95 protein-coding genes and 1 pseudogene (2 of these 96 running past the window's edge) are annotated in these 114,808 nt (G+C 71.8%); 47 read left to right on the plus strand and 49 right to left on the minus strand.

Annotated elements, in window-relative coordinates; translation table 11 throughout:
- The 9 genes from ACZ7LT_RS04805 to ACZ7LT_RS04845 all read left to right on the plus strand — a co-directional run.
- Positions 1-334, plus strand: the 3' portion of a protein-coding gene (locus ACZ7LT_RS04805) for a GNAT family N-acetyltransferase (protein ID WP_471234301.1). It extends 113 nt beyond the left edge of the window; 334 of the gene's 447 nt are visible here — the last part of the coding sequence; its start codon lies off the left edge, out of view; it ends in the stop codon at positions 332-334.
- A 180-nt stretch (positions 335-514) separates the two neighbouring features.
- Positions 515-2,104: a class I adenylate-forming enzyme family protein gene (locus tag ACZ7LT_RS04810; RefSeq protein ID WP_471234306.1), complete on the plus strand. Its 1,590-nt coding sequence runs from the start codon at positions 515-517 to the stop codon at positions 2,102-2,104.
- Between the two features lie 121 nt (positions 2,105-2,225).
- On the plus strand, positions 2,226-4,217 hold the full coding sequence (locus ACZ7LT_RS04815; protein WP_471234308.1) for an FAD/NAD(P)-binding protein: 1,992 nt from the start codon (positions 2,226-2,228) through the stop codon (positions 4,215-4,217).
- Entirely contained in the window at positions 4,214-5,674 is a 1,461-nt protein-coding gene (locus tag ACZ7LT_RS04820) for a nitrosuccinate lyase (protein WP_471234310.1), read from the plus strand. The genes ACZ7LT_RS04815 and ACZ7LT_RS04820 overlap by 4 nt, the downstream gene beginning before the upstream one ends.
- Entirely contained in the window at positions 5,671-7,035 is a 1,365-nt protein-coding gene (locus ACZ7LT_RS04825; RefSeq protein WP_471234312.1) for a nitrate/nitrite transporter, read from the plus strand. The genes ACZ7LT_RS04820 and ACZ7LT_RS04825 overlap by 4 nt, the downstream gene beginning before the upstream one ends.
- The gene (locus tag ACZ7LT_RS04830; RefSeq protein WP_471234315.1) at positions 7,028-9,121 is read left to right on the plus strand and encodes a molybdopterin oxidoreductase family protein; all 2,094 of its coding nucleotides are present in this window, start codon (positions 7,028-7,030) and stop codon (positions 9,119-9,121) included. The genes ACZ7LT_RS04825 and ACZ7LT_RS04830 overlap by 8 nt, the downstream gene beginning before the upstream one ends.
- Positions 9,118-10,488, plus strand: coding sequence for an FAD-dependent oxidoreductase (locus ACZ7LT_RS04835; RefSeq protein WP_471234318.1), 1,371 nt, complete (start codon positions 9,118-9,120; stop codon positions 10,486-10,488). The genes ACZ7LT_RS04830 and ACZ7LT_RS04835 overlap by 4 nt, the downstream gene beginning before the upstream one ends.
- Complete coding sequence (locus ACZ7LT_RS04840) at positions 10,485-11,615, plus strand: NAD(P)/FAD-dependent oxidoreductase (protein WP_471234322.1); 1,131 nt, start codon at positions 10,485-10,487, stop codon at positions 11,613-11,615. The genes ACZ7LT_RS04835 and ACZ7LT_RS04840 overlap by 4 nt, the downstream gene beginning before the upstream one ends.
- Positions 11,612-12,610 (plus strand): transglutaminase-like domain-containing protein, encoded by a 999-nt coding sequence (locus ACZ7LT_RS04845; protein ID WP_471234325.1) that lies wholly within the window; start codon positions 11,612-11,614, stop codon positions 12,608-12,610. Before ACZ7LT_RS04840 ends, ACZ7LT_RS04845 begins: the two co-directional genes overlap by 4 nt.
- An 8-nt stretch (positions 12,611-12,618) precedes the next feature.
- On the opposite strand, the gene ACZ7LT_RS04850 is transcribed toward ACZ7LT_RS04845, so the two are convergent.
- The 14 genes from ACZ7LT_RS04850 to ACZ7LT_RS04915 form a co-directional block, all read right to left on the minus strand.
- Positions 12,619-12,888, minus strand: a complete 270-nt coding sequence (locus ACZ7LT_RS04850) for a PIN domain-containing protein (protein ID WP_471234328.1) — start codon at positions 12,886-12,888, stop codon at positions 12,619-12,621.
- Between the two features lie 65 nt (positions 12,889-12,953).
- A complete protein-coding gene (locus tag ACZ7LT_RS04855; protein ID WP_471234331.1) occupies positions 12,954-13,220 on the minus strand; it encodes a ribbon-helix-helix domain-containing protein in 267 nt (88 codons plus the stop codon).
- A gap of 15 nt (positions 13,221-13,235) precedes the next feature.
- Entirely contained in the window at positions 13,236-14,420 is a 1,185-nt protein-coding gene (aroC, locus tag ACZ7LT_RS04860) for a chorismate synthase (protein ID WP_471234334.1), read from the minus strand.
- Positions 14,417-15,700 carry a 3-phosphoshikimate 1-carboxyvinyltransferase gene (gene aroA / locus ACZ7LT_RS04865; protein ID WP_471234336.1) on the minus strand — a complete coding sequence of 428 codons (1,284 nt, stop codon included), beginning with the start codon at positions 15,698-15,700 and terminating at the stop codon, positions 14,417-14,419. Before aroA ends, aroC begins: the two co-directional genes overlap by 4 nt.
- Positions 15,697-16,173 (minus strand): type II 3-dehydroquinate dehydratase, encoded by a 477-nt coding sequence (aroQ, locus tag ACZ7LT_RS04870; RefSeq protein ID WP_471234340.1) that lies wholly within the window; start codon positions 16,171-16,173, stop codon positions 15,697-15,699. The genes aroA and aroQ overlap by 4 nt, the downstream gene beginning before the upstream one ends.
- Complete coding sequence (gene aroB, locus ACZ7LT_RS04875) at positions 16,170-17,264, minus strand: 3-dehydroquinate synthase (protein WP_471234341.1); 1,095 nt, start codon at positions 17,262-17,264, stop codon at positions 16,170-16,172. Before aroB ends, aroQ begins: the two co-directional genes overlap by 4 nt.
- Positions 17,261-17,776, minus strand: a complete 516-nt coding sequence (locus tag ACZ7LT_RS04880) for a shikimate kinase (protein ID WP_471234346.1) — start codon at positions 17,774-17,776, stop codon at positions 17,261-17,263. Before ACZ7LT_RS04880 ends, aroB begins: the two co-directional genes overlap by 4 nt.
- 7 nt (positions 17,777-17,783) lie before the next feature.
- Entirely contained in the window at positions 17,784-19,712 is a 1,929-nt protein-coding gene (locus ACZ7LT_RS04885) for an anthranilate synthase family protein (RefSeq protein ID WP_471234349.1), read from the minus strand.
- Positions 19,709-20,332: an isochorismatase family protein gene (locus ACZ7LT_RS04890; protein ID WP_471234351.1), complete on the minus strand. Its 624-nt coding sequence runs from the start codon at positions 20,330-20,332 to the stop codon at positions 19,709-19,711. The genes ACZ7LT_RS04885 and ACZ7LT_RS04890 overlap by 4 nt, the downstream gene beginning before the upstream one ends.
- 54 nt (positions 20,333-20,386) lie before the next feature.
- On the minus strand, positions 20,387-21,157 hold the full coding sequence (locus ACZ7LT_RS04895; protein ID WP_471234355.1) for a 2,3-dihydro-2,3-dihydroxybenzoate dehydrogenase: 771 nt from the start codon (positions 21,155-21,157) through the stop codon (positions 20,387-20,389).
- Between the two features lie 33 nt (positions 21,158-21,190).
- On the minus strand, positions 21,191-22,363 hold the full coding sequence (locus ACZ7LT_RS04900) for a 3-deoxy-7-phosphoheptulonate synthase (RefSeq protein WP_471234356.1): 1,173 nt from the start codon (positions 22,361-22,363) through the stop codon (positions 21,191-21,193).
- Positions 22,364-22,484: 121 nt separating this feature from the next.
- Positions 22,485-23,102: an NAD(P)H:quinone oxidoreductase gene (gene wrbA, locus ACZ7LT_RS04905; RefSeq protein WP_471234358.1), complete on the minus strand. Its 618-nt coding sequence runs from the start codon at positions 23,100-23,102 to the stop codon at positions 22,485-22,487.
- 174 nt (positions 23,103-23,276) lie between these two features.
- On the minus strand, positions 23,277-24,722 hold the full coding sequence (locus tag ACZ7LT_RS04910) for a multicopper oxidase family protein (protein WP_471234362.1): 1,446 nt from the start codon (positions 24,720-24,722) through the stop codon (positions 23,277-23,279).
- Between the two features lie 185 nt (positions 24,723-24,907).
- Positions 24,908-25,450 carry an SRPBCC family protein gene (locus tag ACZ7LT_RS04915; RefSeq protein WP_471234366.1) on the minus strand — a complete coding sequence of 181 codons (543 nt, stop codon included), beginning with the start codon at positions 25,448-25,450 and terminating at the stop codon, positions 24,908-24,910.
- A gap of 224 nt (positions 25,451-25,674) precedes the next feature.
- On the opposite strand from ACZ7LT_RS04915, the gene ACZ7LT_RS04920 reads away from it, so the two are divergent.
- From ACZ7LT_RS04920 to ACZ7LT_RS04935, 4 genes are all read left to right on the plus strand, one after another.
- Positions 25,675-27,318, plus strand: coding sequence for a carboxylesterase family protein (locus ACZ7LT_RS04920; protein ID WP_471234370.1), 1,644 nt, complete (start codon positions 25,675-25,677; stop codon positions 27,316-27,318).
- Between the two features lie 67 nt (positions 27,319-27,385).
- Entirely contained in the window at positions 27,386-29,242 is a 1,857-nt protein-coding gene (asnB, locus tag ACZ7LT_RS04925) for an asparagine synthase (glutamine-hydrolyzing) (RefSeq protein ID WP_471234374.1), read from the plus strand.
- Between the two features lie 110 nt (positions 29,243-29,352).
- Positions 29,353-30,276 (plus strand): MIP/aquaporin family protein, encoded by a 924-nt coding sequence (locus ACZ7LT_RS04930; protein WP_471234378.1) that lies wholly within the window; start codon positions 29,353-29,355, stop codon positions 30,274-30,276.
- Positions 30,277-30,317: 41 nt separating this feature from the next.
- On the plus strand, positions 30,318-31,175 hold the full coding sequence (locus tag ACZ7LT_RS04935; RefSeq protein ID WP_471234381.1) for an arylamine N-acetyltransferase family protein: 858 nt from the start codon (positions 30,318-30,320) through the stop codon (positions 31,173-31,175).
- A 173-nt stretch (positions 31,176-31,348) separates the two neighbouring features.
- On the opposite strand, the gene ACZ7LT_RS04940 is transcribed toward ACZ7LT_RS04935, so the two are convergent.
- From ACZ7LT_RS04940 to ACZ7LT_RS04955, 4 genes are all read right to left on the minus strand, one after another.
- Complete coding sequence (locus ACZ7LT_RS04940; RefSeq protein WP_471234384.1) at positions 31,349-32,221, minus strand: AfsR/SARP family transcriptional regulator; 873 nt, start codon at positions 32,219-32,221, stop codon at positions 31,349-31,351.
- 316 nt (positions 32,222-32,537) lie between these two features.
- A complete protein-coding gene (locus tag ACZ7LT_RS04945; RefSeq protein ID WP_471234389.1) occupies positions 32,538-33,191 on the minus strand; it encodes a ScbR family autoregulator-binding transcription factor in 654 nt (217 codons plus the stop codon).
- A 206-nt stretch (positions 33,192-33,397) separates the two neighbouring features.
- Entirely contained in the window at positions 33,398-34,168 is a 771-nt protein-coding gene (locus ACZ7LT_RS04950) for an SDR family NAD(P)-dependent oxidoreductase (protein ID WP_471234391.1), read from the minus strand.
- 83 nt (positions 34,169-34,251) lie between these two features.
- Entirely contained in the window at positions 34,252-34,935 is a 684-nt protein-coding gene (locus tag ACZ7LT_RS04955) for an HAD family phosphatase (protein WP_471234792.1), read from the minus strand.
- Positions 34,936-35,344: 409 nt separating this feature from the next.
- On the opposite strand from ACZ7LT_RS04955, the gene ACZ7LT_RS04960 reads away from it, so the two are divergent.
- Positions 35,345-36,334, plus strand: a complete 990-nt coding sequence (locus tag ACZ7LT_RS04960; RefSeq protein ID WP_471234393.1) for a ScbA/BarX family gamma-butyrolactone biosynthesis protein — start codon at positions 35,345-35,347, stop codon at positions 36,332-36,334.
- Between the two features lie 15 nt (positions 36,335-36,349).
- Here the strand turns inward: ACZ7LT_RS04960 and ACZ7LT_RS04965 are convergent, their stop codons facing one another.
- A complete protein-coding gene (locus tag ACZ7LT_RS04965; RefSeq protein ID WP_471234395.1) occupies positions 36,350-36,811 on the minus strand; it encodes an anthrone oxygenase family protein in 462 nt (153 codons plus the stop codon).
- 351 nt (positions 36,812-37,162) lie between these two features.
- On the opposite strand from ACZ7LT_RS04965, the gene ACZ7LT_RS04970 reads away from it, so the two are divergent.
- Positions 37,163-37,810, plus strand: coding sequence for a helix-turn-helix transcriptional regulator (locus ACZ7LT_RS04970; protein ID WP_471234398.1), 648 nt, complete (start codon positions 37,163-37,165; stop codon positions 37,808-37,810).
- Between the two features lie 174 nt (positions 37,811-37,984).
- On the opposite strand, the gene ACZ7LT_RS04975 is transcribed toward ACZ7LT_RS04970, so the two are convergent.
- Together ACZ7LT_RS04975 and ACZ7LT_RS04980 are read right to left on the minus strand one after the other, a co-directional pair.
- Positions 37,985-38,842 carry an ABC transporter permease gene (locus ACZ7LT_RS04975; protein WP_471234400.1) on the minus strand — a complete coding sequence of 286 codons (858 nt, stop codon included), beginning with the start codon at positions 38,840-38,842 and terminating at the stop codon, positions 37,985-37,987.
- A complete protein-coding gene (locus ACZ7LT_RS04980; RefSeq protein WP_471234403.1) occupies positions 38,839-41,616 on the minus strand; it encodes an alpha/beta fold hydrolase in 2,778 nt (925 codons plus the stop codon). Before ACZ7LT_RS04980 ends, ACZ7LT_RS04975 begins: the two co-directional genes overlap by 4 nt.
- A gap of 248 nt (positions 41,617-41,864) precedes the next feature.
- Here ACZ7LT_RS04980 and ACZ7LT_RS04985 point away from each other — a divergent pair, with 248 nt between their 5' ends.
- Entirely contained in the window at positions 41,865-43,043 is a 1,179-nt protein-coding gene (locus tag ACZ7LT_RS04985) for a S8 family peptidase (RefSeq protein ID WP_471234405.1), read from the plus strand.
- A 13-nt stretch (positions 43,044-43,056) separates the two neighbouring features.
- Here the strand turns inward: ACZ7LT_RS04985 and ACZ7LT_RS04990 are convergent, their stop codons facing one another.
- The 6 genes from ACZ7LT_RS04990 to iolC form a co-directional block, all read right to left on the minus strand.
- Entirely contained in the window at positions 43,057-43,653 is a 597-nt protein-coding gene (locus tag ACZ7LT_RS04990) for a DUF4291 domain-containing protein (protein ID WP_471234406.1), read from the minus strand.
- An 89-nt stretch (positions 43,654-43,742) separates the two neighbouring features.
- Positions 43,743-45,245 carry a CoA-acylating methylmalonate-semialdehyde dehydrogenase gene (gene mmsA, locus ACZ7LT_RS04995; protein WP_471234409.1) on the minus strand — a complete coding sequence of 501 codons (1,503 nt, stop codon included), beginning with the start codon at positions 45,243-45,245 and terminating at the stop codon, positions 43,743-43,745.
- Between the two features lie 23 nt (positions 45,246-45,268).
- Positions 45,269-47,137 (minus strand): 3D-(3,5/4)-trihydroxycyclohexane-1,2-dione acylhydrolase (decyclizing), encoded by a 1,869-nt coding sequence (gene iolD, locus ACZ7LT_RS05000; RefSeq protein WP_471234412.1) that lies wholly within the window; start codon positions 47,135-47,137, stop codon positions 45,269-45,271.
- Positions 47,134-47,943, minus strand: a complete 810-nt coding sequence (iolB, locus tag ACZ7LT_RS05005; RefSeq protein WP_471234416.1) for a 5-deoxy-glucuronate isomerase — start codon at positions 47,941-47,943, stop codon at positions 47,134-47,136. Before iolB ends, iolD begins: the two co-directional genes overlap by 4 nt.
- A 29-nt stretch (positions 47,944-47,972) precedes the next feature.
- The gene (locus ACZ7LT_RS05010; RefSeq protein WP_471234418.1) at positions 47,973-48,986 is read right to left on the minus strand and encodes a Cgl0159 family (beta/alpha)8-fold protein; all 1,014 of its coding nucleotides are present in this window, start codon (positions 48,984-48,986) and stop codon (positions 47,973-47,975) included.
- Complete coding sequence (iolC, locus tag ACZ7LT_RS05015) at positions 48,983-50,014, minus strand: 5-dehydro-2-deoxygluconokinase (RefSeq protein ID WP_471234420.1); 1,032 nt, start codon at positions 50,012-50,014, stop codon at positions 48,983-48,985. The genes ACZ7LT_RS05010 and iolC overlap by 4 nt, the downstream gene beginning before the upstream one ends.
- Positions 50,015-50,152: 138 nt before the next feature.
- Here iolC and ACZ7LT_RS05020 point away from each other — a divergent pair, with 138 nt between their 5' ends.
- The 3 genes and pseudogenes from ACZ7LT_RS05020 to ACZ7LT_RS05030 all read left to right on the plus strand — a co-directional run.
- Positions 50,153-51,052: a sugar phosphate isomerase/epimerase family protein gene (locus tag ACZ7LT_RS05020; RefSeq protein WP_471234422.1), complete on the plus strand. Its 900-nt coding sequence runs from the start codon at positions 50,153-50,155 to the stop codon at positions 51,050-51,052.
- Between the two features lie 217 nt (positions 51,053-51,269).
- A complete protein-coding gene (locus tag ACZ7LT_RS05025; RefSeq protein WP_471234425.1) occupies positions 51,270-51,467 on the plus strand; it encodes a helix-turn-helix transcriptional regulator in 198 nt (65 codons plus the stop codon).
- Positions 51,468-51,519: 52 nt separating this feature from the next.
- A pseudogene (locus ACZ7LT_RS05030) lies at positions 51,520-51,660 on the plus strand (carbohydrate-binding protein); the annotation flags it as partial.
- 98 nt (positions 51,661-51,758) lie between these two features.
- Here ACZ7LT_RS05030 and ACZ7LT_RS05035 read toward each other — a convergent pair.
- Positions 51,759-52,808 (minus strand): zinc-dependent alcohol dehydrogenase family protein, encoded by a 1,050-nt coding sequence (locus tag ACZ7LT_RS05035; protein WP_471234427.1) that lies wholly within the window; start codon positions 52,806-52,808, stop codon positions 51,759-51,761.
- Between the two features lie 43 nt (positions 52,809-52,851).
- Positions 52,852-55,095, minus strand: coding sequence for an MMPL family transporter (locus tag ACZ7LT_RS05040; protein ID WP_471234429.1), 2,244 nt, complete (start codon positions 55,093-55,095; stop codon positions 52,852-52,854).
- A gap of 213 nt (positions 55,096-55,308) precedes the next feature.
- Here ACZ7LT_RS05040 and ACZ7LT_RS05045 point away from each other — a divergent pair, with 213 nt between their 5' ends.
- The 3 genes from ACZ7LT_RS05045 (at position 55,309) to ACZ7LT_RS05055 (ending at position 58,683) form a co-directional block, all read left to right on the plus strand.
- On the plus strand, positions 55,309-55,962 hold the full coding sequence (locus ACZ7LT_RS05045; protein ID WP_471234431.1) for a TetR family transcriptional regulator: 654 nt from the start codon (positions 55,309-55,311) through the stop codon (positions 55,960-55,962).
- A 64-nt stretch (positions 55,963-56,026) separates the two neighbouring features.
- On the plus strand, positions 56,027-56,338 hold the full coding sequence (locus ACZ7LT_RS05050) for a heavy-metal-associated domain-containing protein (protein ID WP_471234434.1): 312 nt from the start codon (positions 56,027-56,029) through the stop codon (positions 56,336-56,338).
- A gap of 113 nt (positions 56,339-56,451) precedes the next feature.
- Positions 56,452-58,683, plus strand: a complete 2,232-nt coding sequence (locus tag ACZ7LT_RS05055; RefSeq protein WP_471234436.1) for a heavy metal translocating P-type ATPase — start codon at positions 56,452-56,454, stop codon at positions 58,681-58,683.
- Positions 58,684-59,061: 378 nt separating this feature from the next.
- On the opposite strand, the gene ACZ7LT_RS05060 is transcribed toward ACZ7LT_RS05055, so the two are convergent.
- The 5 genes from ACZ7LT_RS05060 to ACZ7LT_RS05080 all read right to left on the minus strand — a co-directional run bounded on the left by ACZ7LT_RS05060 (position 59,062) and on the right by ACZ7LT_RS05080 (position 66,143).
- Positions 59,062-60,351 carry a citrate synthase gene (locus ACZ7LT_RS05060; RefSeq protein ID WP_471234438.1) on the minus strand — a complete coding sequence of 430 codons (1,290 nt, stop codon included), beginning with the start codon at positions 60,349-60,351 and terminating at the stop codon, positions 59,062-59,064.
- A 180-nt stretch (positions 60,352-60,531) separates the two neighbouring features.
- Entirely contained in the window at positions 60,532-62,799 is a 2,268-nt protein-coding gene (gene recD2, locus ACZ7LT_RS05065; RefSeq protein WP_471234441.1) for an SF1B family DNA helicase RecD2, read from the minus strand.
- A 217-nt stretch (positions 62,800-63,016) separates the two neighbouring features.
- Positions 63,017-63,850, minus strand: a complete 834-nt coding sequence (locus tag ACZ7LT_RS05070) for a sugar phosphate isomerase/epimerase family protein (protein ID WP_471234444.1) — start codon at positions 63,848-63,850, stop codon at positions 63,017-63,019.
- Positions 63,847-64,995 carry a dihydrodipicolinate synthase family protein gene (locus ACZ7LT_RS05075; RefSeq protein WP_471234446.1) on the minus strand — a complete coding sequence of 383 codons (1,149 nt, stop codon included), beginning with the start codon at positions 64,993-64,995 and terminating at the stop codon, positions 63,847-63,849. The genes ACZ7LT_RS05070 and ACZ7LT_RS05075 overlap by 4 nt, the downstream gene beginning before the upstream one ends.
- A complete protein-coding gene (locus ACZ7LT_RS05080) occupies positions 64,992-66,143 on the minus strand; it encodes a Gfo/Idh/MocA family protein (protein ID WP_471234451.1) in 1,152 nt (383 codons plus the stop codon). The genes ACZ7LT_RS05075 and ACZ7LT_RS05080 overlap by 4 nt, the downstream gene beginning before the upstream one ends.
- 169 nt (positions 66,144-66,312) lie before the next feature.
- Here ACZ7LT_RS05080 and ACZ7LT_RS05085 point away from each other — a divergent pair, with 169 nt between their 5' ends.
- Positions 66,313-67,380: a LacI family DNA-binding transcriptional regulator gene (locus ACZ7LT_RS05085; protein ID WP_471234453.1), complete on the plus strand. Its 1,068-nt coding sequence runs from the start codon at positions 66,313-66,315 to the stop codon at positions 67,378-67,380.
- 151 nt (positions 67,381-67,531) lie between these two features.
- Here ACZ7LT_RS05085 and ACZ7LT_RS05090 read toward each other — a convergent pair whose 3' ends face one another.
- The gene (locus tag ACZ7LT_RS05090; protein ID WP_471234457.1) at positions 67,532-68,083 is read right to left on the minus strand and encodes an AAA family ATPase; all 552 of its coding nucleotides are present in this window, start codon (positions 68,081-68,083) and stop codon (positions 67,532-67,534) included.
- Entirely contained in the window at positions 68,058-69,029 is a 972-nt protein-coding gene (locus ACZ7LT_RS05095) for an EamA family transporter (protein ID WP_471234793.1), read from the minus strand. Before ACZ7LT_RS05095 ends, ACZ7LT_RS05090 begins: the two co-directional genes overlap by 26 nt.
- A 99-nt stretch (positions 69,030-69,128) precedes the next feature.
- Here ACZ7LT_RS05095 and ACZ7LT_RS05100 point away from each other — a divergent pair, with 99 nt between their 5' ends.
- The 3 genes from ACZ7LT_RS05100 (at position 69,129) to ACZ7LT_RS05110 (ending at position 72,931) form a co-directional block, all read left to right on the plus strand.
- Positions 69,129-70,046 carry a LysR family transcriptional regulator gene (locus tag ACZ7LT_RS05100; RefSeq protein WP_471234460.1) on the plus strand — a complete coding sequence of 306 codons (918 nt, stop codon included), beginning with the start codon at positions 69,129-69,131 and terminating at the stop codon, positions 70,044-70,046.
- A 380-nt stretch (positions 70,047-70,426) separates the two neighbouring features.
- Positions 70,427-72,235 carry a glycoside hydrolase family 3 protein gene (locus ACZ7LT_RS05105; protein WP_471234462.1) on the plus strand — a complete coding sequence of 603 codons (1,809 nt, stop codon included), beginning with the start codon at positions 70,427-70,429 and terminating at the stop codon, positions 72,233-72,235.
- Positions 72,236-72,355: 120 nt separating this feature from the next.
- Positions 72,356-72,931, plus strand: coding sequence for a hypothetical protein (locus ACZ7LT_RS05110; protein ID WP_471234464.1), 576 nt, complete (start codon positions 72,356-72,358; stop codon positions 72,929-72,931).
- Between the two features lie 34 nt (positions 72,932-72,965).
- Here the strand turns inward: ACZ7LT_RS05110 and ACZ7LT_RS05115 are convergent, their stop codons facing one another.
- The 4 genes from ACZ7LT_RS05115 to ACZ7LT_RS05130 all read right to left on the minus strand — a co-directional run bounded on the left by ACZ7LT_RS05115 (position 72,966) and on the right by ACZ7LT_RS05130 (position 79,804).
- Entirely contained in the window at positions 72,966-74,429 is a 1,464-nt protein-coding gene (locus ACZ7LT_RS05115) for a S28 family serine protease (RefSeq protein ID WP_471234468.1), read from the minus strand.
- 77 nt (positions 74,430-74,506) lie between these two features.
- Complete coding sequence (locus ACZ7LT_RS05120) at positions 74,507-74,884, minus strand: hypothetical protein (RefSeq protein ID WP_471234794.1); 378 nt, start codon at positions 74,882-74,884, stop codon at positions 74,507-74,509.
- A 102-nt stretch (positions 74,885-74,986) separates the two neighbouring features.
- A complete protein-coding gene (locus ACZ7LT_RS05125) occupies positions 74,987-78,745 on the minus strand; it encodes an ABC transporter ATP-binding protein (protein WP_471234471.1) in 3,759 nt (1,252 codons plus the stop codon).
- A gap of 93 nt (positions 78,746-78,838) precedes the next feature.
- A complete protein-coding gene (locus tag ACZ7LT_RS05130; protein ID WP_471234472.1) occupies positions 78,839-79,804 on the minus strand; it encodes a serine hydrolase in 966 nt (321 codons plus the stop codon).
- 124 nt (positions 79,805-79,928) lie between these two features.
- Here ACZ7LT_RS05130 and ACZ7LT_RS05135 point away from each other — a divergent pair, with 124 nt between their 5' ends.
- Positions 79,929-81,203 (plus strand): hypothetical protein, encoded by a 1,275-nt coding sequence (locus ACZ7LT_RS05135; protein ID WP_471234475.1) that lies wholly within the window; start codon positions 79,929-79,931, stop codon positions 81,201-81,203.
- 64 nt (positions 81,204-81,267) lie between these two features.
- On the opposite strand, the gene ACZ7LT_RS05140 is transcribed toward ACZ7LT_RS05135, so the two are convergent.
- From ACZ7LT_RS05140 to ACZ7LT_RS05150, 3 genes are read right to left on the minus strand one after another with little or no spacing between them, the layout of a single operon-like run.
- The gene (locus ACZ7LT_RS05140) at positions 81,268-82,950 is read right to left on the minus strand and encodes a thiamine pyrophosphate-binding protein (protein WP_471234477.1); all 1,683 of its coding nucleotides are present in this window, start codon (positions 82,948-82,950) and stop codon (positions 81,268-81,270) included.
- Positions 82,947-83,918, minus strand: coding sequence for an agmatinase (speB, locus tag ACZ7LT_RS05145; protein WP_471234478.1), 972 nt, complete (start codon positions 83,916-83,918; stop codon positions 82,947-82,949). Before speB ends, ACZ7LT_RS05140 begins: the two co-directional genes overlap by 4 nt.
- Positions 83,919-83,957: 39 nt before the next feature.
- Positions 83,958-85,418 carry a sodium:solute symporter family protein gene (locus tag ACZ7LT_RS05150; protein WP_471234481.1) on the minus strand — a complete coding sequence of 487 codons (1,461 nt, stop codon included), beginning with the start codon at positions 85,416-85,418 and terminating at the stop codon, positions 83,958-83,960.
- 125 nt (positions 85,419-85,543) lie between these two features.
- On the opposite strand from ACZ7LT_RS05150, the gene ACZ7LT_RS05155 reads away from it, so the two are divergent.
- From ACZ7LT_RS05155 to ACZ7LT_RS05170, 4 genes are all read left to right on the plus strand, one after another.
- Complete coding sequence (locus ACZ7LT_RS05155; protein WP_471234483.1) at positions 85,544-87,064, plus strand: PucR family transcriptional regulator; 1,521 nt, start codon at positions 85,544-85,546, stop codon at positions 87,062-87,064.
- A gap of 99 nt (positions 87,065-87,163) precedes the next feature.
- Positions 87,164-88,321: an acyl-CoA dehydrogenase family protein gene (locus ACZ7LT_RS05160; protein WP_471234487.1), complete on the plus strand. Its 1,158-nt coding sequence runs from the start codon at positions 87,164-87,166 to the stop codon at positions 88,319-88,321.
- Between the two features lie 5 nt (positions 88,322-88,326).
- Positions 88,327-89,190, plus strand: coding sequence for an acyl-CoA thioesterase (locus ACZ7LT_RS05165; RefSeq protein WP_471234490.1), 864 nt, complete (start codon positions 88,327-88,329; stop codon positions 89,188-89,190).
- 63 nt (positions 89,191-89,253) lie between these two features.
- Positions 89,254-90,072 carry an alpha/beta fold hydrolase gene (locus tag ACZ7LT_RS05170; RefSeq protein ID WP_471234493.1) on the plus strand — a complete coding sequence of 273 codons (819 nt, stop codon included), beginning with the start codon at positions 89,254-89,256 and terminating at the stop codon, positions 90,070-90,072.
- Between the two features lie 14 nt (positions 90,073-90,086).
- Here ACZ7LT_RS05170 and ACZ7LT_RS05175 read toward each other — a convergent pair whose 3' ends face one another.
- Positions 90,087-90,869, minus strand: coding sequence for a phosphatase (locus ACZ7LT_RS05175; RefSeq protein ID WP_471234495.1), 783 nt, complete (start codon positions 90,867-90,869; stop codon positions 90,087-90,089).
- Between the two features lie 77 nt (positions 90,870-90,946).
- The gene (locus tag ACZ7LT_RS05180; protein ID WP_471234498.1) at positions 90,947-91,528 is read right to left on the minus strand and encodes an SACE_7040 family transcriptional regulator; all 582 of its coding nucleotides are present in this window, start codon (positions 91,526-91,528) and stop codon (positions 90,947-90,949) included.
- An 86-nt stretch (positions 91,529-91,614) separates the two neighbouring features.
- On the opposite strand from ACZ7LT_RS05180, the gene ACZ7LT_RS05185 reads away from it, so the two are divergent.
- From ACZ7LT_RS05185 to ACZ7LT_RS05235, 11 genes are all read left to right on the plus strand, one after another.
- On the plus strand, positions 91,615-93,231 hold the full coding sequence (locus tag ACZ7LT_RS05185; protein WP_471234795.1) for a carboxyl transferase domain-containing protein: 1,617 nt from the start codon (positions 91,615-91,617) through the stop codon (positions 93,229-93,231).
- An 8-nt stretch (positions 93,232-93,239) separates the two neighbouring features.
- On the plus strand, positions 93,240-95,279 hold the full coding sequence (locus ACZ7LT_RS05190; protein WP_471234500.1) for an acetyl/propionyl/methylcrotonyl-CoA carboxylase subunit alpha: 2,040 nt from the start codon (positions 93,240-93,242) through the stop codon (positions 95,277-95,279).
- Positions 95,276-96,205, plus strand: coding sequence for a hydroxymethylglutaryl-CoA lyase (locus ACZ7LT_RS05195; RefSeq protein WP_471234502.1), 930 nt, complete (start codon positions 95,276-95,278; stop codon positions 96,203-96,205). Before ACZ7LT_RS05190 ends, ACZ7LT_RS05195 begins: the two co-directional genes overlap by 4 nt.
- Positions 96,206-96,210: 5 nt before the next feature.
- Positions 96,211-97,371, plus strand: coding sequence for an acyl-CoA dehydrogenase family protein (locus ACZ7LT_RS05200; protein ID WP_471234504.1), 1,161 nt, complete (start codon positions 96,211-96,213; stop codon positions 97,369-97,371).
- A gap of 228 nt (positions 97,372-97,599) precedes the next feature.
- A complete protein-coding gene (locus tag ACZ7LT_RS05205; protein WP_471234506.1) occupies positions 97,600-98,640 on the plus strand; it encodes an ABC transporter substrate-binding protein in 1,041 nt (346 codons plus the stop codon).
- Between the two features lie 5 nt (positions 98,641-98,645).
- Complete coding sequence (locus ACZ7LT_RS05210; protein WP_471234508.1) at positions 98,646-99,485, plus strand: siderophore-interacting protein; 840 nt, start codon at positions 98,646-98,648, stop codon at positions 99,483-99,485.
- A gap of 149 nt (positions 99,486-99,634) precedes the next feature.
- Positions 99,635-101,074, plus strand: coding sequence for a pyridoxal phosphate-dependent decarboxylase family protein (locus tag ACZ7LT_RS05215; RefSeq protein ID WP_471234511.1), 1,440 nt, complete (start codon positions 99,635-99,637; stop codon positions 101,072-101,074).
- A 1-nt stretch (position 101,075) separates the two neighbouring features.
- Positions 101,076-102,338, plus strand: a complete 1,263-nt coding sequence (locus ACZ7LT_RS05220; RefSeq protein WP_471234796.1) for a lysine N(6)-hydroxylase/L-ornithine N(5)-oxygenase family protein — start codon at positions 101,076-101,078, stop codon at positions 102,336-102,338.
- A complete protein-coding gene (locus ACZ7LT_RS05225; protein WP_471234514.1) occupies positions 102,335-102,865 on the plus strand; it encodes a GNAT family N-acetyltransferase in 531 nt (176 codons plus the stop codon). Before ACZ7LT_RS05220 ends, ACZ7LT_RS05225 begins: the two co-directional genes overlap by 4 nt.
- Entirely contained in the window at positions 102,862-104,637 is a 1,776-nt protein-coding gene (locus ACZ7LT_RS05230; RefSeq protein WP_471234516.1) for an IucA/IucC family protein, read from the plus strand. The genes ACZ7LT_RS05225 and ACZ7LT_RS05230 overlap by 4 nt, the downstream gene beginning before the upstream one ends.
- A 234-nt stretch (positions 104,638-104,871) precedes the next feature.
- Positions 104,872-105,498: a hypothetical protein gene (locus ACZ7LT_RS05235; protein WP_471234519.1), complete on the plus strand. Its 627-nt coding sequence runs from the start codon at positions 104,872-104,874 to the stop codon at positions 105,496-105,498.
- On the opposite strand, the gene ACZ7LT_RS05240 is transcribed toward ACZ7LT_RS05235, so the two are convergent.
- Together ACZ7LT_RS05240 and ACZ7LT_RS05245 are read right to left on the minus strand one after the other, a co-directional pair.
- A complete protein-coding gene (locus ACZ7LT_RS05240; RefSeq protein WP_471234521.1) occupies positions 105,491-106,456 on the minus strand; it encodes a hypothetical protein in 966 nt (321 codons plus the stop codon). The genes ACZ7LT_RS05235 and ACZ7LT_RS05240 overlap by 8 nt on opposite strands.
- A 65-nt stretch (positions 106,457-106,521) precedes the next feature.
- On the minus strand, positions 106,522-108,135 hold the full coding sequence (locus ACZ7LT_RS05245) for a beta-N-acetylhexosaminidase (RefSeq protein WP_471234523.1): 1,614 nt from the start codon (positions 108,133-108,135) through the stop codon (positions 106,522-106,524).
- A gap of 157 nt (positions 108,136-108,292) precedes the next feature.
- On the opposite strand from ACZ7LT_RS05245, the gene ACZ7LT_RS05250 reads away from it, so the two are divergent.
- The 3 genes from ACZ7LT_RS05250 (at position 108,293) to glmS (ending at position 111,408) form a co-directional block, all read left to right on the plus strand.
- Positions 108,293-109,165, plus strand: coding sequence for a DUF4429 domain-containing protein (locus tag ACZ7LT_RS05250; protein ID WP_471234526.1), 873 nt, complete (start codon positions 108,293-108,295; stop codon positions 109,163-109,165).
- A 99-nt stretch (positions 109,166-109,264) separates the two neighbouring features.
- The gene (locus ACZ7LT_RS05255) at positions 109,265-109,540 is read left to right on the plus strand and encodes a hypothetical protein (RefSeq protein WP_019886591.1); all 276 of its coding nucleotides are present in this window, start codon (positions 109,265-109,267) and stop codon (positions 109,538-109,540) included.
- 50 nt (positions 109,541-109,590) lie between these two features.
- Positions 109,591-111,408 (plus strand): glutamine--fructose-6-phosphate transaminase (isomerizing), encoded by a 1,818-nt coding sequence (glmS, locus tag ACZ7LT_RS05260; RefSeq protein ID WP_471234528.1) that lies wholly within the window; start codon positions 109,591-109,593, stop codon positions 111,406-111,408.
- A 230-nt stretch (positions 111,409-111,638) separates the two neighbouring features.
- Here glmS and ACZ7LT_RS05265 read toward each other — a convergent pair whose 3' ends face one another.
- Together ACZ7LT_RS05265 and ACZ7LT_RS05270 are read right to left on the minus strand one after the other, a co-directional pair.
- On the minus strand, positions 111,639-112,202 hold the full coding sequence (locus ACZ7LT_RS05265; protein WP_471234530.1) for a GPR1/FUN34/YaaH family transporter: 564 nt from the start codon (positions 112,200-112,202) through the stop codon (positions 111,639-111,641).
- A 260-nt stretch (positions 112,203-112,462) separates the two neighbouring features.
- On the minus strand, positions 112,463-112,984 hold the full coding sequence (locus ACZ7LT_RS05270) for a universal stress protein (RefSeq protein ID WP_019886594.1): 522 nt from the start codon (positions 112,982-112,984) through the stop codon (positions 112,463-112,465).
- Between the two features lie 394 nt (positions 112,985-113,378).
- On the opposite strand from ACZ7LT_RS05270, the gene ACZ7LT_RS05275 reads away from it, so the two are divergent.
- A complete protein-coding gene (locus ACZ7LT_RS05275; RefSeq protein ID WP_471234534.1) occupies positions 113,379-113,660 on the plus strand; it encodes a hypothetical protein in 282 nt (93 codons plus the stop codon).
- Between the two features lie 377 nt (positions 113,661-114,037).
- Positions 114,038-114,808 carry the 5' portion of a helix-turn-helix domain-containing protein gene (locus tag ACZ7LT_RS05280; RefSeq protein WP_471234536.1) on the plus strand. 414 nt of this gene lie beyond the right edge of the window, so only the first 771 of its 1,185 coding nucleotides appear in the window; the start codon lies at positions 114,038-114,040; its stop codon lies off the right edge, out of view.

Here is a 114,808-nt window from a genome sequence, read left to right on the forward strand (position 1 = left end):
CGCCGTGGAGTCGCATGGGCAGGGGCTGGTGTTCACCGCCGTATACGACCCGGCCGGAGCGTGTGTGGGGGTCGCCACGCACCGGGTCCTGGCGACCAGTCGGGGCCGGCTGCTCTTCGTCGACGACCTGGTCACCGCGGTGTCGGCGCGGTCCGCCGGGATCGGCGGCCGGCTCCTCTCCGAGCTGCGGGTACGGGCCCGGCGGGCCGGCTGCGTACGGATCGAGCTGGACACCGGCACCGCCAATCACGGTGCCCAGCGCTTCTACCACGCCCAGCGGATGCGGATCGGCGCGCTGCACTTCGCGCTGGACCTGACGAATCCGGGGGCGTGACGAGCCGGACTTGACGGACCCTGACGCCATTCGTTGACCCCCACGGCCCACTCTCAGCAGTATTCCCGCCAGGTGAATAACCGCCCTCCTATTCCGGCTCAGGAACGGCTCCCGCGACGCGACCACAAATTCCGCGGGAGCGGCCCACTTTGGCGTATCTACAGACGAGAGCTTGGGGACATGCTGCTGCAGCGCATAGCAAACCGTGGCATCCGGCTGGGCACACTGTTCGAGCGAGCGGCGTCCCGGCATCCGGCGAATGTGGTGATTCTCGATCACGATCTCGACATCGCGCCCCGGCTCGGCCGGCGGGCGACGGTCGCCGAGATCGCCGATCTCATCGACGACTTCGCGTCCCGGCTGTGGGCGGCGAAGGTCCGTCCCGGCGAGCGGGTCGTGGTCTACAAGTCCGACGGCTTCGACATCACGCTGCTGGCGTGCGCCGTGGCCCGGATCGGGGCCGTGCCGGTGCTGCTGTCGCCGAAGCTGGACGGCGAGACGGCCGCCGAGCTGGTGCGCCGTACGGACCGGCCGTTCCTGCTGACAGACGCGGCGAAGTTGACGGACGAGCTGCCCGCCACCGTCTTCGACCGCGCCGAGAAGGTGCTGCTCGCCTCGGGTACGTACGAGGGAGCGGTCGAGCTGGCGGGGCTCGAAGGGGTGGACCGGGTGCCCGCGGTGACCATGCCGCCGGAGCATCCGACGCTGATCACGCACACGTCCGGTACGACGGGGACACCGAAGCTGGCCGTGCACACCGGCCGGACGCTTCAGGCGCGGTACCGTCCGCAGGCGTCCGTGATCAAGCCGCTGATCCCGCGCCGTGAGGCCATCGCGATGCATGTGTCGTTCGTGCACTCGCGGCTGTTCACCGCGCTCGCGATCTCGCTCCACCGCGGGTTCCCGATCATCGTGCTCGCGGACTCCGACCCGAAGCAGGCCGCGGACCTCTTCACCCAGCTGCGGCCGGGGATCCTGGAAGCGCACCCCAACTCCTTCATGGAGTGGGAGGAGCTGGCCGACGACCCGCGGCAGCCGCTGGCCAACGTCAAGCTGTTCTCGTCGACGTTCGACGCGATCCACCCGCGGACCGTGCACCGGCTGCTGCGTGCCTCGCGCCGCACGGCGCCGCTGTTCGGGCAGTTGTACGGGCAGAGTGAGGTCGGCCCGGCGGTGGTGCGGGCGTTCACCCGCCGCCGGCAGCTGGACGACGACGGGCGCTGTGTGGGCCGTCCGTTCCCGGGGATGACCGATGTGCGCGTCGTCAGCCGGGACGGCAAGGACCCGTCGCCGGAGAACCCCGGCTACATCGAGGTGCGCAGCGACGGCCGGATCGTCACCTACCTCGGCGAGCAGGCCCGCTACGACCAGCAGGTCTCCGAGGGCGGCTGGTGGCGGATGGGCGATGTCGGCTACCGCACGAAGTGGGGCTGTGTGCATCTGCTCGACCGTGAGGTCGACCTGATCGAGGGCTTCGGCTCCACGCTCGCCGCCGAGGACACCCTGTTCGGGAAGCTGGACGAGCTGGCCGAGGTCATCATCATCCCGGGCGAGGACGGCTCGGCGGTGCCGGTCGTGTGCACCAAGGACGACCGGCCGCTGGACAAGGCCGCCTGGAAGGCCGCGGCGGCGTCGCTGCCGCCGATGGCGGAGCCGGTGCAGTGGAAGCTCGGCGACCTGCCGCAGACCGCGACGACGAAGATCAAGCGCCTTGAGCTGGCCCGGCTGCTCGCGGCGGGCACGCACTCCCCGGGCGGCCAGGGCACGTAGCCCTTCCCGTACGGCGGCGGGCGTCCCCTTGCGTCCGCCGCCCACCGCTGCCCTCACCACCCGCGCGCCGTCACCGCGCAGCACCGCACGACCTACGAACGAACTCAGATCGGAGACCCCCATGAAGAGCGGTCACGCGGAAGTCTGCATCGTCGGTGCCGGACCCCGTGGACTGTCCGTCCTGGAACGGCTCTGCGCCAACGAGCGGCACGCCCCGACCCACACCTCGCTGACGGTGCACGTGGTCGACCCGGCCGCGCCGGGCGCGGGTGCCGTGTGGCGGACCGAGCAGTCCCGGCATCTGCTGATGAACACCGTGGCCTCGCAGGTCACGGTGTACACGGACGACAGCGCGCGGATCGAGGGGCCGATCGAGCCCGGTCCGAGCCTGTACGAGTGGGCGCGTGAGCTGGCCGTCCTCGCGGACGCGGGGGCCTCCACGGACGCCTACGACGCGGCGACGCTGGCCGAGGCGCGACGGCTCGGCCCGGACGCGTACCCGACGCGGGCGTTCTACGGCCGCTATCTGCACGACAGCTTCCAGCGGGTGGTGGCGAGGGCGCCGCGCCACATCACCGTACGGGTGCACCGCACGCGGGCGGTCGCGATGGCCGACACGCACGGCGTGCCCGGCGGCCCGCAGGGGGTGCGCCTTGAGGACGGCACCCGGCTGAACCGGCTGGACGGGGTGGTCCTCGCGCAGGGGCACGTGCCGGCGAAGCTGACGGCGCGCGAGGCGCGGACGGCGAGCCTCGCCCGGATCCACAACCTCACGTATGTCACGCCAGGCAATCCGGCCGATCTCGACCTCGGCGGGATCGAGCCGGGGCAGCATGTGCTGCTGCGCGGGCTCGGCCTGAACTTCTTCGACCACATGGCGCTGTTCACGGTCGGCCGGGGCGGTTCCTTCGAGCAGCGTGACGGGAAGCTGGCGTACCGGCCGTCGGGCCGTGAGCCGAGGCTGTTCGCGTCGTCGCGGCGCGGGGTGCCGTACCACGCGCGCGGCGAGAACCAGAAGGGCGCGTACGGGCGTTACCTGCCGCAGCTGCTCACGCCGGAGTTCATCGCGGACCTGCGGCGCCGGTCGGTCGACGGGGACCGGGTCAACTTCAGCCAGGACCTGTGGCCATTGATCTCCCGCGAGGTGGAGAGCGTCTACTACGGCACGCTGCTTGAGTCCCTGGGGCGTGGCGCGGAGCGCGAGGAGTTCACCGGTCGCTATCTGGCGATGGACGACGAGGCCGGGCGGGCCGCGCTGATCGGCGCGTACGGGATCGCCGAAGCGGAGCGCTGGGACTGGGAGAAGCTGTCCCGGCCGTATGGAGAGCGGGAATTCGCGAGCCGGGGCGAGTTCCGGACGTGGCTGCTGGCGCATCTGGCGCGGGATGTCGCGGAGGCGCGGGCAGGGAACGTGGACGGGCCGCTGAAGGCTGCCCTGGACGTGCTGCGCGATCTGCGTAACGAGGTGCGGCTCGCGGTGGACCACGGCGGCCTGGAGGGCAATTCGCACCGGGACGACCTGGAGGGCTGGTACACGCCGCTCAACGGCTTCCTGTCGATCGGCCCGCCGGCGTCCCGGATCGAGGAGATGATCGCGCTGATCGAGGCGGGCGTGCTGGAGGTCATGGGACCCGGGACGCAGATCCGCCTCGACGCGGCGGCCCCGTCGTTCGTGGCAGCGTCGAACACGGTGCCGGGGCCGCCGGTGCGGGCGTCGGTGCTCATCGAGGCGCGGCTGCCGGAGCCGGACCTGCGGCGCACGAACGACCCGCTGATGCTGCACCTGCTCAACACCGACCAGGCGGCGCCGTACCGCATCCCCGGCTCCTGCGGCACGAGCCACGAGACCGGGGGCCTGGCGGTCACCGAGCGTCCGTACCGCGTGATCGACGGCCGGGGCCGCGCGCACCCGCGCCGCTTCGCCTACGGGGTGCCGACGGAGTCGGTCCACTGGGTGACGGCGGCCGGCATCCGCCCGGGCGTCGACTCGGTCACCCTCGGCGACTCCGACGCGATCGCCCGCGCCCTGTGCGCGCTGCCTCCGGCGGCCCACGTCCCGGCGGGCGTCCGGCCGGTGACGGACGACGTGGAGCTGACGGGCGTGATCGTATGACGACGACGGACGAGACTCGGGTGTACGGCTCGGCGCCGCCGGGCGGTACCGGCGGGAACACCGTCGGCCTGGACGCCGGGCTGCTCTCGCCCGTACGGGCCGGGACGCCCGTCGAGGAGGCCGTCGGCGACCAGGCGTGGCTCCAGGGGATGCTGGACGCCGAGGCCGCGCTCGTACGGGCGCAGGCCCGGCTCGGGGCCGTCCCGGCGGCGGCGGCGCGGGCGATCACAGCCGCGGCGCGGGTCGAGCGGTTCGACGTACGGGAGTTGGCGCTGGCGGCGCGGGAGACCGCGAACCCCGTGGTGGGTCTTGTGCAGGCGCTGACCCGCGTGGTGGCCGGGGACGATCCGGCGGCGGCCGAGTACGTCCACCGGGGCTCGACGAGCCAGGACATCTTCGACACCGGGGCGATGCTGGTCGCGGACCGGGCGCTGCGGATCGTCCGCGGTGACCTGGCCCGTACGGCCGCCGCGCTCGCGGTGCTCGCCGCGCACCACCGGAACACCCCGCTCGCGGGGCGGACACTGGCGCTGCACGCGGTGCCGACGACGTTCGGGCTGAAGGCGGCGGGCTGGCGGCAGCTGGTCCTCGACGCCGACGAGCGGCTCGGCCGGGTCGTGGCCGGGCTGCCGGTGTCGCTGGGCGGCGCGGCGGGCACGCTGGCCGGATATCTGGAGTACGCGCGGATCGACGGCCCGAGGGAGACGGCCGAGGATCCGGGCGGCTACCAGGACCGGCTGGCGGAGGCGTTCGCCGCGGAGACGGGTCTTGGCCGGCCGGCGCTGCCCTGGCACGCGCTGCGCACCCCGATCGCCGATCTGGCGTCCGCGCTGGCCTTCACGGCCGGCGCCCTCGGCAAGATCGCCGTCGATGTGCAGTCGATGACGCGGACGGAGGTCGGGGAGGTCGCCGAGCCGTCGCGGGCGGGCCGGGGCAGTTCGTCGGCGATGCCGCACAAGCGCAATCCGGTCCTCGCCACCCTGATCCGGTCCGCCGCGCTCCAGGTGCCGGCTCTGTCCGGCGGGCTTGTGCAGTGTCTCGTCTCGGAGGACGAGCGGTCGGGCGGGGTGTGGCACGCCGAGTGGCAGTTGCTGCGGGAGTGCCTGCGGCTGACCGGCGGAGCCGCGCACACCGCCGTGGAGCTGGCCGAGGGGCTTGAGGTCCGGGCGGAGCGGATGCGGGAGAACCTCGCGCTCACGGGCAGCCGGATCGTCTCGGAGCGGGTCGCGGCGGTCCTCGCGCCCCGGCTCGGCAAGGCCGCCGCGAAGGAGCTGCTGACGTGGGCGTCGGCGAGCGCCGACAAGAGCGGCCGGCCGCTGCACGCCGTGCTCGCCGAGGCGCCCGAGCTGTACGGGCTGCTGGACGCCGCCGAGCTGGCCCGGCTGTGCGATCCGGAGCAGTACACGGGCGCGGCGGGCCCGTTGGTGGACCGGGCCCTGCGGGGGACGGCGGAATGAGCCGTTGGATCGAGGACTGGGACCCGGAGGACACCCGCTTCTGGGAGGCGCGCGGCCGGAGGATCGCGCGCCGCAATCTCGGCTTGAGCATCCTCTCCGAGCACATCGGGTTCTCCGTGTGGAGCATGTGGTCGGTGCTGGTGCTGTTCATGTCGCCCGAGATCGGGCTGCCGTTCACCGCGGGTGAGAAGTTCCTGCTCGTGGTGGTGCCGACGCTGGTCGGCGCGGTGCTGCGGCTGCCGTACTCGTCGGCGGTGGCCCGTTTCGGGGGCCGGAACTGGACGGTGTTCGCGACCTCCGTGCTGCTGGTCCCGGCCGCCGGGGCCGCCTACTTCGTGCAGCGGCCCGGCACACCGCTGTGGGTGTTCCTGCTGATCGGCGCCCTCGCGGGGGTCGGCGGGGGCAACTTCGCCTCGTCGATGACGAACATCACCGCGTTCTTCCCGCAGCGCCATCAGGGCTGGGCGCTCGGTCTCAACGCCGGCGGCGGCAATCTCGGCGTGGCCGTCGTGCAGCTGCTGGGCCTGCTGGTGATCGCGACGGCCGGTGACACGCATCCGTCGTACGTGGCGGGGATCTACCTGCCGCTGATCGTGGCGGCGACGCTGCTGGCGGCCCTGCGGATGGACAACATCACGGTCGTGCGGGAAGGCGGGAGCGGGGCGCAGCGTGAGGCGCTGGGCAGCCGCCACACCTGGTGGATCTCGCTGCTGTACGTCGGCACGTTCGGGTCGTTCATCGGCTACGGCTTCGCCTTCGGTCTTGTGCTGCAGACGCAGTTCGGCTCGACTCCGCTGGAGGCGGCGTCGTACACCTTCCTGGGTCCGCTGCTCGGCTCGCTGGCGCGCCCGGTGGGCGGACGGGCGGCCGACCGGTGGGGCGGGGCACGGGTGACGTGCTGGACGTTCGTGGCGATGGCGGCCGGGACGGGCGTGCTGCTGGTCGCGTCGGCACAGGACTCGCTCGGGCTGTTCGTGGCCGGGTTCACGGTGCTGTTCGTGCTGACCGGGGTCGGCAACGGCTCCACGTACAAGATGATCCCGGCGGTCTTCGCCGAGCAGGCCGGACGGGCGGTGACCGGTGGCCGGGACGCGGCGGCGGCGTTCGCGCGCTCCCGCCGGCTGTCCGGGGCGGTGATCGGGATCGCCGGGGCGGTCGGCGCGCTGGGCGGGGTCGCGGTGAATCTGGTCTTCCGGGCGGCGTACGGCTCCGACGGCGGCAGCGGCACCCCCGCCTTCGTCTGCTTCCTCGCCTTCTACGCCGTGTGCGTGGCGGTGACCTGGGCGGTGTATCTGCGTCCCGGCCGCCCGTCCGCGTCCGGCGGACCGGTGCCCGTACGGCCGGGAGTCACCCGTGTCTGAGCTGTCGACGCGTACGGCGCCGCGCACGGTCCACACGCACTGCCCTTACTGCGCGCTGCAGTGCGGCACCCGGCTGACGCGGGCGCGGGACGGGGTGTCGGTGGAGCCGTCGGCGTTCGCCGTGAACCAGGGCGGGCTGTGCCAGAAGGGCTGGACGGCGCCGGAGGTCCTGGACGTACGGGACCGGCTGCGGCGCCCGCTGGTGCGGGGCGCGGACGGCGAACTGGCCCCGTCCGACTGGGACACGGCGCTGGACGTGGTGGCGGGGCGGCTGCGGGAGCTGCGCCAGGAGCACGGCCCGGACGCGGTCGGTGTCTTCGGCGGTGGCGGGCTGACCAACGAGAAGGCGTATCTGCTGGGGAAGTTCGCGCGGGTGGCGCTGGGCACCAGCCGGATCGACTACAACGGCCGGTTCTGCATGTCGTCGGCGGCGGCCGCGGGCAACGCGGCCTTCGGGATCGACCGGGGGCTGCCGTTCCCGGTGACGGATCTGGGCCGGGCGGACGTGGTGCTGCTGGCGGGGGCGAACCCGGCCGAGACGATGCCGCCGCTGATGCGCCATCTCGACCGGGCGGAGCTGATCGTCATCGATCCGCGCCGCACCCCGACCGCCGGACGGGCCGCGCTGCATCTGCGGCCCGCGCCCGGCACGGACCTGGCGCTCGCCCTCGGCCTGCTGCATCTCACGGTCGTGGAGGGCCATCTCGACCACGCCTATCTGCGGGACCGCACGTCCGGTTTCGATCCGGCGTGGCAGCGGGCGGTGGCGTGGACGCCGGAGCGGACCGAGCGGGTGACCGGCGTGCCGGTGGCCGACCAGCGGGCGGCGGTGCGGCTCCTGGCCGGGGCGCGCCGGGCGTACGTCCTCACCGGGCGGGGCGCCGAGCAGCACAGCAAGGGCGCCGACACGGTCTCCGCGTTCATCAATCTGGCGCTGGCGCTCGGGCTGCCGGGCCGGCACGGCAGCGGGTACGGCTGCCTGACCGGGCAGGGCAACGGCCAGGGCGGGCGGGAACTGGGCCAGAAGGCCGACCAGTTGCCCGGCTACCGCTCGATCACCGACCGGCGGGCGCGGGCGGAGGTCGCCGCGGTGTGGGGCGTTCCGGCGCGGAGCCTGCCGGGTCCCGGACCGAGCGCGTACGAACTCCTCGACTCGCTCGGCACGGCGGACGGGCCGCGCGCCCTGCTGGTGTTCGGCTCCAATCCGGTGGTGTCGGCGCCGCGCGCCGCCCATGTCGCCGAGCGGCTCGCCGCGCTGGACCTGCTGGTGGTGGCCGACTTCGTGCCGTCGGAGACGGCACGGATGGCGGACGTGGTGCTGCCGGTGGCGCAGTGGGCCGAGGAGGAAGGGACGTTGACGAATCTGGAGGGGCGGGTGCTGCGGCGCCGGGCGCTGATGGATCCGCCCGCGGGGGTCCGCAGCGACCTGGAGGTGCTGCGGGGCCTCGCGGTCCGTCTTGGCCAGCCGGCCGACCGCTTCCCCGACCGGCCGCGCGAGGTCTTCGAGGAGCTGCGCCGGGCGACCCGGGGCAGCCGCGCGGACTACTCGGGCATCAGCTACGCCCGCCTGGACGGGGGCGAGGCGCTGCACTGGCCGTGCCCGGACCGCGGCGGCATCGGCACCCCGCATCCCGGCACGCCCCGGCTCTTCCTGGACCGGTTCGCGCATCCGGACGGGCGGGCCCGCTTCCTGCCCGTCGACCACCGCGACGCCGCCGAACTGCCCTGCGCGGAGTATCCGTTGACGGCGACCACGGGCCGGGTCCTGGCCCACTACCAGTCCGGGGCGCAGACCCGGCGGGTGCGGAGTCTGACGGAGGCGGAGCCGGAGGCGTACGTGGAGATCCATCCGGACACCGCCCGCCGCGCCGGTCTCGCCGACGGCGCGCTGGCCGAGGTCACCTCGCGGCGCGGGTCGGTGGTGGCGCGGGTGCGGCTGGTGCAGGGGCTGCGGACGGACACGGTCTTCCTGCCGTTCCACTTCGCCGGGCGTGGCCGGGCGAACCTGCTCACGGGCGGGGCGCTCGATCCGCGCAGCGGGATGCCGGAGTTCAAGGTGAGCGCGGTACGGATCGGGCCGGCATGAGGACGCTCGTGGTGGGCAACGGCCTCGCGGCGCACCGGTTCGTAGCCCGGCTGGCCGAGCTCGGGCTGCCCGGCCCGGTGACGGTCCTGGGCGCAGAGCCGCACCGTGCGTACCAGCGCACGCTGCTCGGCTCGGTCCTCGACGGGACGCTGCCGCCGCAGGCGCTGACGCTGCCCGGGCCGCCGGACGGCGTGCGGGTACGGACCGGGGTGACCGTCCATGGCGTGGACCGGGCGCGGCGGCTGGTGTACGCGACGACGCCGACGGGCCGGACGGTGAAGCGGTACGACACGCTGGTCCTGGCGACCGGCGCCCGCACGCCGGTCCCGGCGGGGCCCTCAGGGCCCGCGGGGCCGGGCGGCGGTGACGTGCGCGCGGTGCGGACCCTCGCCGACTGCGCGCGGCCGCTCGCCGAGCGGGTCGTGGTGGTCGGCGGCGGTGTGCTGGGCGTGGAGACCGCGTCGGCCCTGCGGCGCCGGGGCCGGTCGGTGACGCTGGTCCACGCGGGCCCGTACCCCCTGTCGGGCCGGGTGGACGAGGTGGCCGGCGCGCTGGTGGCGGACTGGCTGGAGCGGCTCGGGGTGGAGCTGCGGCTGGGCACCCGCTGGGCGGGCGAGGCGGGCGCGGACGAAACGGTCCTGCTGTGTACCGGGGCGGTGCCGGACACGGCTCTCGCCCGGGCGGCGGGACTGACGGTCCGTACGGGCGTCGTGGTCGACTCCCGGCTGCGGACGGACGATCCCCGGATCCACGCGATCGGCGCCTGCGCGGAGCCCGAGGGCGGCGCGTCGGGACTCCTTGACGACGCGCGGGCCCAGGCGGAGACCCTGGCGGCCGTGCTGACCGGCGGGACCGGGAGCTTTGTGCCCCCGCCGCCGCTCGTACGGCCGCGGACGCCGGGGCTCGAACTGACGTGGCTGGGCGGGCCGGAGGAGCACGCCGACGAGGTCGTCACGCTCTCGGATCCCGCCCGTGGCCGCTACGCCCGGCTGTCGCTGCGCGGGGAACGGGTCCGGGCGGGGGTGCTCGTCGGACTGCCACAGGCCCTCGCAGCCGTGGCGCAGGCCTACGACCAGGGCCGGCCGCTGCCCACGGACCGGCTCGCTCTGCTCCTCGGGGAGGAGAGTCGGGCGGCGGAGACGGACCCTGCGGCGTGGGAGGACGACGAGCTCGTCTGCCACTGCAACAACGTGACGAAGCAGCAGGTCGCCGACGCTTTCGGGGGCGGCGCGGACGGGGTGGCCCAGATCGCCACGACCACCCGCGCCACCACGGGCTGCGGCGGCTGCGCGGACACCGTACGAGCGCTGTGCGCCGCGCTCCGGGAGAGACCGTCGGACACACGCGCCCCGGAGGTGGTGGCATGACCCGCACCCTGGTCGTCGTCGGGCACGGTATGACCGGTCACCGGCTGGTCGACGAGGTCCGGGCGCTGGACCGGACGGACGGCTGGCGGGTCGTCGTCCTCGGCGAGGAAGCACGCCCCGCCTACGACCGGGTGGCGCTGTCGTCGCTCGTGAACGGCCGGACCGTGGACGATCTGACGTTCCCCCGCTCCTGGGGTGAGCAGGTCGAGCTGCGGCTGGACACGGCCGTCACCGGCATCGACCGCGCGGGCCGGGCGGTGCGCTGCGCCGACGGCAGCCGGTACGCGTACGACGCGCTCGTCCTCGCGACCGGCTCCCGGCCGTTCGTCCCGCCCGTCCTGGGCCACGACCTGCCCGGCTGCTTCACCTACCGCACCCCTGATGACATCGAAGCGATCCGGGCCGCCGCCCGCCCCGGCCGGCCCGGGGTGGTGATCGGCGGCGGGCTCCTCGGCCTGGAGGCCGCGGACGCGCTGCGGCGGCTCGGCATGCGGCCGTACGTCGTCGAGGCGGCGCCCCGGCTGATGCCGCTCCAGGTCGACGCGGCGGGCGGCGCGCTGCTGGCCCGGCTGGTCGGCGGCCTGGGGGTGGCGGTGCGCTGCGGCGCGCTGACGCGGTCCGTCGACGCGGGCCCGGACGGGCGGGTGCGGGGGGTGACCTTCGAGGACGGTTCGGGGGTGGCGGCGGACGTCGTGGTCTTCTCGGCCGGGATCCGGCCGCGGGACGAACTCGCCGCCGACGCGGGGCTGGTGACCGGTGAGCGCGGCGGCTTCCTGGTGGACGGGCGGATGCGCACGGCGGATCCGGCGATCTGGGCGATCGGCGAATGCGCGGCCGTGTCGGGCCGCTGCCACGGCCTGGTGGCGCCCGGCTACCGGATGGCCGCGTCGGTGGCCCGCCAGCTGCTGGGCCTGGACCACTCCCCCTTCGACGCGGCGGAGCAGACGACCCGGCTGAAGCTGCTCGGGGTGGGGGTGACGGGGTTCGGTGACATCCACGCCCGTACGGAAGGGGCGATCGAGTTCACCGAGGCGGGTGCGGAGGCCTACCGGAAGCTGGTCCTCGGGCCGGACGGCCGCACGGTCGTGGGCCGGGTCGAGGTCGGCCCGACCGAAGCGTACGCATGAGCGACGGGCCGGTCGGGCCGGTGTCGGCGGCGGAGCTGAGAGTGCGGTGGGTGCCGGCGGTGGGGCGGCTGCCGGGGATCCCGGCGGAGTACCGGCGCCCCGAGCTGAGCGTCCGGTCCGCCGCACGGCTCCTCGGCATCGACGAGCAGGCGGTGAAGCACCTGACCGACGCGGGTCTGCCGGCCGAGGAGCAGCCGTACGGGGTGATGTTCGACCGGTACGACCTGCTGAACCTGGGGCTGCTCGCCGGGACCGGACGGTCGGCGGCGGAGGCCGCGGAACGGCGGTGGACGGCGCAGCCCGGCGGCCCGGTGGCGGGGTGGACGACGGCGCGCCGCTTACGGCTCGCGCTGGCGTCGCACTGCTCGGCAGGGTGTACGCGGGCGCCGGGTCCGCCGCTGTGCGCGACGGCGCTCGCGGAGGAGACGGCGACGGTGCACACCTGGCGGACGTTACGGCCGGGCGGCCGGGTGCTGGCGGAGGTGACCCTGCGGGGGCGGACGTGCCGGGCTCGATCGCGGGCGGCACGTGAGGTGTTCGGCGAGGTGTACGACGGCCTGCTGACCGGCCGCTACCGCTACGCCCGGCTCCCGCCGGCGCTGGCGGCCAGACCTGAACGGGCCCTGAAGGACGGGGCGTTGGACCCGGTGACCGCGGCCCTGGTGATGGCGGTCCACGCCCGCGCGGCGGGCCTGGAGGCCCGCACCCGCGCCGGCTTCCTCCTCGCCCCACCCGGCCCCCGCCAGGCCGCGGCGCTCCCCCACGCCTGGACGGAGATCCGCGAGTCCGGCCGCTGGCTCCCCCTGGATCCCCTCCAGGCCTACCGCGCGGGCCGCCACCCGGACTTCGTCGACTTCTGCCGCGGCTCCCGCCCGAACTGGCTCCTCCCCCTCACCCACGAGGCCGACTGCCCGGCGACGGCCCACCGCTGCTCGGACGGCGGGGCGCCGGAGACGTCGTGCCGTCAGCTGCCGGGGGGTGGGCGATGTCCGTAGGAGAGCCGTCACATGTCGTCGGGGAGGATCCGGAACGCCTTGTGCGCGGTGAGGGGACGGATGGACCGGAAGTCCCGCCGGTCGAAGGTCAGCACGGCATCCGTCCGGAACTCGGAGGCGAGAACGACGTTGACGGCATCGGCCAGGTCCAGATCGAGTGCGCTGTAACGCCGCATGACGCCACGGCTGGCCGCCATGACGTCGCCGGTGATCTCCGGCAGCTTGACCCGGCCGCGCCGTGTTTCCTCGATGATGCCGTCGAGGAACTCCTGCCGCACCGCGGCGCCGGCGATCCTGCGCAGCAGATGATCAGCCTCCTCGAGGACGAGGGGCGAGAGGACGATCAGCCCGGCGGATTCTCCTCGTAGGCGCGCGCCTTGTCATCCCGGATCCGCTCCGGGTCCGAGCGAGCCTCTTCGCCGGAGCCCGGGCCGCCGCTGTTGAACGTGGGGAGGGCAAGCGCCGGGTCCCAGACGCGCTTGGACAGGGCCGCCAGGTGGATCGCCTCACGGATGATCTCGACCTCGGTGATGCCTTCCCGCTTCGCCGCCTCCTTGATGATCGCCAAGTCTTCGGCATCGGCGTAGACGGTGCGGCGCTTCAGTCCCATGGATCTATGGTGCCCTCACCGCAGGTGGAGCGCGTCCAGGTACGACTGGACGTTGCGGCGGGTCTCGGGGACCGAGTCGCCGCCGAACTTCTCCAGGACCGCGTCCGCCAGGACCAGGGCCACCATCGCCTCCGCGACGATTCCGGCCGCCGGGACCGCGCACACATCGGAGCGCTGGTGGTGCGCCGCGGCCGCCTCGCCCGTGGCCACGTCGATCGTGGCCAGCGCCCGGGGCACCGTCGCGATCGGCTTCATCGCGGCGCGGACCCGCAGCAACTCGCCCGTCGTCAGGCCGCCCTCCGTGCCGCCGGAGCGGCCCGAGGTGCGCCTGATGCCGTCCTCCGTCCGCACGATCTCGTCGTGCGCCTTCGAACCCGGCACGCGCGCGAGGTCGAAACCGTCCCCGACCTCCACACCCTTGATGGCCTGGATACCCATCAGCGCCGCGGCCAGACGGGCGTCGAGTCGCCGGTCCCAGTGCACATGCGAGCCAAGGCCCACCGGCACCCCGTAGGCCAGGACCTCCACCACACCGCCGAGGGTGTCGCCGTCCTTGTGGGCCTGGTCGATCTCCGCAACCATCGCCTTCGACGCGTCCGCGTCCAGACAACGCACCGGATCCGCGTCCAACTTCTCCACATCCGCCGGCGTCGGGTAGACCCCGTACGGCGCCTTCGCCGCCGCCAGCTCCACCACATGCGACACGATCTCGATGCCCGCCGCCTCCTTCAGGAAGGAACGGACGACAGCGCCCAGCGCGACCCGGGCGGCCGTCTCACGGGCGCTGGCGCGCTCCAGGATGGGCCGGGCTTCGTCGAAGCCGTACTTCTGCATCCCCGCCAGATCGGCGTGGCCAGGACGCGGCCGGGTCAGCGGCGCGTTACGCGCCGAGGCGGCCAGCTCCGAAGGATCCACCGGGTCGGCCGACATCACCTTCTCCCACTTCGGCCACTCCGTGTTGCCCACCATCACGGCCACCGGAGAGCCCAGCGACACCCCGTGGCGGACACCGCCCAGGAACGTCACCTCGTCCTGCTCGAACTTCATCCGCGCCCCGCGCCCATAGCCGAGGCGCCGACGGGCCAGGTGGTCCGCCACCATCTCCGTCGTGACCGGGACGCCCGCCGGGAGGCCCTCCAGCGTCGCCACCAGGGCCGGTCCGTGGGACTCCCCCGCCGTCAGCCAGCGCAACCTGCTCAACGGTGCTCCTCCTGTGGTTCGTACGCCGGGAAGAGCCGGCGCAGCTCGGTGTGGAATCCGGGGAACGTCTTGCCGACGCACGCGGGGTCGTCCAGGGTGATCGTGCCCGGCGCGGCGGCGAGGCCGAGGACCGTGAAGGCCATGGCGATCCGGTGGTCGCGGTGGCAGGCGATCCTGGTCGAGGCGGGGGCGCCGGGGTGCACGGTGACCCGGTCGCGGCCTTCCTCGACGCGGATCCCGGCCGCCGTGAGGTTCTTGGTGACGGCGGCGATCCGGTCCGACTCCTTGAGCCGGGCGTGGCCGATGCCGCGGATGGTGACGGGCGCGTCGGCGAGCGGGGCGATCGCGGCCAGGGTCATGAAGGTGTCGGAGATCTCGCCCATGTCGAGGTCGAATCCGCCGCGCAGCCGCCCGGTGCCGGTGACGGTCGTGGCGTCCGCGCCGATCTCGACCTCCGCGCCGGCCGTCCGCAGGGCCTCGACGAACCGCAGGTCGCCCTGGAGGCTGTCGCGGCCGAGGCCGGGGACGGTGATCGTGGTGCCGGTGACCGCGGCGGCGGCGAAGACGTACGAGGCGGTGGAGGCGTCGGGCTCGATGTCGAGGTCCGTGGCCCGGTAGGGGCGGGTGCCGACCCTGAGCGTGCCGTCGCTCTCGCTCACCTCGGCGCCGAACCGCCGCATCAGGGCGATGGTCATGTCGATGTACGGGCGCGAGACGAGGTCCCGGGCGTCGACTTCCAGCGGGGTGCGCATCAGGGGCGCGGCCATCAGCAGCCCGGTCAGGTACTGGCTGCTGAGCGAGGAGTCGAGTGCGATCCGGCCGCCGTCGAGGCCCCGCGTCTCCACGGTGAGCGGCAGCGACGCGCCGGATTCCGTACGGACGTCGGCGCCGAGCCGGGCGAGGGCGTCGGCGAGCGGCCGCAGGGGGCGGGCGCGCAGCTGCGCCGAGCCGTCGAAGGTGAACCGGCCGGTGCCGGTCGCGGCGAACGGCGGCAGGAAGCGGGCGGCGGTCCCGGCGTCGTTGCACCACACGTCGGCGTCGCCGGTGGGGCCTTGGCCGCCGCCGGTGATCTCCCAGAGCGTGTCGTCGTCCGTGGCCCGGACGGGGACGCCGAGGTCGGTGAGGGCGGTGCGGAAGGCGAGGGTGTCGTCGCTGACGAGGGGCGCCCGCAGCCGGGAGGTGCCCTGGGCGGCCGCGGCGAGCAGCAGGGCGCGGTTGGTGATGCTCTTCGAGCCGGGGATACGGGCGGTGCGCCCGGGGCTCGTGGTCGTCCGGGTCATGGGCGGCGCTCCTGGTCGAGGGGGCTGTCGTCCGCGTCGGCGAGCGCCCGCAGCGCCAGCCGGTAGGAGCCGATGCCGAGTCCGGCGACGGTGCCGCTGGCGACGGGTGAGACCACGGAGTGGTGCCGGAACTCCTCGCGGGCGTGCGGGTTGGAGAGGTGCACTTCGATCAGCGGGGCGGTGCGCTGGGCGGCCGCGTCCCGGACGGCGTACGAGTAGTGCGTGAAGGCGCCGGGGTTGAGGACGACGGGGATCTCGCCGTCGGCCGCCTCGTGGAGCCATTCGACGAGCACGCCTTCGTGGTTGGTCTCGCGGACCTCCACGTCGAGGCCGAGGGCGGCGCCCAGCTCCTCGCAGACCTTGACGAGTCCGGCGTAGCTGGTGGAGCCGTAGACGGCGGGTTCGCGGGAGCCGAGCCGGCCGATGTTGGGGCCGTTGAGGACGAGCACCCGGTGGGTGGGCGGCGGGCTCATGCGGACACCTCACGGTAGGCGGCGGCCAGGACGTCGGGGTCGGGGCCTTCCAGGACGGTGGGCTTGGCGAGGCCGTCGAGGACGATGAACCGCAGCAGGTCGCCCCGGGACTTCTTGTCGACCTTCATGGTCTGAAGGAGCCTGGGCCACTGGTCGCCGCGGTAGCTGAGGGGCAGGCCGACCGAGCCGAGGACGCTGCGGTGGCGTCGTACGGTCCGCTCGTCCAGGTGGCCGGTGAGCAGGCCGAGCTGGGCGGCGAAGACCATGCCGACCGAGACGGCGGCGCCGTGCCGCCAGGTGTAGCGCTCGTTCTTCTCGATGGCGTGGGCCAGGGTGTGGCCGTAGTTGAGGATCTCGCGCAGGCCGGACTCCTTCAGGTCGGAGGAGACGACGTCGGCCTTGACGCGGATGGAGCGTTCGACGAGCTGGGCGGTGTGGGGGCCGTGCGGGCTGCGGGCCGCCCGGGGGTCGGTTTCGATCAGGTCGAGGATGACCGGGTCGGCGATGAAACCGGCCTTGATGATCTCGGCGAGTCCGCCGGCGTAGTCGTGGACCGGCAGCGTGTCGAGCGCCGCCAGGTCGCACAGCACCCCGGCCGGCGGGTGGAAGGCCCCGACGAGGTTCTTCCCGGCGGCGGTGTTGATGCCGGTCTTGCCGCCGACGGCCGCGTCGACCATGCCGAGGACGGTGGTCGGTACGGCGATCCAGCGCACCCCGCGCAGCCAGCTCGCGGCGACGAACCCGGCGAGGTCGGTGGTGGCGCCGCCGCCGACACCGACGACGACGTCGGTGCGGGTGAACCCGGCCCGGCCGAGTGCCTCCCAGCAGTCGGCGGCGACCTGGGCGGTCTTGGCGCCCTCCGCGTCCGGGACCGGCAGGACCGTGGTGGCGTAGCCGTGGGCGTCGAGGTCCTTGCGCAGGGCCTCGGCGGGCGTGGCGAGCGTCACGGGGTGGATCAGGGCCACGCGCCGCGCCCGGTCGCCGACGAGGCCGGGCAGCTCGCCCAGCAGGCCGCGGCCGACGAGTACGTCGTACGGGTCGGTCCCCGCGCTGCCCGCCACATGGATACGGGTCACGCTCTGGTCCGTCATTCATCCCTCAACTTCAGTTCCTGGAGGACCGCTTGGGCGACCTCTTCGGGGGTGCGGCCGTCGGTGGCGACGACGGCGCGGGCGACCTCGTCGTACAGCGGTCGGCGGGCGTCCGCGAGGGCCCGCCAGCGGGCGCGGGGGTCGCCGGTGAGCAGGGGCCGGCCGGCGCCGGGACCGACCCTGCGCAGCGCCTCGTCGACGCCGAGCGAGAGGTGGACGACCGGCTGCCCGGAGAGGATCCGCCGGGTGCGCGGGTCGACCACGGCGCCGCCGCCGAGGGCGAGGACGCCGGGGTGACCGGCGACGGCCGTGCGTACGGCGAGGTGTTCGCGTTCGCGGAAGTACGCCTCGCCGTCGGCCGCGAAGATCTCGGGGATCGGGCGGCCTTCGGCGGTGACGACGTCGTCGTCGGTGTCCCGGTAGGGCGCGCCGAGCCGATCGGCGAGGAGCGCGCCCACCGTGGACTTGCCGGAGCCCATCGGCCCGACGAGGACGACGAGGGGGCCGGTCATCGGGGGCTCATCCGACGGGGACCACCGGGGCGGCCGGGGCCGCCGGGATACCGGTGACCAGTTGGCCGAGGAGTCCGCCGACGATCCGCGGGCCGTCCTGGGTCAGGACGGACTCGGCGTGGAACTGCATGGAGGCGAAGTGCGGTCCGCGCAGGGCGTGGACCTCTCCGGTGGCCGGGTCGCGGCTCACCTCCACGGTGCCGATGCCGGGGGCGTGGACGGTGTCGGTGTCGCTGCGTGCGGCGAAGGTGTTGTAGAAGCCGACGCGTTCGCGGCTGCCGAAGAGGTCGATCTCCTTCTGGACGCCCTGGTTGGGGACGTCCCGGCGGGCGAGGTCCAGGCCGAGGCGCATGCTCAGGACCTGGTGGCTGAGGCAGACGGCGAGGAACGGCCGGCGCTGCTCCAGGAGTGCGGAGACGGCCCCCCGCAGATGGGCGATCTTGGGGTGGTCGGCCTCGCGCGGGTCGCCGGGGCCGGGTCCCATGATGACGAGGTCGTAGCCGTCGAAGGAGTACTCCTCGTCGAAGCGGCGGACCGTCACCCGCGGGCCCATGGAGCGGACCTGCTGGCCGATCATCGAGGTGAAGGTGTCCTCCGCGTCGACGATCAGGATGCGCTGCCCGGCCAGGACGGGGTCCGGGCGGCCGCGGGCCGCGTCCTCGGCGAGCCAGAAGCCCGCGATGGTCTCGTTGCGCTGCTCCAGGGCGGCGCGGACGCTCGGGTGGGCGTGGAAGCGGGAGGTCCCGTCGTCCTCCAGCGCGGCGAGCAGTCCGGCGGCCTTGGCCCGGGTCTCGGCGACCTCGGACTCCGGGTCGGAGTGGCGTACGAGTGTGGCGCCGACACCGATGCGCACCCGTCCCGTGCGATCGATGTCGGCGGTCCGGATGAGAATGGCGGAGTCCATGGCGCGGCCGCCGTGGGCGTCGCGGCCGATGAGGGCGACGACGCCGCTGTAGTAGCCGCGGCCCTCGGGTTCGTACTTGCCGATGACCCGGCAGGCGCTCTCCAGCGGGGAGCCGGTGACGGTCGGCGCGAACATGGTCTCGCGCAGGATCTCGCGGGGGTCGCGGGTGGTGCGGCCCTCGATGAAGTACTCGGTGTGGGCGAGGCGGGCCATCTCCTTGAGGTACGGGCCGACGACCCGGCCGCCCGCGTCGCAGATCCGGGCCATCATCTTGAGCTCTTCGTCGACCACCATGTAGAGCTCGTCGGCCTCCTTGCGGTCGGCGAGGAAGTCCAGGACGCCGGGGAGGGTGGGGCCGGTGGCCGGGTAGCGGTAGGTGCCGCTGATGGGGTTCATGACGGCGGTGCCGTCCTGGAGCGAGACGTGCCGCTCGGGGGAGGCGCCGACGAAGGTCCGCTCGCCGGTGTGGATGAGGAAGGTCCAGTACGCCCCCGTCTCCCGCTCCACGAGCCGGCGGAAGAAGGCGAGTGCGCTGGGCAGCCCGTAGTCGGTGATGTCGGCGGTGAAGGAGCGGCGGATGACGAAGTTGGCGCCCTCGCCGGTGCCGATCTCGTCGGCGATGACGCGGCGCACGATCTCGGCGTAGTCGGCGTCGTCGACGTCGAAGTGCCCGCCGGTCAGCTTGATCGGCACGTCGGGGATCTGCAGGAGAGCCGCGTCCAGGGCGACGGTCTCCTGGGCGGTGACGGTCAGCGCGATGAGCGGGGAGCCGTCGTCGGCGCAGGTGAAGCCGCGCTCGCCGATCTGGCGGTACGGGACGACGGCGAGGACTTCGTGCCGGGCGGCGGCGCCGGGCTCCGGGGCTGCGTCGGGCAGCGGGATGTCGGCGAGGGTCGCCGGCTCGGTGACCTCGCCGAGGAGGATGTCGAGTCCGTGCGGGCCGGTGGTCTCGGGGCGGTGCAGCACCGCGAAGGCGGGCGGCGGGGTGGGGCCGAGGATCCGGGAGAGGAGGTCGCGGTCGGTGGGGCTCATGCCAGGACCTCCTTGGTGGTGGTGACGACCGCGCAGCGCTTGGCGGCGTAGTCGACGGCCTGCCAGTGCTCGGCCTCCGAGAAGTCGCCGACGGCGTCGGCGACGAGGAACGTCTCGATGTCGTTGGTGAAGGCCTCGACGGCGCTGGCGAGGACGCCGACGTGGGCGTAGACGCCACAGATGATCAGCTGGTCGCGGCCGTGGAAGCGCATCCGCTCCAGCAGGTCGGTCTTGAAGAAGGCGCTGTAGCGCCACTTGGTGAGCAGCCAGTCCGACGGGGTGGGCGCGAGCGGGGCGACCACCTCGCGGTCGGCGGGGTCGACCTTCATGCCCGGGCCCCAGAAGTCGGCGAGCAGACCGCGCTGTTCGGGGGTCATGCCGCCGGGCTGCGCGGTGTACGCGACGGGGACGCCGTGCGCGGCGCAGCGGTCGCGGAGCTGGGCGGCGTTGGCCACCAGCTGGTCGCGCAGGGGCTGTGGGAAGGGGCCGAGGAAGTAGCGCTGCATGTCGTGGACGAGCAGCACCGCGCGGTCCGGGTCGATGGACCACGTGGGGGTGTTGGGCGGCAGGGCGCCCGCCGTCGGCAACGGATAGGCCTCGATGGGCGGTATCCCGGCCATGACCGTCCTCTCGTGACTCGTACTCGTACGGGTGAGTGGGGTGCGGGTGGTGGGTCAGGCGCCGAGCGAGGCGCCGCCGTCGACCGTGAGGTCGTGCAGGGTGATGTGCGAGGCCTGGTCGGACAGGAGGAAGACGACGGCGTCGGCGACGTCCTGCGGCTGGGCCAGCTTCTTCAGGGGGATGCCGACCCGGTAGGCGTCGGGGCGGCCCTCGATGGTGCCCTTGGGGCCCGACTCGTCGTGCCACATGGACGAGAGCATCGGGGTGTCCGTGGAGCCGGGGGCGACCAGGTTGCAGCGGATGCCGTACTTGGCGACCTCCAGGCCGAGCGACTTGGTGAAGAGGGACGCGGCGGCCTTGGAGGCGGCGTACGCGGCCATCTCGCTGCGCGGGGTGTTGGCGGCGTTGGAGGCGACGGTGACGATGGCGCCGCCGCCGCGCGGGATCATGCGGTCGACGACGGCCCGGGAGACCCGGAAGACGCCGGTGGCGTTGACGGCGAAGGTGGCCGCCCAGTCCTCGTCGCTGAAGGTGCGCACTTCTCCCAGGCGGAGCACACCGGCGGCATTGACGAGGAAGTCGAGGGGGCCCAGGCGCCGTTCGGCCTCGTCGACGAGGGCGGTGACCTGGGCGCCGTCGGTGACGTCGGCGGGGAACGCCTCGACCTTCAGACCGGCTTCGGCGAGTTCGGCGACGCGCTGCTTGAGCAGGGTCTCGTCCCGGTCGACGGCGGCGACGGTGGCGCCGCGCGTGGCCAGGGCCCGGACGACCGCGGCGCCGATGCCGCCCGCCGCCCCGGTGACGAGGGCGATCTTCTGCTGCATGTCCGTACCTCCGTGACGTGGGGCTGGATGGGGTCAGGCGCGCCAGGCGGCGAGGACCGACATGGCCTGGGCCGGGTTGAGCCGCGGGTCGCAGAAGCTGGTGTAGTGGTCGCCGCAGCGGCCGAGCTGGTCCTCGTCGCGGACGCACTCGGTGACGTCGTCGGGGGTGGTCTCCAGGTGGACGCCGCCCGCGATGCCGCCGCTGGAGCGCACGGCGAGCTGGAATCCGGAGATCTCGCGTTCGACGGTGGTGGTGAGGCGGGTCTTGAGCCCGCCGGGGGCGGTGACGGTGTTGCCGTGCATCGGGTCGGTGAGCCAGATGACCGGGTGCCCGGCGGCGCGTACGGCCTCGACGAGCGGCGGGAGCTGCTCGGTGACCTTCCCGGCGCCCATGCGGGCGATCAGGGTGAGCCGGCCGGGCTCGCGCTCGGGGTCGAGGCGCTCGCACAGGGCGAGCAGTGTGTCGGTGGTCATCGACGGGCCGACCTTGCAGGCGACCGGGTTGGCGACCTCGGCGAGGAGGGCGACATGGGCGCCGTCGACCTGGCGGGTGCGTTCGCCGATCCACGGCCAGTGGGTGGAGGCGAGGAGCAGCCGGCCCTCGTCGTCGCGGCGGAGCATCGGGACCTCGTAGTCGAGGAGCAGCGCTTCGTGGCTGGTCCAGACGGGCGGGTCGATGACCGGGCGGCCGACGGGCTTGCGCCAGCCGAGGTGGCCCATGATGTCGTTGGCGGCCATGTAGCCGGTGAGCAGACGCAGCGGGTCGGGGCGGCGGCTCTCCTCGTCGGGCTCGGGGCCGTTGACCATGTGGCCGCGGTAGACGGGCAGTTCGCGGTCGCCGATCTTCTCGGTGTCGTTGGAGCGGGGCTTGCCGAACTGGCCGGCCATGCGGCCGACCCGGATCACCGGCTTGTGGGTGATCATCTTCATGGTGCCGGCGAGCAGGTCGAGGACGGCCGCCTTGCGGGCGACGTGGTGGGCGGTCGACTCGTCGGGGTCCTCGGAGCAGTCGCCGGACTGCACGACGACCGCCTCACCCGCGGCCGCCTTGGCGAGCAGCGACCGCAGGGTGTCCACGTCGGTGGCGCTGACCAGCGCGGGCCGGACGCGCAGCTCCTCCCGCACCCGCTCCACCTGCGATTCGTCCTCCCATGTGGGCTGTTGCAGGGCCGGCTTGAGCCGAATGTCGAGCAGAGTGTTGTCCACGGTGGTGTCTCCTATGGCGACAGGGAAGGGCTGGGGCGAGCCCGGCAAGATCCGAAAGACAAGCCCCAGGGCTCCGGCCGGGGACGGCGGCCGGGAGGCGGGGGCGGTCGCCCCCGGGGCCTCAGGCGCCGCGCAGGCCCTTGTTGAGGGCGGTGGCGATCTCTACGGCGCGGCGGGTCTGGAAGTCGATGGCGGCGAGGTTCTCCTCGGCCACGGCGGCCGCCTGGTTGCCGGACACGCTGGAGGTGCCGTACGGGTTGCCGTTGGCGGGGGCGAACTGCACCGGGTCGGCGTAGCCGGGCGGCACGATGATCGAACCCCAGTGGTAGAAGGTGTTGTTGAGGGCGAGGAGGGTCGACTCCTGGCCGCCATGGGTGGTCGACGTGGAGGTGAACGCGGAGGTCACCTTGTTCACGAGCTTGCCCTGGGCCCACAGTCCGCCGGTGGTGTCGATGAACTGCTTCAGCTGGGCGGCGCACTGCCCGAACCGGGTGGGCGTGCCGAGCAGGATGACGTCGGCCCACTCCAGGTCGTCGAGGGCGGCGATCTCGATGTCGCGGGTGGCCTGGGCGTGTTCGGCCCACTCCGGCTTGGCGTCGATCACGGCCTGCGGGGCCAGTTCCGCCACCTTCCGCAGCCGCACCTCGGCGCCCGCCTTCTCCGCCGCGTCGGCCGCGGCCTGGGCGAGCAGGTGAACATTTCCGGTCGACGAGTAGTAGATGACGGCAACATTCGTCATGAGAGAAACTCCGCTGAAGTGGATGAACGGCCCGACGGCGCGTAATTCCCGGGAATCATCCATTGAGCGGTGAGGTGCGGCCAATGTGCTGGGCCGCACTCCGTCAAGTGGCCCGATAATCCATCAAGTCGACGGTGAGCCCGGTCACATCGTGACCGGGCGTTCCGTGTTCGTTCAGACGATTTCCATCTGCGCCATCATTCCCATGGCGGCGTGATCGAGCATGTGGCAGTGGTACAGATACTTCCCCCGGAAGCTGTCGAAGGTGGCCTGGAACGTGACCGTTTCGCCCGGCATCACGCGTATGGTGTCCTTGAGGCCGGCCTCGGCGGGACCCGGCGGGTTGCCGTTGCGGGTCAGGATGCGGAACTGCACCAGATGGATATGGAAGTTGTGCGGAATACCGAGATTCGCATTGGTCACGGTCCAGATTTCGGAACCGCCCCACGGCACGGTGCTGTCGATCCGGCGGTGGTCGTAGACCTTGCCGTCCATATAGCCCTGCGGGTTCGGCCGGCTGTCCTCGTCCATGCTCATCACCACCGCGCGCCGGCCGGTGACGGCGGGCAGCGGGGGCAGGGTGCGCAGGGTCGCGGGGACGGAGCTGGGGTCGGTGGCCGTCTTGACCACGTCGAAGCGGAGCACCTTGCCGGTGCGCTCGGCGGGGCCGGGGCCCTCGGTGTTCTCCAGGACGATCTTGGTGCCGACGGGGTAGCGGGAGAAGTCGACGACGACGTCCGCGCGTTCGCCGGGCGAGAGGGCCACCGTGTCGGTGGTGAAAGGTTTCTCCAGGAGGCCGCCGTCGGAGCCGATCTGGATGAACGGGGAGCCGTCGGAGAGCTTGAGGGTGAAGAACCGCAGGTTGGTCGAGTTGAGCAGCCGGAAGCGGTACTTGCGGGCCGCGACCTGGAAGTAGGGCCATGCCTTGCCGTTGGCGAGGATGGTGTTGCGGCCCATGAAGTCGTCCATGGTGTAGACGAGCTTCCCGGACAGGTCGATGTTGGCCTCGCGCAGCATGATCGGCACGTCGTAGACGCCCGAGGGCAGCGGCAGCGCCTGCTCGGTGGGGTCGGTGAGCAGGTAGAACGCGGACAGGCCGCGGTAGACGTGCTCGGACTCCATGTGGTGGGCGTGGTCGTGGAACCAGAGCGGGGCGTGCGGCTGGTCATTGGGGTAGTGGTACTGCCGTACGCCCGCCGGCGCGATGGTGTCCATGGGGTCGCCGTCGTGCTCGGGTGCCACATGGCCGCCGTGGAGATGGATGGCGACCGGCATGTCCAGCTTGTTGTACTGGTTGATGACCACCGGGCGGCCGCTGGTGGCCCGGATCAGCCCGGGGAAGGCGTTGTTGAAGCTGAACACCTCGGTGAGCACACCGGGCACGATCTCCTTGCTCGCCCGCTTGATCGACACGTTGTAGGTGTCGATACCGCCCGTGGTCGAACTCGGCGCGATGACCTGCGGCATCGGCATGGGCTGGGTGAAGAAGGAGGTGGTGGGGGCGGCGGTGTCCGCCTCGGCCACCGCCCGCGCGCCGATCAGCGGCGAGAGAGCGGCACCGGTGGCGACGGTGCCTCCCGCGGCGAGGGAGGCGCCTATGAACCGTCGTCTGCTGAGCATGGGTCGGGGATTCCCCTCGTTTCTGGGCGCGCCCGTCTGCGCGCTCGGAGCCGTGCATGGGGGGAGCCGTGCATGGGGGGAATGTGGGGGTGGTGGTGCGTGGGGGGAGGCATGAAAGAGCCGGCCGGGGCCGCGGTGTGCACACCGCTGGGCCACCGGCCGGCCCGGACCGGGCGGGAGGCTGGTCAGGCCTTCTCGACGACGACCTTGATCTTCTCCAGGGTCTCCTGGATGTCGCGGGTCATCTTCACGGTCCAGTCGGCGATGAACTTCCGCTTGTCGGGCTCGTCCATGTCCTTGGTGATCTCGTGGATTCCGGGCGAGGCGTATCCCATCCGGAAGGTCTGGGAGAGCGTGGTGCCGTTTTCGCCCGGGGTGAGCACGAACGACCAGACGAGATCCTGGGGCTCACCGGTCTTGGAATGGATCTTCCAGCGGAATGCCTGACCGGGCGAGGTCTCGACCACTTCCGACTTCGTGTGCCAGATTCCGCGGATGAGCGGCGCCCAGGTGACGATGTCGTCGCTGCGGAAGTTCTCCCCGAGGAATACGGAACCGACTGCTCCGGGCTCCCCGGACAGCCACTTGCCGTCCTGGAGTTCCGAGCTCCACTCGGAATGGCGCTTCATGTCGCTGACGATCGAGTAGATCTTGTCGGCCGAGGCTGCGATGTGAATCTCGGCGCCCAGCTCGAATAGGGGGCGAGACTCCAGAATCGACGTTGTCATGGCTAGATCCTGCCGATGCCAGGGGGCCCGCTCAAAGGTCGCGGCGTGAATCCGTCAGGTCTTCGTGGGACCTGACTGAGTACGCCGGCCGGCATTGGCCCCGCCGGGCCGCTGGGGCAGCATCACGATCGTCGCCTCATTCGGCATTCGTACGCACCGTACGCACGGGGAGTTTGTATATGTCCCAGTCGGGAGTTACTCATGAGCCTCGGAGACGTTCTGTCGTGGCGGCCGCTGCCGCGCTGGCGGCGGCCGTGACCGTACCAAGCGCCGCCCAGGCACGGGAGCGTACGGACCAGGAGGGCGACGGCACCTCCGGGCCGGTCGTCACCAGGATCAGCGGCGGGCTCATAGCCGGCGAGCGCAGCGGCGGTCTCTCAATCTTCCGCGGGGTGCCGTACGCCGCTCCCCCGGTCGGCGCGCTGCGCTACTGCTCACCGCGGCCGGTCACCCCCTGGAGCGGGGTGCGCGACACCACCCGCTTCGCGCCCGTCTCGTACCAGACGTATCTGCCGGGCTCCAGCGAGGACAGCCTCTACGCCAACATCTGGACGCCGGACACCAAGGGCTCCCGCCCGGTGGTGATCTACATCCACGGCGGCGGCTGGTTCCTCGGCGCCGGCAGCGAGCCGGACTTCGACGGCGCCCGCCCGGCCGCCCGCGGCGACATGGTCGTCATCACCTTCAACTACCGCCTGGGCGTGCTGGGCTGGGGCCTGCACGAGGAGCTGGCCGACCCGCGCACCGGCGCGTACGCGAACTGGGGGCTTCAGGACCAGGCGGCCCTGGTGCACTGGGTCCGGCGCAACGCCGCCGCGTTCGGCGGCGACCCCGACAACATCACCCTGACCGGCACGTCCGCGGGCGGCTCCTCCACCTGGCAGCTCGCCCAGCTCCCGGAGTTCCGGGGCATCATCCAGCGGATCGTGCCGATCAGCGTCAAGCATGTGTGGGAGCCGGCCAGCACGCTCACCCCCGAGGACTCCCATCACGTCTTCGAGCTGATCGCGCGCAAGCTCGGCACCACCGTCAAGGGGCTGCGCCAGGTCCCCGCCGACCGGCTCAAGGACACCTGGGAGCAGCTGTTCTCGGGCAGTCCGACCCAGCGCGAGGTCACCACCTGGCGGGAGTACCGCGGCCCAGTCGTCGACGGCCGCTGGATGCTCGGCCACGACCACGCCATGCCCACCCCGGCCCTGCCGACGCTGGCCGTCTACGGCCGCACCGAAGGGTCGTTCTTCACCACCGGCCCCGGCTACCCCTTCCCCGGCCCGCACCCCACGAACGACGCCGAGCTGCGGGACGCGATCCGTGCCGTGCTCGACAAGGGCGCGGTCCACGTCGCCGAGACCGAGGTCGACGCGACGATCTCCGCCTACCGCAGGGCGGCCACCATCGACGGCCTCCCTCAGGACCCGGTCTCCATCTGGGGCGCGATCTGGGGCGACAGCCTCTTCCGCTACCAGATCACCCGGCTCGCCGAGCGGCAGGCCCGCGAGCGGCCGGACGTCCCGAGCTATCTGATGGAGTTCGCGCACCCGGTCGCCCCGCCGCTGACCGGCACTCCGCACGAGGCCACGTCGAAGTTCCTCTTCGGCACCTACGGCATCCCGGCCAACGCCCCGCACTACGGCGACGGCCCGCTGGAGCGTCTGGTGTCGGACACCTTCATCGACCTGATCGCCACGTTCGCCCGGGGCAAGGCCCCCAGCAGCCCGAACGCACCGCACTGGCCGGTCTTCTCACCGGACCGCCCCAGCACGCTGCTCCTCGGCGGCGAGAACGTGGCCCGTGTGGGCACGCCGTCCGCGCTGCGCCAGCTCGCCCACTGGGACACCGCCGGCTGGGTCCCGGTCCCGCGCCCCTGACGGCGTACCCCCGCTCACCACTGCCCCGGGCGAACCCCGGGGAGCCCGAGAAAGGAACTGAGGCGCCATGTGCGGACTCACCGGCTGGGTCGGTTACGACCGTGATCTGACGCTCGCCGGGGACACGGCCTCGGCCATGACCCGGACCCTGGAGTGCCGCGGCCCGGACGACGGCGGCATCTGGCTGTCGCGGCACGCCGCCCTCGGCCACCGCCGGCTCTCCATCATCGACCTGGAGAACGGCCGTCAGCCGATGCACGTCGACGGCAGCGACGACGGCCAGCCCGTCCTCGTCTACACCGGGGAGGTCTACAACTTCCTGGAGCTGAGGGAGGAACTGACCGGCCTCGGCCACCGGTTCCGCACCCACAGCGACACCGAGGTGGTCCTGCACGCCTACCTGGAGTGGGGCGACGCGTTCGCCGAGCGGCTCAACGGCATGTACGCCCTCGCGATCTGGGACCCGCGCACGGAAGAACTCCTGCTCGTGCGCGACCGGATGGGCGTCAAGCCGCTCTACTACTACCCCACCGCCGACGGCGTGCTCTTCGGCTCCGAGGCCAAGTCGATCCTGGCGCACCCCGAGGCCGAGGCCGTCGTCGACGCCGAGGGCCTGGCGGAGATCTTCGCCATCATCAACACCCCCGGGCACGCCGTCTTCAAGGGCATGCACGAGGTCGTCCCCGGCACCTCCGTCCGCTTCTCCCGCGCCGGACACACCGTCCGTACGTACTGGCGGCTGGAGGCGCGCGAGCACACCGACGACCTCGACACCACGATCGGGACGGTCCGCGGCCTCCTCGAGGACATCGTCGAGCGGCAGCTGATCGCCGACGTGAAGGTGGGCACGCTGCTCTCCGGCGGCCTGGACTCCAGCGCGGTGACCGCGCTCGCTGCCAAGGCACTGCGCGAGCAGGGCAAGACCGAGCGCATCACGGCGTTCTCCGTCGACTTCAAGGACCACGGCGAGACGTTCCGGGACAACGGCATCTGGATGGACCCGGACACGCCGTACGCCGTCGACGTCGCCGAGCACGCGGGCGCCGACCACGTCATCGTCGAGCTGGAGAACACCGACATCCTCGACGAGGACGTTCGCGCCCGGGTGCTGCGCGCCCAGGACCTGCCGGTCTCCACCGGCGACATGGAGCACTCCCTCTACCACCTGTGCAAGGCGCTCAAGGAGCGCGTCACGGTGGCCCTCTCGGGCGAGGCGGCCGACGAGATCTTCGGCGGCTACAACTGGTTCTTCGACGAGGAGGCCGTGGGCGGCGACACCTTCCCGTGGTACGACGCCTGGCGGCGGCTCGGCGGCCTCGGCACGATCAAGGAGATCGGCCTCTGGGACCGGCTCGGCCTTGAGGAGTACGTCAAGCGGCGCTACGCCGAGTCCCTGGAGGCCGTGCCCCGCCTGCCCGGCGACTCCGCCCACGAGACCAGGATGAAGGAACTGACCTGGCTCAACATCACGCACTGGGAGAAGTTCCTGCTCGACCGCAAGGACCGGATCTCCATGTCCGCGAGCCTGGAGGTCCGCGTCCCCTTCACCGACCACCGGCTCGTCGAGTACGTCTACAACGTGCCGTGGGAGATGAAGAACTTCGACGGCCGGGAGAAGAGCCTGCTGCGCGCGGCCGCCGCGCACGTGCTGCCCGAGTCGGTCCTCGAGCGCAAGAAGAGCCCGTACCCCTCCACCCAGGACCTGGAGTACGTACGGGCCCTGCGCGCCAAGGTCGAGGCGCTGCTGTACGACGGCTCGCCGGTGCTGCGCCTGGTCTCCCGCGAGGGGATCCAGAAGCTGCTGGACAAGCCGCTGGAGGAGTACTCGGCGCTCGGCGGTCTGTGGGGCACCCGCGCCGTGATGGAGCGCCTGGTCGAGTTCAACGCCTGGGTCGCCGAGTACGACGTCCGCGTGGAGCTCTGAGCCGACCGCTGCCCTGCCAGGCGCCGGGTACCGCCTCCGGGCGGTGCCCGGCGTACCGGCGTTCCAGGGCCACGTATCACCCGCCCCACCGGACACACGGAGTACGAACGATGGACAACCACCGCCTGCCAGGCAGCCACCGGAAGCCGTCCAGGGCGGCGATCGGGCGCTATCTCCCGCCCCGGGGGCGCACGGTGCTCCTGGAGTTCCTGATCACCGCGGGGATCCTGTTCCTCATCGTCACCAGCGCCCGCTGGATCTTCGCCCCGGACGCGCCGCTCGGCTCCGTACTCACAGGCCGGGTGGCGTTCGTGGCGATGGGCGTGTTCTTCGGCGTCGTCAACACCGCGATCATCCATTACTCGATGAGCCGGAAGACCGCGGGGCACATGAACCCCTCGGTGAGCATCGGGCTGTGGATGCTGCGGGTCTTCCCCGGCCGGGACGTACTGCCCTTCTGTGCGGCGCAGATGACCGGCGCGGTCGCCGGGACCTGGCTGGCGGGCCTTGTCTGGGGCTCCGTGGTCACGCTGCCGCAGGTCGGGTACGCGGCGGTGGCGCCGTCGCCCGGCTGGGGGTTCTGGGGGGTGCTCATCGCCGAGACCGTCGCGCAGCTGGTGTGCATGACGATCGTGGCCGCGCTGCTGATCAGGCCGCGCTGGGAGTGGCTGATCCCGGGCGCGGTCGGGCTGTGCATCACCGGCTTCATCGCCGTCCTGGGGCCGGTCTCGGGCGGCTCGGTCAACCCGGCCCGCCAGTTCGGGCCCGCGCTGCTGTCCGGGAACACCGGCTTCCTGGTGGCCTATCTCGTCGGGCCCGTCCTTGGCGCGGCGCTGGCGGCCGGGCTCGCGGCCGCGCTGAAGGTGCCGGCGGGGCCGGGACCTACGGCGCCCGCCCCGGCCGGGCCTGAGGCGTGGAGAAGCGACGGTTTCGGCGTCACCGTAATCGACCCGGACGCGGTGTGCCCGGACACGATCCCGCCGGAGATGTTCCGCCCGGACCCGCACCGCCCCGAAGAGCCCTACCGCATCTGACCGGTACCCGAACCGGCACCGAACCCTGAGGAGAGCACGGCATGTTGGGAACGTACGGCCTGCCCACCGAGGTGGAGACCGCGCAGGAGTGGCAGAGCGAGAGCCTCGACCTCGACGCGTATCTCGACCGGATCGGCTTCACCGGCGCGCGCACCCCCACCGCGGACACGCTGGCCCGCGTGCACCGCGGGCACATGTCCACCATCACCTTCGAGAACATCGACATCGCGCTGGGCCGCCCGGTCTCGCTCGACCTCGACCGGATCCAGGACAAGCTGGTACGGGCCGGCCGCGGCGGCTACTGCTACGAGAACAACCTCCTGCTCGCCGCCGCCCTCGACCGCCTCGGCTTCCCGGTCACCCGGCTGCTCGCCCGGATCCGCCAGGGCGAGACCCGCCGCCGCTTCCGCACCCACACGGTGCTGCTGGTGCGCGCGGAGGGGCGGATCTGGCTGGCGGACGCCGGGTACGGCTACAGCGGGCTGATCGACCCGCTGCCGCTGGAGGACGGGGCGACGGTGACGGTGGCCGAGTGGACCTGGCAGCTGGTCGCCGAGGGCCCCGACTGGATCGTGCAGTGTGCGCGGCGGGGCGACTGGTTCGACATGTACACCTTCCGACAGGAGCCGCAGTTCCGGATCGACTTCGAGGCCGCCCACTACCTCAGCTCGACCCGGCCCGGGTCGCCGTTCGTGGGCCGGCTGGTGGCCCAGCGGGAGACGGAGAAGGAGCGCCGGCTGCTTCAGGACAAGGTGCTGGTGACCGAGTATCCGGACGGCCGTGAGGAGCGGCGTGAGTTGTCCGCGGCGGACACGGTGCTGGCCCTGCGGGAGCTGTTCGCGGTGACGCTCACCGACGAGGACGAGCGGCAGCTGCTCCAGTTCTTCGCCCGCGAGTAACGACTTGACGGACTTCCCGCGCCGGTGTGGATCGGCCGGGCCGCCTCCGGAGAGGATCACGACCGGAACCAGGCCGACGGGCCGAGGGGGGAAGAAGAGGGCGGGGCAGGACCGACGAGTCCTTGCCCCGCCCTCTTACGCGCGTTGCTGGTTGGCGGACGAGTTCCGGGAGGTCACACGAACGATCCGGCCGGGATGAGCGACGCCGCCGGTACCCGTACGGGCAGCGCGGGGCGGCTTCGGGTCCGGGCCACGTCGCGGACCGTGAGGATGGACCGCTGGAGCCTCCGCAGCCGCGCGGAGGGCTCGACGCCCGATTCCTTCTTGAGGCCCTTGCTGAGCCGCTGGTAGACCTCAAGGGCCTCGTCGCGGCGGCCGCAGCGCAGCAGCGCCACCATGAACTGGCCGTGCAGCGGCTCGTGGGTGCGGTACTGGGCGACCAGTTCGGAGAGGTCCGAGATCATCTCGAAGTGGCGGCCGAGTCGCAGCTGCGCCTCCACCCACTGGTCGAGGGCGCTGAGCCGGGACTTCTCCAGGCGGGCTATCTCCTCGCGCAGATGGGGTCCGGCGGCGACCCCGGAGAAGGCCTCCCCCTGCCAGAGAGCGAGGCCTTCGCCGAGCCTGCGGGCGGCGCGCTGTAAATCACCGGCTTCCATGGCCCGGTACCCGGCGCCGGTGGCCCGCTCGAACTGCGAGGAGTCGATCACGCCGCCGCCGGTGTCGAGCCGGTAGCCGCCGGGCAGGGAGACCAGGACGGCGTCGGCGGTGCGGCGCTCCAGCCAGGTGGAGCCCGGTTCGGGTGGTTCGCCGGAGCGCAGCGCGGTGCTGATCAGCGCGCGTAGCTCCTGGACGTATCCCTGGAGTTGGGCCCGTGCGCCGCGTGGCGGGACGGAGGGCCACAGCTCCTCGACGAGGACGGCCACGGGGACGACCTGGTCCGCCCTGGCCGCCAGCAGCGCCAGGACCTGCTGTGGAGCGGCGGCCGTCGGTGTCACCGAGACCCCGTTCTCCTGCACTGACAGTCCCCCCAGGATCCGGACGTCCACTCTGCCCCCTCAGTCTTGGCGCGGCTCGGCCCACGGTCGATTAGAAAAGCAGACCCGGAGGCATGTCAATAAGAAACCCGGAGGTATGGATTCGTGGCGCCGAACTCCGGGTCTTTATGACCGTTTTGACGGGGTATCAAGCCATCAAGTCTGCGTCAAGGCCTCCGTGAAGCGTACCCGTCGGTCCAGATTGTGGACCGGCGGGTACGCTTTGGAACGTCAATTGCGGGCGTACGGCAGATGAAGAGTTTGTAGCATCCTCAGAAAACGGGGAGCCGGGTATGTTTTTAGAGCCCACGTATGGGCTCGTATCGGCCTACGCGGTGGTGGTCGCGGCCTCGGCGGCCGCCAACGCCCGTGCGCCGCGCCCCGGTTCCATGTCCAGCATGGCGAGGACGGCCGGCACGGCGATGCTCGGCAGAAGGTGCCGGTACAGCGACGACGCCCAGCGGTCCATGTCCGCACGGTTGTCGAGCGCCTGGGACATCAGATTGAGGCCGGCGTACGCACCCACGACGAGTGGGGCGACCTCCTCGGTGTCCGTGTGCGGCAGCAGCTCGCCGCGCTCCTTGGCCTCGTTGAGGACCCGGAGGTTGAGCTCGGTCCACTCGCGGTACGGGCCACTGCGGTTGAGCTCGTGGCCGCCCTGGTCGAGCGTGAGCCGGACACTGCCGCGCAGCAGCCCGTCCGTGGTCAGCCGGTGGGCGAAGACCATGCCGATGTCCACGAACTCCTGCATCTTGGAGACCTGCGGCATGGGGACGGGAACGGCCGAGACCTGGGCGTCAATCACCGCGTGCGCCAGGTCTTCCTTGGAGTCGAAGTGGAAGTAGAGCGCACCCTTGGTGACCTGGGCCAGCTGCAGGATGTCGGTGAGCTTCGCGGCCTCGTAACCGCGCTCGTCGAAGACGGTGGCGGCCGCTTCCAAGATCGCCTGGCGCGTTCGAATCGCGCGATCCTGCTTCGCCATTGGGGGTCACGTCCCTCTCATAGCCCGATGCCCGGTCGGGGCCTCGCGCTCGCTCCGTGCCTGCTCGCACTGCACAGTCGAAAACAGCAAGTATGGATGGATACGTGCAGAGGGCACAAGAGTGGTGCGCAGGGCTTCCCCCTGGTCCCCGCAGCGGCTCTCCGTCCCTCTGCCCGCCTCCGTCTCGTCCGTCCCCCGGTGCGGCCTCACACCATGGTGAAGCCGCCGTCCACCGGCATGATCGCACCCGTCACGAAGGAGGCGCGGTCACTGAGCAGCCAGGCGGCCGCCTCCGCTATCTCCTCGGGCTCCGCCGTACGGGGCTGCGGCGTCGCGGCGTGCAGCGCCTCCTCGACACCGGGAACGGCGGCGAACCACTCGGCGACGACCTCGGTACGGGTGGTGCCGGGCGCCACCGAGTTGACCCGGATGCCCTGGGCCGCGTACTCGGCGGCGGCGGCCTTGGTGAGCCCCACGACGGCGTGCTTCGCGGCGACGTACGGCGCGGCGACGGGCGTGGCGAGCAGGCCGCCGACACTGCTGTTGTTGACGATCGCCCCGCCGCCGGTCGCCAGCATCGCGGAGATCTCATCCCGCAGGCAGTTCCAGACCCCGCGCACGTTCACGTCCATGATCCGGTCGAACAGCTCGTCGCCCATGGTGTGCAGCGGCTCACGGCCGGCGCCCCAGCCCGCGTTGTTGAAGGCCACGTCCAAGCGCCCGTACCGCTCCACCGCGCGGCCCACCGCAGCGGCGGTGTCCTCGGCGCGGGTCATGTCGGCCACCACGTACTCGGCCTCGGCGCCCTGCTCGCGCAGCTCGGCCACGACGGCCTTCAGCTTCTCCTCGCGGCGCGCGGCGAGCACCACGGTGGCGCCCTCCCGGGCGAACACCCGGGCGGCGGCGGCTCCGATGCCGCTGCTCGCTCCGGTGATCAGGGCGATCTTGCCAGTCAGCAGGCGGTGGTCGGCAGTCATGGGACGGATGTCTCCCTCGGCAGATGGGTCGGGTGTGCGGCGGGCCTCGGCCCGGGGACGCCGACGTGGCGGGGCACGGCCGGTCAGCCGGTCCAGCTGCGGCCGGCGGCGGCCTCGTCATCGATCCGGCGCAGCAGCGGCTCGTCGATCTCGGCGAGCTTACCGACCACATGACGGACACCCGCCCGGCGCATCAGCTCGCCCTGGAAGCCGTGCGCGAAATCGCTGGGGTGCCCGACGAAGGCGGTCCCGAGCTCCTTGGCCACCTCGCCGACCCGGGCCACGTCGTCGATGAACAGCACCTGGTCGTGGCGGAGTCCGAAGATTTCGGTGATCTCGTGCAGACCGGGACGGAAGTCGTTGGTGCACACGTAACCGGGGTCGTCGAAGAGCCCGGCCTGCGCCCGCAGATGGTGGTCGAAGTGGGACTTGCCGAGGCCGCCGTAGCAGACCGTACGGAGCCCCAAGGCGCGCAGCAGGGTGAGCAGCTCGGTGGCGCCGTCGAGGACCCGCAGCGGGTGCTCGGCGAGGTGGGCGGCGCGCTCCTCGAAGTAGGCGGTGACGACCTCCTGCGGCGTGAGGTCGACTCCGGCGGCGGCGCCCAGGGCGGCCGCGGCGGTGAGCTGGGTCTGGGAGAAGATCTCCCGCTCGACCTCGGCGTCGTAGCGCCCGCCGCGGCTGGTGATGAAGTGATGGATGACCGGGCTGAAGGTGTCGTTCAGCAGGACGCCGTCGATGTTCACGGCGGCGAGGCGTAGCTGTCGCAGGGGTTCCACGGGTTCTCCAAGGGCGGCCACGAGCCATGGCGTATCGGGCCGTGCCCACCTGGGTGTGGTGTGTGCGCCCCGAACCGGCGTCTCGGACATCCGCGAAACAGACCTGGCGGTACAGATTTTCCGGCAGCTGGAAGATACCTGACACGGCAGTTCCGGTGAACCCCGGGGTCTCACGTATCGGACATCTGCCGTTCTGGTGGGCGCTGTTGGGCGGTCGACCCGGTGGAGCACGATGAACTCGGCCCTCTACCACCCGTCCCGACCTGACAAACCAGCCAGATTTCGGCCACGAATTGCTTGCGAAACCGACCTCGGGGTTCGTATCTTCCGCGAGTCCCGTCCGTTTTCTCCCGAGCTTCGCCGCACTCTCGCCCTCGTCGGCCCGTTCCTTGAGGACCCCATGCTGCAGACGACCTTTGCGCCCAGCACCTCCCCGACGCCGAACGGCACACCGCGCGAGAGCCGGCGGCTGACCACGACGGCCCCGCGGGAGTACGTGCACCGGGCGGCGGTCGCGGAGGTGTTCCTGACGGACGAGTGGTCCCGGCACGGCGAGGAGCGCTTCACGCTCACCGCCCAATGGCCCCGCGCCCACAGCTTCTTCGCGCCCGTCGGTGGGGTGCACTACGACCCGCTGATGGCCGCTGAAACGATTCGGCAGGTGGGGGCCTGGCTGGCGCACGCGGGCTTCGGCGTCCCGCTCGGCCACCAGTTCCTGATGTGGGAGCTCAACTACAGCGTCCGGCAGGAACGTCTCACCATTGGCGGCGCCCCCGCCGACCTCCGGCTCGACGTCGTCTGCACCGACGTCCAGCGGCGCGGCAGCCGGCTGACCGGGCTGCGCTACGAGGTCGTGGTCAGAGACGCCGACGGCCGCACGGTGGCCACCGGCAACGCCCGCTACACCTGCACCAGCCCCGACGTCTACCTCCGGGTGCGCGCACCCCAGCTGGCCGCCCTGGCCGCCGCCGACCCCGAGCCGCCCGCCGCGCCGGTGGCGCCCGGGCGGGTGGGCCGGCTCAGCGACTTCGACGTGGTGCTCGCCCCGACCGGCGAGCCGAACCGTTGGCAGCTGCGCGCGGACACCCGCCATCCGGTGCTCTTCGACCACCCCGGCGACCACATCCCGGGCATGGTGCTCCTGGAGGCGGCCCGCCAGGCGGTGCACACCATGGCGCCGCGGGGCCGCACGGTCCTGCCGGTCGCCATGGACAGCTCCTTCCACCGGTACGCGGAGTTCGGCAGCCCCTGCTGGATAGCGACCGAGCCCGCGGTGGGCCCCGGTGAGCGGGGCGGTCTGGTCCTGGTCACCGGACGACAGGGCGACGAGATCGTCTTCACCTCGGTCGTCGAGGTGGCGGAACTGCCGGCCACGCCCGGCGGGGCCTGACCGCCCCGCGGCCGGTCAGGTCAGGGCCGCGGCGATCAGCAGCCCGAAGGCGGCGGTGATGAGCACCGTACGGACCAGGTGCAGGCGGTTCCACTTCGCCTCGAACGCGGCCCGCACGGCGCTCGCGGGCTGCCCCTCGGAGGCGGCGAGCGCGTTGTTGAGGGGAACGTTCCCGCCCATGGTCACCAGGTGGTTGAGGACCGCGCACACCAGTCCGGCGAGCACGAGCCAGAACTGGGTGTCCGAGCGGCCCTCGACGGGCACGGCGAGCGCCAGCGCGGGGAAAACCACCAGGCCGATGAAGACGACCATGAACACGGCCTTGGGGACGTACTCGTTGATACGTCTCATGACGGTGACGAATTCGCCGTCGGTCAGTCTGGCCAGCGCGGGCATGATCCCGGTCTGGAAGATGAGCATGAAGCCGGCGTAGAGGCCGGTGAAGCCGATGGCGAGGGCGAGGAAGGCGGTGGGCATGGGCCCATCATGGCCGCGGAACGCGGCCGCCACGGTGCTCTTTCGCCGACTCGTTCACGCCACTGCCCGTATGGCGCCCCGGGAGGCGCCCGGCCCAATGCGGCAAGGGCGTACGGAGGTTGAACCACCGCGTCCGGTGGCATGGTCTCGCCATCCCGCCACCTCCCTCTTGTCACAGTGTGGAGTCACGTGCGTACATTGAGTTGCGCACGAGATGGCGGGGGGTGGTCAGCCGTGGCGGACTTCGCGGGCTCTGTGATCGGCTGGTCGGACACGACGGAAGGACCGAACGGCCGGCCGCGTACGGCCGGGAGGGAGGGTAGGGGCGGCCCCCACGCGCCCGTACCCGACATGAGACGGCCCCCCGGCTGTCCCGTGCGCGGTCCCCGGCAGGTGGGAGCGGCGCTGGCCGGACTCGCCGCCTCCGCCCGTCATGAGCTGCTCACCTTCGACGATCCGTCCGGCTGCGCGGGCCGGGCCATCCCTGAACCCTTCCTCGAACTGGCCGGCGCCTGCGTCCGGGCGGCGGCCGAGCGCGCGGGCGCCGTGCGCCGGATCGTCCCCCGCCATGCGCTGCCGCACATCACGGGGGCTCCGGGCGCCCCCGGCCAGGCCCGGCTGACCGACACGATCCCGTTCAAGATGATCGTCGTCGACCGTGCGGTCGCCGCCGTCCCTCTCGACCTCGAACTCCTCTACAACGGCATGCTGCTCATCCGTGACCCGGTGGTCGTCCAGGCCCTGGTCCGCACCCATCACACATGCTGGGACGCGGGCGAGGAGCTGACCCCGGACCATCGAGCACCGGACGCGCTCCCCGAGCGGCTGCGTCCGGTGCTCGACGCGCTCCTGGCGGGCCTGACAGACGAGACGGCGGCCGCCCGCCTCGGCATGTCGGGCCGCACGTACAGCCGCCGGGTCGGCGAACTGTTCACGGCCCTGGGCACGACGAGCCGCTTCCGAGCGGGAGCGGAAGCGGCCCGCCGCGGCTGGCTCTGAGCCCCGCCCACCCCGACCGCCTGGCGAGTGAGCCAAAGGGCGCGCGGGCGCCGAAAGGGATGGGGGTCCTCCCCCACCGAAGGTAGGGGGAGCGCGGAGGTCCCGAGGAACGAGGGACCGAGCACGATCGACCGTCGGCGCACGCTCAAAGCGCCCGGAGGGGAACCGAGCCCTCTAAGAAACGATGTCTTTGCGGGTGAAGCCGCGGAAGGCGAGGGCGAAGAGGATCAGGGCGTACGTGACCGAGATCGCCGCGCCCTTCACCATGCCGCCCCATTCCAGCTGGGGCTGGAGCGCGTCGGCCCAGGCGAACTGCCAGTGGGCGGGGAGGAACTCCCGCCAGTCGCCGAGGGCGGTGACCGCGTCCAGGACGTTGCCGATGATGGTCAGGCCGACGGCTCCGCCGACCGCGCCGAGCGGGGCGTCCGTGCGGGTCGACAGCCAGAACGCGAGCCCGGCGGTGACCAGTTGGGAGACGAAGATGAACGCGACGACGAGCGCGAGCCGCGGCACGGTGTCCGCGGTGGCGAGTGTGCCCCCGGTCGGCAGCCGCAGCGGCCCCCATCCGTAGGCGACCGTGCCGGCCGCGAGGGCGACCAGGGGCAGCAGCGCCATCGCCGCGGCGCTCAGTCCGAGCCCCACAGCCAGCTTCGACCACAGCAGCCGGGCCCGTGGCACGGGCGCGGCCAGCAGATAGCGCAGGGAGGACCAGGACGCCTCCGAGGCGACGGTGTCGCCGCAGAACAGCGCCACCGGCACGACGAGGAGGAACCCGGCCGAGACGAAGAGGCAGGTCGCGGCGAAGTTGGCGCCGGACGCCGTCGCCGTGTCCATCAGGGTAATGCGGCCGTTGTCCCGGCCGTCCGGGGTGCCGCCGATCGCGAAGGCCGCGATCAGCACGAACGGCAGGGCGGCCAGGATGCCGCCCATGACGAGGGTGCGGCGGCGGCGCAGCTGGCGTACGAACTCGACGCGCAGCGGCAGGGTGTGCCGGGCCCGGTAGCCGGGCGCGCTCTCCAGCAGCGCGGTCATGCGGATCCTCCTCCGATCAGGGTGAGGAACGCGTCCTCCAGGCGCCGGTGCGGTCCCACACCGGTCAACGGCACGTCGAGCCGCACAAGTTCGGTGATCAGCGCGGTGCTGGTGGCCCCGTCGAGCCGAACGAGGACGCCGCCGTCGGTCCGGACGGCCGAGCCCACCCCCGGCAGCGCGCCGATCTTCTCGACGAGCGGCTCGGAGAGCTCGCCGGCGACGGTGACGAGCAGGGTGTCGCCGGCGCCGGTGATCTCCGCGACCGGTCCCGCCTGCACGAGCCGGCCGCGGTCCATGACCACGAGGTGGGTGCAGGACTGTTCGACCTCCGAGAGGAGGTGGCTGGAGACGATGACGGTCCGGCCTCCGGCGGCGTACCGGATCATCACGTCCCGCATCTCCCGGATCTGTGGCGGGTCGAGGCCGTTGGTCGGTTCGTCGAGGATGAGCAGGTCCGGCAGGCCGAGCATGGCCTGGGCGATGGCGAGCCGCTGGCGCATGCCCTGGGAGTAGGTGCGTACGGCGCGGGCGAGCGCGTCGCCGAGCCCGGCGATCTCCAGGGCCTCGGCGATGTGGGCGTCTTCGGCGGGGCGGCCGGTGGCGGCCCAGTAGAGCTCAAGGTTCTCCCGCCCGGACAGGTGCGGCAGGAAGCCGGCGCCTTCGACGAACGCGCCGACCCGGGACAGGACGGGCGCGCCGGGCCGGATGGCGTGTCCGAAGACGCGGATCTCACCGCCGTCGGGCGTGATGAGTCCCATGAGCATGCGCAGGGTGGTGGTCTTGCCGGCGCCGTTGGGCCCGAGCAGGCCGAGCACCTGCCCCTGTTCGACCCGGAAGGAGAGGTCCCGTACGGCGTACCGGTCGCCGGACTTGGCGTACCGCTTGGTGAGTCCGCTGATCTGGAGGGGGACGCCGGCGAGGTCGGGGTCGGGTGCGGGCGCGGTGGTCCGGCGGCGGGCGGTGAGCAGCAGGGCGGCGGCGATCAGCGCGCCGGCGGCGGGCAGGCCCCAGACCCACCAGGGCCAGCCGGCGGCCTGGGTCCGCACGGCGGGCGCGGTGGGGAGGGTGAGGCCGCCGTCGACGCTCGCGGTGTAGGTGGCGGGGGCGGTGGGTGAGGCGTAGCCGAGGTCGGTGGCGGAGAGGACGAGCCGCAGCCGGTGTCCGGCCTCGACCTCGTGGTCGACGGCGGGCAGGGTCAGCCGGGTGGTCGTGCCGCTCTTGAGCCGGAAGGGGGCGACGAGCTGCGCGGGCAGCACCTGCTGCCGCCCGTCGGGGCTGACGTCGTACACCTTGCCGAAGAGGACGGCCTCGCCGGTGTCGGAGGTGACGGTGACGCGGACGGTCGGCGTGCCGGTGATCCGTACGGTCTCGGTGAGCGGTGCGCTCTCGAAGGAGGCGTACTGGCCGGGGAAGTCGAGGGAGAGTCCGCCGACGCCGAGCGAGGAGAGCTGGGAGAGTCCGCCGCCGAGGCCGGGGACGGCGGAGACGGCGGGCGGTGCGGAGCCGGCCGGGTTACGGAAGGACGTGGTCCGGGCGGTGAGGGGTACGGAGGTGGTGCCGCTGGTGAGGCCCGGGTAGGTGGCACCGGTGGCGCCGCGCAGCTGTGCCTGGCCGTCGGTGGAGTCGACGCCGCCCGCGCGGCTGACCCGGAAGGCGGGGCCGGTGTCGGCGGCGGTGTCGTCCTTGAGGTACCGGTCGAACCAGACTCCGATCCGGGCCTCGACCCGTTCGGTCTCGCGGTCCCCGCCGTCGTGGCCGCCGGCGATCCAGTCGACGGCGACGGGCGCGCGGTTGGCGGTGATGGCCTTGGCCATGGCGTCGGCGTGGGAGAGCGGGAAGAGGGAGTCCGACTGGCCCTGGACGATCAGGGTGGGGACCTTGATGCGGCCCGCGACGGCGGAGGGGCTGCGGGCTTCGAGGAGCGTACGGGCCGCGGGGTCAGGGGCGCCGGAGACGGCGACGCGCTCGTACATGGCACAGAGCTGCTCGGTGAACCGTCCGCAGGAGCCCTGGCCGACCGGGGCGGCGGCGGGGCGTGCACCGGGTCGCGTGCCGGTCTGCGTGTCGGGCGTGTCGGGCGTGTCGGGCTTCGTGTCGGCCGGTGCTCCGGTCGGGGCCCCGGTCGGCGTGTCGGTCGGGACTCCGGTCCGGTCTCCGGGCTGGGCTCCGGGCGCGGCTCCGGCGGTGAAGAAGAGTCCAGCCCAGAGCTTCTTGAAGACGCCGTCGGGGAAGAGGGCGTCGGCGAGGTTCCAGTAGGTGATCTGGGGCGCGATGGCGTCGACGCGGGGGTCGTGTCCGGCCGCGAGGAGGGAGATCGCGCCGCCGTAGGAGGCTCCGCTGACGCCGACGCGCGGGTCGCCCGCCTTGTCGAGCCGTACCTCCGGGCGTTTCGCGAGCCAGTCGACGAGCCGCTGGACGTCCTTGACCTCGTGGGCCGGGTCGTTCAGTCCGATGCGGCCGGTGGACCTGCCGAAGCCGCGGGCGGACCAGGTCAGGACGGCGTACCCGTCCCTGGCGAGCTGTTCGGCCTGCGCCCGGACGTCGTCCTTGCTGCCGCCGAAGCCGTGGCCGAGCAGGACGGCGGGCCTGCGGTCACCGGAGCCGGAGGTGAAGTACGAGGTGTCGATCCGGGCGCCCGGCATCTCCATCACCCGGTCCTCGCGGTGCACGGGGGCCGGGCCGTCCGAGGCGACGGCGGTCCAGGTGCCGGCGCCCACGGCAAGCGCGGCGGCCGCGGCGAGGGCCGGCCAACGCCGGGGAAGTCGGATCTGCATACCCAGCACCCTAAGCGGATGCCCCGCGCCGCCGCGGCTGCCGCCGGTCGGAGTTCGAAAGCCTTCTCAAGGAGTACGCGGGGGCGGCCCCGTACCGCAGGCGCGGTACATGCCATGATCCGCTCCAGCGCGCTCCCGGTGAGAACAAGACCTGAACGAAGTCTTGTATTGAACATGCCAACACGCCACGCTGTGCCTCACATCTGCACCCCCGGACCCGGACAACGAAAGGTCAGGTGCCCCACCAGATGAGAGCCACCACGCGCCGCCTCGGAGCGCTCATACCCGCCGTCGCCCTCGCGGCCGGCCTTCAGTTCGCCGCCTCCCCCACCGCCCAGAGCGCCCCCACCGGCGATCTCCGCCTCGCGCCCGCGGCCACCGCGATCGACAACAGCTGGATCGTCGTCCTCAAGGACGGCTCGACGCGCGCCGGCGATCTGGGCGTGACGCCGAAGCACGTCTACCGCAGCGCCCTGAAGGGCTTCTCCACGACCATGTCCACGGCGAGGGCCGCGGCGCTGGCCAAGGACCCGCGGGTCGCGTACGTGGAGCAGAACACCACCGTCCGGATCAGTGAGACCCAGGCGAACGCGACCTGGGGCATCGACCGGATCGACCAGCGCAGCCTGCCGCTGTCGAAGACGTACACGTACAACACCACCGCGTCCAATGTGACCGCGTACATCATCGACACCGGCATCCGCACCTCGCACAGCGAGTTCGGCGGCCGGGCGACCGTCGGCACGGACACCGTCGGCGGCGGCCAGAACGGCCAGGACTGCCAGGGCCACGGCACCCATGTGGCGGGCACGGTCGGCGGCAAGACGTACGGCGTCGCCAAGGGCGTCAAGCTGGTGGCCGTACGGGTCCTTGACTGCAACGGCTCCGGTACGACGGCGGGCGTCATCGCGGGTGTCGACTGGGTGACCGCCAACGCGGTCAAGCCGGCCGTCGCCAACATGAGCCTGGGCGGCGGCGCCAACGCCTCCCTGGACGACGCCGTCAAGCGCTCGATCGCCAAGGGCGTCAGCTACGCGGTCGCCGCGGGCAACGGCAACTTCCTCGGGTGGCCCGCGAACGCGTGCAACTACTCCCCGGCGCGGGTCCCCGAGGCGATCACGGTCGGCGCGACGGACAGTTCCGACCGCCGCGCGTCCTTCTCCAACTACGGTACCTGCCTCGACATCTTCGCCCCGGGCGTGAGCGTCACCTCCGCCTGGAAGGACAACGACACCGCCACCAACACCATCTCGGGCACGTCGATGGCGGCCCCGCACACGGCGGGCGTCGCGGCCCTCTACCTCGCGGCGAACCCGGCGGCCTCGCCGGCCCAGGTCCGTGACGCGCTGGTCAACAACGCCACCGCGAACAAGGTGACGGACCCGCGCACGGGCTCCCCGAACCGCCTGCTGCACTCGCTGTTCTGACCCTGGCGGCCCGTCAGGGCACCAGATGCCCGAGGAGCGACTCCCCCGCCGGGTAGACCCGCTCCTCGGGCAACAGCGTGCGCGCCGCCTCCAGTTCCCCGGCCCGCACCAGCCCATGGATCTCGTGGGCGAGCGGCGTCACGTCCCTGATCGAGACCGTCCACTCGTCGGCGTACCTGCGCGAGGCGTCCCCGGAGAGCCCGAGCTGCAGCGACCGGTACGGCAGCGCGGCCAGCCGCAGATCACGCTCGGGATCCCACTGCACCCGCGCGGGCGCCTGCCGCAACTCCCGCTTCCAGGTGGCCTGGTCGGCATGGAGCCCGCGCGTGTAGTGCGACAGACAGGCGTGCCGCAGGGCCCACTCGAACCCGTCCCGGCTGATCTCTACCGCCAGCACGGTCTCCTGTTCCAGCTTGGTCCCCCACCCGCACCGGTACATCATCCAGAGGAACGACGGCTTGATCCATGTCATACGCTCCCGCTTCCAGGCGACCGGAAACCGGCCCTCACGGGCGGCCGGAAGACCGATGGACGGGTCGTACGCCTGGTAGACGGTCACCGTCGACTCGGTGTGCAGGGCGCGTATCTGATACTTCGGAACGTCATGCATGGGCCCTAGCCTGTCATCAGCCTCCCCTCACACCCGACGGCCCGGCCGGATGAGGGATCCGGTCGGGCCGTCGAGCCTTGGGGCGGGCGTCAGTGGTTGCGGGGGAAGCCCAGGTCCACGCCGGCCGGGGCCTCCGAGGGGTCCGGCCAGCGGGTGGTGACGACCTTGCCGCGGGTGTAGAAGTGGACGCCGTCGTTGCCGTAGATGTGGTGGTCGCCGAAGAGCGAGTCCTTCCAGCCACCGAAGGAGTGGTAGCCCACCGGCACCGGAATCGGCACGTTCACGCCGACCATGCCCGCCTGGATCTCCAGCTGGAAGCGGCGGGCCGCGCCGCCGTCGCGGGTGAAGATGGCGGTGCCGTTGCCGAAGGGGGAGGCGTTGATGAGGGCCACGCCCTCCTCGTAGGTGTCCGCGCGCAGGACGCAGAGCACCGGGCCGAAGATCTCGTCCTGGTACGCCTTCGCGCTGGTCGGGACCCGGTCGAGCAGCGACAGACCGATCCAGTGGCCGTCCTCGAAGCCGTCGACCGTGTAGCCGGTGCCGTCGAGGACGACCTCGCAGCCCTCGTCCGCCGCGCCCTTCACATAGGACGCGACCTTGTCGCGGTGGGCCGCGGTGATCAGCGGGCCCATCTCCGAGGTCGGGTCGTTGCCCGGGCCGATCTTGATCTTCTCGGCGCGCTCGCGGATCTTGTCGACCAGCTCGTCGCCGATCGCACCGACCGCCACGACCGCGGAGATCGCCATGCAGCGCTCACCGGCCGAGCCGTACGCCGCCGAGACCGCCGCGTCCGCCGCCGCGTCCAGGTCCGCGTCCGGCAGGACCAGCATGTGGTTCTTGGCGCCGCCCAGGGCCTGGACCCGCTTGCCGTTGGCCGAGGCCGTCGTGTGAATGTGCCGGGCGATCGGCGTCGAGCCGACGAAGGAGATCGCGGCGATGTCCGGGTGCTCCAGGAGCCGGTCGACGGCCACCTTGTCGCCCTGGAGGACGTTGAAGACACCCTCGGGCAGCCCCGCCTCGGCGAGCAGCTCGGCGATCTTCAGGGACGGCGAGGGGTCCTTCTCGCTCGGCTTGAGGACGAAGGTGTTGCCGCACGCGATGGCGAGCGGGAACATCCACATCGGCACCATCGCCGGGAAGTTGAACGGCGTGATGCCGGCCACGACACCCACCGGCTGGCGGATCGCGGCGACGTCGACCCGGTTCGAGACCTGGGTGGACAGCTCGCCCTTGAGCTGGGTGGTGATCCCGCACGCCAGGTCCACGATCTCCAGACCGCGGGCGACCTCGCCCAGCGCGTCCGAGTGCACCTTGCCGTGCTCGGCGGTGATCAGCTCGGCGATGGCGTCGCGGTTGGCGTCGAGCAGCGCGCGGAACTTGAACAGGACCGTGGTGCGCTGCGCCAGCGACGCCGTGCCCCAGGTCTCGAAGGCGGCCTTGGCCGCGGCCACTGCCGCGTCGACCTCCTCGACCGAAGCGAGCGCCACGCGCGTGGTGACGGCTCCGGTGGCCGGGTCGGTGACCGGGCCCCAGTTGCCCGACGTGCCCTCGACGGTCTTGCCACCGATCCAGTGGTGGACGGTCTTCGTCATGACGAATTGCTCCTTCAGAACCTTCAGAGATGGCGGCGTCGGGCGGTGACGTGCCGGTCGTACTCCTCCCGGGCCTTGACCGCCGACGGGCGGGTCGAGGTCTCGGCCACGGGCACATCCCACCACGCCTGGGCCGGGGGCGGGCCCGACACAGTGTCTGCCGTTTCGGTCTCCACGTAGACACATGTGGGGACGGCCGCCGCCCGGGCGTCGGCGAGGGCTTCTCGCAGGTCACGGATGGTACGGGCGCGGCGCACCCGCATCCCGAGGGACTCCGCGTTGGCCGCGAGGTCCACCGGCAGCGGCGCGCCGGTGAAGGTGCCGTCCGGGGCCCGGAAGCGGTAGTCGGTGCCGTACCGCTCACCGCCGACGGACTCGGAAAGACCTCCGATGGAGGCGTACCCGTGGTTCTGCAGAATCACCAGCTTGAGCGGGATCCGCTCCTGCACGGCGGTGACGATTTCGGTGGGGTTCATCAGATACGTACCGTCGCCGACGAGCGCCCAGACCGGCCGGCCGGGTGCGGCGAGGCAGACCCCGATCGCCGCCGGGATCTCGTAGCCCATGCAGGAGTATCCGTACTCGACGTGGTACTGGTCGCTGGAGCGGGTCCGCCAGAGCTTGTGCAGATCGCCGGGGAGCGAGCCGGCGGCGTTGATCAGGATGTCGTCCTCGGTGACCAGGGTGTCGAGCACGCCGAGGACCTGGGCCTGGGTGGGCCGGGCGGCGGCGTCGGGGACGGCGTAGGCGGCGGCGACCCGGGCCTCCCAGCGGAGCTTCTCCTCGGCGTACTCGTGCACGTGATGCTCGGTGACGTGGTGCGGGTCAAGCAGCGCGTGGAGCTGTTCCAGGCCCTCGCGGGCGTCCGCGACCAGCGGCAGCGCCGCCATTTTGTGCGAGTCGAAGGCCGCGATGTTGAGGTTGACGAACCGCACGTCCGGGTGGGTGAACAGGGTCCCGGAGGCGGTGGTGAAGTCGGTCCAGCGGGTGCCGATCCCGATCACCACGTCGGCCGTGCGCGCCAGGTGGTCGGCGACGGCGGTGCCGGTGTGGCCGACGGCGCCGACGTCCTGCGGGTGGTCGTGCGGGAGCGAACCCTTGCCGGCCTGGGTGGAGGCGACCGGGATGCCGGTCAGGGAGGCGAAGGAGGCGAGTGCCTCCTCGGCGCCGCTGTACTTGACCCCGCCGCCCGCGACGATCAGCGGCCGGGCGGCCCGGCTGATCGCCGCGACCGCCGCGTCGAGTTCGTCCTCGTCCGGCGACGGCCGGCGCACCCGCCAGACCCGCTCGGCGAAGAACCCCTCCGGCCAGTCGTACGCCTCCGCCTGGACGTCCTGCGGCAGCGCGAGGGTGACCGCGCCGGTCTCCACGGGGTCGGTGAGGACCCGCATCGCGGCGAGCGCGGCCGGGATCAGCGCCTCGGGGCGGTGGATCCGGTCGAAGTACTTCGACACCGGCCGCAGGCAGTCGTTGACCGACATCTCGCCCGCGTACGGGACTTCGAGCTGCTGGAGGACCGGGTCGGCAGGGCGGGTCGCGAAGACGTCGCCGGGCAGGAGGAGGACGGGCAGGCGGTTGACGGTGGCGAGGGCGGCGCCGGTGACGAGGTTGGTGGCGCCCGGCCCGATGGAGGTGGTCACGGCGTGCGCGGAGAGCCGGCGCGACTGCCGGGCGTAGCCGACGGCCGCGTGGACCATGGACTGCTCGTTGCGCCCCTGGACGTACGGCATCTCGTCCGCGTACTCGACCAGGGCCTGGCCGATCCCGGCGACGTTTCCGTGGCCGAAGATGCCCCAGGTGGCGCCGATCAGCCGCTGCCGCCGCCCGTCCCGCTCGGTGTACTGGCGGGCGAGGAACCGCACCAGCGCCTGGGCCGTGGTCAGTCTGGTCATCGGTATCCCTCCGCGTGGTCCGGGTGGAACCGGATCCGCCACTCCCGGTCCGGCCCCGGGCCCGCCATCACGTTCAGGTAGTACATGGCGTGGTGCGGCTCGGCGATGGACGGGCCGTGCCAGCCGTTCGGTACGAGCACGGCGTCACCGGTCCTGACCTCGGCGAGGACGTCGGCGCCGCCGGGGCGGGACGGGGAGACGCGGTGGTAGCCGAGCCCGCCGCCCTTGATCTCGAAGTAGTAGATCTCCTCCAGTTCGGCCTCCTCGCCGGGCACGTGCTCGTCGTGCTTGTGCGGCGGGTAGGAGGACCAGTGGCCGCCGGGGGTGATCACCTCGACGGCGATCAGCCGGTCGCAGTCGAAGACGTCGGCGGCCGCGAAGTTGCGGACCTGCCGGGCCTGGGCGCCCGTCCCGCGGGCCTCGACGGGAACCTCCGGCGCGGGGCCGTAGCGAGCGGGGAGTCGTCGCCCGCACCTCGCTCCTGCCAGGGCGAAGCGGCCTCCCGCGCCGGAGGTGATCTGTGCCAGGGCGTCGCGTGGCGCGTAGACGAAGTCCGAGACCCCGTCGAACACGCTTGGCCTGCCCAGCAGTTCATAGGACTCGCCGTCCACCTGAACGTTACAGGCGCCGCTCAGCGGAAGCACGATCCATTCGAACTCCCCGGTGGCGAGCTGGTGGCTCTCCCCCGGACCGAGCTCGACGACCCGCAGCGCGCTGTGGGTCCAGCCCGCGCGCTTGGGGTCGATGTGGACGGCGTACGGGCCGTGGGCCGCGCGGCCGGCCGCCAGATGAAGGTCGTCGGTCATGTCCGTCCCCTACCCTTTCCGGCGTCCGCTCACAGGAGCCCCACGGCCGTGTCGACCGCGGCGGCCACATCGCCGTCGGCCGGATAGAGCAGCGACCGCCCCGCCACCAGTCCGTGCACGGTCGGCAGTCGCAGCGCGCCGCGCCACTTCTCGTACGCGCGGTCCGGGTCGGAGCCCACGTCCCCGCCGAGGATCACGGCCGGGAGGGTGGAGGCGGCCATCACCCGCGCCATGTCGTCCGGATCGTCGGTGACGGGGACCTTGAGCCAGGTGTACGCGGAGGTGCCGCCGAGCCCGGAGGCCACCGCCAGCGAGGTGGTGACGGCCTCGGCGGAGAGGTCGTTGTGGAGCCGCCCGTCGGGGCCGCGGTGGCAGAGGAACGGCTCGACGAAGACCGGGAGGCGGTGGGCGGCCATCTCGTCGACGGCGCGCGCCGCGGAGTGCAGCGTGGCGAGGGAGCCGGGGTCGTCGTAGTCGAGGCGCAGCAGCAGCTTCCCGGCGTCGAACCGCAGGCGGTGCAGGTCCTCGGCCCGGTGTCCGGTGAACCGGTCGTCGAGCTCGAAGGCGGCCCCGGCGAGCCCGCCGCGGTTCATAGAGCCGATGACGACCTTCTCCTCCAGGGCGCCGAGGAGCAGCAGGTCGTCGAGGATGTCGGCGGTGGCCAGGACGCCGTCGACGCCGGGGCGGGAGAGGGCGAGGCAGAGCCGTTCCAGCAGGTCGCGGCGGTCGGCCATGGCCAGCGGCCGGTCCCCGACGCCGAGCGCGCCGCGCCCGGGGTGGTCGGCGGCCACGATCATCAGCCGGCCCCGCTCCCCGAGGAGCGCCTTGCGCCGGGTGCGGCGGGCGGCGGCCTCGGCGACGGCCTCCGGGTGGTGGCTGCGCACCCGGACCAGGGCTTCGACGGAGACTGCGGGGGCAGGAGCGGGGGCACGGGCCGGGTCCGGCCGGGGTTCCTGGCGGGGCTTCAGGAGAGGCTCCTGGCTGGGCCCTTGGCGGGGCGGGGTGGTGGGGTCCGGCCGGGAGGCCGGTGCGCGAGGGGTCATGACGTGTCTCCCGGGAGGCGTACTTCCCCCACCGCGAGGACCTCGTCCACCTCGGACTCGTACGGCATCGCCGGGGAGCAGGCGAGCCGGCCCGCGACGATGGCGCCGGCGGCGTTGGCGAACCGGATCGTCCGGTCCAGGTCCCAGCCGGCCAGCAGCCCGTGGCACAGCGCCCCGCCGAAGGCGTCGCCCGCGCCGAGGCCGTTGACGACGTCGACGGGGACGGGCGGGACCTCGGCGCTGCGGCCGTCGGCGGTCAGCGCGAGTACGCCCTTGGGGCCCTGTTTGACGACGGCGAGGGCGACCCCGGCGTCGAGGAGGGCGCGGGCGGCGGCGTACGGCTCCCGCTGCCCGGTGGCGATCTCGCACTCGTCGACGTTGCCGACGGCGACCGTGGCGTGGCGCAGTGCCGCCCGGTAGTGCGGGCGGGCGGCCTGCGGGTCGTCCCAGAACATCGGCCGCCAGTCGAGGTCGAAGACGGTGAACGCGCTTGGACCGCCGTGGTCGGCGGATCTGGCGGCGAGCGCGGTGAGCGTCGCCGTACGGCTCGGCTCCGCGCACAGGCCGGTGCCCGTCATCCAGAAGATCCGCGCGGCCCGGACGGCGTCGAGGTCCAGCTCGGCGGCGTGGATCTCCAGGTCGGGCGCCTTGGGCTGCCGGTAGAAGTAGAGCGGGAAGTCGTCGGGCGGGAAGATCTCGCAGAAGGTGACGGGGGTGGGGTAGGCGGGGACGGCGGTCACCCAGCGCTCGTCGACGCCGAACGTCCGCAGCTCGCGGCGGAGATAGCCGCCGAACGGGTCGGCGCCGGTCCGGCTGATCAGCGCCGTACGCCGGCCCAGTCGGGCGGCCGCCACGGCGACGTTGGAGGGTGAGCCGCCGAGGAACTTCCCGAAGGTGTCGACGTCGGCCAGCCGGACACCGGTCTGGAGCGGGTAGAGGTCCACCCCGAGCCGCCCCATGGTGATCAGGTCGTACGGAGGGCTGTCGTACGGGAGGTCGTACGGATCGGTCCCTGCGCCGGTCTCCATCCCACGTCCCTTCACGTCGGTGGCCACGCTGCCCCGCGCCCCAGGTCTAGCCCGCTCCCCCGAGCCCTGTCAACATTTTGTCCTTACATTCGGACGTAGTCTTGACGGTTCTTCGGAGGGCTGGCCAAGCTGGCACGCATGACAGCGCCTTCCCGCATCCGGATCGGTTCCGCCCCCGACTCCTGGGGGGTGTGGTTCCCCGACGACCCGCGGCAGGTGCCCTGGGAACGCTTCCTCGACGAGGTGGCCCGCGCCGGATACGAGTGGATCGAGCTCGGCCCGTACGGCTATCTGCCCACCGATCCCGTCCGGCTCACCGAGGAGACCGCGCGGCGGGGGCTGAAGGTATCGGCGGGGACAGTCTTCACCGGGCTGCACCACGGCCCCGGCATCTGGGAGAAGACCTGGGCGCATGTCGCCGACAACGCCGCCCTCGCGCAGGCCATGGGCGCGGACCATCTCGTCGTCATCCCCTCCTTCTGGCGCGACGACAAGACCGGTGCGGTCCTGGAGGATTCCGTGCTGACGCCGGCACAATGGCGCGATCTCACCACTCAGACCGAACGGCTGGGGCGTGAGGTGCGCGAGCGGTACGGCCTGCGGATCGTGGTCCATCCGCACGCGGACACCCACATCGACAGCGAGGAGAACGTCACCCGCTTCCTCGACGCCACCGACCCGGACCTGGTCCAGCTCTGCCTCGACACCGGGCACTACGCGTACTGCGGCGGCGACAGCGTCAAGCTGATCGAGACGTACGGGGAGCGGATCGGCTACCTCCATCTCAAGCAGGTCGACCCGGAGATCCTCGCCGATGTCGTGGCGCGGGGGACGCCGTTCGGCCCCGCCGTCGCGCAGGGCGTGATGTGCGAGCCGCCGGGCGGGGTGCCCGCCCTTGAGCCCGTGCTCGCCGCCGCACGGGCGCTGGACGTGGATCTCTTCGCGATCGTGGAGCAGGACATGTATCCGTGTCCGCCGGACAAGCCGTACCCGATCGCGGAACGTACCCGTCGCTTCCTGCGCTCCTGCGGCGCCTGACGCACCCTCGGCCCTTCCGCCTTCGCCTTCGCCTTCGGCGCACTGCGCTGGTTTCGTCACATCCGTCCCTCCCCTGTCACGCATTTCTCGGTTACGCGGGCTTTCCGTCACAGAAGGTCAACAAGCCCTCGCCGGCTGTCACCAAGGGTCGTTCCCCGGGGCACAGGCTCAGTGATCGTGACCTGATGTGACGTGATTGCCAGCGGAGGTGCCACAGATGGCCGACACAAGGCTCTGGTCGTACAAGGACATTGCCCTCCACATCCGGGTCCAGCCCGACACCGTCCGCTCCTACCGCAAGCACGGCCTGCTGCCGCCGCCCGACCACATGGAGGGCACCAAGCCGTACTGGTACGCGGACACCATCCACACCTGGGTGGCCAACCGCCCCGGCAATCGCGGCCGCCGCGACTGAACGGCGGCCCCCGCAGGGACAGTTGGACCAGACCATTGCCGCCCGGCGGTACGGGCCTCAAGCTCAGGGCAAGGTCTACAGCGCCGGCGACAGCGTCACCTACGGCGGAGCGACCTACCGCTGCCTCCAGGGCCACCAGGCCCAGACCGGCTGGGAGCCGCCGAACGTCCCGGCCCTCTGGCAGGGCGTGTAGCACCGCCTCCCCGAGGCACGCGGGCCGTGGCTTTCGAGGGGGCCACGGCCCGCGTACCGCTGCCGCGCCGGCGCCGGGTCCGAGGGGGGTCGGCTCCGTCAGCTCTGCGGGCGTATCACCGTCACCCCCGCGCCAGGGGCCGCCCCCATCGCCGCCAGCGCCTCCGGCGCCGCGGCCAGCGGTATCTGGGAGGTGACCAGCAGATCCGGTCGCAGCGCCCCGGACCGGACGAGCTCCATCATCGGCCCGTAGGCGTGCGCGGCCATGCCGTGGCTGCCGCGTATCTCCAGCTCGAACCCGATCACCCGGTCCATCGGGACCACCGGGTCCCCGGCCGCCGCGGGCAGCAGCCCGACCTGGACGTGGCGGCCGCGGCGCCGCAGGCTCGCCACCGAGGCGGCGCAGGTGGCCGGTGAACCGAGCGCGTCCAGGGACAGATGCGCGCCGCCGCCGGTCAGTTCGCGGATCGCCGCGGCCGTGTCGCCGCCGGGGAGGGCGGAGGCGTCGACGCACTGGTCGGCGCCGAAGGTGCGGGCCAGCTCCAGGGCGCGCGGGGCCACGTCGACGGCGACCACCCGTGCCCCGCAGGCCGCCGCGATCATCACCGCCGAGAGCCCGACCCCGCCGCAGCCGTGGACCGCCACCCACTCCCCGGGCGCCACCCGCCCCTGGGCCACCACGGCCCGGAAGGCCGTGGCGAACCGGCAGCCAAGACCGGCGGCCGTGGTGTACGAGAGCTCCTCGGGCACGGCGACCAGGTTGATGTCGGCGTGCTCCAGGGCCACGTACTCGGCGAAGGACCCCCAGTGGGTGAAGCCGGGCTGGGTCTGCCGCTCGCAGACCTGCTGGTCACCGGCGGCGCAGGAGGAGCAGCTGCCGCAGGCGCAGATGAAGGGGACGGTGACCCGGTCGCCGGCCCGCCAATTGGCGACGTCGGCGCCGACGGCCTCGACCACACCGGCGAGTTCATGGCCGGGGACGTGCGGCAGGCTGATGTCGGGGTCGTGCCCCATCCAGCCGTGCCAGTCGCTGCGGCACAGGCCGGTGGCCTCCACGCGGACGACGACGCCGTGCGGCGAAGGCGCCGGGTCGGGCACCTCCTGTATGCGCGCGTCCTGTCCGTACTGCTCGAACACCACAGCCCTCATCCGACCGTCCCGCCTCTCCGTCCCGTCCGTGACGGCACCGAACCTAGCCGCCGACCCGGCTCGTGTCCCTCCTGTCCGACGCCCCGGCTTCCCCGCCCTTCGCCGACGGGTCCGGTACCGGGCCGGGCGCGGGTATGGAGTCGCCCGCCTCGCTGATCCCGAACCGCGCGTGGAAGCGGCGCAGGGGGCCGGGGGCCCACCAGGTGGCGCGGCCCGTCAGCTTCATCACCGACGGCACGAGCAGGCTGCGTACGACCATGGCATCCATGACGACGGCCAGGGCGATCCCGAGGCCGAGCATCTTGATGTTCATCACCCGGGAGGCTCCGATGGCGACCATCACCACGGCGAGGATCACGGCGGCGGCGGTGATCAGCCCGCCGGTGCGCCGCAGCCCGAACCGTACGGCGCGCTCGTGGTCGCCGGTGGCGTCGTACTCCTCCTTGATCCGCGAGATCAGGAAGACGCCGTAGTCCATGGAGAGTCCGAAGGCCACGCAGAACATGAGCACCGGGAGCGTGGTCTCGATGGAGCCGGTGGAGGTGAAGGAGAGGAGCCCGGAGAGGTTCCCCTCCTGGAAGACCCAGACGACGGCACCGAACATCGCTGTGAGGCTGAGGGCGTTGAGCACCACGGCCTGGAGCGGGATCAGCACGCTGCCGGTGAGCAGGAAGACCAGCAGCAGGGTCACCACGGCGATGATCGCGGCGGCCCAGGGCAGCCGGTCGGCGAGCGCGTCCTTGGTGTCGACGAGCACGGCGGCCGCGCCGGTCACGGATGTCTCGAAGGGGGCTTGCAGTGCGCGCAGTTCGCCGACGAGGCGCTGGGTGTCCTGGTCGACCGCCTCGCCTTCGGGCAGGACGGAGAAGACCGCGTGGCCCTGGGAGGTGACCGGCCCGTCGACCCTGAGCACGCCGGGCACGGCTGCGAGCCGCTCGCGGTACTCGGCGTACTGGGCGGGTGTGGCGGGCCCCTCCGCGAGGACTTCGAGGCCTCCGCCGGGGCTGCCGGGGAATCCGTCGCGGATGTGCTGCTGGACGACATGGGACTCGGCGCCCGGGGGCAGCTGCCGGTCGTCGGCGGTTCCGAACGTGACCCCGAGGAAGGGCAGTCCGAGCAGGACCAGGCCGGTGACCGTGGCGACGGCGAAGGCCGGGGCCCGACGCATGACCAGATCGGCGGTGCGTGCCCAGCCCGCGCCGGGCTCGCCACCGGTGTCGGGCGCGCGTCGGGTGAACAGCCGCCGCAGGTCGAGCGCGTTGACCCGGTCCCCGAGCAGCATCAGCGCGGCCGGCAGCAGGACGAGCGCGGCGGCCGCGGCGAGCAGGACGACCGCGATGCCCGCGTAGGCGAAGGACCGGAGGAAGTACTGCGGGAAGACCAGCATCGCGGCGAGCGAGACAGCGACGGTGAGGGCGGAGAAGAGTACGGTCCGCCCGGCGGTGCGCAGGGTGGTGCCGACGGCCGTGCGGGTGTCCGCGCCGGCGGCGACCTCCTCGCGGAACCGGCGCACCACGAACAGCGCGTAGTCGATGGCGAGGCCGAGGCCGAGCGCGGTGGTGAGGTTCAGCGCGAAGACCGAGACGTCGGTGAATTCCGTGAGGCCGCGCAGGACGGCGTTGGTGCCGAGGATGGCGACGATGCCGACGGCGAGCGGCAGCAGCGCGGCGACGGCGCTGCCGAAGACCATGACGAGCAGGATGAGCGTGACCGGCAGGGCGATCAGTTCGGCCCGCAGCAGGTCCTCCTGGATGACCGTCTCCATCTCGTGCTGCACGGCGACCGGACCGCCGACAGTCACGGTCACCGGTCCGTGCGTGCCGCGGTACGTGGGTGAGATGCGGGTGAGGACCTGGGCCGCGGTCTTCTCGTCCCCCTCGATCCGGGCGGCGATCAGGGCCTGGCCGCCGTCCTTGGAGCGGAGGGCGGGTGCCCGCGTCGTCCAGTACGAGCCGACGCCGGTGACGCCCTCCTCGGCGCCGAGCCGCTCGCCGAGCCGCCGCGCCTCCGCGGCGACGGCCGGATCGTCGACCCCGGCCGGCCCGGCGTCGACCAGCAGCAGGACGTTCGGCTGCGAGGCCGGGAACTCCCGCTCCAGCACCTCGGTCGCGTACGAGGACTCCGCGTCCGGGGCTTCCCAGCCCCCGGCGGCCAGCCGGTCGCCGACGCCGCCGCCCGCGAGGACGGCGAGGGCGGTGAGCACCAGCGCGGCCAGCAGCGAGAGCCGGGGCCGTGCGGTAACCAGGCGGGTCCAGCGGCCTCCGGCCGACCGGTTGACTTCGGGCATGACGCGGTGTCCCCCTTCACCATGGCGCCTGCGAAACCTGCTCACATCCCGCCGTCGGACATGTCCGAGGACATACTCGGAGGGACATCAGGGCAGGCCACAGGGGCCGTCCACTGCCATAGACTGGCAAACACGAGCGACCGCTCGCGTTTCTCAAGAATGCGAGCGACCACTCGTGTTTGTCAACCAATCCCGAAAGCTGGGGAAAACACCGTGTCGTCGGAGGAATCGAAGCCCCGCCGCCAGGCCCGCGGCGAGCGCCGTATCGCATCGCTGCTCCAGGCCGCCGCGAACGTCTTCTGCACCAGCGGCTACACCGCGGCGAGCACCAACGCCATCGCCCGTGAGGCGAGCGTCTCGCCCGGCACGCTCTACCAGTACTTCCCCAACAAGGAAGCCATCGCGGTCGAGTTGAGCCAGCGCCTGCTGCACCAGATGCGCGAGACCCACGGCCAGGCCTTCACCCCGGCCAATCTCGCCCTCCCGCTCGACCGGATGCTGGACGCCGTCGTCGATCCCTTCATCGCCTTCAACGTCGAGAACCCCGCCTTCCTCGCCCTGATGCACGGCTCGGAGCCGATCCCGGGCCAGATTGCCGAAGAGCACGACGCACTGCACGGCTCGCTGTTGACGCGGGTCGAGAGCCTGCTCGGCCACTACCTGCCGGACATGTCGGCCACCGAACGCCACCAGGTCGCCGAGATGACGTTCGCGCTGTTCAAGGCCGGTCTCGATCTCGTCATGACGCACGAGGGCGCCGAGCGCGACGCGTACGTCACCGAGCTGAAGCGGGCGCTGTTCCGCTATCTCGACCCACTGATCGGCGACACGGCCCGCCCGCCAGGAAGTGGCATCCATACCCCCTAGGGGTATAAGGTGGTAGCGTCCTTCATCAGCGACACACGCACTGCCTCGAAGAGGAGAGTCCGTCATGACGACCGAGACCAAGACCGAGCTGCCCCAGGCCACCGGCTCCTGCTGCTCGCCGACCGGGTCCTGCCACGACAGCGCCGCCGATGCCACGGCCGACGGTGTCACCACGGTCTACCAGGTCAAGGGCATGACGTGCGGGCACTGCGAGGGCGCCGTCTCCGAGGAGATCTCCGAGATCGCCGGCGTGACCTCCGTCAAGGCCGTCGCCGCCACCGGTCAGGTCACCGTCGTCTCGGCCGCCCCGCTGGACGAGGCCGCGGTCCGTGCCGCCGTGGACGAGGCCGGCTACGAGCTCGTCGGCCAGGCCTGAGCCACCTCGGACACCTCAGCAGCCTCGGCTGCCTGAACCCCGCACCACACGCGCCCCAGCGGGGCCGTACCGTTGCCACGACGGTACGGCCCCGCTCCCGTTTTGGAACGCACATGACTGCCACCCTCACCACAGAGCTCACCATCGGTGGGATGACCTGCGCCTCCTGCGCGGCCCGCGTCGAGAAGAAGCTCAACCGGATGGACGGCGTGACCGCGACCGTCAACTACGCGACGGAGAAGGCGAAGATCTCCTACGCGCAGGGCGTCGAGGTCGCCGATCTGATCGCTACGGTCGTCAAGACCGGCTACACCGCCGAAGAACCCCCGCCGCCTGAGCCCGAGCCCTCGCAGGATGACGGGGACGAGGACGCCGACGGGCGGGAGCCGCAGGGGGCGGCCGCCCTGCGCCAACGGCTCCTGGTCTGCGCCGTGCTGTCCACCCCCGTGGTCCTGTGGGCGATGATCCCGGCCCTCCAGTTCGACAACTGGCAGTGGCTCTCCCTCACCCTCGCCTCGCCCGTGGTCGTCTGGGGCGGCCTCCCCTTCCACCGCGCTGCCTGGACCAACCTCCGGCACGGCGCGGCGACCATGGACACCCTCGTCTCGGTCGGCACGCTGGCCGCCTTCGGCTGGTCCCTGTGGGCCCTGTTCTTCGGACACGCGGGCCTGCCCGGCATGCGCCACGGCTTCGACCTGACCGCCGCCAGCGCCGAGGGGGCCGCCACGATCTACCTCGAAGTCGCCGCGGGCGTGATCACGTTCATCCTCCTCGGCCGCTATCTGGAGGCGCGCGCCAAACGGACGGCGGGCGCGGCGCTGCGCGCGCTGATGGAGCTCGGCGCGAAGGACGTCGCGGTCCTGCGGGCCGGGACGGAGGTACGGATCCCGGTCGGCGATCTGCGCGCCGGGGACCTCTTCGTCGTACGCCCCGGGGAGAAGATCGCCACCGACGGCACGGTCGCCGAGGGCGCCTCCGCGATCGACGCATCCCTGCTCACCGGCGAGTCCCTGCCCGTGGACGTGAGCGCCGGCGACCCGGTCACCGGCGGCTGCGTCAACACCTCCGGGCGCCTGGTCGTCCGGGCCACCCGGATCGGCTCCGACACCCAGCTGGCCCGGATGGCACGGCTGGTCGAGGACGCCCAGAACGGCAAGGCGCAGGTGCAGCGGCTCGCCGACCAGATCTCCGCGGTCTTCGTCCCGGTCGTGCTGCTGATCGCGCTCGGCACCCTCGTCGCCTGGCTGCTGACCACCGGGGACACGACGGCCTCCTTCACCGCCGCCGTCGCCGTACTGATCATCGCCTGCCCGTGCGCCCTCGGTCTCGCGACCCCGACCGCGCTCATGGTCGGCACCGGCCGAGGCGCCCAGCTCGGCATCCTGATCAAGGGACCGGAGGTGCTGGAATCCACCCGCCGCGTGGACACCGTCGTCCTCGACAAGACCGGAACGGTCACCACGGGCCACATGGAGCTGGTGGGGGTGCGCGTCTACGGGGGCGCGTACGGCGCCGAGCGCACCGGCGAGGAGGAGCTGCTGCGCCTCGCGGGCGCCCTGGAGCACTCCTCCGAGCACCCGGTCGCCCGCGCCGTGGCGGCCGGCGCGGCCGCGCGGGTCGGCGAGCTTCCCGTACCGAAGTCCTTCGAGAACGTGCCCGGGCTCGGGGTACGCGGCTCGGTCGACGGCCACCGCGTGCTCGTCGGGCGTGCGGCCCTGCTCGCCGCCGAGGAGATCGAGGTACCGGGCGCCCAGGAGCCGGGGGTGGTGCACGTCGCCTGGGACGGGCGGGCCCGCGGCACCCTGAAGGTCGCCGACGCGGTCAAGGAGACCAGCGCGGAGGCGGTGGCCCAGCTGCGCGGCCTGGGCCTGCGTCCGGTGCTGCTCACCGGGGACAGCAGGTCCGTCGCGGAGCGGGTGGCGGCGGAGGTCGGCATCGACGAGGTGATCGCCGAGGTGCTGCCGCAGGACAAGGTCGACGTGGTCAAGCGGCTCCAGGGCGAGGGGCGGGTGGTCGCGATGGTCGGCGACGGCGTCAACGACGCGGCCGCGCTCGCCCAGGCCGATCTGGGCCTCGCGATGGGCACGGGCACGGACGCGGCGATCGAGGCCGGTGACCTCACCCTCGTCCGTGGAGACCTGCGGGTCGCGGCGGACGCCATCCGGCTCTCCCGGCGGACCCTCGCCACGATCAAGGGCAACCTCGGCTGGGCCTTCGGCTACAACGTCGCCGCGCTGCCGCTCGCCGCGGCCGGTCTCCTCAACCCGATGATCGCCGGGCTGGCGATGGCCCTTTCGTCCGTATTTGTGGTGACGAACAGCCTGCGTCTGCGGACGTTCACGTGAATTCACGTTCACGTGACGCACAGGACCTTCACAAAGAGATCTAGATCACAGATATTTGGGGGTAACCATTCGGGCCCTTCGCGAGTCTAAGTGGGCGATGCCGAGAACGTCTTGGGGGACGTTCATGGGATGTCTTGGGGGACGTCCCAGGCAAGCGTTGGCCGGGGCACGTGCACCGGGGAGCTTTGAGCGGCCCTCCCGTACGTACGTACCCCGGCAGACCGCGGAAGCTTCTGCTGGGTAACACCGGCAGACGCCCGGCCCGGATCCCGTGGGGGGAATCCGCACCGGGGATATGGGAAGCGCCCCGCTCGTCGACCCGTGGGGGGATCGGCGGCGGGGCGCTTTTCGTTCAGGCGCCGGCAGGCGTCCGAGACCTCAGCGGGCCTCGACCGGCACGAAGTCGCGCAGGACCTCGCCCGTGTAGATCTGGCGCGGGCGGCCGATGCGGGAGCCGGGCTCCTTGATCATCTCGTGCCACTGGGCGATCCAGCCGGGCAGCCGGCCGAGCGCGAAGAGCACGGTGAACATCTCGGTCGGGAAGCCCATCGCCCGGTAGATCAGACCCGTGTAGAAGTCGACGTTCGGGTAGAGGTTGCGCGAGACGAAGTAGTCGTCGGAGAGCGCGTGCTCCTCCAGCTTCAGCGCGATGTCCAGCAGCTCGTCGGACTTGCCGAGCGCGGAGAGCACATCGTGGGCCGCGGCCTTGATGATCTTGGCGCGCGGGTCGAAGGACTTGTACACCCGGTGGCCGAAGCCCATCAGGCGGACGCCGTCCTCCTTGTTCTTCACCTTGCTGATGAAGGAGTCGACGTCGCCGCCGTTGGCCTGGATGCCCTCGAGCATCTCCAGGACCGACTGGTTGGCGCCACCGTGCAGGGGGCCCCACAGGGCCGAGATGCCGGCGGAGATCGAGGCGAACATGTTCGCCTGCGAGGAGCCGACCAGACGCACGGTGGACGTCGAGCAGTTCTGCTCGTGGTCCGCGTGCAGGATCAGCAGCTTGTCGAGCGCGGAGACCACGACCGGGTCGAGCTCGTACTCCTGCGCCGGGACCGAGAAGGTCATGCGCAGGAAGTTCTCGACGTACCCGAGGTCGTTGCGCGGGTAGACGAACGGGTGGCCGATCGACTTCTTGTACGCGTACGCCGCGATCGTGGGCAGCTTGGCCAGCAGCCGGATCGTGGAGATGTGGCGCTGCTTCTCGTCGAACGGGTTGTGGCTGTCCTGGTAGAACGTCGACAGCGCGCTGACCACGGACGACAGCATGGCCATCGGGTGGGCGTCGCGCGGGAAGCCGTCGAAGAACCGCTTGACGTCCTCGTGCAGCAGCGTGTGCTGGGTGATCTCGTTCTTGAAGGCCGACAGCTCGTCGACCTTGGGAAGCTCACCGTTGATCAGCAGATACGCCACCTCGAGGAAGGTGGAGCGCTCGGCGAGCTGCTCGATGGGGTAGCCGCGGTACCGCAGAATGCCCTGCTCACCGTCGAGGTAGGTGATGGCGGATTTATAGGCGGCGGTGTTGCCATATCCGCTGTCCAGGGTGACCAGACCGGTCTGGGCTCGGAGCTTCCCGATGTCGAAGCCCTTGTCACCGACGGTGCTCTCGACCACCGGGTAGGTGTATTCACCGTCCGCGTACCGCAGTACTACAGAGTTGTCGCTCACGTCATCCCTCACCGACGTAGTGCCTCTTCTTCGAGGTGCCCTGACTGTCTCTACCATCCCCCATTTGGCTCAGGAGAGTGCACTCGGGGTCGACCATTGGGCCAATCGGCGGCACTGAGTGCCGCCAACCTGCACATCCTGCCCCCTTCGCCCCGGTTCCGGAAAGTCCTGCGGAACGTTTCACACGGCCGGGGACCGCGCACCGCGCCCCTGGGAACCCTCGTCCGCCCGGTCCCGTCCGGTGAGCCGATGGGCGAGCGCCGTAAAGCGCCTGCCTGCGGAAACAGTACGTACCGCCTGGCCGATGGCCTTACGGGAGCCGACCAGGACGACCAGTTTCCGCGCCCTTGTGACGGCCGTGTAGAGCAGGTTCCGCTGCAGCATCATCCAGGCCCCGGTGGTGACGGGGATCACCACGGCGGGGTACTCACTGCCCTGCGAACGGTGGATCGTCACGGCGTATGCATGAGCCAGCTCGTCGAGTTCGTCGAAGTCGTACGCCACCTCCTCGTCCTCGTCGGTCAGCACCGTCAGCCGCTGATCATCCAGGCTGAGCGAGGTGACCACGCCGACCGTGCCGTTGAAGACGCCGTTCCGCCCCTTGTCATAATTGTTGCGAATCTGCGTGACTTTGTCCCCGACGCGGAAGACCCGGCCGCCGAATCTCTTCTCGGCCAGGTCCGGGCGGGCGGGGGTGACGGCCTGCTGGAGCAGACCGTTCAGCGTGCCCGCGCCGGCCGGGCCGCGGTGCATCGGGGCGAGGACCTGGATGTCCCGCCGTGGATCGAGGCCGAATTTGGCGGGAATCCGCCGTGCGGCGACATCGACGGCCAGCCGGCCCGCGTCCTCGGTCTCCTCCTCGACGAAGAGGAAGAAATCGGGCAGACCGGAGGTGATCGGATACTCGCCGGCGTTGATCCGGTGGGCGTTGGTCACCACGCCCGACTGCTGGGCCTGCCGGAAGATCCGGGTGAGGCGGACGGCGGGCACCGGGCTGTCCGGGGCGAGGAGATCGCCGAGCACCTCCCCCGCGCCCACCGACGGGAGCTGGTCCACGTCCCCGACGAGCAGCAGGTGCGCGCCCGGCGCGACGGCCTTGACCAGCTTGTTGGCGAGCAGCAGATCCAGCATGGACGCCTCGTCGACCACGACCAGGTCGGCGTCCAGGGGCCGGTCCCGGTCGTACGCGGCGTCGCCGCCCGGCTTCAGCTCCAGGAGGCGGTGGACGGTGGAGGCCTCGGCGCCGGTGAGCTCCGCGAGGCGCTTGGCGGCCCGCCCGGTGGGCGCGGCGAGGACCACCTTGGCCTTCTTGGCGCGGGCGAGCTCCACGACGGAACGGACCGTGAAGGACTTGCCGCAGCCGGGGCCGCCGGTGAGCACGGCGACCTTGCGGGTGAGCGCCAGCCGGACCGCCTCCTCCTGCTCGGGGGCGAGCTCGGCGCCCGTACGCTCCGCGAGCCAGGCCAGCGCCTTGTCCCAGGCCACGTCCTGGAAGGCCGGCATCCGGTCCTCACCGGTCCGCAGCAGCCGCTGGAGCTGGGCGGCCAGGGAGAGCTCGGCGCGGTGGAAGGGCACGAGGTAGACCGCCGTCAGGGGCTGTCCCTCGGGCCCGGGCACCCGCTCGCGTACGACCCCGCTCTCGCCGTCCCCGTCAGGCGTGGCGAGCTCGGCGAGGCACTCGATGACAAGGCCGGTGTCGACCTGGAGGAGCTTGACCGCGTCGGCGATCAGCTGTTCCTCGGGCAGGAAGCAGTGCCCCTGGTCGGTGGATTGCGACAGGGCGTACTGCAGCCCGGCCTTGACCCGCTCGGGGCTGTCGTGGGGGATGCCGACGGCCTGGGCGATGCGGTCGGCGGTGAGGAAGCCGATGCCCCAGACGTCGGCGGCCAGCCGGTAGGGCTGGTTCTTGACGACGGAGATCGAGGCGTCGCCGTACTTCTTGTAGATCCGCACGGCGATGGAGGTGGAGACACCGACGCCCTGGAGGAAGACCATGACCTCCTTGATGGCCTTCTGCTCCTCCCAGGCGACCCCGATGAGCCTTGTGCGCTTGGGCCCGAGCCCGGGGACCTCGATGAGCCGCTTGGGCTCCCGCTCGATGACGTCAAGGGTGTCGGTCCCGAAATGGTCGACGATCCGCTCGGCGATCCTGGGGCCGATGCCCTTGATCAGCCCGGAGCCGAGATAGCGGCGGATGCCCTGGATGGTCGCCGGGAGGACCGTCGTGTAGTTCTCCACGGTGAACTGCTTGCCGTACTGCGGGTGGGAGCCCCAGCGGCCCTCCATACGCAGCGACTCGCCCGGCTGGGCGCCGAGCAGCGACCCGACGACCGTGAGGAGGTCTCCGGCGCCGCGGCCGGTGTCGACGCGGGCGACGGTGTAGCCGCTCTCCTCGTTGGCATAGGTGATCCGCTCCAGCACACCTTCGACCACTGTCTGATTCGACATGATCCGACGGTAGCGCCGACCTCGGACAACGCGGAGAGCCTGTGGACAACCCCGCGCCTTACGGGCCCCGTGGAACTACTGGGGGCCCGGCCTTGCGACCGGGCCCCGCGTCTTCCCCTCCCGTCGTGACTCCCCGAATCCCCCCAGATCCCTCCCCGGAAGCCCCGACACCAGATAGACACGCGTCACCCACCAAGGGTTGTACGACTGCGCCTGGTTATTTTTCCGGAATCCCGGACTCCCGGATCCGGCGGTAGCGGGACACCGTCTCCGCCAGGACCTCCAGGCCGTCGCGGGCCCACAACGCGTCGTTGAACAGTTCCACTTCGGCCATGCCGCGGTATCCGGCCGTGTCGAGGAGGGAGCACCACGCCGGCAGGTCGATCACGCCGTCCCCCAGCTGGGCACGGCCGTTGAGGACGCCCGCGGGCAGGGGGGTCGTCCAGTCGGCGAGTTGGAAGGAGTGGAGGCGGCCCGTCGTGGCCGCGCGGGTGGCCCCCGAGGGGGCGCGGTCGTCCCACCAGACGTGGTACGTGTCCACGACGACGCCGACCCGGTCGGCGGGGAAGGCCTCGGCGATCGTGAGGGCCTGGTCGAGGGTGGAGATCGCGCAGCGGTCGGCCGCGTACATCGGGTGGAGCGGTTCGATCGCCAGGCGGACGTTCCGGTCGGCGGCGTACGGCACCAGGTCGGCGATCGCCTCGACGATACGGGCCCGCGCCCCCGGAAGGTCGCGGCTGCCGGGCGGGAGGCCGCCCGAGACCAGGACCAACGTGTCCGTGTCGAGGGCAGCGGCCTCGTCGACCGCCGCGCGGTTGTCGTCCGACGACGTCCGCGTCGTGAAGAAGCCGCCCCGGCACAGGGTCGACACCGTCAGCCCCGCGTCCCGTACGAGCGCCGCCGCGGCCTCGACGCCGTACGCACGGACCGGTTCACGCCACAGTCCGACGGCCGGGATGCCGAGGCGGACGCAGGCATCCGTCAGCTCCGGGAGCGAGAGCTGGCGGACCGTCATCTGGTTGATGCTGAAGCGCGCGAGGTCCCCCGTCATCCCGTCACTCCGTGCACCGTGAGCAGGGCCCGCATCCGCGCCTCGGCGAGCTCCGGGTCCGGGAACAGCCCGAGGCCGTCGGCCAGTTCGTACGCCCGCGCCAGATGCGGCAGCGAGCGCGCCGACTGGAGGCCGCCGACCATCGTGAAGTGGTCCTGGTGGCCGGCCAGCCACGCCAGGAGGACGACGCCGGTCTTGTAGAAGCGGGTCGGGGCCTGGAAGAGGTGCCGGGACAGGGGGACGGTCGGGTCGAGGAGCGTACGGAATCCCGCCGGGTCGCCCGCGTCGAGGGCGCGCAGGGCCCGCGCCGCCAGCGGTGCCAGGGGGTCGAAGACGCCGAGGAGGGCGTGGCTGAAGCCCTGATCGTCGCCCGCGATCAGCTCGGGGTAGTGGAAGTCGTCACCGGTGTAGCAGCGCACGCCCTCGGGGAGCCGCCGGCGCAGCTCGGTCTCGCGCCGGGCGTCGAGGAGGGAGACCTTCACGCCGTCGACCTTGTCCGGGTGGGCGGCGACGACCTGGAGGAAGGTCTCGGTGGCGGTGTCGAGGTCGGCCGACCCCCAGTACCCGTCGAGCGCCGGATCGAACATCGGGCCGAGCCAGTGCAGGATCACCGGCTCCGACGCCTGCCGCAGCAGGGGTTCGTACACCGCCGGATAGTCCTCCGCCGAGCGCGCCGCACCCGGCAACGCGCGCGAGGCCATGACGACGGCCCGCGCCCCGGCCTCCTCGGCGAGCGCCAGCTGCTCCTCGTACGCCGCCCGGACCTCCGACAGCCCGGCCGGGCCGGTCAGTTGGTCCGTGCCGACCCCGCACACGATCCGCCCGCCCACCGCCTTGGCCTCGGCGGCCGAGCGGCGGATCAGTTCGGCGGCGCCGGGCCAGTCGAGGCCCATGCCGCGCTGTGCGGTGTCCATGGCCTCGGCGACACCGAGCCCATGGGCCCACAGATGGCGGCGGAAGGCGAGCGTGGCGTCCCAGTCGACCGCGGCGTGCCCGTCCGGGCCGGTGAACGCGTACGGGTCGGCGACGACGTGCGCGGCGGCGAAGACCGCACGGGAGACCGGCGCGGGGCCGGGGACGCCTGTCGCGGGGACGGCGGGGGCGGTGCGGGGTTCGTACGGCCCCTGGGGCAGGCGGATCGTCACAGCGACAGCTCCGGTACGTCGTAGCGGCGGCCGTCCGCCGCGGATTTGATGCCCAGCTCGGCGAGCTGGACTCCGCGCGCCCCGGCGAGCAGGTCCCAGTGGTAGGGCTCATCGCGCGCGATGTGGCGCAGGAAGAGCTCCCACTGCGCCTTGAAGCCGTTGTCGAAGTCGCCGTTGTCGGGAACCTCCTGCCACTGGTCGCGGAAGGAGTGGGTGACCGGAAGGTCCGGGTTCCACACCGGTTTGGGGGTCATGGAGCGGTGCTGGACCCGGCAGCCGCGCAGCCCGGCGACGGCCGAGCCATGGGTGCCGTCGACCTGGAACTCGACCAGCTCGTCGCGGTGGACGCGCACGGCCCAGGAGGAGTTGATCTGGGCGACGGCTCCGCCAGCGAGCTCGAAGATGCCGTACGCGGCGTCGTCGGCGGTGGCCGTGTACGGCTTGCCGTGTTCGTCCCGGCGCTCCCGGATGTGGGTGGTGACATGGGCGTTGACGGCGGCCACCCGGCCGAAGAGCTCGTGCAGGACGTACTCCCAGTGCGGGAACATGTCGAGGACGATGCCGCCGCCGTCCTCGGCGCGGTAGTTCCAGCTCGGACGCTGGGCGGGCTGCCAGTCGCCCTCGAAGACCCAGTAGCCGAACTCGCCCCGTACGGACAGGATCTCGCCGAAGAAGCCGCCGTCGACGAGGCGCTTGAGCTTGCGCAGCCCCGGCAGGAACAGCTTGTCCTGGACGACGCCGTGCTTGATGCCCGCGTCGCGGGCGAGCCGGGCGAGGGTCAGGGCGGCGGCGAGATCGGGGGCGGTCGGCTTCTCGGTGTAGATGTGCTTGCCGGCGGCGATCGCGCGGGTGAGCGCGTCGACGCGGGCGGAGGTGGCCTGCGCGTCGAAGTACACCTCCACGGTCCCGTCGGCGAGTACGGCGTCGAGGTCGGTGGACCATTCGGTGAGTCCGTGGCGTTCGGCGAGCGCCCGAAGGGCGTGCGCGCGGCGGCCGACGAGGACGGGCTCGGGCCACAGGGTCTCCCCGTCGCCGAGGTCGAGGCCGCCCTGCTCGCGGATCGCGAGGATCGAGCGGACGAGGTGCTGGCGGTGTCCCATCCGGCCGGTGACGCCGTTCATGGCGATCCGGACTGTCCTGCGTGTCACGAGGTCCCTCCATACGGCGGCGGCGCTCGGTGGTGCGCGAGCAGGCGCGGTGGTGCGCGAGTAGGACGGCGGCAGGGCGGAGTAGTAAGCGCTTTCTACGTTCTATGACGCTAGCCTGCCGAAAGAGACCCGGACAAGGGGCTCGACCGACTCTCCCCGGAGGAACGCGATGACCGTCACGCTGGCGGATGTGGCCGCACGCGCACGGGTCTCCCCGGCCACCGTCTCCCGCGTCCTGAACGGCAACTACCCGGTCGCCGCGGCCACTCGGGAGCGGGTCCTGCGGGCCGTCGACGAACTCGACTACGTCCTGAACGCCACCGCGAGCTCGCTCGCCGCCGCCACCTCCGACCTCGTCGGCATCCTGGTCAACGACATCGCCGACCCCTTCTTCGGGATCATGGCCGGAGCCGCGCAGGGCACCATCTGCGAGAGCGCCTCGGGCCGGGCGGGCGGCGAGAAGCTCGCCGTCGTCTGCAACACCGGCGGCTCGGCCGAGCGTGAGCTGACCTATCTGACCCTTCTCCAGCGCCAGCGCGCCGCGGCGGTGGTGCTCACGGGCGGCGCCCTGGAGGACCCCGGCCACATCGCCGCGGTCGCCGCCAAGCTGGCCCGGCTCGCGGAGGCGGGCAGCCGGATCGTGCTCTGCGGCCGCCCGGCCCTGCCGGGCGACGCGAGCGTGGCGGCCCTCGCCTTCGACAACCGCGGCGGTGCCCGTCGGCTCACCGAGCACCTCATCGCCCTCGGCCACCGCCGCATCGGCTACATCGCCGGGCCCGCCGACCGCACCACCACCCGGCACCGCCTGGAGGGCCACCGCGAGGCGATGGCCGCGGCGGGGCTCGACGAGGACGTCGAAGGCCAGGAGCGGGTCACCCTGCACGGCCCGTACGACCGCCGCTGCGGCTACGACGCGACCCTCGAACTCCTGCGCCGCGCGCCGGAACTGACCGCGATCGTCGCCGCCAACGACACGATCGCACTCGGCGCCTGCGCGGCCCTGCGCGACCAGGGCCTGCGCGTCCCGGACGACGTCTCGGTCGCGGGCTTCGACGACCTCCCCTTCTCGGTGGACGCGGTGCCGGGCCTGACGACCGTACGGCTGCCGCTGCACGAGGCGGGAGCGCGGGCGGGGCGCCTGGCGATGGGGACGGAGGAGCCGCCGCCGGGCGGCGTCGCCACGATCGGCGCGGAGCTGATGGTGCGCGGGTCGACAGCGGGGCCGCGCGCGCACTGAGCCGCCCCCCACGCGCGCGTGGCACTCCCGGCCGAGGACGTCTCCGTGCACCCCCGCACGCGCGCGTGCCGCCGCCGTACGCGGCGCGGGACTGGCGCCTGGCGCTTCGGGACGAGTAGCCGGGCAGTTGTTGCCCCCTGCCCCTGCGGTCTCAGTCGGCGGACATGCCTGTCGCGGTCAGGACGGCGTCCACCGTCTCCTCCACCGACTGCTCGGCGTTGTCGATCCAGACACCCTCCCCCGCCAGCTCGTCCCGCATCGCCGCGTCCAGCGGCGACCAGTCCGTGGTCAGCCGCTTGTCGCGCGCGAGGTTGCGCTCCCAGGCCTTCTTCGGGGCGGGCGCGAGGACGACCAGACGCAGGGGGCCGCCGACGAACGAGGCGCGGTAGAAGTCGAGATGGGAGCGGCGCACGACGACGTCGTCGACGACGGGCAGGAATCCCGCGGCGGTGAAGCTGCCGGCCAGCAGCGTGGCGTTGCGGGCGCGCAGGAAGATCTGCCGGTCGGCCTCCGGGTCCGTGTCCATGGTGGGCCATCTGCCGCCCTGGACGATCAGTTCCTGGAGCCGGTCCACCTCGATGTGTGCGGACCGGGCGAACCGTGCGGCCAGCGCCGCGGCGACGGTCGTCTTGCCGCTGCCAGGGATACCGACGAGCAGGACGGCTCCAGGGGCGGGCTCACGGTCGATGGGGATCAGATCCATGCCGCACCATAACGCGGTCCGCTTCAGCCGCCACAGAGCTCTCCGGAGGCCGCACGGGCCCCGCCACGGGGCCCGCCGCCGTCCCGGTACGCGCGCCCTTGCTCAGCGACGTCAGGGCCACCCCGCCCACCAGCAGCGCCGCCGCGCACCACCGCAGCCCCGAGACCGACTCGTCCAGGACGAGGGCGGCCGAGGACATCCCGAAGACCGGGACGAGCAGCGAGAAGGGGGCGACGGACGAGGCCGGGTGGTGGCGCAGGAGGAAGCCCCAGGCGCCAAAGCCGAAGATGGTGGTGATCCAGGCGACGTAGAGGATGACCCCGGCGCCGGTCCAGTCCAGGGAGCGCAGCGCGGCGAGGTCCCGCTCGGGGCCTTCCAGGAGCAGGGAGAGGGCGAGCAGCGGCAGTACGGGCACGGTGCTGACCCAGACCATGAAGTTGAGCATGTCCGGCGGGGCCGCCTTGCGGGTCAGGACGTTGGAGACGCCCCAGCAGGCCGCCGCGGCGACGCAGAGGGTGAAGCCGAGCAGCGGGCCGGAGGCGCCCTCGTCGAGGGCGGCCACGCCGATCCCGGCCAGGGCGACGGCCATGCCCACCATCCGTGTCCTGCCCGGGCGTTCGCGCAGGGCCATGAAGGCGAACAGGGCCGTGAAGACCGCCTGGACCTGGAGGACGAGGGAGGACAGGCCGGCCGGGGCGCCGCGGTCCATGCCGGTGAAGAGCAGCCCGAACTTGGCCACCCCGAGCACAAGCCCCACCCCCACGATCCACTTCCACGCCACCTTGGGGCGGCCCACGAAGAACACGGCGGGCAGCGCCGCCGCGAGGAAGCGGAGCGCGGAGAAGAGCAGGGGCGGGAAGTGGTCGAGACCGATCTCGATCACGACGAAGTTGATTCCCCAGACGGCGGCGACCAGGGTGGCGAGGGCGAGGTGGGCGGGGCGCATGTGATCGAGGATCACCGGCCACCACCATGTAGCACCAGCGCCGATTTCTTCATGGTTGGATGAAGCATCGCTACCGAATGACAACCGGCCGGAGGCAGCATGCTGGATCTCGGGCGGCTTCGCGCCCTGCACGCCGTCTCCGTGCACGGCTCGGTCAACGCCGCCGCGGCCGCGCTCGGCTACACCCCGTCCGCGGTCTCCCAGCAGATCGCCAAGCTGGAGCGGGAGACCCGCACGACCCTCCTCGAGCGCCAGGGGCGGGGCGTTCGACTCACCGACGATGCCCGTCAACTGTGCCGTACGGCCGAGCAGTTGATGTCACTTGTCGAGGAGGCGGAGGTACGGCTCGAAGAGCGGCGCGGGGTGCCGGCGGGGCGGCTGGCCATCGGCTGTTTCGCCAGCGCCGCCCGGGGGCTGATGCCCCGGGCCCTCGCCGAGCTGGCGCGCCGTCACCCGGCGCTCGACGCGCGGCTGTCGGAGATCGACCCGCACGTATCCGTCGATCTCGTCGCGCGGGGCGTGATCGATCTCGCCGTGGCGCACGACTGGGACATCGCGCCCATGCCGGCTCCGCCCGGGGTGGAGCAGGCCCTGATCGGCGACGACCTCTGCGACGTTCTCGTACCGGCCGGTCACCCGCTGGCCGCCGCCCCCTCCGTGAGCCGGGCGGATCTCAAGGACGAGCGGTGGATCTCCCAGCCGCCGGGGACGGTCTGCCACGACTGGCTGATGCGGACCCTGCGGGCCGCCGGCTGCGAGCCGCACATCGCCCACCAGGCCGAGGAGAACCACACCCAGGTCGCACTGGTCGCCGCCGGTCTGGGCATCGCGCTCGTGCCACGTCTGGGCCGGGGGCCGCTGCCGGCGGAGGTGGCGGCCGTACGGCTGGAGCCGGTGCCGATGCGGCGGCTGTCGGCCCTGTGGCGTACGGGCGCGGCGCGGCGCCCGGCGATCACGGAGACCGTACGGACGCTCCAGGAACTCTGGCCGTCGGTGGCCGCCCCCGGGGCCGCGTAGCGGCCAACCGGCCCGCGCCGACCGGGTCCTACGCGCGCGTGCCGACAGCCGTACGCCCGTGGCCCCGGAACCGCGGCGCCTCCCCCGCCGTCCAAGCGCCGGCCTGTCGGCGAATCCCTCGCGGCGACGACCTCCCAGCCGTCCGCGGCCGGCAGCGCACATCCGCCACCGGCGCGGCGCCCCTCCGGCGCCGGTGGCGGAGCCGCTCGCCCTCGCCCTCGCCCTCGCCCTCGCCCTCGCCCTCGCCCTCCCCAGGCATCTCATCGGGTGGTGTTTCTTGTGCACACCCTTGACCTGGCAGTTACTTTCCGACTATCCGTGACACCTTGGAAGTTTCCTTCACCACCCCCGTCACTCATGTACGGCCGGAAGGAGCACCAGTGCACGATCGCGCCCCCTCCAGACGCACCCTTCTCACCGCCATCGCCGCCCTCGCGGCGGCCGCCGCCACCACCGGAGCCGTCACTCCCGCCTCGGCGGCCACCGACCACCACCTCCGCCGTCTTCTCTCCCGGATGAGCCTGGAGGAGAAGGTCGGCCAGCTCTTCGTCATGCGGGTGTACGGGCACTCCGCCACCGCACCCGACCAGGCCGACATCGACGCCAACCTCAAGGAGATCGGAGTCCGTACGGCCGCCGAGCTCGTCGACCGCTACCACGTCGGCGGGATCATCTACTTCACGTGGGCCCACAACACCCGCGATCCGCACCAGATCGCGGCCCTCTCCAACGGCATCCAGCGCGCCGGCCTCGCCCAGCCCACCCCGCTCCCCCTGCTCATCTCCACCGACCAGGAGCACGGCATCGTGGCCCGGGTCGGGGAGCCCGCGACCCTCGTGCCCGGGGCGATGGCGCTCGGGGCCGGCGGGTCGCACGGGGACGCCCGCCGGGCGGCCCGGATCGCCGGGGCCGAGCTCGCCGCCCTGGGCATCCGGCAGAACTACGCGCCCGTCGCCGACGTGAACGTCAACCCCGCCAACCCGGTCATCGGCGTCCGCTCCTTCGGAGCGGACCCACAGGCCGTCGCCGGGCTTGTCGCCGCGCAGGTGAGGGGCTATCAGAGCGCGGGGGTCGCCGCCACGTCCAAGCACTTCCCGGGCCACGGCGACACCGAGACCGACAGCCACTACGGGCTGCCGAAGATCGGCCACACCCGTGAGCAGTGGGCGGAGCTGGACGCGCCGCCGTTCGAGAGCGCCATCGCCGCCGGGATCGACTCGATCATGACAGCGCACATCGTCGTGCCCGCGCTCGACCCGAGCGAGGACCCGGCAACGCTCTCCCGTCCAATCCTCACCGGCATCCTGCGGGAACAGCTGGGCTACGACGGGGTGGTGGTGACGGACTCCCTGGGCATGCAGGGCGTACGGACCAAGTACGGCGACGACCGCGTCCCCGTCCTGGCGCTGAAGGCGGGCGTCGACCAGCTGCTCAACCCGCCGCATCTGGACATCGCCTGGAAAGCGGTCCTCAAGGCCGTCAAGGACGGCGAGATCACCGAGGAGCGCCTTGACGAATCGATCCTGCGGATTCTGCGGCTGAAGGCGAAGCTGGGTCTCTTCCGCGATCCGTACGTCTCCGACCGGGACGTGGACCGTACGGTCGGCACCCGGGCGCATCTGGCCGCCGCCGACCGGATCGCCGAGTCCACCACCACGCTGCTGCGCAACGAGGGCGGGCTGCTGCCGCTCGACCGGCGCCGGCAGCCGAACCTCCTGGTCGTCGGGGCCGACCCGGCCTCGCCGTCCGGGACGACCGGCCCGCCCACCGCCACCCTCGCCCAGGCCTTCACCGAGCTGGGCTTCACGGCCACGGCGCTGTCCACCGGCACCTCACCCAGCGCGGCGAAGATCGACGAGGCGGTGGCCGCCTCGGCCGGAAAGGACGTGGTCGTCGTCGGCACGTACAACGTCACGGCCGGCAGCGCCCAGCGCATGCTGGTGGCCCGGCTCGTCGCCACCGGGGTGCCGGTGGTCACGGTCGCGCTGCGCAATCCGTACGACATCGCCCAGCTCACCGGGCAGCGGGCGACCGTGGCCACGTACTCATGGACGGATGTCGAAGTGCGCGCCGCCGCCCGGGTGATCGCGGGGCGGGCCGATCCGCGCGGGCGGCTTCCGGTGCCCGTGCAGCGTGCGGACAACCCGGCGCAGGTGCTGTACCCGATCGGCTACGGCCTGACGTACTAACCGTACGCAAACCCCGGTTCATCTGGCGTGTGCCCGCCACGGCGGGCCACGCTGGGTGGAGCATCGGGGGGTTTCATGCGCTCTCGTCCGGGAATGGCGCCGGTCGTCACCGTCACTGTCATGTTCACGCTGCTCGCCGCTCTGCTGGCGGGGTGCAGGGCCGCGCCGGAGCCGAGCGGCGCGTTGGCGACGGCGACCGCCTCGCCGCAGGGGTACGGGGCGGTGTTCCTGGGCCCCGGCGACTGCGGGACGCGGGGTCCTGAGCACCGGGAGGTGCCGTGCGCCAGTGAGAAGGCGGCGGCCCGGGTGCTGAGCCGGTACGACGGGCCGGCCGAAGGCGGACCGGACTGTCCGGACCGCACCGACTTCGTGCTGCACGTCTCGGAGCTGCGGCCGGCCGTGGACGAGGACGGCGACGGGTCCGTACCGCGGGGGTACGCCTGCATGCGCAATCTGGAGCCGCCGCATCCGGGTGACCCGGGCGGGGGTGGGGGTCCGCACACCCTGGTCGGGGACTGCCTCTACACCTCCCGCAAGGGGCAGGTGAAGGAGACCGCCTGCGACGGCTCGGGCGGGAAGCGGCCGCAGTACGAGGTGGTGGCGGCGGTGCCGGGACGTGAGCGCTGCCCGGCGTCCACGGCGCTCTATGTCTCCCTGGACGGCAGGCAACCGGTGGGCTGTGCGCGCCGGATGTGACCGGCGCGCACAGAGTTCCCGTTGAGCCGGTGCGTTACGGACGCAGGGTCTGAGCCCGCTCCACTTCCCGCTTGTCCAGGCGCTTGTCGAACGGCGCCAGCGGCTTGGCCCGCTTCGGGTCGGCCTGGACGGCGGCCGGGGCGACGCCGGCCCAGGCGAGGATCCGCGCGGTGGCGTGGGCGCGCTCGGCGGCGACGAGGCCGGCGACGTTCGCACCGTGGTTGGCGCCGGGGGCGGCGTAGACATAGCTGTCACGGGCGCCCTTGCCCAGGCGGAACCGCTCCGCGCCCCACGGGTCGTTCTCGCCGTACACGAACAGCATCTGGCGGGCGTTGTGCCGGACCCAGCTGTCGACGTCCCGCATGGCCTGCGGCTTGGCCTTCATGGGGATGGCGGCGGGGACGAAGTTCCGCGGCGGCTGGTAGCCGTAGCGGCTCAGACCGGCCAGGTGCGGGAGCTTGATGCTGGGCGAGCCCAGCTCGGTGCCGGCCTGGTAGTAGTACGGCGTGTACGGGTCCAGGCCCTGGTCCGTGTAGAAGGAGAAGCCGGAGATGGCGTCGACGCTGTCCCAGATCTCCTGGTCGGTGGCGGTGGCGGCGGCCGGGACGGCCTCGCAGTCGGCGGCCAGGCTGTACTGCCAGAACGCCCAGACGTAGTCGAGGACGACGGCCTCGTAGGCCTTGTCGAGGCTGCCGACGGTGGTGAAGGTGTAGCCGTTGTCGGCGGCGTACTGCGCGTACTTGGCCTGGAGCGGCTCGCGGCGCACGAGCGCCTCGCGCTGGACGGCGTTCAGCCGGTCGCGGCACTCCTTGGTGCCGACGGTCTCGAAGAACCGGTCGTAGGCCGCGTCCTCCTTGTTGACGACGTCGTTGGGGGCCACGTAGGCGACGACGCCGTCCATGTCACGCGGGTAGAAGCGCTCGTAGTACGTGGCGGTCATGCCGCCCTTGGAGGCGCCGGTGGAGATCCACTTCTTGGTGTAGATCTTCTTCAGCGCCGTGAAGATGCGGTGCTGGTCGGTGGCGGCCTGCCAGATGTTCAGCTTCGACCAGTCGGCCGGCTGGGGCCGGGACGGGGTGAAGAACCGATACTCCATGGAGACCTGGTTGCCGTCGACGATGGCCGTCGGCTCACTGCGCCGCGGGTTCGTGTTGACGTGGTAGCCCGAGGTGAAGAAAACCGTGGGGCGACTGGTGTCCTTGTGCAGCAGGGTGATCCGCTGCTGGAACGTTCCCGCAGAGGGGCGGCGGTGGTCCACCGGCTGCGTGTAGGTGAGCACGAAGAAGCGGTAGCCGGGGTACGGCTTCTCCTCGACCAGGGTCATCCCCGGGATCGCCAGGATGCGGTCCTTGATGTCCGCGGAAGCGTCCGCGGACGTACTGCCGGTGGTCCCGGTGGTGTTGCCGGTGGCCGGTTCGGCGGCGGTAGCCGCACTGGCAGCACTCACGGTGCCTATGAGCACCACGAATGACAGCAGCCATCTCAGCGCCTTGCGCATGCGCCCTCCCCTTCGGTTCGCGACGGTCGCGCCGCGAACCTAGCGGGATCAACGCACCCGCCGCCAGCCCCAGTTGCTCAGCAGAGGATCCACCCCGTGGAGATGGTGCGGCCCGAGACGGTCCCGGAGGCCCGTACGCAGCGGTTGAGCGCGTGGACCGTCACCGGCCCGGCCTGCCGGGTGAACCGGCCGCTGTCGACGACGGCCAGGCCACCGCGCGGCTGGAGCGAGACGGACATGGCGCGCCGGGGACCCGGGCTCTTGGCGAGGGTGAGCGCGCAGACGTACTGGCGGCTCTTGTAGAGGCGCAGCTCGCCCGTGGCGAACGTGAGGGTCTTGGTGGGCCGCCCGTTGCAGAGCGAGGCGGCCTCGGCCTGGGCCGTACCCGGCCCGGCGAGGGTGAGGGCTCCCACGGCGACGATTACCGCCAGACAGTGCGTCAGCAGTCGGCCTATCTTCCCGGACACCTGTGCCCCCCGTTTCCCTTGGACCCCATCGGCACGTACATGCGTACGACGCATCAGGGACCCGTTCGGTTGCGGCTCCCTCCGTCGGGCTCAGGCGGCGGCCGGTTCCTCCTCGCCGATGAAGGTGCGCCACAGGGTCGCGTACTGCCCGCCCAGGGCCAGCAGCTCGTCGTGGGTGCCGTCCTCGGCGACCCGGCCGCCGTCCATCACGACCACCCGGTCCGCGCGGGCCGCCGTGGTGAGACGGTGCGCGACGATCAGGGTGGTGCGCGCGTAGGCGCTCCGGTGGTGGTCGGGCGACGGGAGGGCGGTGCGGCGTCCGGCGAGGCGGTCGGTGGCGGCGTTGACCTGAGCCTCGGTGGCCAGGTCGAGTGCGGCCGTCGCCTCGTCGAGCAGCAGGATGTCCGGATCGACGAGCTCGGCGCGGGCCAGGGCGATCAGCTGGCGCTGCCCGGCGGAGAGGTTGCGGCCGCGCTCGGCGACCTCGTGGAGGTAGCCGCCGTCGAGGGTGGCGATCATGTCGTGGGCGCCGACCGCGCGGGCGGCGGCCTCGACATCGGCGTCGGTGGCGTCGGGGCGGCCGTAGGCGATGGCGTCCCGGACCGTACCGGCGAAGAGGTACGCCTCCTGGGGGACGACCCCGAGCCGGTGCCGGTACGCCGTCAGGTCCAGGTCGCGCAGGTCGGTGCCGTCGACGGTGACCCGCCCGGACGTCGGGTCGTAGAACCGCGCGACCAGCTTGACCAGCGTGGACTTGCCCGCGCCGGTCTCGCCCACGAAGGCGACGGTCTGCCCGGCGGGGATGCGCAGGTCGATGCCTGCGAGGGCGGCCTCCTCGCCCCCGTAGGAGAAGTCGACGTCCTCGAAGGCGATCTCGCCGCGCAGCGCGCGCACGTCGAGCGGCTCGGGTGCCTCCTTGGTGGAGGTCGGCTCCTGGAGCAGCTCCTGCATCCGCTTCAGCGAGACGGCGGCCTGCTGGTAGCCGTCGAAGACCTGGGAGAGCTGCTGCACGGGCGCGAAGAACAGGTCGATGTAGAGGAGGTAGGCGACGAGCGCGCCGGTGGTGAGCGTGCCCGCCTCGACCCGGCCGGCGCCGACGATCAGCACGGCGGCCGCGGCCACCGACGACAGCAGCTGCACGAACGGGAAGTAGACGGAAATCAGCCACTGGCCGCGGACCCGGGCCTCGCGGTAGCTGGAGCTGCGCGCGGCGAACTGGGCGGCGCCGGAGCGCTCACGGCGGAAGGCCTGGACGATACGCAGCCCGGAGACGGACTCCTGGAGGTCGCCGTTGACCACGCTGATGCGCTCGCGGGCCAGTTCGTACGCCTTCACGCTGGAACGGCGGAAGAAGTACGTGCCGACGATCAGCACCGGCAGGGTCGCGAAGACCACCAGCGCCAGCTGGACGTCGATGACGACCAGGGCGGCCATGATGCCGAAGAAGGTGACGACCGAGACGAACGCGGTCACCAGGCCGGTCTGCAGGAAGGTGGAGAGCGCGTCCACGTCCGTGGTCATCCGGGTCATGATCCGGCCGGTGAGCTCGCGCTCGTAGTAGTCGAGACCCAGCCGCTGGAGCTGAGCGAAGATCTTCAGCCGCAGCGAGTAGAGCACCCGCTCACCGGTGCGGCCGGTCATCCGGGTCTCCCCGGTCTGCGCCACCCACTGCACGACCACGGTCAGCAGGGCGAGGCCGGACGCGGCCCAGACGGCGCCGAGCGCCAGCTGGGTGACGCCCTCGTCGATGCCGTGCCGGATCAGGATCGGCAGCAGCAGGCCCATGCCGGCGTCGACGGCGACGAGCAGCAGGCTGACCAGGAGGGGCAGTCCGAAGCCGCGCAGCAGCCGGCGCAGTCCGTACGCCTCCTCGGGCCGCACGGCCGCGGCCTCGTCGACCTCGGGGGTGTCGGTGGCCGGGGGCAGCGCGGCGACCTGGGCGAGCAGCTCCGGGGTGGCGCCGGCGACCTTGTCCTCCCGCTCCTCCTCGCCGCGGACCCACAGGGCGGGGGTGATGCCGCGTTCGGCGTCGAACTCGGCGTCGAGCTCCTCCCGTACGGTCCGGTCCTCGGGCAGTTCGACGGCCACGGTGTGGCCGGGCGACACGGCGCCGAGCTCGTCCGGGTCGGTGAGCAGCCGGCGGTAGAGCGCGGAGCGCTTCTCCAGCTCCTCGTGGGTGCCGATGTCGGAGAGTCGGCCCTCGTCGAGGACGGCGATCCGGTCGGCGAGGCCGAGGGTGGAGCGCCGGTGGGCGATGAGGAGGGTGGTGCGGCCCTCCATGACCTGCCGCAGCGCCTCGTGGATTTCGTGCTCCACGCGCGCGTCGACGGCGGAGGTGGCGTCGTCGAGGAGGAGCAGCCGCGGGTCGGTGAGGATCGCCCGAGCCAGCGCGATGCGCTGGCGCTGACCGCCGGAGAGGGTCAGGCCGTGCTCGCCGACCTTGGTGTCGTAGCCGTCGGGCAGCTCGGCGATGAACCGGTCGGCCCGGGCGGCGCGGGTGGCCTGCTCGATCTCCTCGTCGGTGGCGTCCGGCCTGCCGTACGCGATGTTCGCGCGGACGGTGTCGGAGAAGAGGAAGGAGTCCTCGGGGACGAGGCCGATGGCGGCGCGCAGGGAGTCGAGGGTGAGCTCGCGGACGTCGTGGCCGCCGACGAGGACGGCGCCGTGGGTCACGTCGTAGAAGCGGGGCAGGAGCAGGGAGACGGTCGACTTGCCGCTGCCGGAGGCGCCGACGACGGCGACGGTCTCCCCGGGGCGGATCTCCAGCGAGAAGCCGTCGAGGACGGGGCTGGTTTTGCCGGAGGCGTCCTCGTACCCGAAGGAGACGTCGTCGAACTCGACGCCGGCGGGGGCGTCGGCGGGGAGTTCCTTCGTGCCGTCCGCGATGGCCGGTTCGGTGTCGATCAGTTCGAGGACCCGCTCGACGCCGGCGCGGGCCTGCTGGCCGACGGTCAGCACCATGGCGAGCATGCGGACGGGTCCGACGAGCTGGGCGAGGTAGGTGGAGAAGGCGACGAAGGTACCGAGGGTGATCTGGCCGCGGGTGGCGAGCCAGCCGCCGAGCGCCAGCATGGCGACCTGGCCGAGGGCGGGCACGGCCTGGAGGGCGGGGGTGTACCTCGAGTTGAGCCGGATCGTGCGCAGGCGGCCGGCGAAGAGCTTGCGGCTGGCGTCGCGGATCTTGCCGGTCTCCTGCTCCTCCTGGCCGAAGCCCTTGACGACCCGGACGCCGGTGACGGAGCCGTCGACGACTCCGGCGACGGTGGCGGCCTGCTGCTGGGCGTACCAGGTGGCGGGGTGGAGGCGGGTGCGGCTGCGTTTGGCGATGAACCAGAGGGCGGGGGCGACGGCGAGGGCGATCAGGGTGAGCGGCAGCGACAGCCACGCCATGATCACGAGGGAGATGAGGAAGAGCAGGATGTTGCCGATGGTCATCGGCAACATGAAGAGCAGGCCCTGGATGAGCTGGAGGTCGCTGGTGGCCCGGCCGACGACCTGGCCGGTGGACAGCTCGTCCTGGCGGCGTCCGTCGAGCCGGGCGATGGTGCCGTACATCTCGGTACGGAGATCGTGCTGGACGTCGAGGGCGAGACGACCGCCGTAGTACCTGCGTATGTAGGTGAGCGCGTAGACGACGAGCGCGGCGGCTACCAGCAGGCCGGTCCAGGTGGTCAGGGACCGGGTGCCGGTGCCGATCACATCGTCGATGACGACCTTGGTGATGAGCGGGACGAGCGCCATGACGGCCATGCCCGCCAGGGAGGAACCGAGCGCGAGCACCACATTGCGCCGGTATCGCCACGCGTAACCGGCGAGCCTGCGTGCCCAGCCTTGTTCGTCCGCCGCCACGTGGTGCCTCCCGATTCCGCTGCTCTACCGGAAGGCACCAACGCGGTCACGAGCGGATTTCATCCCGCCGCAACAAAACTACGGTCTGTGGTCCTAGGACCGGGTGGCGGCCGTGACCAGCGCCTTGCCGGGCGCCTCGGGCACGGCGGGGACCGCTTCCTGCGGGGCGGCGGGCGGCTGGACGGTGTCGGAGAGGGCGACGCCCGGGTTCAGGTCGCGGTGGACGACCCTGGCGATCGACTGGATGACGTTGACGCCGTCGTTCATGGTGGCGTTGTCCTGGCTGAGGACGGTGAGGGTGTAGCTGCGCCCGCCGCCGATGAAGGCGCCGATGCTGTGCACGCGCCAGGCGTGGGTGGCGCGGGGCAGCCAGCCGTTCTTGACCTGTACGCCGATGCCGGAGGGCGCGCCGGCGGGCACGCCCCAGCGCTGGGAGGGGACGACGGCCCGCATCAGGTACAGCACGTACTGTCGGTTCGCCTCGGTGAGCACGCCGTTGTCGGCGGTGATCAGCATGCCGAGCAGGCGGGCCTGGTCCCGGGCGGTGATCTGGGTGAGCCCCCAGTAGCCGCCGGAGCCGGGGACGGTCTGCGTCATCTTCGTGGCGGTGAGGAAGGCCTTGACCTTGGTGACGCCGAGCTGCCGCCACAGCTTGGTGGTGGAGTCGTTGTCCGACTTCGTGATCATGGCGCTGGCGAGGTTCTTCTCGGTCGCCGTGAGCGTGCGGCGCTGCTTCTGCGCGTCGTGGAGGAGGGCGCCGAGGACGGCCACCTTCACGACGCTGGCGGAGTCGTACGTCGACGCGGCGCGGTAGGCGCAGCTGGTGCCGGTCTTCCGGTCGTACAGCGACACGGCAACGGAAGACGCCCGCCCGCGCAGGGCGGCCCCGAGGTCCCGGCTGAGCTTGGCGGCCATCCCGGGCGTGACGGAGGTGCAGGTCACGACGGGGTCCGCGGCGGCCGCGGGGGTCGCGGTGACGGCGGTGGGCAGGAGGACGCCGGCGGCGAGGGCGATGCCGAGGGCGGCGTGGGTGCGCCGGGAGACGGATTCTTCGATCACACATCCACCGACTCCCCGCTCGACGAATGGTTGTACGAAGCCGGCCATTCCGCTTGCCCTCCCACCCGCACCGCCCGGCCGGCGCCGACATGCGCCCTGGAACGGCGACGATCACTCTGGGGCCATGTCGGAGTTCAGGCAAGAGGCGTCCAAGGTGCTGTTCGCGGTGGGGCTCGCGGCCGCGGCGCTCGAGCTGGGCCTGCTGGGCGCCGCGGACGTCACGGGCGCGCTGACCTTCGCGGGACGGGTGAGCGGGGCCGTGTGTCTGGCCGGCGCCCTGATCGAGGTCGTCGCTCTGCTGGCCCTCCCCAGCTATCTGAGCTCCCGATCACCGAAATTCGCGGGCGCGGCGGTGCTCTTCGGGGTCCTGGTCGCGCTGCTGGTCAATCTGGCGCTGCTCGTCATCCAGGTGGAGGGAGGGAGTTACACCGCCTATCTCTGGGTCTGGTCCCTGCTCTTCGCCTGGGCGCTCTGGGCGCTGTGGTGGCTCCACAAGTGGGACGTGTGGAAGAGCGTTCCCCGGGGACGGGGCCTGGCCACCGGGGTCGTCGTCACCGCACTGCTGGCCGCCGGGAACGTCACCTACACCCAGATCTACCAGCCGCACGTCTCCCCCACCCTGATCACCACAACGGTCCAGTTCGGCGGCACGACCGTGGCGGGCGCGACCGCTTCCGTGCTCGTGCGGATGCGCGTCAGGAACGCCGGGCGGGTGGGCGTCTACGTGCTCGGCACGCTCTACCAGGTGACCGGCCGCAGGGCCACGTACACGAAGGAACGACGCTCGGCGAAGGCGTGGCGGCAGGACATCGGCGCCGACCAGCTGGATCTCCACCGGCATGTCGACGTGGCGCGCGCGGGCCACGAACTGCTGGCCCAGGGACGCTTCATCAGCCCGCAGGGCAGTCTGCTGGAGCCGGGCATGGAGACGTTCACGGAGAAGATCGTCCAGTTCCCGGTGGACGCCGGCTACGACGTCCTCGGCGCCTCGGCCGAGCTCGCGTATCTCCGCAAGGACCGGGCGACGCTCAGCGACGACTACGCGTCCACGGGCCGGGCGTCCTGGCGCGAGGACCTGCGCCCGAGCCCCCGGCTGAGGCCCCCGGCGTGGGTGGCGGCGCCCACCGTGGACACGTACCGGTACCGCTCACGCATCGTCCACGGCAACGCGGTCCTGGAACACACGCGGGCCCCTCATTACGTGACCATGTGGTGGGCTCTGCGCGAGCCGAGGGGAGAGTCGCCGATCGGGCCGTACATGAGGGTCATGGTCGGCACGGCGGGCGCCGAGTGGTCGGTCACCCCCGCCGAGCGGCAGCGGATGGCCGACCGGTACGGGCTGGGCCAGTCCCGCAGCGGCAGCGTGCAGACGTCCGTACGGGAGCCGCCATCACGCTGACATGCCCCGCACGCCGAAGGCGCCCCGCGCATCGTGCGATGCCCGGGGCGCCTTCGGCAGCCGGTCAGAGGTGCGTCGGTTCGAACATCCGGAGCAGGGCCGGGAGGACGACCACCGACGGGCCGTCGCTCGAGAGGGCCTGCTTCAGGTCCTCGGTCAGGGTCTCGGGGGTCGTGCGGACCGCCGGGACGCCGAAGGAGGTGGCCAGGGCGACGAAGTCCGGGCGGGAGAGTTCCGTCGCCGTCGCCTCGCCGAAGGCGTCCGTCATGTACTCGCGCAGGATGCCGTAGCCGCCGTCGTCGACGATCAGCCAGGTGACCGGGAGGCCGTACTGCTTGGCCGTGGCCAGTTCCGCGATCGAGTACATCGCGCCGCCGTCGCCCGAGACCGCAAGGACCGGGCGGGTGGGGTCGGCCGCGGCCGCGCCGAGGGCGGCGGGGAAGCCGTAGCCGAGGCCGCCCGCGCCCTGGGCGGAGTGCATCGTGTTCGGGTGGCGGGGGTCGAAGGCGGACCACGCCCAGTAGGCGAGGATCGTCATGTCCCAGAAGCTGGGCGAGTCGTCCGGCAGGGCCGCCCGGACCGACGCCACGACGTCCTGTTCCAGGGTCAGGTCCTGGGCGGCGATCCGGGACCGTACGCGGGAGAGGACCTCGGCCACCCGCTCGGGCGCCGAGGCGTCCTCGCGCGGGGAGACCGTCTCCAGCAGGGCTTGGAGGCCGAGGCGGGCGTCGGCGTGGATGCCGAGCGCCGGGTGGTTCGACTCCAGCTTGCCCGCGTCCGCCTCGATCTGGACGACCCGGCCGCGCGGCTTGAACGTGTGGTAGTTCGAGGAGAGTTCACCGAGGCCGGAGCCGACCACCAGCAGGACGTCCGCGTCCTCCAGGAAGTCGGTGGTGTGCCGGTCCTCCAGCCAGGACTGGAGCGACAGCGGGTGCTCCCAGGGGAAGGCTCCCTTGCCGCCGAAGGTCGTCACGACCGGCGCCTGGATCCGCTCCGCCAGCGCCCGCAGCTTGCCGGACGCGTCGGAGCGTACGACCCCGCCGCCCGCGATGATCGCCGGACGGGCCGCGCGGGAGAGCAGATCGGCCGCGACGGCGGTCAGTTCGGGGCGCGGCGCGATCTCCTCCGGGGTGGCGTCCATCGCCGTCACCACCGGCAGGGACGTCTCGGCGAGCAGCACGTCCTGCGGGATCTCCACCCACACCGGGCCGTGGGGGGCGGTCAGCGCCGATTCCCAGGCCGCCGCGATCGCGGACGGGATCTGGGACTGCGTACGGACCGTGTGGACGGACTTCACGATGTCCCGGAACGACGCCTGCTGGTCGCGTAGTTCGTGCAGATAGCCGTGACGGCCGCCGCCGAGGCCGGCCACCGGCACCTGGCTGCCGATCGCGAGGACCGGCGCCGAGGCGGCCGCCGCCTCCTGGAGCGCGGCCAGGGACATCAGCGCGCCGGGGCCGGTGGAGAGCAGCAGCGGGGCCGCCTCGCCGGTGATCCGGCCGTACGCGTCGGCGGCGAAGCCGGCGTTGTTCTCCACGCGCAGCCCGACGTACGTCAGCGACGAGCGGCGCAGCGCGTCGAACATGCCGAGCGCGTGCTGCCCGGGCAGACCGAAGACGGTCGTCGCGCCAAGCCCGGAGAGGGTCTCGACGACCAGGTCCCCGCCGCTGCGCCCGGGCGGCGGATTGAGCGCGGCTGCCGTCTGCGCCTCCGTCGGGCGCAGGACGAGGTCGTGGTCGTGCGTCACTGAGCGGTCCGGGCGGCCGCGATCTGCCGGGACATGATCGTGGTCAGCTCGTAGGCGGTGTGCGAGGCGGCGACCGAGGTGATCTCGGCGTGGTCGTACGCGGGGGCGACCTCGACGACGTCGGCGGAGACCAGGTTGCAGGAGGCGAGGCCGCGCAGGATCTCCAGGAGCTCGCGGGAGGTCATGCCGCCGGCCTCGGGGGTGCCGGTGCCGGGCGCGTGGGCCGGGTCGAGGCAGTCGATGTCGATGGAGATGTAGAGCGGGCGGTCGCCGATGCGCTGGCGCAGCTGGTCGGCGATCTCGTCGGCGCCGCGGCGGTAGACGTCCGCGGAGGTGACGATGCCGAAGCCCATCTTCTCGTCGTCGGTCAGGTCCTGCTTGCCGTAGAGCGGGCCGCGGGTGCCGACGTGGGAGAGGGCCTCGGTGTCGAGGATGCCTTCCTCGACGGCGCGGCGGAACGGCGTGCCGTGGGTGTACTCGGCGCCGAAGTAGGTGTCCCAGGTGTCCAGGTGCGCGTCGAAGTGGAGCAGCGCGACCGGGCCGTGCTTCTTGGCGACCGAGCGCAGCAGCGGCAGGGCGATGGTGTGGTCGCCGCCGAGGGTCATCAGCCGGGCGCCGGTGCCGAGGAGGTCGTCGGCGGCGGCCTCGATGGTCTCCACGGCCTCGTTGATGTTGAACGGGTTCACGGCGATGTCGCCGCCGTCCGCGACCTGGGCGAGGGCGAAGGGCGAGGCGTCCTGGGCCGGGTTGTAGGGGCGCAGCAGCCGGGACGCCTCGCGGATGGCGTTGCCGCCGAAGCGGGCGCCGGGCCGGTAGGAGACGCCGGAGTCGAAGGGCACGCCGACGACCGCGACGTCGGCGGTGCCGACCTCGTCGAGGCGCGGCAGCCGCGCGAACGTCGCCGGTCCGGCGTACCGCGGGATGCGGGACGAGTCGATGGGGCCGCGCGGCGTCTCGTTGCTGCTCATATGAATGCCTTCTTTCCTGCGTTTCGTTGCTGTTTGAGTCTAATTGCCGACGGGAGTGGGTTCGGCGGCCGTCTCGGGTGCCCGGCCGGCGAGGCGTTCGCGCCAGGCGGCGAGGACGGCCGGGTCGGTGGGCCGGCTGGCCAGGGAGCCGATGACGTATGCGGCGAGCGAGGCGAGCAGACCGTAGTAGACGGGCTCGTTGGCGAGGATGCCGTACGTCGCCATCAGGACGGTCACGGCGAGTCCGCCGGTCACGACCGCGGCGAGCGCGCCCTGGACGGTGCCGCGGCGCCACAGCAGGCCGCCCAGGATGGGCACGAGGAGGCCACCGACAAGGAGGTTGTAGGCGACGGTGAGGGCCTGGACGACGTCGTTCAGGGCGATGGCGATGCAGATCACCGCGATGCCCATGATCAGGATGAAGGCGCGGTTTCCCTTCACCTCGTCGTGGTCCTCACCCCTGGTGGAGACGGCGTCCCGCAGTCGCGACCAGATGTCGTTGTTGGCGACGGTCGCGCAGGCGATCAGGGCGCCCGAGGAGGTCGACATGACGGCCGCGAGGGCGGCGGCGAGGACCAGGCCCCGGACGCCGACGGGCAGTTCGTCCCTGACGATGGTCGCGAAGGCGTCGTCGGCGGTGGCCAGGTTCGGGTAGAGCACCTTGGCGGCCGTCCCGATCACGGCTCCGGCCAGGGCGTACACCAGGCAGTACGTACCGGCGACGGTGCCGCCCCAGCGCGCGACCTTGTCGGTGCGGGCGGTGAAGACCCGCTGCCAGATGTCCTGACCGATCAGCATGCCGAAGGTGTAGATCAGGACGTACGTGAAGATCGTCTCGCCGCCGATGCCCAGCGGGGCGAAGTACTCGGTGGGCAGCTGGGCCTTCATCTCGGCGAAGCCGCCCGCCTTGACGACGGCGATGGGCAGCAGCAGGAGCAGTACGCCGACGGTCTTCACCACGAACTGCACCATGTCGGTGAGGGTGATGGACCACATGCCGCCGAGCGTCGAGTACGCGACGACGATGGCGCCGCCGAGGACGATCGAGACGGTCCGGTCGAGGTCGAGGAGGACGTCGAAGATCGTGGCGTAGGCGATGGTCGAGGTGACCGCGAGCATCAGCGTGTACGCCCACATGACGACGCCGGAGATGAGCCCGGCCCGGCCGCCGTAGCGCAGGTCGAGCATCTCGGAGACGGTGTAGACCTTGAGCCGGGCGATGCGGGCGCTGAAGAAGATGCTCAGCGCCAGCAGTCCGAGGCCGATGGTGAAGACCATCCAGGCGCCGGAGAGTCCGTATGTATAGCCGAGGCCGACACCGCCGATGGTGGAGGCGCCGCCGAGGACGATCGCCGCCATGGTGCCGGAGTACATCCAGGGGCCGAGTCTGCGGCCCGCGACGAGGAACTCGCTCTTGGACCGGGCGCGGCGCATGCCCCACCAGCCCATGGCCAGCATGCCCGCCAGATAGACGACGATCACGGTGTAGTCGACGGCCATGGGCCCTCCTTCGCTCGCTCACCTCACGCTCTTCATGTCCGGACGGCACGACCCTAGGTGGCCCGAAAGCGGCGCTGAAGTGTACGTTTCATCCACAGTTCATGCGATGGATGGATGGAGTGTCCATGTCCGAGCGCACGCCGGTCCCTCCGACCCCGCCCATCCCGCTGGAAGCGCTGCTCGCCCAGGAGGAGCTGGGCCTGCGGCTGATCGCCGGCCCGGCCGACATCGACATCCACTGGGTGCACACCTCCGAGATGGCCGACCCGTATCCGTATCTGCTCGGCGGTGAGCTGCTGATGTCCGCCGGGGTGCAGCTCACCGACGCCGACCGCTATGTCGAGCGGGTGGTGGCGGCGGGCGCGGTGGCGCTCGGCTTCGGGGTCGCGCCGGTGTACGACACCGTGCCCGAGGAGCTCGTCGCCGCCTGCGCGCGGCACGGTCTGACGCTGCTTGAGGTGCCGCCGAAGACGCCGTTCACGGCGGTGGCGCGGGCGGTGTGGCGGCTGATGGCCCAGGCCCGCCACTACGAGCTGCGCCGGGTCACCGAGGCGCAGCGCTCCCTGGCGACGGCGGCGGCCCGGCCGGACCCGGTCCCGGCGGTGCTCAAGGCGCTCGCCGCGCGGCTGGGCGGGCGGGCCGCGCTGTACGCGCCGGACGGCACGGAGTACGCGGCGGCGGGCCGCCCCGTGGAGCCGCAGGCCCGAGCGGCCCTGGCACGACTGCTGGAGGTGCTGCACCCACGGGGCGCCGGCAGCGCGGGCGGGCGCCCCGCGTCCATGACGGAGACCGCCGACGAGAACGGCCCGGCGGGGCCCGGAGGCCCGGCGGCCGCAGCGGCCGCGCCGGCCCGCCCGTCCTCCGCCACCGACACCGCCGGCGGCGCCCATCTCGCGGCGTACGTGCTCGGAGGCGAGCGGCAGCTGACGCTGGGCCTGGCCGCCGCGGGCCGCGAGCCCGGCGACCACACGATCGCCGGGGTCGCGGTCGTCCTGCTTTCCCTGCTCACCGCCCCGCACCAGGGGGCCGACGAGGCCGCCCGGTCGGCCGCGCTCGTCCGGCTCCTGCTGGGCGCGGACCCGGTCGAGGTGGCCCCGCTCCTGGGCGAGGAGCGGTGGATCGTGGTCCACGCGCGCGGTGAGGGCACTCCGCCGCCCCTGGGCACCCCGCTCGTGGAGGTGCGCGACGACGGCGTACGGGCCCTGCTGCCAGTCGGCCGCGAGGTCGCCCCGCAGCCCGGCTGGGTCCTCGGCGTGAGCGCCCCGGCCACCGCGGACCGGCTTGCGGCGGCCGACCTCCAGGCGGCCCGCGCGGTCCGCCGCGCGGAGGCCACGCACACACCGCTGGCCCGTCACCGCGAGGCGGGGATCGCGGGCCTGGTCGGTCCGGACGAAGGCGCCGCCTACGCCCGTACGCTCCTGGAGCCCCTGGCGGAGCCGCTCACCGAGACCTTGCGCACCTGGCTCTCCCTGCACGGCAGCTGGGACCGGACAGCCACCGCCCTCGGCGTGCACCGCAACACGGTCCGCCAGCGGATCGCCCGGTGCGCGGCGGTGCTGGGGCGGGACCTGGACGACGCGGACGTGCGGATGGAGCTGTGGTTCGCGCTGCGCTGGCTGTCGGCCGGTCCTGGAGAGTCCGATTGACTCTGGACAGGCCGAGTGACTCGCGGGTAACTTGTTCAGTCAACAACTGAGCAAGCGCTTAGACAGCTGTGAGACAGGACACCCCGAAGGAGGCGGCTCGTGCGCCGTACCGTATTCAACGAGGACCACGAGGCGTTCCGGGAGACCATCCGCGCCTTCATCGAGGCCGAGGTCGTCCCGGTCTACGACGAGTGGTTCGCGGCCGGCCAGGCGCCGCGCGACTTCTACCACAAGCTCGGCGAGCTGGGTGTCTTCGGCATCAACGTCCCCGAGGAGTTCGGCGGCGCCGGCCTGGACACCCACAAGTTCGAGGCCGTCCTCTACGAGGAGACCTCGCGCGCGGGCGTCAACTTCGGCGGCTCCGGCGTGCACGTCCTGCTCGCCCTGCCGTACCTCAAGATGCTCGCCACCGACGAGCAGAAGAAGCGCTACCTGCCGAAGTTCGTCAGCGGCGAGGAGATGTGGGCGCTGGCGATGACCGAGCCGGGCACCGGCTCCGACGTCGCGGGCATGAAGACCACCGCCAAGCTCTCCGACGACGGCACCCACTACGTCCTCAACGGCGCCAAGACCTTCATCACCGGTGGTGTGCACGCCGACCGCGTGATCGTCTGCGCCCGCACCTCCGCCCCGAGCGAGCAGGACCGCCGCTTCGGCATCTCCCTCTTCGCCGTGGACACCAAGTCCGAGGGCTACTCCATCGGCCGCAAGCTCGACAAGCTCGGCCTGCGCACCTCCGACACCGCGGAGCTGGCCTTCGTCGACGTCAAGGTCCCGGTCGAGGACCTGCTCGGCGAGGAGGGCAAGGGCTTCTACTACCTCGGCCACAACCTGGCCTCCGAGCGCTGGGGCATCGCCTTCGGCGCGTACGCGCAGGCCAAGGCCGCCGTCCGGTTCGCCCAGCAGTACGTCACGGACCGCACGGTCTTCGGCAAGCCGGTCGCGCACTTCCAGAACACCAAGTTCGAGCTGGCCGCCTGCCAGGCCGAGGTGGACGCCGCCGAGGCGGTCGCCGACCGCGCCCTGGAGGCCCTGGACGCGGGCGAGCTGACCCCGGCCGAGGCCGCGAGCGCCAAGCTCTTCTGCACTGAGGTCGCCCACCGCGTCATCGACCGCTGCCTCCAGCTGCACGGCGGCTACGGCTACATGAACGAGTACCCGATCGCGCGCCTGTACGCGGACAACCGCGTCAACCGCATCTACGGCGGCACCAGCGAGATCATGAAGACCATCATCGCCAAGTCGATGGGCCTGTAGTCCCTGTGGCCGAAGCGCTCGACGACCTGCTCGATCTGCTCGACTTGGAGCGGATCGAGCAGGACATCTTCCGGGGCCAGTCCCGTTCGGCGATCGTCCCGCGCGTCTTCGGCGGCCAGGTGGCCGCCCAGGCGCTGGTGGCGGCCGGGCGGACGGTGCCCGCGGACCGGCCCGCCCACTCCCTGCACGCGTACTTCCTGCGTGCGGGGGACCCGGGCGCGCCGATCGTGTACACGGTCGACCGGATCCGCGACGGCCGCTCGTTCACCACGCGCCGGGTCGTCGCCGTCCAGCACGGCCAGCCGATCTTCCACCTCTCCGCGTCCTTCCAGACGTACGAGGAGGGTCTTGAGCACCAGGCGGCCATGCCGCAGGCGCCGGACCCTCAGACGCTGCCGACGGCCGCCGAGATGCTGCCGCGCCACCTGCCGGCCGATGTCGCCGCGCGGCTGGTCGAGGCACGGGCGGCGGTGGACCTGCGGTACGCCGAGGTGCCGCCCTGGGGCAGTGTCGGGGAGCCGCGCGAGCCGCGCTCCCAGGTGTGGTTCCGCACCAACGGCAAGCTGGCCGACGACCCCCTGCTGCACGTCTGCCTCGCCACCTACGTCTCCGACATGACGCTCCTCGACTCGGTGCTGCTCGCCCACGGGCGGGGCGGCTGGGCGGTCGGGGACGTCGTCGGGGCCTCGCTGGACCACGCGATGTGGTTCCACCGGCCGTTCCGGGCCGACGAATGGCTGCTGTACGACCAGGAGTCGCCGTCCGCCTCGGCCGGCCGGGGCCTGGGCCAGGCCCGGATCTACACGCAGGACGGGCAGCTGGCGATCTCGGTGATCCAGGAGGGCGTGGTCCGCGTCCCGCGCGGGTGAAGCGGTGGGGCCGCGCGGCGCGGTGGCGCTCGTGGCGCCGCACGGCCCTGGTAGGAACGCGGCATGCCGCAGCTGAGTGCCAACGGAGTCGACCTGTTCTACGAGGTCACGGGCGAGGGTGAGCCCCTGGTCCTCGTCCACGGCTCGTGGAGCGAGCACCGGAGCTGGCAGCCCGCCGTCGACGCCGACCTCAAGGCGTCCTTCCGGGCGATCCGCTACGACCGCCGTGGCCACGGGCAGAGCGGGGACGCGCCGGGCCAGGGCACCCGGCGGCAGGACGAGGACGACCTCGCCGCGCTGATCGAGCAGCTCGGCGGCGGCCCCGCGCACGTCGCCGGCAACTCCTTCGGCGCCTCCATCACCCTGGGTCTGGCCGCGCGCCGGCCCGAACTGTTCCGCAGCGTCGTGGTCCACGAACCGCCCCTGCTCGGGGTCGTGGCCGACGACCACGACGCGCAAGCGGAGCTGCAGCCGATGATGACGTCGACCGACGCCGTCCTCGACCACCTCCGCAAGGGGGAGAACGAGCCGGGGGCGCGGCTGTTCGTGGAGGAGATCGGCCTGGGGCCCGGCATGTGGGACCGGCTCCCCGACCGCATGCGCGAGTCGTTCGTGACCCACGCCCCGACCTGGCTGGACGAACAGACCGACCCCGGCTGGGCCGAACTCGACCTGGACGCGCTCTCCGCCTGCACCGCACCGGTGCTGCTGTGCGGCGGCACCACGAGCCCGGCGTGGTTCTCGATCGTGCTTGAGCGGCTGACGGCGACGCTGCCGCAGGTGCGGCGGCACACGTTCGAGGGGGCTGGGCACATCCCCCATGTCACGCATCCGCAGGAGTACGTGGATGCCGTCACCCGGTTCCTGCGGGGCAGGTCCTAGGGGCGGGCCTGGCCTCAGTCGAGCAGCCCTGCCGCGTCCAGCAGGTAGTCGGTCATCGGCTCGTAGTAGCGCGGATCCACGACATGGTCGTCCAGCGGAATCGTCACCTGGAGGGTGCCTTCGGCCTCGCCGATGAAGAGCGCCGGGTCGTTGCAGTCCGCGTACCCGACGGCGTCGATGCCGCGCTGTCCGGCGCGCCCCGCCCAGCCGTGGTCGGCGACGACCAGGTCGGGCAGCGGGCTGCCCTCGGCCTCCATGGCGTCCAGGATGGCGTTCATCGGCTCCGGCGAATGGGTGTGCCAGAGGCTGGCGCCCCGCTCGAAGAGGGCGACGTCGGCGAACTGGACGACGTACCCCTCGTCGGCGACGAGCCCGTCGGGGATCCGTACGATCTCGCAGCCCGCGGCCCGCAGCGCGGCGGCGGTGCGGCTGTGCAGGTCGATCAGCGAGCCCGGGTGCCCGGTCGCGAAGAGCACCCGCTGGCGGCCCGCGGCGGCCTTGCGGAGCCGGGCGGCCGCCCGGTCCAGGGCGTCGACGGTCAGCTCGGGGTCGATGGTGTCCTGCCCCGCCCGGTGCGCGGGGTCGTCGATCACCCCGCACCGCTCGGCCATGACCGCGAGCACGTCCTGCTCGTCGCTCCAGCGGTCACCGAGCTCCAGACCCAGCCAGTAGTAGCGGTCGCCGTTGGCGAGCTTGCGGTAGTGGGAGAGGTTGTTGTCTCGGGGTGTGGCGACGTCGCCCGCGATACGCGTACGGACGAGGTGCTCAACGAGGGCGGCGCGGCTGGATATCGGCATGGCCCCCATTCTGCCGGGGGTCATGCCGTTGTGGGCAATCGTTTCGGGTGGTGGACCGGAGGCGCCTACCCCCTGGATCACGCTCCAAGCGCGCCGAACGCGCCGTGCGCGAGCCGTTGCAGCACCCCTTCGGTGACCGTGCGCCCCGCCCCGGGCCCCAGGTGGGGCGTGGAGTTCAGCAGGCCGAAGACCGCGTGCACCGCCGCTCGAGCCTCCGCCTCGGTCGGGGCGGGGTACAGCTCGCGCACGACCACCACCCACAGCTCCACGTACTGCCGCTGGAGCTGGCGTACGCGCTTGCGGTCGGCGTCGCGGAGCCGGTCCAGCTCGCGGTCGTGGAGGGTGATCAGCGGCCGGTCATCGAGGGCGAAGTCGATGTGCCCGTCGATCAGGGAGGCGAGGACGGCCCGGGGGTCCCCGGCGGCCTCCTCGACGCGGCGCCGGCCGCCGTCGAGCAGGCGTTCGCTGATGCCGACGAGCAGCTCGGCGAGCATCGCGTCCTTGCCGGGGAAGTGGCGGTACAGGCCGGGGCCGCTGATACCGACCGCCGCTCCTATTTCGTCGACGCCGACGCCGTGGAAGCCGCGTTCGGCGAAGAGGCGCGCGGCCTCCTTGAGGATCTGCTCGCGGCGGGTGGGGGCGTCGGTGCGGGTGCTCATGGAAGAGATTCTAGACAACGCGGTTAGCGGTCGTTAACCTGAACGAAATGACGTTAACGCTCATTAACAAGAACGGAGCTCAGGCCATGCGGCAGGCACCTGTCCTTGCGAGCGCGGCGGACCCCGCCTCCGAGGCCTGGCAGGCCAACGAGGCGGCGCACCAGGACCTCGCCGACACGCTGCGCGGCAAGCTCGCCGCGGCCCGCCTCGGCGGCGGCGAGAAGGCCCGCGCCCGGCACACCGCCCGCGGCAAGCTGCTCCCGCGCGACCGCGTGGACACGCTCCTCGACCCGGGCTCCCCCTTCCTGGAGCTGGCACCGCTCGCCGCGGAGGGGATGTACGACGGCCAGGCCCCGGCCGCCGGGGTGATCGCCGGCATCGGGCGGGTCAGCGGCCGCGAGGTCGTGGTCGTCGCCAACGACGCCACCGTCAAGGGCGGCACGTACTACCCGATGACGGTCAAGAAGCACCTGCGGGCCCAGGAGGTGGCGCTGGAGAACCGCCTTCCCTGCGTCTACCTCGTCGACTCGGGCGGCGCGTTCCTGCCGATGCAGGACGAGGTCTTCCCCGACCGGGAGCACTTCGGCCGGATCTTCTACAACCAGGCCAGGATGTCCGGGGCGGGCATCCCGCAGATCGCGGCGGTCCTGGGCTCCTGCACGGCCGGCGGGGCGTACGTCCCGGCGATGAGCGACGAGGCCGTGATCGTGCGCAACCAAGGCACGATCTTCCTCGGCGGCCCGCCGCTGGTGAAGGCGGCCACCGGCGAGGTCGTCACCGCCGAGGAGCTGGGCGGCGGCGAGGTCCACTCCCGTACGTCCGGGGTCACCGACCATCTCGCCGAGGACGACGCGCACGCCCTGCGGATCGTGCGGAACATCGTCGCGACGCTCCCCGCGCGCGGGGAGCTGCCCTGGTCCGTGGAGCCGGTCGAGGAGCCCAAGGTCGACCCCGCGGGGCTGTACGGCGCGGTGCCGGTGGACTCCCGCACGCCCTACGACGTCCGGGAGGTCATCGCCCGGATCACGGACGGCTCCCGTTTCCAGGAGTTCAAGGCGGAGTACGGCCAGACGCTGGTCACGGGCTTCGCCCGGATCCACGGCCATCCGGTCGGGATCGTCGCCAACAACGGCATCCTGTTCTCCGAGTCCGCCCAGAAGGGCGCGCACTTCATCGAGCTGTGCGACCAGCGCGGCATCCCGCTGCTCTTCCTGCAGAACATCTCCGGCTTCATGGTCGGCAGGGACTACGAGGCGGGCGGCATCGCCAAGCACGGCGCCAAGATGGTGACCGCAGTGGCGTGCACGCGCGTGCCCAAGCTGACGGTGGTGGTGGGCGGTTCGTACGGCGCCGGCAACTACTCGATGTGCGGCCGGGCCTACTCCCCCCGCTTCCTGTGGATGTGGCCCAACGCCAAGATCTCCGTGATGGGCGGCGAGCAGGCCGCCTCGGTCCTCGCGACGGTCAAGCGCGACCAGCTGGAGGCGCGCGGCGAGAGCTGGCCCGCGGAGGAGGAAGAGACCTTCAAGGACCCGATCCGCGCGCAGTACGAGCAGCAGGGCAACGCCTACTACGCGACCGCCCGGCTGTGGGACGACGGGGTCATCGACCCCATGGAGACCCGGCAGGTGCTGGGTCTGGCCCTGACCGCCTGTGCCAACGCGCCCCTGGGTGACCCCCAGTTCGGCGTCTTCCGGATGTGAGGGAGTCCATGTTCGACACCGTTCTGGTGGCCAACCGAGGCGAGATCGCGGTCCGGGTCATCCGCACCCTGCGCGCGCTGGGCGTGCGCTCGGTGGCCGTCTTCAGCGACGCGGACGCCGACGCCCGGCACGTACGGGAGGCGGACACGGCCGTACGGATCGGCCCGGCGTCCGCTGCCGAGAGCTACCTCTCGGTGGAGCGGCTGCTGGAGGCGGCGGCCCGGACCGGCGCGCAGGCGGTCCACCCCGGATACGGCTTCCTCGCCGAGAACGCCGGCTTCGCGCAGGCCTGCACGGAGGCGGGGCTCGCGTTCATCGGACCGCCCGCTTCCGCGATCTCGCTGATGGGCGACAAGATCCGGGCCAAGGAGACGGTCAAGGCGGCCGGGGTGCCGGTCGTGCCGGGCTCCTCCGGCTCCGGTCTGACCGACGACCAGCTGGCCGAGGCGGCCCGCGAGATCGGCATGCCGGTGCTGCTGAAGCCCTCGGCGGGCGGCGGCGGCAAGGGCATGCGGCTCACCCGCGTGGAGTCGGCCCTCATGGAGGAGATCGCGGCGGCCCGGCGCGAGGCGCGGGCGTCGTTCGGCGACGACACGCTGCTCGTGGAGCGCTGGATCGACCGGCCCCGCCACATCGAGATCCAGGTCCTGGCGGACGGCCACGGAAACGTGGTCCACCTCGGCGAGCGCGAGTGCTCACTGCAGCGCCGCCACCAGAAGATCATCGAGGAGGCGCCCTCGGTCCTGCTGACGCCCGAGATCCGGGCGGCGATGGGCGAGGCGGCGGTGAACGCGGCGCGCTCGTGCGGCTATGTGGGCGCGGGCACGGTGGAGTTCATCGTCCCGGGCGGCGACCCGTCCTCGTACTACTTCATGGAGATGAACACCCGCCTCCAGGTCGAGCACCCGGTCACGGAACTCGTCACGGGTCTGGACCTGGTGGAGTGGCAGCTGCGGGTCGCCGCCGGCGAGGCGCTGCCCTTCGGCCAGGACGACATCGCGCTGACGGGCCACGCGGTCGAGGCGCGGATCTGCGCGGAGGACCCCTCACGGGGCTTCCTCCCCTCGGGCGGCACGGTCCTGGCCCTGCACGAGCCGCAGGGCGACGGGGTCCGTACGGACTCGGGCCTCGCAGCGGGTACGGAGGTCGGCAGCCTCTACGACCCGATGCTGTCGAAGGTCATCGCGTACGGCCCCGACCGGGCGACGGCGCTGCGGACCCTCCGCAGGGCGCTGGCGGACACGGTGATCCTGGGCGTCCAGACGAACGCGGGCTTCCTGCGACGCCTGCTGGCGCACCCTCAGGTCGCGTCCGGCGACCTCGACACCGGCCTCGTCGAGAGGGAGCTCGACTCCCTCCTGCCGGCCGGGGTACCGGCGGAGGTGTACGCCGCGGCGGCGCTGTTGAAGAGCCGGCCGCCGGCGGCGGAAGCCTCCGCCTCCTGGACCGATCCCTTCGGGTCCGCCGGAGGCTGGCGTCTGGGCGGCACCCCCGCCTGGACGGTCCGCCACGTTCGCGTCCCGGGCCAGGAACCGGTCGGGCTGCGCACCCGCCCGCGCGGCACGTCGTACGAGCTCCTGCTCGCATCACCCCCCGCCCCGTCGGAGTCCGCAGGCGCGGCTCCCGAGCCCCACGCGGCGGGCCGGCTCGTCGAGCTCACCCCGGACGCCCTCACGATCGAACGCGACGGGGTGACCCACCGCTTCACCCATGTCGCCTCCCCGGACGGGGTCTGGCTCGGACGTGACGCCGACACCTGGCACGTCCTGGACCACGATCCCGTCGAGGCCTTGCTCTCCGGGGCCGCGCACGCCGGGGCCGACACGCTGGCCGCGCCCATGCCCGGCACCGTCACCGTCGTGAAGGTGGCCGTCGGGGACGAGGTCGACGCCGGGCAGAGCCTGCTCGTGGTGGAGGCGATGAAGATGGAGCACGTCATCTCCGCCCCGCACGCCGGCACGGTCACCGAGCTGGACGTGACGCCCGGTTCCACCGTCGCCATGGACCAGATCCTGGCCGTGGTGACCCCGAGGGAGGAGGAGCAGTGACCCTGCCCATGACCGTCCCCGCCGAGGGGCTGCCCGCCCGCGTCCGGATCCACGAGGTCGGGGCCCGCGACGGGCTGCAGAACGAGAAGGCCGTCGTCCCCACGGAGGTCAAGGCCGAGTTCATCCGGCGCCTGGCCGGGGCCGGGCTCTCCACGATCGAGGCGACGAGCTTCGTGCACCCGAAGTGGGTGCCTCAGCTCGCCGACGCTGAGCAGCTGTTCCCGCTGGTCCGGGAGACCGGCGTGCGGCTGCCGGTGCTCGTGCCCAACGAACGCGGCCTGGACCGGGCGCTGTCCCTCGGCGCCCGCGAGGTCGCCGTGTTCGCCAGCGCCACGGAGTCGTTCGCCAAGGCCAATCTCAACCGGACCGTCGACGAGGCGCTCGCCATGTTCGAGCCGGTCGTCACCCGCGCCATAGAGCAGGGGGTGGGCGTCCGGGGCTATCTGTCGATGTGCTTCGGCGACCCCTGGGAGGGCCCGGTCCCGGTCGAGCAGGTGGTCCGGGTGACCAAGGCGCTCGCCGACATGGGCTGCGACGAGCTGAGCCTCGGCGACACGATCGGGGTCGCCACCCCCGGCCATGTCGGGCGGCTGCTCACCGCGCTGAACGAGGCCGGAGTGCCCACCTCCCGGCTCGCCGTGCACTTCCACGACACGTACGGCCAGGCCCTGGCCAACACGCTCGCCGCGCTCCAGCACGGCGTGACGACGGTGGACGCCTCCGCGGGCGGCCTCGGCGGCTGCCCGTACGCGAAGAGCGCGACCGGGAACCTCGCCACCGAGGACCTCGTGTGGATGCTCCAGGGCCTCGGCATCGAAACCGGCGTCGACCTCGGCCTGCTCACCGCCACAAGCGTGTGGCTGGCCGAACAGCTGGGCCGTCCCAGCCCGTCCCGTACCGTCCGCGCCCTCTCCCACAAGGACTGAACACGATGGATCACCGTCTCGCCCCTGAGCACGAGGAACTGCGCCGCACCGTCGAGGCGTTCGCCCACGACGTGATCGCCCCGAAGATCGGCGACTACTACGAGCGCCATGAATTCCCGTACGAGATCGTCCGTGAGATGGGCCGTATGGGCCTGTTCGGGCTGCCGTTCCCGGAGGAGTACGGCGGCATGGGCGGCGACTACCTCGCCCTGGGGATCGCGCTGGAGGAGCTGGCCCGGGTCGACTCCTCCGTCGCCATCACGCTGGAGGCGGGTGTCTCGCTCGGCGCGATGCCGGTCTACCGCTTCGGCACCGAGGAGCAGAAGCGCGAGTGGCTGCCCCGGATGTGCTCGGGCGAGATCCTGGGCGCCTTCGGGCTGACCGAGCCGGAGGGCGGCTCGGACGCGGGCGGCACGAAGACGACGGCGGTCCGCGACGAAGCGGCCGGCGAGTGGGTCATCAACGGCTCGAAGTGCTTCATCACCAACTCCGGTACGGACATCACGGGTCTGGTCACGGTCACCGCGGTGACCGGCCGCAAGCCGGACGGCCGCCCGCTGATCTCCTCGATCATCGTGCCGTCCGGGACCCCCGGTTTCACGGTCGCGGCGCCCTACTCCAAGGTGGGGTGGAACGCCTCCGACACGCGCGAGCTGGCCTTCGACGACGTGCGGGTGCCGCTGGCGAACCTCCTCGGCGAGGAGGGCCGTGGGTACGCCCAGTTCCTGCGGATCCTCGACGAGGGGCGGGTCGCGATCTCGGCGCTGGCGACCGGGCTCGCGCAGGGCTGTGTGGACGAGTCGGTGAAGTACGCGAAGGAGCGCCACGCCTTCGGCCGGCCGATCGGCGACAACCAGGCCATCCAGTTCAAGATCGCCGACATGGAGATGCGCGCGCACATGGCCCGGGTCGGCTGGCGGGACGCGGCCTCCCGGCTGGTCGGCGGTGAGCCCTTCAAGAAGGAGGCGGCGATCGCGAAGCTCTACTCCTCCACGGTCGCTGTCGACAACGCCCGCGAGGCCACCCAGATCCACGGCGGCTACGGCTTCATGAACGAGTACCCCGTGGCCCGCATGTGGCGGGACTCCAAGATCCTGGAGATCGGCGAGGGGACCAGCGAGGTCCAGCGGATGCTGATCGCACGGGAGTTGGGCTTCACGGCCTGACCCACCGCCCGACCCGGCCGCTCGACCGGTCGCCTGACCGGTCGTCCGACCGGCTGTCACCGGTGCGCCCGTCGCCCCTCAGGGGCGACGGGCGCCGCCGTGTTCGGGCCCGGTGTGAGGTGCGCCGCACCGCCCCCCACCCCTGTTGATCGACATAAGGGTAGGCTAACCTACCTTCGAATTGCCCCAGGCCAAGGCCACCACACACGTACCGAAAGCGACTCCGCCATGCCCAGCAACGCCCGAGCTTCTCATCTCACCCGCCGAGGTCTGCTCGCCGCCGGCGGCGCCCTCGGGCTCGGCGCCGCGCTGGTCGCCTGCGGCGGCGGGAAAGACGCCAAGGACTCGGCGTCCGGCGAGAAGTCCGGCCCCTGGAAGTTCACGGACGACCGCGGCCGCAAGCTCGACCTGAAGTCGGTCCCGAAGAACATCGTCGCCTTCACCGGCACCGCCGCCGCGCTCTTCGACTACGGCATCGAGGTCAAGGGCGTCTTCGGCCCGACCACGGTGAAGGACCCCAAGACCGGCGAGGACAAGCCCGACATCCAGGCCGGCGACCTCGACGTCAAGAAGGTCAAGGTCCTCGGCAACACCTGGGGCCAGTTCAGCATCGAGGAGTACCTGACGCTCGAGCCCGAGCTTCTCGTCTCGGCGATGTGGGAGCCGAAGAAGCTCTGGTACGTGCCCGACCAGTCCGCCGCCAAGATCGACAAGATCGCGCCGAGCGTCGGCATCGAGGTCTCCCAGGCCACCATCCCCAAGGCCCTGGAGCGCCACGCCGAGCTCGCCGCGTCGCTGGGCGCGGACATGAAGGCCAAGAAGGTGACGGACGCCAAGGCGCGCTTCGAGAAGGCCGCCGCGCGTCTGCGCGCCGCCGCGAAGTCGAAGCCGGAGATCAAGGTCATGATCGGCTCCGCCAGCCAGCAGCTCTTCTACGTCTCCCTCGACAAGATGTCCGCGGACACCAGGTACTTCGCCGAGCTCGGTGTGAAGTTCGTCCAGCCGAACGTGAACGCCCAGGGCTACTTCGAGGAGCTGAGCTGGGAGAACCTCGACAAGTACCCGGCGGACATCATCATGATGGACAACCGCAGCGTCGCCATCCAGCCCAAGGACCTGGGCTCCAAGCCGACCTGGGCCCAGCTGCCCGCCGTCAAGGCCGGCCAGGTCGTCCCGCGCGTGACCGAGCCCATCTACTCGTACGACAAGTGCGCCGTGGTCCTCGAGGACCTCGCGAAGGCGATCGAGAACGCCAAGAAGGTGGCCTGACCCCGATGACGACTGCCGAGACCGTCCCGTTCCGCTTCTTCGCCCTGCAGGTCGACCGGACGAGGCGGCTCGGGCCGTCGCTGGTCCGCGTCACCTTCACCGGAGAGTCCCTCAAGGACTTCGCCTCCGGCGGCCGCGACCAGAGCCTGTCACTCTTCCTGCCGCACCCGGGCCAGCCCGAGCCGGTGCTGCCGCCGATCGACTACGACGACATGTACGGCGTGCTCGGCGCCTGGCGCGCCATGCCGGACGACGAGCGGGCCGTGATGCGCTCGTACACCGTCCGGGAGCAGCGCCGGAACCCCGACGAGGTCGACATCGACTTCGCGCTGCACGAGGACGGCGGGCCCGCCTGCCGCTGGGCGCAGCAGGCGTCGGCCGGTGACCGGGTCGTCATGCTCGGCCCGGCGGTCGCACAGAACACCGGTGTCCGCTTCCAGCTGCCCGAGGACGCCGACTCGGTGGTCATCTGGGCCGACGAGACGGCGCTGCCCGCCGCCTCCGCGATCCTGGAGTGGCTGCCGGCCGAGACGCGCGCACAGGTCTTCCTCGAAGTGCCCTTCTCCGAGGACCGGATGGAGCTCGCCACCGAGGCGGACGCCACCGTCACCTGGCTCGTACGGGAGGAGGGGGCGCCGTCGGCCGTGGACGCGGTGCGCGCCGCCGAGCTGCCCGGCACGGCGCCGTACGTCTGGATCGCGGGAGAGTCCGGCTCGGTGAAGGCCCTGCGCCGTCACTTCGTCAACGAGCGCGGTCTCGACCGGCGTCGGGTGACGTTCGTCGGCTACTGGCGCCTGGGGCTGAGCGAGGACGCTCTCCGCGAGACGCCCGAGGACGAGTCGTAGTCCCGGGGTAACTCCCGCGTCCCGAGGGGGGCGAGGGGCATTTGCAGTGTGAAGTTAGGTTAGGCTAACCTAACTTCACACTGTCGCCCCTCGCCCCCCTTTTCCTGTCCGGAGGGCGCGACACATCCCCGTCCCGGGAGGCCCATCCCATGCGCTCGCACCTGCTCAACGACACCACGGCGGAGAGCTACCGGCGCTCCGTCACCGAAGGAGTCGAGCGGGTGGCGAACAAACTCGCCGCGACCCGACGGCCGTTCACCGGCATCACCCCCGACGAGCTGGCCCCGGCCGTCGGCGCCGTCGACCTCGACAAGCCGCTCGGTGACGCCTCCGCCGCCCTCGACGAGCTGGAGCAGGTCTACCTGCGCGACGCCGTCTACTTCCACCACCCCCGCTACCTCGGACACCTCAACTGCCCGGTCGTCATCCCGGCCGTGGTCGGCGAGGCCGTCCTCTCCGCCGTCAACTCCTCCCTGGACACCTGGGACCAGAGCGCCGGCGCCACCCTCATCGAGCGCAAGCTGATCGACTGGACCACCGGCCGCATCGGCCTCGGCCCGGCCGCGGACGGGGTGTTCACCAGCGGCGGGACGCAGTCCAACCTCCAGGCGCTGCTGCTGGCCCGCGAGGAGGCCAAGACCAACGACCTCTCGCGCCTGCGCGTCTTCTCCTCCGAGTGCAGCCACTTCAGCGTCCAGAAGTCGGCCACGCTGCTCGGGCTCGGCGCCGGCGCCGTCGTCTCCATCCCGTGCGGCCGCGACAAGAAGATGCAGTCCGTCGTCCTCGCCGCCGAGCTGGCGGCCTGCCGCGCCGAGGGCCTGGTCCCGATGGCGATCGTCGCCACCGCGGGCACCACCGACTTCGGCTCCATCGACCCGCTGGACGAGATCGCCGCCCTGGCCGACGAGTACGGCGCCTGGATGCACGTCGACGCCGCCTACGGCTGCGGCCTGCTCGCCTCCCCCACCCGCCGCCACCTCCTGGACGGCATCGAGCGGGCCGACTCGGTCACGGTCGACTTCCACAAGTCCTTCTTCCAGCCGGTCAGCTCCTCCGCCCTGCTGGTCCGCGACCGGGCCACCCTGCGCCACGCGACGTACCACGCGGACTACCTCAACCCCCGGCGCACGGTCGAGGAGAGGATCCCCAACCAGGTCGACAAGTCGCTCCAGACCACCCGCCGCTTCGACGCCCTCAAGCTGTGGATGACGCTGCGGGTGATGGGCGCCGACGGTGTCGGCGGCCTCTTCGACGAGGTCTGCGACCTGGCCGCGGCCGGCTGGGACGTCCTCGCCGCCGACCCGCGCTACGACGTCGTGGTCCAGCCGCAGCTGTCCACCCTGGTCTTCCGCTACATCCCCACCGCCGTCACCTCGCCCGCCGAGATCGACCGGGCCAACCTCTACGCCCGCAAGGCGCTCTTCGCCTCCGGCGAGGCCGTGGTCGCCGGGACGAAGGTCGACGGCCGTCAGTACCTCAAGTTCACCTTGCTCAACCCCGAGACGACCGTGCACGACATCGCCGCGGTCCTCGATCTGATAGCCGGCCACGCCGAGCAGTACCTGGGAGAGAACCTTGTCCATGCCTGAGATGGCTCACATCCACGACTTCATCGGCATCGGGCTCGGTCCGTTCAATCTCGGCCTGGCCTGCCTGACCGAGCCGATCGACGAGCTCGACGGCCTGTTCATCGAGTCCAAGCCGGACTTCGAATGGCACTCGGGGATGTTCCTCGAAGGCGCCCACCTCCAGACGCCGTTCATGTCGGACCTGGTCACCCTGGCCGACCCGACGTCGCCGTACTCCTTCCTGAAGTACCTGAAGGAGAAGGGACGGCTCTACTCCTTCTACATCCGCGAGAACTTCTACCCGCTGCGGACCGAGTACAACGACTACTGCCGCTGGGCCGCCGACCAGCTGAACAGCATCCGCTTCTCCACCACCGTGACGAAGGTGGCGTACGACGAGCGGGAGGAGCTCTACACCGTCCACACCGACGGTGGGGAGACGTTCCGGGCCCGGCGTCTGGTGCTCGGCACCGGCACCCCGCCGTACGTCCCGGACGCCTGCCAGGACCTCGGTGGCGACTACATCCACAACTCCCGCTACCTCCAGTCCAAGGAAGCCCTCCAGCGTAAGAAGTCGATCACCCTGGTCGGCAGCGGCCAGAGCGCGGCGGAGATCTACTACGACCTCCTCTCCGAGATCGACGTGCACGGCTACCGGCTGAACTGGGTCACCCGCTCCCCGCGGTTCTTCCCGCTGGAGTACACCAAGCTGACCCTGGAGATGACCTCCCCCGAGTACGTGGACTACTTCCACGCGCTGCCGGAGGCCACCCGCTACCGCCTGGAGTCCCAGCAGAAGAACCTCTTCAAGGGCATCGACGGCGAGCTGATCGACGCCATCTTCGACCTGCTGTACCAGAAGAACCTCGGCGGCCCGGTCCAGACCCGGCTGCTCACCAACTCCGCCCTGCACACCGCCTCGTACGAGCACGGCACGTACACCCTGGGGCTGCGCCAGGAGGAGCAGGAGAAGGACTTCACGATCGAGACCGAGGGCCTGATCCTCGCCACCGGCTACAAGTACAGCGTCCCCGCGTTCCTGGAGCCGATCCGCGACCGGCTCCGCTGGGACTCCCAGGGCCGCTTCGACGTGGCCCGCGACTACTCGATCGACACCACCGGCCGCCGCGTCTTCCTCCAGAACGCGGGCGTCCACACGCACTCGATCACCTCGCCCGACCTGGGCATGGGTGCGTACCGCAACGCGTACATCATCGGAGCGATGCTGGGCCGCGAGTACTACCCCGTCGAGAAGACCATCGCGTTCCAGGAGTTCGCCGCATGACCATCCGCTTCCGCCCCCTCGAACCGCTCGCGGACGCCGAGCTCATCCACCCCTGGGTCACGCATCCCAAGGCCGCCTTCTGGATGATGCAGGACGCGAAACTGGAGGACGTCGAGCGCGAGTACATGGCGTTCGCCGCGAATCCGTACCACGAGGCCTTCATAGGCCTGGTGGACGACAAGCCCGCCATCCTGATGGAGCGCTACGACCCCTCCCAGCTGGAGCTGGTCGGCCTGTACGAGCCGCAGCCCGGCGACGTCGGCATGCACTTCCTGGTCGCGCCGACCGACACGCCCGTGCACGGCTTCACCCGCGCCGTGATCACCGCCGTGATGACGGAGCTCTTCGCCGACCCGGCGACGGCCCGGGTCGTCGTCGAGCCGGACGTCCGCAACTCCGCGGTCCACGCGCTCAACGAGGCCGTCGGCTTCGTCCCCGAGCGGGAGATCCAGAAGCCGGAGAAGAAGGCGCTGCTGAGCTTCTGCACCCGCGCCCAGTTCGAGGCAGCCGTCGGAGGTGCCCGGTGAACCCCGTCTCCCACCTGACCCCCGAGCGCTGGGCCGAGGCCAACCGCGCCCTCATCCGCAAGGGACTCGCCGAGTTCGCCCATGAGCGGCTGCTGGCCCCCGAGTCCCTCGGCGACGGCCGCTACCGGATCCTGAGCGACGACGGCGTGACCGCGTACGGCTTCACCGCCGACCGGTACGCCCTGGACCACTGGGACGTCCACGCCGACTCGATCACCCGGCTGCGGGACGGCGAGCGGCTCCCCCTGGACGCCCTGCAGTTCATCACCGAGCTGCGCGGCACGCTCGGCCTGAGCGACGAGATCCTGCCGGTCTACCTGGAGGAGATCTCCTCCACCCTCTCCGGCACGGCCTACAAGTCGACCAAGCCGCAGGTCACCGCCGCCGAGCTGGCGAAGGCGGACTTCCAGGCGATCGAGACCGGGATGACCGAGGGCCACCCCTGCTTCGTCGCCAACAACGGCCGGCTCGGCTTCGGCATCGACGAGTACCACGCCTACGCCCCCGAGGCCGCGAGCGAGATCCGGCTGATCTGGCTGGCTGCCCGGCGCGACCGCGCCACCTTCACCGCCGGCGCCGGTATCGAGTACGAGTCCTTCGTCCGCGCCGAGCTCGGTGACGCGGCCGTCGACGGCTTCGTCCGCACGCTCGCCGAGCGGGGCCTGGACTTCGCCGACTACCTGCTGATGCCGGCGCACCCCTGGCAGTGGTGGAACAAGCTGTCCGTCACCTTCGCCGCCGAGATCGCCCAGCAACGCCTGGTCTATCTCGGCGAGGGCGAGGACGGCTACCTGGCCCAGCAGTCGATCCGTACGTTCTTCAACTCGAGCGCCCCGGCCAAGCACTACGTCAAGACGGCCATGTCCGTCCTGAACATGGGCTTCATGCGGGGGCTCTCGGCCGCGTACATGGAGGCCACGCCGGCCATCAACGACTGGCTGGCCGCCCTGATCGAGTCCGACGGCTTCTTCAAGGCCGCCCGCTTCTCGATCATCCGCGAGCGGGCGGCGATCGGCTACCGCCACCTCGAGTACGAGGCCGCCACCGACCGCTTCTCGCCGTACCGCAAGATGCTCGCCGCGCTCTGGCGCGAGAGCCCGGTGCCGTCCCTCCGGGACGGCGAGCGGCTCGCCACCATGGCCTCGCTGCTCCATGTCGACCACGAGGGCGCGTCCTTCGCCGCCGCGCTGATCAGGCAGTCCGGGCTGCCGGCCAGGACCTGGCTGCGGCAGTACCTGGACGCGTACCTGCTGCCGCTGCTGCACAGCTTCTACGCGTACGACCTGGTCTACATGCCGCACGGCGAGAACGTGATCCTGGTCCTCGACGAGACCGGCGCCGTCTCCCGGGCGATCTTCAAGGACATCGCCGAGGAGATCTGCGTGATGGACCCGGACGCGGTCCTCCCGCCGGCCGTGGAGCGGATCCGCGCCGAGGTCCCCGAGCACATGAAGCTGCTGTCGATCTTCACGGACGTCTTCGACTGCTTCTTCCGCTTCCTGGCGGCGACGCTCGCGGCCGAGGGCACCCTCGACGAGGACGGCTTCTGGCAGACGGTCGCCGAGTGCGTCACCGCCTACCAGGACGCGAAGCCGGAGCTCGCGGACAAGTTCAAGCAGTACGACATGTTCACCGAGGAGTTCGCGCTCTCCTGCCTCAACCGCCTCCAGCTGCGCAACAACAAGCAGATGGTGGACCTGGCCGACCCGTCGGGCGCGCTCCAGCTCGTCGGCGACCTGGTGAACCCGATCGCGCGCTTCGCGCGCCGCTGAGACCGCCGGCCGGCGTCACAGGCCCTCGCCGGCCGGCAGCAGCCAGGCGGGCGCGCCTTCCCGAGACGGTCCCTCGGGGGGCGCGTCCGCCCTCACGCATGCCGAAGGTCTGCCCCAGGTCCACTCAGGTGATCACACTGCGTCACCGCACGAGTCGCATCGACTACTCCCCGTCGCTGTGGAAGGTTGGCCACCGGCCGGGCCCGCCGGCCGGGATGCGGAGGTGCTGACGCCGTGAGAACTCGAATCGCCCGTGGCCTGGCCGGTGTGGCAGTAGCCGTGGCGCTCTGCGCGTCATCCGCCTGCGGGGGCGGGGGCGGCGACGGCCCGGCCGACGGGACGAAGACTCCGGAGGCGGCGCCGACGGAGCCGAAACAGGGCGACACGCTGGGGACCGTCTTCCCGGGGAAGGGCGGCGGTCGGGCCGCCCCGGTCCGCGTGCCAACGGCCAAGGTGAACGAGCGGACGGGCGGGAAGCTGAAGTTCCGCAACGAAACCGGCAAGGACATGAGCCTGGGGGATCCGAAGGTGGCGTCCGAGGACTCCAGCAAGGGGCAGACATTCGCGGGTCGCGGTGACTGCCCCGATCCGCTGCCTGCCGGCGACGAATGTGAGATGACCCTCCGGCACACGGCGTACAAGCCGGGGCCCTACTCCGGAGTGGTGACCATCGAGACCTCGGAGGGCGAAACGATCACCGTGCCCTACTCCGGGGAGGCGGTCGGAGACGAGTCCCCGGCCACCGGGTCGCCGCAGCCCGAGCCCACGGTTCCCACCGAGCCGACCGAGACCGAGCCGACGTACATCGAACCGACGGACATCGAACCGACGGAGCCCGAGCCCGATCCCGAGCTCAGCTGACGGGCGAGGTCAGCTCCACGCGCACGGTGTCGTTGTCGGGCAGCACCACCGTCAAGTCCATGTTCCGCGAGGCGTGGGAGACCAGATAGAAGCGGGACGGAGACTTCACTAGCAGACGGAATCCGAGGTATTGGTGCCGGTACGGGCCCTTGCCGATGCCCATGTCCCGGTGCGTGATGCCCCACGCGTGGTGGACGATCGGGATACGCGAATAGACCACCACCGGCAGGCTCTCCTCGTGCCCCCCTTGGATTTCGTCCCAGGCATGGGTGCGCCCCTCCATGTCCACGTACCGGGTCATGCCGAAGAACAGGCTCAGGGCCATCAGCCCGATCAGGAGGGCGCCGCCCGCGGACCACATCCGGTCGGCGGTCCCGTCGCGCCGGTCCGGATCGTCCGCGCTCCACTGGAGACGCTGCTGCACGGAGAAGAACGCCAGGGTGGCGCCCAGCGCCGCCACGAGCGACGGGAGGATTTGGGTCCCCCACCAGCTTTCTGGGAGAAGTCGGGGAAGCCCTCCGAAGAAGGACGGAAATCCGAACAGCACCAGGAGGATGCCGACGGCGAGGAACCACTGGCTCACCGTGCGGCGCTGGCGCTCCTTCCCGGGGCGGGCCAGCACGTGGGCGATCCGGCCGAGCACCAGCAGCAAGGACAGTCCGCAGACCAGCAGGAACCACACCGGGCCGAAGATCGCGTCAGGGCTCTTGGCCAGGTAGGCCTGGATGGAGAGCTGGAGATCGGCCGACGGAACGCCGAAGCCGGCGTAATAGGCGTCGGTGTACACGCTGCCGAAGTAGTACAGCAGGCCGATGGCGGCGGTGCCCGGCGCCACCACGTACGCCGCCTTGTCGAAGAACGTCCCCGTGGGCGGCGGCGGCGCCGACGCGGGGGCGGGCTCGGGGGCGGGCTCGGGCGCAGGCGACGGCCGGGACGATTCCCCTCGCGGCACGGACATGCCGCCAGTCTCCGGGCCGTCACCCCGCCCCGCACGCAGAGCCCGCCAGTCGGCTGACCTCCGGCCTACGGCCAGGGCACCTGCGGCGAGCGGTAGTAGTCGATGCCGAGCGCCGTCATCCGGGGCCCCTGCGCGGCGAGCCGCAGTCTGTACGCCTCCCAGTCGTGCGTGGCGGCCGGTGACCAGCCGAGTTCCGCGACGCCCGGCAGACGGGGGAAGGCCATCTGGTCCAGGTGCGCGTCGCGCGAGAGCGTCTCGGTCCACAGCGGCGCCTCGACGCCCCGGACCGCGGAGGCGGGCGCACCCGGCAGGTAGGCGCCCGGATCCCAGTCGTAGGACCGGCGCACCTCGACGTATCCGGCCCAGGCGAGACCCAGCGGGGTGTCCTTGGTGTACTTCATGTCGAGGTAGATCCGGTCGGCGGGCGACAGGATCAGCCCCGCGCCGTTCTGCGCGGCCCGGGCGACCTCCGCCTTCTCCGCGTCGCTCGTACGGTCCAGGCCCCAGTACTGGACGAGGGCGCCCTTGGCCGGGGTGGCCCCGGCCAGCTGGTGCCAGCCGACGACGGTCTTGCCGTAGCGGGCGACGATCGGCTGGACCCGGTCCATGAAGGCGACGTAGTCCTCGTGGCTGGTGGAGTGGGCCTCGTCGCCGCCGATGTGGAGGTACTTCCCCGGGGTCAGCGCGGCCAGCTCGCGGATGACGTCGTCCACGAAGTCGTACGTGACCTCTTTGGGCACGCACAGGGAGCTGAAGCCGACGTCGGTGCCGGTGTAGAGCGGCGGCGCGACGCCGTTGCAGTTCAGCTCGGCGTACGAGGCGAGCGCGGCGTTGGTGTGGCCGGGCAGGTCGATCTCGGGCACGACCTCCAGGTACCGGGAGGCGGCGTACCGCACGATCTCCCTGTACTGGTCCTTGGTGTAGTAGCCGCCGGGGCCGCCCCCGACCTGGGTGGAGCCGCCGTAGGTGGCGAGCCGGGGCCAGGAGTCGATGGCGATGCGCCAGCCCTGGTCGTCGGAGAGATGCAGATGCAGCTTGTTGATCTTGTAGAGGGCCAGCTGGTCGATGTAGCGCTTGACCTGGTCGACGGTGAAGAAGTGCCGGGAGATGTCGAGCATCGCGCCGCGGTACGCGTAGCGCGGGACGTCGGTGATGGTGCCGCCGGCGATCTGCCAGGGCCCCGGCTGGCGGCTCTTCATCTCGACGGCCGCGGGCAGCTGCTGGCGCAGGGTCTGGACGCCGTGGAAGAGCCCGGCGGGCCGGTACGCCGTGATGGTGACCCCGCCGGGGCGGGACTCCAGGCGGTAACCCTCGTCGCCGAGCGCCTTCTCCCGGGGGCTCAGCTTCAGCCGGATCCCGCCGCGGCCGTCGTCGTCGGTGACGGGCAGGGCGTAGCCCGTGGAGGGGCGCAGCAGCTGGGCGAGGTAGCCGCCGATGGCGCGGGACTCCCGGCTGTCGTCGTCGACGCGGATCCGGGTCGCCGGAGTGAGGGCGTACGGGTCGCCGCCGGGGCGCACGGTGGCGGGGACGGGCACGATCTGGCCGAGGGGGCGGAGGGCGGGTTCGGCGTGGGGCGCCGCGCCGCCACTGCCCGGGGCGGCTCCGACGCCGGAGATGCCGGCCGCCACGACGAGCAGCAGGGAGCCGAAGAGCCGGGGGAACGTTCTGTGCTGTCTCACAGGCCTGGTCCCTTTCGACGGGGTTCGCGACTGTGGGCTTACGCAACCGAACGGTCACCATGCGTACCGCGCGCCCTGGAGCTGGTCAAGGTGTAGACCAATTTTCGAGGGGCCCTTCCCGGTCCGCTTCCTGATCCCGCGATGGAACAATCCACCCATGGCGGAAATCATCCAGAAGGACGGGACCTGGACCTTCGACGGGGACACGGTGCGGATCGTGCCCGGCAGCGACAAAGGGGTCAGCCTGCTCCGTAAGACGCTCGGTGAAGTGGCGGTCCCCCTGGCGGCGTTGGCCGGGATCTCCTTCGAGCCCGGCAAGAAGGCGGGCCGGCTGCGACTGCGGCTGCGCGACGGCGCCGACCCGCTGATGCAGATAACCGGCGGCAAGCTGGAGGACGGCTCGGACCCGTACCAGCTCTCGGTGACGAACGACCGCTCCGGGGTCGCCGAGTACTTCGTGGACGAGGTCCGCAACGCCCTGCTGCTCGACCAGGTGGCGACCGGCCCGGCCGACCGCTATCTACTGCCCGGCCCCGCCCTGCCGATCACCATCGGCGCGGGGGACGGCACGGTCACCTTCGACGGCGAGCGGATCCGCCTGGAGTGGAACTGGAAGACCGAGGAGTCGAAGTCGGCGGGCGGCGCGCGCACGATCGCTATCGCCGATGTGGACGCGGTGGAGTGGCTGCCCGCCGTGGGCCTGGAGAACGGCTACCTCCGCTTCCGGGTCGCCAAGGCCACCGCCACTCCTCCGGCGAAGTACGACCCGCACGCCGTCGAGCTGTGGGGCTTCCGCAAGGACCCGCTGATGGCGCTGGTCGCCGCCGCCGTGGTGGCCCGGATGCCGCACCCGCGCGCCGCACCGGCGGACGCCCCCGCCCCGCCCACGGCGCCGGCCGCCCCGGCCGACGGCTCGGACCATGACGCGCTGCTGCGCCGGCTGCGGGAGCTCGGCGAGCTCCACGGCGCCGGAATACTGACGGACGAGGAGTTCGCCACGGCGAAGCAGGCGGTCCTCAAGCGCCTCTGAGTCGTATCCGCACCACAACAATCCGTGATCACGAAGGGCCCTGCCCGATTCCGGGCAGGATTCTTGCGTTGCACGGTCGGTAGCCCGCAATATCTACGGGTGCTCGAACGCCGCTCGTCACATGACGACCTCATCGACCACCTGGTGCGCAGCACCGCGCTGCCGCGCGGTGAGGCCGCCCGGGTGGTGCTCGACGTGCTGGCGTACTTCGACGAGACGACCGAGGAGTTCGTCCGCCGCCGCCACCGCGAACTGCAGTCCGGCGGCGCCGTGAACTCCGAGATCTTCGAGCGCATCGCGGCGGAACTGCCGCACCGCGCGGTGGCGCCACCGGAGCTCTCGCTCCGGCAGCTGCGCCGCATCGTCTACGGCTGACACGGCCCGCCGGGCACACACCTGATCGTTGATGGAGGGGTTCAGACTTTATGTGCGGAATCGTCGGTTATATCGGCAAGCGTGATGTGGCTCCGCTGCTCCTGGAAGGCCTGCAGCGCCTCGAGTACCGCGGGTACGACTCCGCCGGCATCGTGGTCAACAGCCCGAAGGCCGCGGCGCTGAAGATGGTCAAGGCCAAGGGCCGCGTCCGCGACCTCGAAGCCCGCGTCCCCAAGCGCTTCGCCGGCACCACCGGCATCGCCCACACCCGCTGGGCCACGCACGGCGCCCCGAGCGACATCAACTCGCACCCGCACCTCGACCCCGAGAACAAGGTCGCCGTCGTCCACAACGGCATCGTCGACAACGCCGCCGAGCTGCGCGCCAAGCTGGAGGCCGACGGGGTCGTCTTCGCCTCCGAGACCGACACCGAGGTCATCACCCACCTCATCGCGCGCTCCCAGGCCGAGACCCTTGAGGAGAAGGTCCGCGACGCCCTCAAGCTGATCGAGGGCACGTACGGCATCGCCGTCATGCACGCCGACTTCAACGACCGCATCGTGGTGGCCCGCAACGGCTCCCCGGTCGTCCTCGGCATCGGCGAGAAGGAGATGTTCGTCGCCTCCGACGTCGCCGCGCTGATCTCCCACACCCGCCAGGTCGTCACCCTCGACGACGGCGAGATGGCCACCCTCAAGGCCGACGACTTCCGCACCTACACCACCTCCGGCACGCGGACCACCGCCACCCCGGAGACCGTGGAGTGGGAGGCCGCCTCCTACGACATGGGCGGCCACGACACGTACATGCACAAGGAGATCTCGGAGCAGGCCGACGCGGTGGACCGCGTCCTGCGCGGCCGCATCGACGAGAAGTTCTCCACCGTGCACCTGGGCGGTCTCAACCTGGACGCCCGCGAGGCCCGCGGCATCCGCCGCGTCAAGATCCTCGGCTGCGGCACCTCGTACCACGCGGGCATGATCGGCGCCTCGCTCATCGAGGGCCTTGCCCGGATCCCCGCCGACGCCGAGCCGGCCTCCGAGTTCCGCTACCGCAACCCGGTCGTGGACCCCGACACCCTCTACATCGCCGTCTCCCAGTCCGGTGAGACCTACGACGTCCTCGCCGCCGTCCAGGAGCTCAAGCGCAAGGGCGCGCGCGTCCTCGGCGTGGTGAACGTGGTCGGCTCCGCGATCGCCCGTGAGGCCGACGGCGGTGTCTACGTCCACGCCGGCCCCGAGGTCTGCGTCGTCTCCACCAAGTGCTTCACCAACACGGTCGTGGCGTTCGCGCTGCTCGCCCTGCACCTGGGCCGTATCCGCGACCTGTCCGTCGCCGACGGCAAGCGGATCATCGAGGGCCTGCGCAAGCTGCCCGAGCAGATCCAGGAGATCCTGGAGGGCGAGGAGGACATCAAGAAGCTGGCGGCCGAGTACGCGGACGCCAAGTCGATGATGTTCATCGGCCGCGTCCGTGGCTACCCGGTCGCGCTGGAGGCCTCCCTCAAGCTGAAGGAGATCTCCTACATCCACGCCGAGGCCTACCCGGCCTCCGAGCTCAAGCACGGCCCGCTCGCGCTGATCGAGCCGGCCATGCCGACCGTGGCGATCGTCCCCAGCGACGGCCTGCTGGACAAGAACCGCGCCGCCATGGAGGAGATCAAGGCCCGCAGCGGCCGGATCCTCGCGGTCGCGCACCAGGCCCAGGAGAAGGCCGACCACACCATCATCGTCCCGAAGAACGAGGACGAGCTGGACCCGATCCTGATGGGCATCCCGCTCCAGCTGCTGGCGTACCACACCGCGCTGGCCCTGGGCCGGGACATCGACAAGCCGCGCAACCTGGCGAAGTCCGTCACGGTCGAGTAGGTCCGGCCCCGCCCGACCACCGGCGGCTTCCCGGCCTGTCCCCGGGGAGCCGGGCGGCCCCTCCGGCCTGTCCCCGGACGGTCCGCACGTCCTCCGGCCTGTCCCCGGAGGACCCGGCGGGACACACAAGCGGTCCCTGTGCGTGCCACCTACGCACAGGGACCGCTTTTCCGTACGGCCGGCGCCGCCCAATCGCGCCGGCCTCTGTGGTTTCCCCGGACGGCGTCCGGTCAGCCCGTGGCCGCCGCTCCCCGGCCGGCCCGGCTCAGGGACGTCGGCCACTTGGCGACCGCCGCCGTCGCGCCGTACCAGGCCGCGAGGCCCGCCACGGCGGCGACCCAGCCGCCCGCCTTGGCCAGTCCGCCGTTCTCGGCGAGGGACCCGACGCCGTCGAGCAGCAGCGAGACGAACAGCAGCCCGTACACGCCCTGTCCGAACAGTCCGCTGCCCTTGGAGGCGGCCGTCAGCGTGAGCGCGAGCATCGCCCACAGCAGCAGGAACAGCCCGGTCGCGTGGGCCGAGGCCTCCGTACCGGCGGACGTGCCCCAGGTGAACCAGAAGGCGCCGAGACCGGCGAAGGCCGTGCCCGAGCCGCCGTTGCCCGCGCGGAACTCCAGGAGTCCGGCTATGAACAGCGCGACCCCGCCGACCCAGGTCGCGAGGGCCGCCGCGTCCCCGGCGCCGACGCCGTCGAGGACACCGGTGCCGCCGATGCCGAACGCCAGCAGTGTCAGTCCGAGTGCGAGTGGGCCGAGGGTGGAGGTGGTGCTCCCCGCAGAGACGTCTTTGTCCACGGCGGGCTCCCTTCATCTGCAAGTGGTGCCGCTTCAGGTGGTGCTGCTTCCAGCGACCTTTATGTACCCTTCACAAGCGCACAATCCACCTGTTTCAGCAGGTCAATTTCCTGGCGGGTCAAGGGATATGACGATGCGTCGCCCGCCGGATCCCAAACCCGGGACGGACAACGGAAGGGCTACGAAGGGGCTACGAGGGGGTCGCGGAAGAGCGCCGCGGAGGAGCGTCGCGGAAGGCTTCGGGACGCCGGTCGGGAGCGCTACGGAATGACGACGACGGGCCGCTTGGCCCGCTTGGCGAGCCGCCCGGCCACCGAGCCGAAGATCCGGCCGACGATGCCGTGCGTGGAGCCCACCACGATCGCGTCGGCGGAGTACTCCCGGCCGACTTCCTCCAGCTCATGGCAGATGTCCCCGCCGCGCTCGACGAGGATCCAGGGCACCTCGGAGAGATAGTCGGCGCAGGCCAGTTCGAGGCCGAGCACCTCGGTGCGGTGATCGGGTACGTCGACGAAGACCGGCGGCTCGCACCCGGCCCAGACCGTGGTGGGCAGCCGGTTGGCCACGTGCACGATGATCAGGCCCGAGCCGGACCGGCGGGCCATGCCGATGGCGTAGGCCAGCGCGCGCTCACTGGAGGTCGAGCCGTCGAAGCCGACGACCACCCCGTGCATGAAGGCGGGGTCGCAGGGGTGACGTGTCTGTTCCGCCGCGAGGGGGTCGACCGTGGAGTCGGCGACCTGCTTGCGGTCCGCGGGTTCGTGGAATTCGTGACCGGCCATCGGTGTCTCGGCGAAGAGGTCCTCGTGGGAGGGAACGAAGGAACAAGGAACGACGAGCGGCGGAGCTGTGTCCGGGAATCATCTTCCCAACCCCATACCCCCAAGGGTACGGCGCCACTCCTCGCCCGCACAGGGCGTTCAAGGGAGCATGCACGAGCCCGTCCCGCTTGGCAATGCCGGTTGCGCCCTACAGGCGTCCGTACGGGTCGATAAGGGCCCCTCACGGGTGGCCCCACGGGTCCCCGACCCGGGTACGGTACCGAGAAGCTGAAAATCCCCGACATTCCTCCCACCCTTGGCCAAAGGCCTCAGAGGCCAGTGACCGGAACGTTTCGCCCCTCGTTGCCCATGGGTCCATGCACCCATGCGCGCGCCGTTGCGAAGGAGCCGTTCCATGCCCGCATCATCGACCGCCCGCCCCCCGTCCGCGTACGCCGCGTCCGAGTCGGCGGGCGATGTCGTGCGCTGGGCCGCCTTCAGCTGCGGGGTGGTCCCGGTCGTCCTCGTCGTCTACGGCACCTCGGTCGGCGGCGCGGCGGTGACCGCGCTCGGCCTCGCCGCCGTCACCGCCGCCTGCCGGGTCCTGCTGCGCCGCTCCGAGCGGGGCGCGGCCCGGCTGCGCGCCGAGGAGGCCGCCGGCCCCCGCGGCAGGCACTGCCGTACGGTCCGGGACTGATGTGCTCGCACACACGGACCCATATATTTTCAGCCAACTTCCCGCCATCGGCGAGTCCTTGCCGATATGCCCTGTCAACCCCCGTGTCACCAGGCAAGAAAGCCTCGGCGCGCGGTTTTGCACCCTACGGGGACGGGCCATGCACGAAACGCCCACTTCCCTGGGCGCCCCGCGAGTGGAACGCTTCGTGATCGAATGCTTCGCGCCAAGTTGCCTTGTCGACAATGTGCCGGATGCAGAACTTGTCACGCCGGCGCCATAGGACGCAGTAGATTCGATCATGGGTATCGAAGACTGGGGTCTCGTGCAAAACCGAGGGGAAACGTGCAGGAGCGACAGGACCAGGGAGACGCGAACACCGAGGGGGGCTTAGCGTCATGAGCCAAGACTCCGCCGCACCGGAGGCAGCCCGTAAATTGTCCGGGCGCCGCCGTCGCGAAGTCGTCGCAGTGCTGCTGTTCAGCGGTGGCCCCATCTTCGAGAGCTCCATTCCGCTCTCGGTGTTCGGAATCGACCGACAGGACGCGGGAGTTCCGCGCTACCGGCTGCTGGTGTGCGCCGGTGAAGAGGGCCCACTGCGGACCACAGGGGGGCTCGAACTCACCGCGCCGTACGGCCTGGAGGCCATAGGCAGGGCCGGCACCGTCGTCGTGCCGGCGTGGCGGTCGATCACCTCACCGCCACCGCCGGAGGCGCTCGACGCGCTGCGCCGGGCCCATGAGGAGGGCGCCCGGATCGTCGGGCTGTGCACCGGGGCGTTCGTACTCGCCGCCGCCGGTCTGCTCGACGGCCGCCCGGCGACCACCCACTGGATGTACGCGCCGACGCTCGCCAAGCGCTATCCGTCGGTCCATGTGGACCCGCGGGAGCTCTTCGTCGACGACGGTGACGTACTGACCTCCGCCGGCACCGCGGCCGGAATCGATCTCTGTCTGCACATCGTGCGGACCGACCACGGCACGGAGGCCGCGGGCGCCCTGGCGCGCCGGCTGGTCGTCCCGCCGCGGCGCAGTGGCGGTCAGGAGCGCTATCTCGATCGATCTTTACCGGAGGAGATCGGCGCCGACCCGCTCGCCGAGGTCGTCGCCTGGGCGCTGGAGCACCTCCACGAGCAGTTCGACGTGGAGACCCTGGCAGCGCGCGCGTAC

It is taken from the genome of Streptomyces sp. NPDC039465, assembly GCF_055639315.1.

Excerpts from the sequence above, each read along its gene's own strand:
- ACZ7LT_RS04810 (WP_471234306.1), top strand. The coding sequence starts at position 515 with ATGCTGCTGCAGCGCATAGCAAACCGTGGCATCCGGCTGGGCACACTG.
- ACZ7LT_RS04815 (WP_471234308.1), top strand. The coding sequence starts at position 2,226 with ATGAAGAGCGGTCACGCGGAAGTCTGCATCGTCGGTGCCGGACCCCGT.
- ACZ7LT_RS04820 (WP_471234310.1), top strand. The coding sequence starts at position 4,214 with ATGACGACGACGGACGAGACTCGGGTGTACGGCTCGGCGCCGCCGGGC.
- ACZ7LT_RS04825 (WP_471234312.1), top strand. The coding sequence starts at position 5,671 with ATGAGCCGTTGGATCGAGGACTGGGACCCGGAGGACACCCGCTTCTGG.
- ACZ7LT_RS04835 (WP_471234318.1), top strand. The coding sequence starts at position 9,118 with ATGAGGACGCTCGTGGTGGGCAACGGCCTCGCGGCGCACCGGTTCGTA.
- ACZ7LT_RS04840 (WP_471234322.1), top strand. The coding sequence starts at position 10,485 with ATGACCCGCACCCTGGTCGTCGTCGGGCACGGTATGACCGGTCACCGG.
- ACZ7LT_RS04845 (WP_471234325.1), top strand. The coding sequence starts at position 11,612 with ATGAGCGACGGGCCGGTCGGGCCGGTGTCGGCGGCGGAGCTGAGAGTG.
- ACZ7LT_RS04855 (WP_471234331.1), bottom strand. The coding sequence starts at position 13,220 with ATGGGACTGAAGCGCCGCACCGTCTACGCCGATGCCGAAGACTTGGCG.
- aroA (WP_471234336.1), bottom strand. The coding sequence starts at position 15,700 with ATGACCCGGACGACCACGAGCCCCGGGCGCACCGCCCGTATCCCCGGC.
- aroQ (WP_471234340.1), bottom strand. The coding sequence starts at position 16,173 with ATGAGCCCGCCGCCCACCCACCGGGTGCTCGTCCTCAACGGCCCCAAC.
- aroB (WP_471234341.1), bottom strand. The coding sequence starts at position 17,264 with ATGACGGACCAGAGCGTGACCCGTATCCATGTGGCGGGCAGCGCGGGG.
- ACZ7LT_RS04880 (WP_471234346.1), bottom strand. The coding sequence starts at position 17,776 with ATGACCGGCCCCCTCGTCGTCCTCGTCGGGCCGATGGGCTCCGGCAAG.
- ACZ7LT_RS04885 (WP_471234349.1), bottom strand. The coding sequence starts at position 19,712 with ATGAGCCCCACCGACCGCGACCTCCTCTCCCGGATCCTCGGCCCCACC.
- ACZ7LT_RS04890 (WP_471234351.1), bottom strand. The coding sequence starts at position 20,332 with ATGGCCGGGATACCGCCCATCGAGGCCTATCCGTTGCCGACGGCGGGC.
- ACZ7LT_RS04895 (WP_471234355.1), bottom strand. The coding sequence starts at position 21,157 with ATGCAGCAGAAGATCGCCCTCGTCACCGGGGCGGCGGGCGGCATCGGC.
- wrbA (WP_471234358.1), bottom strand. The coding sequence starts at position 23,102 with ATGACGAATGTTGCCGTCATCTACTACTCGTCGACCGGAAATGTTCAC.
- ACZ7LT_RS04910 (WP_471234362.1), bottom strand. The coding sequence starts at position 24,722 with ATGCTCAGCAGACGACGGTTCATAGGCGCCTCCCTCGCCGCGGGAGGC.
- ACZ7LT_RS04915 (WP_471234366.1), bottom strand. The coding sequence starts at position 25,450 with ATGACAACGTCGATTCTGGAGTCTCGCCCCCTATTCGAGCTGGGCGCC.
- asnB (WP_471234374.1), top strand. The coding sequence starts at position 27,386 with ATGTGCGGACTCACCGGCTGGGTCGGTTACGACCGTGATCTGACGCTC.
- ACZ7LT_RS04930 (WP_471234378.1), top strand. The coding sequence starts at position 29,353 with ATGGACAACCACCGCCTGCCAGGCAGCCACCGGAAGCCGTCCAGGGCG.
- ACZ7LT_RS04935 (WP_471234381.1), top strand. The coding sequence starts at position 30,318 with ATGTTGGGAACGTACGGCCTGCCCACCGAGGTGGAGACCGCGCAGGAG.
- ACZ7LT_RS04945 (WP_471234389.1), bottom strand. The coding sequence starts at position 33,191 with ATGGCGAAGCAGGATCGCGCGATTCGAACGCGCCAGGCGATCTTGGAA.
- ACZ7LT_RS04950 (WP_471234391.1), bottom strand. The coding sequence starts at position 34,168 with ATGACTGCCGACCACCGCCTGCTGACTGGCAAGATCGCCCTGATCACC.
- ACZ7LT_RS04960 (WP_471234393.1), top strand. The coding sequence starts at position 35,345 with ATGCTGCAGACGACCTTTGCGCCCAGCACCTCCCCGACGCCGAACGGC.
- ACZ7LT_RS04965 (WP_471234395.1), bottom strand. The coding sequence starts at position 36,811 with ATGCCCACCGCCTTCCTCGCCCTCGCCATCGGCTTCACCGGCCTCTAC.
- ACZ7LT_RS04970 (WP_471234398.1), top strand. The coding sequence starts at position 37,163 with ATGAGACGGCCCCCCGGCTGTCCCGTGCGCGGTCCCCGGCAGGTGGGA.
- ACZ7LT_RS04975 (WP_471234400.1), bottom strand. The coding sequence starts at position 38,842 with ATGACCGCGCTGCTGGAGAGCGCGCCCGGCTACCGGGCCCGGCACACC.
- ACZ7LT_RS04980 (WP_471234403.1), bottom strand. The coding sequence starts at position 41,616 with ATGCAGATCCGACTTCCCCGGCGTTGGCCGGCCCTCGCCGCGGCCGCC.
- ACZ7LT_RS04985 (WP_471234405.1), top strand. The coding sequence starts at position 41,865 with ATGAGAGCCACCACGCGCCGCCTCGGAGCGCTCATACCCGCCGTCGCC.
- ACZ7LT_RS04990 (WP_471234406.1), bottom strand. The coding sequence starts at position 43,653 with ATGCATGACGTTCCGAAGTATCAGATACGCGCCCTGCACACCGAGTCG.
- mmsA (WP_471234409.1), bottom strand. The coding sequence starts at position 45,245 with ATGACGAAGACCGTCCACCACTGGATCGGTGGCAAGACCGTCGAGGGC.
- iolD (WP_471234412.1), bottom strand. The coding sequence starts at position 47,137 with ATGACCAGACTGACCACGGCCCAGGCGCTGGTGCGGTTCCTCGCCCGC.
- iolB (WP_471234416.1), bottom strand. The coding sequence starts at position 47,943 with ATGACCGACGACCTTCATCTGGCGGCCGGCCGCGCGGCCCACGGCCCG.
- ACZ7LT_RS05010 (WP_471234418.1), bottom strand. The coding sequence starts at position 48,986 with ATGACCCCTCGCGCACCGGCCTCCCGGCCGGACCCCACCACCCCGCCC.
- iolC (WP_471234420.1), bottom strand. The coding sequence starts at position 50,014 with ATGGAGACCGGCGCAGGGACCGATCCGTACGACCTCCCGTACGACAGC.
- ACZ7LT_RS05020 (WP_471234422.1), top strand. The coding sequence starts at position 50,153 with ATGACAGCGCCTTCCCGCATCCGGATCGGTTCCGCCCCCGACTCCTGG.
- ACZ7LT_RS05025 (WP_471234425.1), top strand. The coding sequence starts at position 51,270 with ATGGCCGACACAAGGCTCTGGTCGTACAAGGACATTGCCCTCCACATC.
- ACZ7LT_RS05035 (WP_471234427.1), bottom strand. The coding sequence starts at position 52,808 with ATGAGGGCTGTGGTGTTCGAGCAGTACGGACAGGACGCGCGCATACAG.
- ACZ7LT_RS05040 (WP_471234429.1), bottom strand. The coding sequence starts at position 55,095 with ATGCCCGAAGTCAACCGGTCGGCCGGAGGCCGCTGGACCCGCCTGGTT.
- ACZ7LT_RS05050 (WP_471234434.1), top strand. The coding sequence starts at position 56,027 with ATGACGACCGAGACCAAGACCGAGCTGCCCCAGGCCACCGGCTCCTGC.
- ACZ7LT_RS05055 (WP_471234436.1), top strand. The coding sequence starts at position 56,452 with ATGACTGCCACCCTCACCACAGAGCTCACCATCGGTGGGATGACCTGC.
- recD2 (WP_471234441.1), bottom strand. The coding sequence starts at position 62,799 with ATGTCGAATCAGACAGTGGTCGAAGGTGTGCTGGAGCGGATCACCTAT.
- ACZ7LT_RS05070 (WP_471234444.1), bottom strand. The coding sequence starts at position 63,850 with ATGACGGGGGACCTCGCGCGCTTCAGCATCAACCAGATGACGGTCCGC.
- ACZ7LT_RS05085 (WP_471234453.1), top strand. The coding sequence starts at position 66,313 with ATGACCGTCACGCTGGCGGATGTGGCCGCACGCGCACGGGTCTCCCCG.
- ACZ7LT_RS05090 (WP_471234457.1), bottom strand. The coding sequence starts at position 68,083 with ATGGATCTGATCCCCATCGACCGTGAGCCCGCCCCTGGAGCCGTCCTG.
- ACZ7LT_RS05095 (WP_471234793.1), bottom strand. The coding sequence starts at position 69,029 with ATGCGCCCCGCCCACCTCGCCCTCGCCACCCTGGTCGCCGCCGTCTGG.
- ACZ7LT_RS05100 (WP_471234460.1), top strand. The coding sequence starts at position 69,129 with ATGCTGGATCTCGGGCGGCTTCGCGCCCTGCACGCCGTCTCCGTGCAC.
- ACZ7LT_RS05110 (WP_471234464.1), top strand. The coding sequence starts at position 72,356 with ATGTTCACGCTGCTCGCCGCTCTGCTGGCGGGGTGCAGGGCCGCGCCG.
- ACZ7LT_RS05115 (WP_471234468.1), bottom strand. The coding sequence starts at position 74,429 with ATGCGCAAGGCGCTGAGATGGCTGCTGTCATTCGTGGTGCTCATAGGC.
- ACZ7LT_RS05135 (WP_471234475.1), top strand. The coding sequence starts at position 79,929 with ATGTCGGAGTTCAGGCAAGAGGCGTCCAAGGTGCTGTTCGCGGTGGGG.
- speB (WP_471234478.1), bottom strand. The coding sequence starts at position 83,918 with ATGAGCAGCAACGAGACGCCGCGCGGCCCCATCGACTCGTCCCGCATC.
- ACZ7LT_RS05150 (WP_471234481.1), bottom strand. The coding sequence starts at position 85,418 with ATGGCCGTCGACTACACCGTGATCGTCGTCTATCTGGCGGGCATGCTG.
- ACZ7LT_RS05155 (WP_471234483.1), top strand. The coding sequence starts at position 85,544 with ATGTCCGAGCGCACGCCGGTCCCTCCGACCCCGCCCATCCCGCTGGAA.
- ACZ7LT_RS05170 (WP_471234493.1), top strand. The coding sequence starts at position 89,254 with ATGCCGCAGCTGAGTGCCAACGGAGTCGACCTGTTCTACGAGGTCACG.
- ACZ7LT_RS05175 (WP_471234495.1), bottom strand. The coding sequence starts at position 90,869 with ATGCCGATATCCAGCCGCGCCGCCCTCGTTGAGCACCTCGTCCGTACG.
- ACZ7LT_RS05180 (WP_471234498.1), bottom strand. The coding sequence starts at position 91,528 with ATGAGCACCCGCACCGACGCCCCCACCCGCCGCGAGCAGATCCTCAAG.
- ACZ7LT_RS05185 (WP_471234795.1), top strand. The coding sequence starts at position 91,615 with ATGCGGCAGGCACCTGTCCTTGCGAGCGCGGCGGACCCCGCCTCCGAG.
- ACZ7LT_RS05190 (WP_471234500.1), top strand. The coding sequence starts at position 93,240 with ATGTTCGACACCGTTCTGGTGGCCAACCGAGGCGAGATCGCGGTCCGG.
- ACZ7LT_RS05200 (WP_471234504.1), top strand. The coding sequence starts at position 96,211 with ATGGATCACCGTCTCGCCCCTGAGCACGAGGAACTGCGCCGCACCGTC.
- ACZ7LT_RS05205 (WP_471234506.1), top strand. The coding sequence starts at position 97,600 with ATGCCCAGCAACGCCCGAGCTTCTCATCTCACCCGCCGAGGTCTGCTC.
- ACZ7LT_RS05210 (WP_471234508.1), top strand. The coding sequence starts at position 98,646 with ATGACGACTGCCGAGACCGTCCCGTTCCGCTTCTTCGCCCTGCAGGTC.
- ACZ7LT_RS05215 (WP_471234511.1), top strand. The coding sequence starts at position 99,635 with ATGCGCTCGCACCTGCTCAACGACACCACGGCGGAGAGCTACCGGCGC.
- ACZ7LT_RS05220 (WP_471234796.1), top strand. The coding sequence starts at position 101,076 with ATGGCTCACATCCACGACTTCATCGGCATCGGGCTCGGTCCGTTCAAT.
- ACZ7LT_RS05225 (WP_471234514.1), top strand. The coding sequence starts at position 102,335 with ATGACCATCCGCTTCCGCCCCCTCGAACCGCTCGCGGACGCCGAGCTC.
- ACZ7LT_RS05240 (WP_471234521.1), bottom strand. The coding sequence starts at position 106,456 with ATGTCCGTGCCGCGAGGGGAATCGTCCCGGCCGTCGCCTGCGCCCGAG.
- ACZ7LT_RS05250 (WP_471234526.1), top strand. The coding sequence starts at position 108,293 with ATGGCGGAAATCATCCAGAAGGACGGGACCTGGACCTTCGACGGGGAC.
- glmS (WP_471234528.1), top strand. The coding sequence starts at position 109,591 with ATGTGCGGAATCGTCGGTTATATCGGCAAGCGTGATGTGGCTCCGCTG.
- ACZ7LT_RS05270 (WP_019886594.1), bottom strand. The coding sequence starts at position 112,984 with ATGGCCGGTCACGAATTCCACGAACCCGCGGACCGCAAGCAGGTCGCC.
- ACZ7LT_RS05275 (WP_471234534.1), top strand. The coding sequence starts at position 113,379 with ATGCCCGCATCATCGACCGCCCGCCCCCCGTCCGCGTACGCCGCGTCC.